The sequence below is a fragment of the Rhodococcus spelaei genome, assembly GCF_006704125.1.
GTDB classification, from domain to species: domain Bacteria; phylum Actinomycetota; class Actinomycetes; order Mycobacteriales; family Mycobacteriaceae; genus Rhodococcus_G; species Rhodococcus_G spelaei.
The window spans coordinates 457,550-566,905 of the sequence record NZ_VIGH01000004.1 but is presented as its reverse complement, the minus strand read 5'-3'; the positions used below and the strand labels follow the sequence as shown (position 1 = coordinate 566,905).

The following is a 109,356-nucleotide window of genomic DNA, read 5'->3' as shown; positions in this document are numbered from 1 at the left end:
CTGCGACGCACCCGCCACCATGACCGCCGTCCATCACATCCGAGAGTGGAACCACGGCGCCGGCACCGACATCACCAACGAAGACCTCGCCTGCGACGCCTGCCACGCCCTCGTCAAGGACGGACCCACGGGGTGGAGAACCCGCACCGCCCCACCGGAATCCGAACATCCCGGCCGCACCGAGTGGATCGCACCCGCCCACATCGACCCCGACCGACAACCGCGCATCAATCACCGCCACCACCTGGACGACCTCCTCGCCCAGGCACTCCGACGTGCCCGAGCACGCCGGAACACGGACCTACGGCGACACCGCGCACAGCGGAACCGCCACATCGGCACCAACCACGGCGAGCCGAGCCCAGGCGACGGTGACGTCCCGTGAACACGACGCGTCGCGGATGAAGCGTCCTCAGTCCGGGAACCCCTCCAGCACCGCGCGACTGCCCGACAGCCCGAGTCGCGTCGCGCCCGCCTCGATCATCGCGCGCGCGGTCTCGGCGGTGCGGATGCCGCCGCTTGCCTTCACTCCGAGTCGGCCGCCGACGGTCTGCGCCATCAGCCGGACCGCCTCGACGCTCGCGCCGCCCGCAGGATGGAACCCGGTCGAGGTCTTCACGAAGTTCGCACCGGCGCGTTCGGCTGCCAGACAGCATTCGACGATCGCCTCGTCGGACAGGGCCGCGGTCTCGAGGATCACCTTGAGCACCGTCTCGTCGGCGATTCCCTGTCGAACCGTCAGGATGTCGGCGAGCACCGCGTTGTAGTCGCCCGCGACCGCCGCGCCGACGTCGATCACCATGTCGATCTCGTGCGCCCCCTGCTGCACGGCCAGCCTCGCCTCCGATCCCTTGATCAGCGAGTGATGCTTGCCGGACGGGAATCCCGCGACCGCGGCCACCCGCAGCCCGTCTGCCCGCACCGGCAGCATCGAAGGCGAGACGCACACCGCGTACACGCCGAGCGCGCGGGCCTCGTCGATCAGCGCGGCGACGTCGGCGGCCGTGGCCTCCGGCTTGAGCAGGGTGTGGTCGACCATCGCGGCGACCTGAACTCGGGTGAGGGCATCAGGCATACCGACGAGCTTGGCACAGGCCGTAATCCGGTTGCGCCCCCACTGCGCGCCCCCGCACACTGCCCACATGCTGATCCGACGCGAGCACCCGACCGACGTGGACGCGATCGCGGCAGTGCACCGCTCTGCCTTCGCCGACCAGTACCCGCCGAGAACCGAACCGATGGAGGTCGGACTGGTCGATACCCTGCGCGCATCCGACGCCTGGCTACCCACACTGTCGCTGGTGGCCGAGACGGACGGCGCCGTGGTCGGCCACGTGTGTCTGACACGGGCCACCCTCGACGGTCGCCCCGTGCTCGCTCTCGGACCGATCGGTGTGCCGACCGAACGGCACGGCGCCGGGATCGGGTCGGCACTGATGCATGCGGTCCTCGGTGCGGCCGACGCACTCGACGAACCACTCGTCGCACTCCTCGGGCACCTCGACTACTACCCGCGCTTCGGCTTCGTGCCGGCGGCGACGCTGTCCATCGACCCCGGCGTGCCCGACTGGGTCGAGCACTTCCAGGTCCGCACGCTGGAGGCCTACACCCCCGAACTCGTCGGCGAGTTCCGGTACCCGCAGCCGTTCTACGACCTCTGACCGCACCGCCGCGACTACCGTTGCCGTCATGAGTGCCGACGACCTCGCCACCGTGTTCAACTCCGGCGCCGCCGAATTCACCGGTCTGACCCCGCAGGTGTGGGGTCCGGCGGGCCAGTCTCTGGTCTTCCAACTGCGGCTCCAACCCGGCGACGCCGTGCTCGACGTCTGCTCCGGTGCGGGCGCCTCCGCACTCCCCGCTGCCGCGGCGGTCGGGCCGACGGGCTTGGTCCACGCGGTCGACCTCGCCGACGACCTGCTCGAGGAGGGCAGGCTCGTCGCGTCCGATCGCGCCCTGCACAACGTCGACTTCGTGCGCGCCGACGCCACCACGTGGGAGCCGCCGAGTACCGTCCCCGAGGCCGGTTACGACGCGCTGTCCAGTTCGTACGGCGTCTTCTTCCTGCCGCACATGGACGACTCGGTGAACCGGTTGGTGAATCTGGTGCGTCCGGGCGGCAAGATCGGGCTCACCACCTGGCGCCGGGGCGCACACGAGGACTACGCGCGCGCCTACTTCGAGGTGCTCGCGCGGCACGTGCCGGGGATCGCTGCCGAGGACCACCGCCCGGGCCCGGACGACCCGGTCCGCAGGCTCGACAGTCCCGACGCGCTCGGCACGTGGCTCACCGGATTCGGCGCGGTCGACGTCGAGATCAACGAGTTGCCCAACTGGCTGCCCGCCACTCCCGAGCTGGCATGGCGGCTCGTGCTGGGCAGCGCCTTCCGCGGGCCGCTCATCGGTGTGGACGCCGGCACCGTCGAGGCGATCCGGCTGGAGTTCCTGACCCTGCTCACCGAGCGGGACGTCGAGACGCTGGACCTCGGCACCCTGGTCGCGACGGCCGTCGTCGATCGTCGGCCGTGACCTGCGACACTGGACCCATGAGTAGGCCAGCCGCCCCCGACGACGACCGACGCTACGTGCTCTCACTCGGCACGCCCGACCGCACCGGCATCGTCGCCACCATCTCGACCTTCCTCGCCGAGGTCGGCGGTTCCATCGTCGAGGCCGCCTACCACGCCGATCCGGACTCCGGCTGGTTCTTCACCCGGCAGGCAGTACGGGCCTCGTCGATCGCGTACGGCCTCGACGAATTGCGCACCCGATTCGCCGAGGTCGCCGCCGAACTCGGTCCGGAAACCGAGTGGACGCTGCAGGATTCGGGCGAGCGCAAGCGTGTGGTGTTGCTGGTGAGCAAGGAGGCCCACTGCCTGCACGACCTCCTCGGACGAGCCGCGGGCGGCGAGCTCCCTGCGGATATCTGCGCGGTGGTCGGCAACCATCGCGACCTCGAGAACGTCACGCGCAGACACGGCATCGACTTCCACTACGTCTCGTTCCCGAAGGACCCCGCCGAACGAGGACCGGCATTCGAGCAGGTGCGCAAGCTTGTCGACGCGCACGACCCGCACGCCGTGGTGCTGGCGCGATTCATGCAGGTGCTACCCGCCGAGCTGTGCGAGCACTGGGCGGGCCGCGCGATCAACATCCACCACAGCTTCCTGCCCTCCTTCGTGGGAGCGAAGCCGTACCACCAGGCATTCGCCCGGGGCGTGAAGCTGATCGGCGCGACCTGCCACTACGTGACCGCCGAACTGGACGCGGGACCGATCATCGAGCAGGACGTGATCCGGGTGGACCACTCCGACGAGGTCCGCGACATGGTTCGGCAGGGCCGCGACATCGAGAAGCTGGTGCTCTCGCGCGGCCTGCGGTGGCACCTCGAGGACCGGGTCCTCGTGCACGGCCGCAAGACCGTCGTCTTCAGCTGACCAGCTGACTCACAGGCGCGCCAGCCGCACGATCTCTGCGTTCACCGCGGCGGGCGCCTCGATGGTGCTCATGTGACCGATGCCCGGCAGCCTGATCAGCCGCTGCAGGTGGCCGGCGGCGTCGAGGCGGTCGCTCATCCGCACCGAGTGCACGGGTGGCGTCAACCGGTCGGCGGTGCCGACCAGCACCGTGGTCGGCACGGTCAGGTTGTCCAGCGAGGCCCCGATATCGAGGGTGCTCAGCGCCCGCCCCCAGCCGCCGCGGGTGGCCGGGCTGCAGTCCTGCACGATGCGGACGCAGAAGTCGATCTCCTCACGGGTCGAGCCGGCAGCCATCGCGACGTACTGGACTCCCCTCCGGGTCAACGGGGACGGCGCGATCAGCGGCGCCTTCGACCCGAGGATCGCCCGACCCACCGGCACCGGGACGGCGGGCGCGCGCTTCGGCAGCGGGATGACGGTCGTCTCGGCCACGAGGCGGTCCGGACCGGTGCTCGCGAGCATGACGGCGCGAGCCTTCTGCTGCACCCGCTCCGGGTACTTCAGCGCCCAGGACATGATCGACATGCCGCCCATGCTGTGCCCGACGACGACGGCTTTGCGACCCTCCGGAACGGTCGCGCTCAGCACCGCGTCCAGGTCGTCCCCGAGCAGGGCCGGGGCCAGAGGCGTCGGACCGAGACCGGTGCGGCCATGGCCACGCTGGTCGTAGGTGACCACCCGGAACTCGTCGGCGAGGGCGTTGACCTGCGGGTACCAGAACTGCGTGGAGCAGGTCCAGCCGTGGCTGAGCACGATCACCGGCGCGTCCGGATCGCCGTAGGCGAGGGTGTGGATCGGGTGCCCGTCCGCCGAGACCACCGGGATCGTCTCGGGGTGCAGGATCGGGTCTCGTAGCGCGGCGTTGGGCTCCGCGCCGAGCGCGTGCGCCGCCTGTGCGCGTCGTGACCGCACGACTGCTCCCGCGGCGACGGCCGCACTCGCGGCCACCGTCCCGAGGAGAATCCGACGCGCGGTTCCACGTGATCGCTCCGACACCTGTGTACCTCCGTTGTGCTGAAAGGGGTTGAACTGTGCAATGACTGCGCTGATCTGACGGCTGCGCTGATTTGACGGCTGCGCTGATTTGACGTCGGGGCTGCTCAGACGACGTGGGCCCGGCGCAGCAGCAGGGCCGAGGGACCGCCGATCAGTCCCACCTCGTCGAGGAACTCGATGGTTTTCGCGCTGCCCTCGCGAATCTTGTCCTGGTAGTGCCTGTTCGCCCGCGCCGCGGCACGCGCCTGCTTCGGGTTGAGTCCGGCGGCCTCGTACACCTTGTCGTTGACGAGACTGGTGACGACGAAGTAGGCGGTCACTCCGAGGACCAGGCGGATCCGGGCCCGGGTGAACCAGGAGATGTTCGCGGCGCGGCGGATGGTTTCCTCGCGCGCGAACTTGATGTGTCGCGCCTCCTCGAGGACGTGGATCCTGCTGACCGTCCTCGTGATCGGCTGAACCCGTTCGTCCTTCATGAAGTCGCGCTGCATCATGTCGAGGATCTCCTCGGCGAACAGCGTGCCGCCGTAGGCGAGCGAACCGGTCGCGGTGGCCTTGAAGGCGCGGGCGGATTCGCGAATCCACCGCTTGGGCCGGTACGACGGAATGCCGAAGCGCTGCGCCGACTTGGCGAACATCGTCGAATGCCTGCACTCGTCGGCGATCTCGGTGAGTGCGAACTGGACGTGCGACTCCGACGGGTCGTGCGAGTAGATGTCGCGCAACAGCATCTGCATCAGGATCATCTCGAACCAGATGCCGGTGCCCGCGATACTCGCCGCCTCGTGCTTGGTGAGGGTGACGCGCTGTTCCTCGGTCATCGACGCCCACAGCTCGGTGCCGTAGAGGCTGGACCACTCCGGGGTCATGCCGTACAGGCCCTCGGGGATCGGCGCGTCCCAGTCGACCTCGACGAGCGGGTCGTAAGACTTACGCGCAGCGGAGGCCAGCAGTCGGCTGGCGGTCTCCTGCCTGCTCCCCGCCCTGGTCAGGCGAGATTGGGCGATCGACATGTCGGCCTCCTCGCTGAGTTCGCGCCGGATGCCGTGCGCCTGCGGGAAAGGCCTACCCGTGGGAGCGCACGAACAATCCGACTACCTCAACAATGCGACGCCGGGATACCCGTTGTCAACGGTATCTGTGACTCAAATTCGCATACATTTTCGCCGCGCGCTACCAGCGCGGGCCACGCTGGATCTCGTCCACCCTGGGCCGCACGTCGACCAGGTACACGCAGATCGCGACCACCGCGATGATCCAGAAGAACATCCCGAGCGGCAGCAGCAGCACGAGCAGCGACGCGATCAGGATGCCCAGCCAGATCGGCTTGCTGAGCTTCTCCACCGCGGTGAACGCATCGGTCCGCTGCCGAAGCGCATGAAAGACGGCGAAGACTCCCGCACCGAGGGCGACGAGCTGGAGTGCGAGCATGATGATGCCCGTGAGGCCGTGAACGGTATACACGTGGCCCATTCTACGGGCGCGGCCCCCGCGCAGCATGCTGCGCGGGGGCCGACGGCGGGTCCGAATCCTACTGGCCGGTGGTCTTCTTCGCCGGGGCCTTCTTGGCCGGCGCCTTGACCACGGTCGTCGGCTTGGCGGCGGCCTTGGCCGGGGCGGCCTTCGCGGGCGCAGCCTTGGCCGGCGCGGGCTTGACCGGGGCAACCTTCGCGGCCGGGGCCTTCGACGCGGCAGTGTCGACCTTGGCGGCGGCGGTCTTGGTGGTCGCCTCGGCCTTCTCGCCCGCACCGACGAACCGGCTCGCAACCGACTCGCCCGCGTCGGAAACAGCCTCGCTGACCTCGTCAGCGACGTCGCTGATCCGCTCCGCGGCGCGGCCGGCGAACTTGGCGGCCTGCTCACCCACGGCCCGGGTCTGACGCGCGACGGTGCCGAGGGCCTCCTCCGTCAGAGTGGCGGCATCGCCGAGCACGGACTCGGCGCGCTCGATGCCCTCCTCGACGGCGGGCTGCTTGCGCAGGCGCTCGACGGTCTCCTCGCCCCGCTCGGCGAGCGAGGTGTAGATGTCGGTGGCCACCTTGAGGTACGCCTCGGCGACCTTGCGAAGCTCGTCCGCGGAGAACTTCTCGCGCAGGTCGGCGAGCTCCTCGGGCAGCTCGGCGGGCAGGCCCGCGAGGCGCTCGCGGAGCGACTCGACGCCGTCGGTGAGGTCACCGGTGAGCTTCTCGAAGCGCTCACGGGCAACGTCGACGGTGAGGTCGTCACCCGCGGTGGCGGCGCGCTCACGGACCTGGGCGACGACGTCGGCGACGGCCTGCACCACAACGTCACCGGCACCGACGGCCGCGTAGATCGGGGTCTTCACGCTGTCGAGACCTTTGAGCTCAGTCATCTTCGTTCTCCTGTTCAACGGGCTGAGGTTCGGGACGTGGATTGTTCTCACGTCGGAACGATTCGTAGATTTCGAGGAGCACCTGCTTCTGACGCTCGGTGATGGAGACGTCGGTGAGCAGGGCATCCCGCACCGGACTGGCTGGGCGTTGCTCGAGGAATCCAGCCCGCATGTAGAGGACCTCCGAGGACACACGAAGGCCCTTCGCAATCTGCCCGAGCACCTCGGCGGACGGCTTGCGCAGCCCGCGCTCGATCTGGCTCAGATACGGATTACTGACGCCGGCCAGCTGCGACAGCTGTCGCAGCGAGACCTGAGCAGCTTCGCGTTGCGCCTTGATGAAGCTGCCGATGTCCTGCGCCGCAGAGCTGACCACCCGGGCTGCAACGTCACCGGCGCTGTCGCCGGTCGCCCGAGGTTCGTCGGTCATGCCCTCTCCCTCCCCTGTGGGTGAATCCCACGGTACGGGAGGGTGCTAACTATTGCAAGCACTCTTGTTAGCGGTCGGGTGACGGTCAGGCGAACATCAATTGCGAGATCGTGTAGATCGCGAGTCCGGCGAGGGCGCCGACCACGGTGCCGTTGATCCGGATGAACTGCAGGTCCCGGCCCACTTGCAGCTCGATCTTGCGGCTCGCCTCCTCGGCGTCCCAGCGGGCCACCGTCTCGGTGATGACCCCGGTGATCTCCTGCGTGTAGTTGGCGCTGACGTACCGCACCCCACTGTCGAGCCAGCCCTCCACCTTGGCGCGCAGTTCCGGCTCGTCGCGCAGTCGCTCGCCCAGACGCATTACCGTGTCGCGGATCTTGCCGCGCAGCGTGCTGTCCGGGTCGTCCGCCGATTCGAGGATCATCCGCTTGGCCACCTTCCAGGCGGCTTCCGCGGCACCGGTGACCTCCTTGCGGCCCATCAACTCGGTCTTGACCTTCTCGGCCTTGGCCATGGTCACCGGGTCGGTCTGCAGGTCGTTCGCGAACTCGATCAGGAAGCGGTTCGCGGCGAGGCGCACCTCGTGCTGCGGGTTCGAGCGCACCTTCCAGGTGAACTCGACCAATTCCTTGTAGATCTTCTCGCCGAGCAGAGCATCGACGAACTTCGGCGACCAGGCGGGACTGTCCCGGTCGATGATCCGGTCGATCGTCTCCTGACTGCCCAGTGCCCACTGGTGCGCCCGCTCGGCGAGCAGGTCGAGCAGCGGCAGCTGCCGGTTGTCGGCGAGCAGTTCGGCGAGCACCTTGCCGATCGGCGGACCCCAGGCCGGCTCGGCCAATCGCCGGACGATCGTGCTGTCGATGATCTGCTGGATGTCCTCGTCGCGCAGCACGCTGACGAACCCGCGCAGCAGGGTGGCGGTCTCGGCGGCCACCCTGGCGGCATGCTCGGGCTCTGCCATCCACGTGCCCACCCGCAGTGGGATCTGGGCGGCCTCCACCTTCTGCGACACGACTTCCGGCGCCAGGAAGTTCTCGCCGACGAAGCTGCTCAGGCTGGACCCGAGCTGATCCTTCTTCTTCTTGATGATCGCCGTGTGCGGGATCGGCAGACCCAACGGATGCCGGAACAGTGCGGTGACTGCAAACCAGTCCGCGAGCGCGCCGACCATGCCCGCCTCCGAGGCCGCACGCACGTACCCGACCCACGGGCCCGCTCCGCGGGTCTCCTGCCAGCGGCAGAACAGGTACACCGCGGTGGCCAGCACCAGGAACGCGGAGGCGAGCGCCTTCATCTTGCGAAGGTCCCGACGTTTCGCCGTGTCGTCCCCGCTCAACAACTGCATCACCCGGCCATTGTGCCGAAATTCTGCGCGACACCGCGATGATCCCCGACTCCACCAGGCAGGCACCACTAAGCTGAGCCTGAAGATCGATCGAACGGATGTGGCAAAACCCAGTGCCGAAGAAGACAGCACCGACCGAACCCGGCGACAACACCCCCGAGTCGCCCGAGAAGGACACCCCCGAGTCGTCCGAGAAAGCGGTCGAAAAGCCCGACGGGCGCAAGCGCCGCTGGCGCGAGCACAAGATCGCGCGGCGCGAGGAACTCGTCGACGGCACGATCGCGGCGATCCGGGCCCGCGGCCGCGACATCGGCATGGACGAGATCGCATCCGAGATCGGCGTATCGAAGACGGTTCTGTATCGCTACTTCAACGACAAGAGCGACCTCACCAGTGCGACGATGACGCGCTACGTCGAGACGGTCCTCGCGCCGCGGATGTACGCCGCCATCGGCAGCGACATGGACGAGTACGAGCTCGCCCGGGTCGCGATCACCGCGTACGTCGAGACGGTGGCCGAGGATCCCGAGGTCTACCTGTACGTGATGGCCAACAGCGCGGGCGCGAACCGGGACGTGGTGGCCGAGTCCGAGCGGATGATCGCCGAACTGCTCTCCGCAGTCCTCGGCGAGCGACTGCGCCAGATGGAGATGGACTCCGGCGGCGCGCTGCCCTGGGCCTACGGCATCGTCGGTGCCGTCCAGTTGGCCACGCACTGGTGGATCTCGAACAAGTCGATGACCGCCGAGGATCTGATCGACTACCTGACGATGATGACCTGGGGCGGCATCACCGGGATCGCGGCGGTCGCGGGCTCGCCCGTCCGGTTCAAGTCGATGCCGCACCCGCTGGTCCCGGAGGACACCGACAGCGGCCTCTGAGCCCGAGCTGGCCTTGTTGTTACTTGCAGTAACAGGTAACCTGGCGAAGTGAACGACTTCGACGACGAGCCGGACGGCTACGCAGGCAAGGCCCTGGTCACCATCGGCGACCACCCGACCCTCGCGCTGGACGTACAGCTCGCCGGCAATTTCGAACCGATCAGCGGCCGGTACGTGTGGCACGGTCGCGTCCGCGGACTGACCGATGCGCTCGGTCCGGACGTCACCGTCGACCCCGGCACCGAACTCGAGATCGAGACACCGGAGGGCGTCGGGACCGCTCGCGTGACCGCGGTCGACCTGTGGGGCAGCCACATGGTCGAGGGCGAGTCGAAGCGGCCGTTCACTGCGATGGAGGACACCGAGGGGTTGCTCTAGCGGTGGCAGTTCACCCGCGCTGCGCCCCGATCCCGTAGGTCCCGATACCGCCGCGCATCAGCTGCACCAACGGTCGGGCGAGGCTCTCGTCAGAGCGCGGCCCACCGTCCTCGTCGAGCGGTATGACCGCGGCCAGCAACAATGCCGAGGTCATCGCCTCACCGACCAGTTCGAGGTCGACCCCTGCGCTCAGGTCGCCCGGCCGAAGTTCGGCGAGCGACCCGGCCGCGATCGATCCGCACCGCGCGAGCTCACGCTGCAGCCGGTCGATCAGCGCGGGGTCCACTGCGGGTGCGTCGAAGAGGACGAACCGCACCAGCGCAGAATCCTGACGCACCAGTGAATTCAGTCGTTCGAGGACGAGCTGGAAGCGGTCGAAGAACTCGTCGAGTCCGTCGGTATCCTCGAGACGGACGTCCGTCAGCTGTGCGCGGATCAGCGTGAAGCCACGGTCGATCACCGCGTCGAGGATGTCGCGCTTGCTGGAGAAGTAGTTGTAGAAGGTGCCGTGGCCGAGACCTGCCACCGCGACCACCTCGGCCACGCCGCAGTTGCCGTAGCCGCGTTCGACGAAGACCTCGGATGCGGCACGCACCAGCGCCTCGCGGCGAGAACCCCGACCCAGAGTCTCGGCGGTCACCGAGCCGGCTCCGGGACACGGGACGGCGCCCGTAGGCCGAAGGTGACGAGCCCGACCACTGCATCGGTGTACCGGTCGGCATCGACCGCACGGTGCCCACTGCTGACACCTCGGAGCAACCCCGGCCAGGTCAGCGCGATGATCGCGTGACTGAGCGCGCTCGTGTCCAGGTCGCGGCGCAGCCAGCCGTCCGCGATCCCGTGGTCGAGCAGACGCGCGACGATCGCCGCGAGCTCCCGCTCGCCACGCATCAGCCGGCGGCCCCGCTCGTCCTCGATGGAGTTGGCCTCGACCAGCAGCAGCCGCAGGGTCCGCGGCGCGGACGCGACCATCCCGAAGAGCACTTCGGACAGGTCGCGAATCCGGTCGACCAGACCGGCCGGCGAGTCGGGCGGCCGCAGCACTGACCGTCGCTCGAGCGCCTCGAGCATCTCGCCGACGCACCGGTCGACGACCTGATCGAGGATCTCGCGCTTGCTCCCGAAGTAGCGGTACAGCGTGCCCATGCCCATACCGGCATGCGCGGCCAGTTGTGCCGCGGTGGTGCCGTCGTAGCCGCGGACAGCGAACATGTCCATCGCGGCCGACAGGATCTGCTCGCGACGCTGCTCGGTGAGCCCAACCGTCGGCGGTCGTCCCCGGCGGGGCGGAACCGGCCCGCCGGGTGTCCGAGACAACGCAACTCCGTTCTGCGACGCGCGCCAGCGTCATCGTCCTCCGTCAGCAGTCGACGACCACCCTAACAAGCCGTCCTGGCCGAACTGTTGAACGATTACCGAGAATTCAATTACCGGATGCAACACCGGATGCCGACGCCGGCCGGGCGCCGATCAGGTCGAAGTCGGCCGGGTCGACCTTGCGGGTACGTAGCCAGTACTGCCAGGTGAAACCCGGCCAGATGGTGCGGTTCACTCCCTTGGCGTCGAGGTACCAGCTCACGCAGCCACCGTTCGTCCACACACCCTTGGACAGCCTGCGCTGGATGTCCGTGTTGAAGCGGTCCTGCGCGGCTCGTCGCACCGTGAGCGCCTCGGCGCCCGCGTCGTCGACGACTCGTATCGCCGCCATGACGTAGCGGATCTGTTGCTCGATCATGAACACGACAGAGTTGTGTCCGAGGCCGGTGTTCGGACCGAGCAGGAAGAAGGCATTCGGAAATCCCTCGGTGGTGATGCCGAGGTGTGTCGCGATACCGTGCTCGTTCCAGTACGGCACCAACTGCCGACCGTCGACACCGACGACGTTCATGCTGTCGAACCCGTCGGTTACGTGGAAGCCCGTGCCGTAGATGATGGCGTCCACGTCGCGTTCGGTGCCGTCCGCGGTCACCACGCCACCCTCGGTGACCCTTTCGATCCGGTCGGTGACGATCTCGACGTTGGACTTGGCCAACGCCGGGTAGTAGTCGTCGGACCAGAGAATGCGCTTGCATCCGATCCGGTAGTGGGGCGTCAGCTTGCGCTGCAACTCCGGATCCTCGATCGCCCTGGCGATGTTCTTCTTCGCCACCTTCTCGAGCGGTGCCATCAGGTTGGCGTGCCCGTTGAGTCCGATCGCCAACCCTTCCGAGATCCAGTAGATGACGTTGCGGAAGGCTCGGCGCACCAGCGGCACCCGCCGGAACACCCGCTGCGCGCGCGGCGGGAGGGAGAAGTTCTTGCGCGGCACCACCCAGGCCGGTGTGCGCTGGTACAGCTGCAACTGTCCGACCCGGTCGACGATCTCGGGCACGAACTGGATCGCGCTGGCCCCGGTCCCGATCACTGCGACCTTCTTGCCGGCGAGGTCGTAGTCGTGGTTCCAGCGGGCCGAGTGGAAGGCCACACCGCCGAAGTTCTCGATTCCCGGCAGGTCCGGGACGCTCGGCACGTGCAGCGCACCGATGCCGGAGACGAGGTACTGGGCCACGTACTCCGAACCGTCGTCGGTGCGCACGTGCCAACGGTTCTCGACCCCGTCCCAGTAGCCGCCGGTGGTCCGTCTGCCGAAGTGGATGTTGCGGCGCAGGTCGTACTTGTCGGCGAGCCCACGCAGGTAGTCGAGGATCTCGGCCTGTCCCGACCACAGCTTCGACCAGCCGGGGTTCGGCTCGAACGAGAAGGAGTACATGTGCGAGGGCACGTCACAGGCACAACCGGGATAGGTGTTCTCCCGCCAGGTCCCGCCCACATCGTCCGCCTTCTCGAGCACCACGAAGTCGGAGCGCCCGGCCTTCCGCAACTGGATGGCCATCCCGAGCCCGGAGAAGCCGGACCCGATGACGAGCACCCCGGTCCGGTGAATTCGCTTCTCCGACTTACCCGTTCCAACAGGATGGATGTCGGCGACCACGGTGGGACCCTCCTCGGCATTCGGCGTCAGGCAGTGCGGTCGGACGCGACCCGCTCCAGCAGTCCGGCCAGGCGTCGGGCCAGGTCCTCGGACCGCTCGAAGGACAACTGATGGCCCGCACCCTCGTAGACCACGAGCGTGGCGTCCGGCAGGCGCGAGGCGATCTTTCGCGCATGCGACGGCGGACACAACCGATCCCGGGAACCCGCGGCGACGAGCACCTCCGCCGCCGCGTAACGGTCGAGGTGGGCGGCGCGGTCGTGGTCGAGGATGTCCACCCCGAACCGGGGCATGCTGCGCGGATCGGCCCGTCGCATCTGCCCCGCAGTCCGCTCGATGTCGGCACGACGAGCGCCGAAACCGAATAACAGTCGCTCCACCGCCCGGTACCGCAGCGGCGCCGGCAGGTGATTGAGTGCCCGGAATCCGAGACCCAGCAGCACGGGCAGTGCGGTCCGCAGCCCCCGAACCCGATCGATCGACTTGTCGAACCGACCCGCGCCGGTGGCCAGGAACGCGGCCGCCGCCACCCGGTCACGCACCAGGCCCGGATGGCGCTCGCCGAGCGCCATCATCGCCATGCCGCCCATCGAGTGCCCGACCAGCACGATCGGACCGTCCGGAACCAGCCGTCCGACGATCTCGGCGAGATCGTCGGCGTACCGCGCGATGGTGGCGCTGCCCGCCTGCGCCGCCCCCGACGAACCGTGACCCCGACAGTCGACCGCGATCAGTCGGGCCGGGCGGGTGGCGGACCGGCCCAATACCGCGATCAGGTCGTCCCACGATCCACCGTCGAGGGTCCAACCGTGCGCGAACACGACCGTCACCGGTGCCGCTCGCGGACCGGACTCGCGCACCGTCAGTCGCACTCCGTCCGTGGTCTCGAAGGACGATACGGCCTGCATGGACGCCTCCCGCTGCTGTCGTCGGGACCGGCCTGAGCGCGTGCCCCTGACGCCGTCAACACTAGCCCGAATCGCCGGAGGCATTGCCGCCGAATCCGGGCCGCGGCATGACAGAGTCGCCGTCATGGCCAAGAAGAATTCGCGTACGGGTTGGGAGATCCCGGCGACCGAGGCGGTGCGGGCGAGTGCCGACACCCGGGTAGCCGACCTCGACACGAACGTCACCCCCGGCTTCGAGGGTGACAAGGAGTTGGGCGAGCGCCTGCTCGAGGAGCGCGGCGCGGACCTGTCCGCGTTGCAGGAGAAGCTCTTCGCCAACGGCCGCAGCAGCGAGGAGCACCGCTCGGTGCTGCTGGTGCTGCAGGGCATGGACACCGCAGGAAAGGGCGGCATGGTTCGGCACGTCATCGGGCACGTCGACCCGCAGGGCGTCGACCATGCGTCGTTCGGCGTTCCGACCGAGGAGGAGAAGCGCCACCACTACCTGTGGCGGATCCGGAAGGCGTTGCCGCGCAAGGGCCAGATCGGCGTGTTCGACCGCTCGCACTACGAGGACGTGCTGGTGGTGCGCGTGCACGACCTGGTGCCACCGGCGGAATGGGAACCCCGCTACGACGAGATCAACCAGTTCGAAAAGGACCTGGTCGAGTCCGGGACCAGCATCGTGAAGGTCGCGATGTTCGTCTCCCTGGACGAACAGAAGGCACGGCTTGCCGAGCGCTTGGAGCGGCCTGACAAGTACTGGAAGTACAACCCGGGTGACGTCACCGAACGCGGATACTGGCCGCAGTACCAGCAGGCCTACCAGGCCATGCTGGACCGGACGTCCACCGAGTACGCACCCTGGCACGTCGTGCCGTGCGACCGGAAGTGGTACAGCAGGCTCGCGGTGACCGAGTTGCTCATCGACGCGCTCGAGCGGCTCGACTTGGGCTGGCCGCCTGCCGATTTCGACATCGAGACGGAGAAGCGCCGGCTCGCGGAGTCCTGACGTCGCGGCCGAACCGGGTCACGGGCCGAGTTGAACTCTAAGGGAAGTGCAGCATCTCCCGGTTCGCCTTGCGGTCGTGGCGAATCGTGCCGCCGACCACTGCGATCGCAGTCAGGATGGCGAGCACGCAGGCCGAGCCGGCGAGGGCGGCCCACCCGTCGTAGCCGGATCCCGCGGCCACCAGGAACATGCCGAGGGTGACCGCGGTCAACAGCACGCAGCCGAAGGCCACCCACCCCGCAACGATGTTCAGGCTCACCGGTACTCACACCCGCCAGGCGTCGCCACCGGGCAACGGGAATCGGGGGGTGTGCTGGTGAACCCGGCGATCGTGGCGCACCGCACTGCTGATGATGCTCGATCCGATCAGCAGGGAAACCACGCAGATCACGCCGCTGACGATCGCCCAGCCAGTGAAGCCCGAGGCCGCCGCGAGCAGGGTCAGTGCGAAGGTCAGCAGAGCCACCAGTCCGAGGGCGTAGCCGACCCATTCGGAGAACAGGCTCAGCTTCTCGGGGAACCGGCGCACGTCGCCGGGCAGTCTGTGCAGCTCGTCGGAGAACATGTGCACGCGCATGTCGGAGAACCAGTCTCGAATCATGATCGCTCCTCCTGGTCGAGGATCAACTGTTGCGTCCGACGCTACGCCCGCCGAACCTGCCGCGACAAGGTCAGAACTGGGCGACCGGCTCGGGATGCTGAGTCAGCTTCCCGACCATCGCCGCACAGAAGCAGGGCAGGTCAGCCGGGCTGCGACTGGTCACCAGATTCCGGTCGACGACGACCTTCTCGTTCACGTGGATCCCGCCGGCGTTGACGATGTCGGTGCGCAGGCTCGGCCAACTGGTGAGGGTGCGTCCGGACACCGCGCCCGCGTCGAGCAGCAGCCACGGGGCGTGCCCGATCGCGCCGACCGGCTTGCCGACGTGCATGAAGTGCCGGACGAACGCCACCGCGTGGTCGTCGGTGCGCAGCCGGTCCGGGTTGAGTGTGCCGCCGGGCAGGATCAGCCCGTCGTACTCGTCGACGTCCGCGCGCCCGACCACCAGGTCGACCGCGAATCTGTCGGCGACGTGCACGTCCGCGCGATAGGCCTGGATCTCGCCGGGCGCGATCGAGAGCAGCTCGGTCGTACCGCCCGCCGCCTCGATCGCCTCTCTCGTCTCCACCAGTTCGGACTGCTCGACACCGTCGGCCGCGAGTACGGCCACCCGGTGGCCGTCGAGTTGCCTGCTCATCGCCGAACACTCCTCCACAGTCCTACGACCCGAGTGCCCCCCAACCCGAGTATGGACCCCGACGGGCTCCGCGGCTATGCCGTCTCGACACCGCGGCTGTACCGTCTCGACCCGACCGGGCGGTCTCAGAAGGTCCCGGCGTCGATGACGAAGCGGTAGCGCACGTCGCTGCGCAGCACCCGCTCGTAGGCCTCGTTGATCCGGTCCGCGGCGATGAGCTCGATCTCGGCCGCGATGCCGTGCTCGGCGCAGAAGTCGAGCATCTCCTGGGTCTCGCGGATTCCGCCGACGTTGGATCCGGCGAGGCTGCGACGGTTTCCCGCGAGCGAGAATGCGCGCACCGACAGTGGCTTCTCCGGCAGTCCGAGCAGCACGAGTGTGCCGTCGAGCGCGAGCATGCCGAGGTAGGCGTCCATGTCGAGGTCCACCGACACGGTGTTGAGGATCAGGTCGAACCGGCTGCGCAGTTCCTTGAACACTGCGGGGTCGCTGGTTGCCCGGTAGTCGTCGGCTCCGAACCGGAGTCCGTCCTCCCGCTTGGCCAGCGAGTGGCTCAGTACCGTCACCTCCGCGCCCATCGCATGCGCGATCTTGACGCCGACGTGTCCCAGACCGCCCATGCCGACGATCGCGACCTTCGTGCCCGGGCCCGCGTTCCAGTGCCGCAGCGGAGAGAAGAGCGTGATGCCCGCACACAACAGCGGCGTGGCGACGTCCAGTTCGAGGCCGTCGGGAATCGCGAGGACGAAGCCTTCGGTGACGACGATGTGCGTCGAGTACCCGCCCTGCGTGACCTCGCCGTCGCGGCCCTTGGAGTTGTAGGTGGCCGTGACCCGATTGGCGCAGTACTGTTCCTCGCCCGCGGCGCACGGATCGCAGTTGCCGCACGAGTCGACGAAGCAACCGACGCCGACCCGGTCGCCGACCTCGTGCCGGGTGACGTCGGAGCCGACCTCGGCGACGATGCCGGTGATCTCGTGGCCGGGAACGATCGGGTAGCGGGTCCCACCCCACTCGTTGCGGGCGGTGTGGATGTCCGAGTGACAGATGCCGGAGAACTTGATCTCGATCAGGACGTCGAGCGGGCCGAGGTCGCGGCGCTCGATGGTCGTCTTCTCGAGCGGGGCGTCGGGGGCGGTCGCGGCATAGGCGGAGACAGTGCGCATGTCTCCATGCCTACCCCTTCTGCACCAATTCGGTCACGCCGGGGGCCGTCGCTCGCTAGTGTCGAGCAAATTGGACAACTGTCCAATTGTGTTCGGAGTTGTCCACCTAGGTCCCCTGAGGAAACAGATGCGCAAGTTCCTACCGATCGGAATTGCCGCGGCGGTCGTCGCGGGCGTCCTCGCCTGGTCGCCGGCGGCCTCCGCCGACGAGCCGGCGCCGAAAGCTCCTCCGACACAGGTCCGTCCGCAGGGCCGCGCCCTCGTCGACGGTTACGGGCGCACCGTCCTGCTGCACGGGGTCAACAACGTCGACAAGGACGCTCCCTACGTCGAACCGGGCGACGGACTGACCATCACCGCGGCCGATGCCGATCTGCTCGCGCAGCACGGTTTCAACACGGTGCGCCTCGGTGTCGAGTTCGACGGGCTGATGCCGCAGCGCGGTGTCGTCGACGGCGCGTACCTCGACCGCATCGCCGGGGTCGTCGACGTCCTCGGTGCGCGCGGCATCCACGTCCTGCTCGACAACCATCAGGACGGCATCGGAAAGCCGTGGGGCGGCAACGGTTTTCCCGACTGGGCCACCACCGCCCGGCCGCAGCCGTGGGAACCGAATCCCGGCTTCCCGCTGAACTACCTGATGCCCAGCATGAACATCGCCTGGGACGAGATCTGGGCGAACAAGGACGGCGTCCTCGACCAGCTCGGGACCGCACTCGCCGCGCTGGCCACCAGGGTCGCCGGCAACCCGGCCGTACTCGGCATCGAGCTGATGAACGAACCCTGGCCGGGTTCGCCGTTCCTGACCTGTTTCCCGAACGGCTGCCCGGAGTTCGACCGCACCTACCAGGCCGCGATGCAGAAACTCACCGACCACGTCCGGTCCGCGAGCGCCACCGTGCCGGTGTACTGGGAACCCAACGTGACCTGGAACGAGACCATGCCGAGCAATCTCGGCAACCCACCGGCGACGCCCGCCGTCACCGATCCGAACGTCGCGTTCTCCGTGCACGACTACTGCATCCCCAGCCAGCTGAGCATCTACCTCGGGCTGCCCGGGGGCCTGAAGGCCGCATGCCCCGTCCAGCACGACAAGACCTGGGCGAACATCGATTCGCTCGGCTCTCGCACCAACCGTCCCGTGATCGTGACCGAGTTCGGCGACACCGATGCGGACGTGCTGGCGGCCACCGTGGATCGCGCGGACGATCGGTTCGTGGGCTGGCAGTACTGGCACTACAGCAGCATCTTCGGGCCCGAGGGCGGCACCGACCCGTTCACCCGCGGGGTCGGAAAGCAGCTGGTGCGCACGTATCCGCAGGCCACCGCGGGTACCCCGGGCACACTGCGGTTCAATGCCGACAACGGCGACTTCCGGTACACCTACACGCCGAGGTCGTCCTCGAAGCCGACCGAGATCTACGTATCCGACCTGCACTACCCCGCCGGCTATGTCGCCGAGGTGACCGGCGGCCACACCACCTCCCCCGCCGGTGCCCGCATCGTGACCGTCGAGGCGGACGGTCCGGGGCCGGTGACCGTCAAGATCCACCGACCGGACTCGGACGGCAACAACCTGCCCGGCACAGCCGGCTCGACCTCGGGCTCGACCGGCGGCGCGGGTTCCTGACCGCTCAGGTACGGCAACGACTCGAACAGTGACGGTTCGAGCAGGAAGGCCCCGGACCGTGAGGTCCGGGGCCTTCCTCTTCCCAGGGCGCGACTCCCGCGACCGCGACCACTCACGGGTCGCGGGAGACGTGCTAGGCCTGCTCGGCGGACGCCTCCGCACGCCGGCGCAGTCGCCGGGCGGCGGCAACCAGGTTGCGCAGCGACGGCTCGAGCTGCCAGTAGTGCCGAGTCTTGAGGCCACCGTCCGGATTCGCCCACAGCCGATCGAGTTCGACCGACTCCGCCGCCTCCGTCAGCAACTCGTCGAGCTCGTCGATGTCCGGGATCCGGGCCGAACGACTCTCGTACACACCGGGTCCCACGCCGTGGGTGAGCTTGCGCTCCTTGATCGCGTCGAGCACCCAGGTGATCGACCGCGTCGCCACGATGGCCGTCACGTCGCAGTCCATCCGCTCGATCGCGTCCACCACCGACTTCTGGGTCGTGTACGTCAGGTGCGTGTGGATCTGCGTCTCCGGCTTGGCCCCACCGGTCGCCAGCTTGAAAGCGTCGACCGCCCAGTCCAGGTACTCCTTGCGCCCACCCGCGCGCAGCGGCAGCAGCTCGCGGACGGCCGGCTCGTCGACCTGGATGATCGCGATTCCCGCCGCCTCCAGATCCGCCACCTCGTCCCGGATCGCCAGCGCCACCTGGTCCGCGGTCTCGTGCAGCGGCTGGTCCTGCCGGACGAACGAGCGCGCCAGCATCGTGATCGGACCGGTGAGCATGCCCTTGACCGGCTTGTCGGTCAGCGACTGCGCGTAGCCGATCCACTCGACGGTCATCGGACCCCGGCGCCGGACGTCGCCGTACAGGATCGGCGGTCGCACGCACCGCGACCCGTACGCCTGAACCCAGCCGTTGTGTGTGAACGCGAAACCGTCCATCAGCTCCGCGAAGTACTGGATCATGTCGTTGCGCTCGTGCTCGCCGTGCACGAAGACGTCGAGTCCGATGTCCTCCTGCAGCCGGACGGTGCGCTCGATCTCGGCCTGGATCCGCTTGACGTAGTCCGCCCACTCCAGACGTCCCTGTCCGAGCTCGTACCGCGCCTGCCGAACGGCGTCGGTCTGCGGGAACGAGCCCAGCGTGGTCGCAGGCACCTTCGGCAGGTTGAGCCGGGCCTGCTGCGCGGCGCGCCGCTGCTCGTACGGTGCGCGGATCCGGTCCTCGGCCTTGATGCTGTAGACCCGTTGGCGCACTTCGTGCTTCTGCTTGAAATGCACCTTCGACGGCTTCTTGCGCCAGCGCTCGGACGGACCTTCGCTGAGCGCCTTGGCCAGCGAGACCACCTCGCCGACCTTCTGCTTCGCGAAGGCGAGCCGGTCCGCGACGTCCCCGTCCAGATCCCACTCGGCCAGCACGTCGTAGGGCACGTGCATCAGCGAGCACGAGGTGGACACGACGAGGTCCGGGATCACGTCCTTGAGGCTCGACAGATAGGTGAGCGTGACGAAATTGTCTGCCCGCCAGACATTTCGACCGTTGACCACGCCCGCGTAGACGCGCTTGCGCTTGAGCCCGGGGATCGCGGCCAGCTCTTCGGCCTTGACCTTGCCGTACACCAGGTCGAGACCGAGCGCCTCGACCTTGGTGGCGGCCAGGATGGGCAGCGCCTCACCAAGGTTGCCGTACGGTCCGGTGACCAAGATCCGGGGACGCAGCGGCGCGTGGGAGAGGGCGGTGTAGGCCCGTTCCAGCGCAGCCAGCTCGGCGTCCGTGCGGTCCTGGGTGAACGCGGGCTCGTCCAGCTGGATGCAGGTCGCCCCCGCCTTCGCGAGCCGCTCGAACAGCGCCTCGTACTGCGGCAGCAGCGAGTCCAACAGGTCGAGGGTCGAAAATCCCTCGGCGGCACCGGGACTGGTCTTGGACAGCAGCAGCAGCGAGACCGGTCCGAGTACGACGGGACGCAGCTCGATGCCGCGCGCCTTGGCCCGCTCGAACTCGTCCATCAGGGCGTCGGCGTGCAGCGAGAACACGGTGTCCTGGTCGAGTTCGGGCTGCCGGTAGTAGTAGTTGGTGTCGATGTAGCGCACCAACTCGAGGGGCGGGAAGTCCGGTCGGCCGCGGGCCATCGTGAAGTAGAAGTCGAGCTCGTCGAGCTCGCCGTGCAGCGGCGCGAAGCGGGCCGGCACCGCGCCGAAGAGCAGCGCGTTGTCGAGCACGTGGTCGTAGTAGGAGAAGGTGTTTCCGGGAACCTGCGTCAGCCCGGTCGCGGCGAGTTCGCTCCAGGTCTCCTCCTGGAGTTCGCGGCCGACGGCGACGAGTTCGGCCTGGCTGGACTTGCCGTGCCAGTACGACTCGAGGGCCCGCTTGAGTTCGCGGCGGGGCCCGATCCGGGGGTATCCCAGCACGCTGGAGCCGTAAGTAGCTGCGCTGCTTGACATCGGTGTCGACCTCTCTGTGTCAGATGTGCGTCGCGCCCGTGTGCCTTTCTCACTACCAGAGCGAAGAGAAGGGCGCACGGGCGCGAGGCGCATTCCGGCGGAGCTGGCTAGCTGGCCTTCTTGGCGGCGCGCCCGTTGTCGCCGTACTCGTAGAAGCCGCGGCCCGCCTTCTTGCCGACGAGGCCGGCCTCGACCATGCGCAGCAGCAGCGGCGGCGCGGAGTACAGGGGCTCCTTGAACTCCTCGTACATGGAGTCCGCGATCGACTTGACGGTGTCGAGGCCGACCAGGTCGGTCAGCGCCAGCGGGCCCATCGGGTGAGCGAGGCCGAGAACCGTCGCCTTGTCGATGTCCTCCTTGGTGGCGAAGCCCGACTCGACCATCCGGATGGCGGAGAGCAGGTACGGCACCAGCAGCGCGTTGACGACGAAGCCGGAGCGGTCGGCCGAGCGGACGACCTGCTTGCCGAGGATGTCGCTGGCGAAGGCCTCGGCGCGCTCGGCGACGGCAGCGCTGGTCTTGAGCGTGGTCACCAGTTCGACGAGCGGGAGGACCGGAACCGGGTTGAAGAAGTGCATGCCGATGACGCGCTCGGGGGCCTTGGTCGTGATGCCGAGCTTCATGATCGGGATGGAGGAGGTGTTGGAGGCCAGCACCGCGTCCGGATCGGTGACGATGGAGTCGAGTTCGGCGAAGATCGAGCTCTTGATCTTCTCGTCCTCGAGGACCGCCTCCACGACGAGCTGGCGGTCCGCGAAGTCGCCGAGGTCGGAGGTGAAGCGCAGACGCCAGGCGGCCTGCTCGCGCTCACGCTCGGTGATCTTCCCGCTGCTGACCCCGCGGTCCAGGGAGCGCAGGATGCGGGCACGGCCGGCCGCGGCGAGCTCCCGGGTCTGTTCGTACACCAGGACGTCGACATGTGCGCGGGCGCACACCTCGGCGATTCCGGCGCCCATGATGCCTGCGCCGATCACGCCGACGCGCTGAATCTTTTCGCTGGTCACAACGCCCACCTCTGCTCTCGCAACAACCGGTTTCGTAAGTACATGGGTAACTCGTCGGGTACGGCCAAAACTCTCTGACTTCGCATCCGGCGGCCCGCAACGCGAGCCGCCGGATGCGTTGACTAGTGCGCCAAATCCCCGGAGAGGCGGGTTAGTGGAACTGGCCCTCTTCGGTGGAGCCCTTCAGCGCCGCGGTCGACGTGTTGGGGTCGACCGTGGTGGCGATGGAGTCGAAGTAGCCGGCGCCGACCTCACGCTGGTGCTTGACGGCGGTGAAGCCACGCTCTGCGGCGGCCTTGAACTCGCGCTCCTGCAGGTCGACGAAGGCGGTCATGCCCTCGCGGGCGTAGCCGTGCGCCAGGTCGAACATGCCGTAGTTGAGCGAGTGGAAGCCGGCGAGGGTGATGAACTGGAACTTGAAGCCCATCGCGCCGAGCTCCTTCTGGAACTTCGCGATGGTCGCGTCGTCCAGGTGCGCCTTCCAGTTGAAGGACGGGGAGCAGTTGTAGGCCAGCAGCTGGTCCGGGAACTCGCTGCGGACGGACTCGGCGAACTTCTTGGCGACCTCGAGGTCCGGCACGCCGGTCTCCATCCAGATGAGGTCGGAGTACGGGGCGTAGGCCTTGGCGCGAGCGATGCAGGGCTCGATGCCGTTCTTGACGCCGTAGAAGCCCTCTGCGGTGCGGGTGCCGTCGAGGAACGGGCGGTCGCGCTCGTCCACGTCGGAGGTGATCAGGGTGGCGGCCTCGGCGTCGGTGCGGGCGATGACGACAGTCGGGACGCCGGCGACGTCAGCCGCGAGGCGAGCCGAGGTCAGGGTGCGGATGTGCTGCTGGGTCGGGATGAGCACCTTGCCACCGAGGTGGCCGCACTTCTTCTCCGACGCGAGCTGGTCCTCCCAGTGCGAACCGGCGACGCCGGCCGCGATCATGGCCTTCTGCAGCTCGTAGACGTTGAGGGCGCCACCGAAGCCGGCCTCGCCGTCCGCGACGATCGGGGCGAGCCAGTTGTCGACGGAGGTGTCACCCTCGACCTTGGCGATCTCGTCGGCGCGCAGCAGCGCGTTGTTGATGCGACGCACGACCTGCGGCACCGAGTTGGCCGGGTAGAGGCTCTGGTCCGGGTAGGTGTGGCCGGAGAGGTTCGCGTCGCCGGCGACCTGCCAGCCGGAGAGGTAGATGGCCTTGAGGCCGGCGCGCACCTGCTGCACGGCCTGGTTGCCGGTGAGGGCGCCGAGGGAGTTGATGTAGTCCTCGTTGTTCACCAGGTCCCACAGGATCTCGGAGCCGCGGCGGGCCAGGGTGGCCTCCTCGACGACGGTGCCCTGGAGCTTGACGACCTGCTCCGCGGTGTAGTTACGGGTGACGCCCTTCCAGCGGGGATTGGTGTCCCAATCCTGCTGAATCTCAGCTGCGGTCTTCGGGGTGCCGGTGGTCGACATCGAGGCTCCACTCTCTTTGATCTGCTGGCCCTTCGTTCTGCTCGTCCAGTACGGATGTACGGCTTCGCATCCTTGCCAGGCCCTTCTTGTGTACCCAACGAGAGTGACACATGGAAAAAGGCCCGTCTACCTGTAGCTAATGCCAATCTTGGCTAGGTTTTCAATCCCCGTTGCTAACTTTGCAAATGAAGGCCGCCCGATTTGCAGCAGGGGACGGCGGCTGTAGTTACCGTCAGGTAGGGAAACCGGCAGGCAGCGGGGGGTGCCGATCCAGGTCGGACGTCCGGAAGTACCTACCCGCCGGTAACACCAGATTCGGTCCGGGCCGGCGCGCGGGCGTCCCCGATTGTGAGTGCAATCACGGTGCCACCTGTCACCGCATTCTCCGTCGCCGACCACTTCCCAGCTGATAGAGATGGCACCGCCGTCGACTTCCCACGATGGCCCGAAGGAGTACACACGTGATCGCTCGACTCCGCGCGGTGTCGGCGCGCCTTGCGACGGTCGCGCTGTTCGCCGTCGCCGCCGCGTCCTTCCCGTCTGCCGCCGCATTCGCCGAGTCCGTAGCCACCGGCTCCGCCGGGGCTCCGGACGACGTCCCCGCAGCCTTCGCCCCACTTGCCGGCGCGATGAGGAACTGGGGGAAGTCGCCCGCAGGCGTGAACGACTGGGAGTGCCGTCCGGCGGACGCGCAGCACCGCCCCGTCGTCCTGGTCCACGGCACCGGCCGTGGCATGCAGGAGTCCTGGGGCAATCTCGCCGACCCGAACATCAAGGGCCCCTTGGTCGAGGACCTCGCGAACGACGGCCGCTGCGTCTACGCGCTGAACTACGGCAGCGCCTTCGACTTCCCGACGCTGTCGATGAAGTGGGGCTTCGCCGCGATCGAGAACTCAGCCGCTGATCTGGGCGCGTTCGTCGATGCGGTCCTCGCGCACACCGGAGCCACCCAGGTCGACGTCGTCGGACATTCGCAGGGCGGCACGGTGACCCGCGAGTACCTGCGGACGAGTCCCGACCGCACCAAGATTCACTCGCTCGTCATGCTCGCGCCGCCGTCCCACGGGAGCACCCTGGGCGGCGAGTTCACGTCCGAAGCCGACGCCCGGAACAAGCTCGCGCCGATAGCGGTGCAACAACAGGCGATCGATTCGGCCTTCCTGAAACGCCTCAACGAGGGGCAGGAGACCTTCCCCGGGATCGACTACACCGTCATCGCGACGAAGTCGGACCAGACGATCACCCCGTCCGACAGCTCGTTCCTCGTTCCCGCCCCCGCCACCTCCGTCCACAACATGTACGTGCAGGACGTGTGCGGAAACCAGGACCTCGTGGTCTGGCATTCGAGGCCCTTCCCCAACAGCTCGGAGTCGAAGGGCCCCGGCCTACTCGACCACGACGTGCCGAGGTTCCTCGTTCGCCAGGCCCTCGACCCCACGCTCAGCGGCACACCACCCTGCTGAGCGCCATCGGGCTCACCGATCCGTGGGGGCGGACCTGTCGACGGCGGTCACTGCCGCTTCCTGCGTCTCCAGGCTGGCCGACGGGGTGCGGAGAGCGGCAACGGCACCCGCGTACAACGCGCTCTTGATCTCGCCGAGCGTGCGCCCCCGGGTGTGCACCAGTCCCTGCGCGCGGGCGACGGCCCTGGAGAGCACGTCGTCCCCTGCCGCGACCTCGTCGACGAGTCCGAGGGCCTGTGCGTCGGTCCCGCCGTATCGGCGACCGGTCGTCAGCGCCGCGTGCGCCGCCCGGCTCGGCAGTCGCGCGGTGAGCAACTCGAGGCTCCCGGGCGTGTAGCTGATCCCGACAGTGATGCCCGGAAGGCAGAAGAAGCCACGGTCACCGCGCATCACCTGGTGGTCGTGCGCGGTGGCCAGGATCGCGCCACCCCCGAAGGTGTGGCCCGGCATCGCGGCGACGGTCGCCATCGGAAGGGTCAGCACCCGTGCGAAGAGCGCATGCACGCGGTCCATGTACGAATTGAGCTGCTCCAGGTTCTGCGCCACCCAGGCCGTGTCCAGTCCGGTGGAGTAGAACTTCCCGACCGCGGTGGTCACCAGCGCCGCCGGACCCTCACTCGCGTCCACCTCGTCGAGGAGCGCCTCGATCTCGTCCATCCATTGCGGATGGAAGGCATTCTCCTGGTCCCGTTCACCCTCGCTTCCGAGGTACAGGACGAACACATCTCCGGAGCGCTCCAGGTACGGCATGGTGCGAACCATAGCGCTCCCGGCGGCGGGGTTCGTCAACGCCCGAAACTGCTGCAGCCCACCGGTGCCGGCACCCCGGCCAACCGGGCATCCAACCAGCTGTAGGCCGCGGGAATCCCGGACAGCGCGACCGTCTGATGCTCGCCGAGGTACTCCTCGAGCCGCACGCTCGCCCCGAGTGCGCACCACTCGCCGTAGAGGTGCTCGGCGCCCTCGGGCAGGATCCAGGGGTCCTGCTTGCCCTGGTACAGGAAGATCGGCGCGGTCGGCGCCTGCCCACCGAGCCGGTTCGCGGCGACGACCGCGCGTGCGATCGGGGTGTCGACGACATCGGGGACGTCCGAGAGCGACTGCACCGTCAGCGGAATCAGTGCTCCCGGGATCGCCAGGCCCGGCAGGCACAGGTCCTTCGCCAGCTCCGCGAGCCGCCACCCGTTGTCGTTGAACAACGAGAACAGTTCCGGGTACTCGCGGGCCACGCCCAGCGTCGCGCCCAGCAGCACCCCGGATGCGAGATTCCTGCCGTTCATCGACTGCAGCAGGAGCGAGTAGTCGGCGGGGGTGCCCCCGAACGCGGCTCCGACGATGTGCAACTCCGGTGCGTAGGCCGGCGCCAGCTCGGCCGCCCAGCCCGAGGCGATCGCGCCGCCCGAGTAGCCGGTGATCGCGATCGGCGACGTCGGCGCGAGCCCGAACCGCGGGGTGTTCACCGTCGCCCGCAGCGCGTCCAGGACGGCGTGCCCGGCCATCCGGCCCGCCGCGTACGCCTGTCGCGGCCCCTCGTGGTCGGTGACGACCACCGCGACGCCGCGGCCGAGGAAGTACTGGATCGGGGCCAGTTCGAGGGCGGTGCCGCGCTGCAACGTGTACGAGGGTGCGCAGGTCTGCCCGAGCCCGTCGATGGCCATGTCGTAGGCGAGCACCGGTCGTGCGCCGGGTCCGGCCCACGCCACGGTCGGGACGATCAGCGTGGCCGTCACCGCCCCAGGGTGGCCCGTCGAGTCGGTCGACCGGACCAGCACCTGGGTGGACACGACCGGGGTCGCGAGCGGCACGACCGTGACCGGTCGGGTGCGCAGCACGGTGCCCGGCACAAGCTCCCCGAACGCGGGCGGCGGGTCGAAGAACGGGTCACCGAGCGGGGTGGCGGCGACGGTTGCGGGATCGCGCGGCGGCGAGATGAGGTCACCGATCGGATCGGCGCCCGCGCCCGGCGCCAGCGCCGCCGTCACCAGCAACGCGACCGCGCCTGCCAGCGCGACCTGACGAGCGCCGCAGACCATGGCCGCCACACTCCTTCGATCCACCGATCTCCATGATAGGAGCACAATTCGCTAAGCCTGCGAACCTCGCGTTGCGAACCCTCGGGACCGCTCGTAGCCTGGTGAAATGGCGAAGACCTTCGTGGGGGCCCGACTGCGACAGCTGCGTACCGAGCGCGGCATGAGCCAGGCCGCGCTGGCGCAGACGCTCGAGATCTCGGCCAGCTACCTCAACCAGATCGAGCACGACGTGCGCCCCCTGACGGTACCGGTGCTGCTGCGGATCACCGAGGTGTTCGGCGTCGACACCACGTTCTTCTCCTCGCAGGACGACACCCGGCTGATCGCGGAGCTGCGGGAGGTCGCGCTGGACCAGGAGATGGGCATCGACGCGGACCCACAGGAACTCGCCGAGATGGTCTCCGCGCACCCGAGCCTGGCCAAGGCCGTGGTGAACATGCACCGCCGCTACCGCAACACCACCGCCCAGCTCGCCGCGGCCACCGAGGACCGCTACAGCGACGGCAGCGGCAGCGGGTCCATCACGATGCCGCACGAAGAGGTGCGCGACTACTTCTACCAGCGGCAGAACTACCTGCACGAGCTCGACACCGCCGCCGAGGACCTGACAGCCCGGATGCGTTTCCACCGCGGCGACGTGGCGGGCGAGATCGCCAAGCGGCTGCAGCTGGTGCACGACGTGCAGATCGTCCAGCGCATCGACCTCGGCGAGGGCGTGCTGCACCGGTTCGACCCCGACGCGCGGGTACTGGAGATCTCCCCGCACCTGTCGGGCGGCCAGAAGGTGTTCAAGTTCGCCGCCGAACTCGCGTACCTCGAGTGCGGCGACCTGATCGACAAACTGGTCGACGAGGGCAACTTCACCTCGGAGTCGTCCCGGTCGTTGGCCAAGCTCGGCCTCGCCAACTACTTCGCCGCCGCGACGGTGCTGCCGTACGGGCAGTTCCACGACGTCGCCGAGGACTTCCGCTACGACATCGAGCGGCTGTCGGCGTTCTTCTCCCAGTCGTACGAGACGATCTGCCACCGGCTCTCGACGTTGCAGCGGCCGAAGCTGCGGGGGGTGCCGTTCTCGTTCGTCCGGGTCGATCGAGCGGGGAACATGTCGAAACGGCAGTCCGCCACCGGTTTCCACTTCTCGTCCAGCGGCGGCACCTGCCCGCTGTGGAACGTCTACGAGTCGTTCGCGTACCCGGGCAAGATCATGACGCAGATCGCCCAGATGCCGGACGGGCGCAGCTACCTGTGGATCGCACGCACCGTCGAACGTCGCGCGACCCGCTACGGCCAGCCCGGCAAGACGTTCGCGATCGGCCTCGGCTGCGAGCTGCGGCATGCGCACCGCACCGTCTACGCGGACGGGTTGAACCTCGACAGCAGCGCGGCGGCCACTCCGATCGGTTCGGGCTGCCGGGTCTGCGAGCGGATGAACTGTCCCCAGCGTGCGTTCCCGCCGCTCGGCAAGGAACTCGACATCAACGAGCACCGCAGCTCGGTCTCGCCCTACCTGATCGCCGAGTCCTGACCCTGCCGAATGTGCACCGGATGCCGCTCAGCCGGTGCTAGCTTCTCCTTACCGAGGAGTAGGACCGACAGCGGGAGACGGTGACACCATGGCGGCACTGCGCGACGACCGGCTCGCCGGACGCCGCATCCTCGTCACCGGCGCCGCCCGCAGCATCGGCGCGACGCTGACCAAACGCCTGCATCAGCGCGGCGCGCGGGTCGCCCTGCTCGGCCTCGAGCCCGAGCTGCTCGAGCAGGTCGCCACCTCCTGCGGCAACGCGCCGTGGCGGCACTGCGACGTGCGCGACGAGCACGCCGTGTCGGCCGCGGTCGACGAACTGGTCGCCGAACTGGGCGGACTGGACGTGGTGGTCGCGAACGCAGGGGTCGGCGCGCAGCTGCCGATGCTCGGCGGCGATCCCGAGGTGATGCGGCAGATCGTCGACGTGAACCTGATGGGCACGTACTACACGCTGCGCGCCGCGGGCGAGTACATCGGACATTCGGCCGGTTACGCGCTGATCGTCACCTCCGGCGCGGCGGCGGTGCAGCTACCGCTGCTCGGTGCCTACAGCGCGACGTCCGCCGCCGCGGAGGCTCTGGGCAACACGCTGCGGGTGGAGATGCGGCACCTCGGCACCAAGGTCGGAGTCGGGTACCTCGGCGAGATCGACACCGAGATGATCTCGATCGGATTCGACAGCGCGGCCGCGGACAAGATCAAATGGTCGGGCATGTTCACCGCCGTGTCGCCGCTCGAGACCGCGGTCAGCGCCATCGAGAGGGGAATCGCGTTGCGCCGCAGACGAATCTATGCGCCAGGCTGGGTCGGCGGACTGCTGGCTCTGCGGATGCCGGCACAGCGGATCGTCGACCTCCGGCCGCAGCCACGGATGGCGGCGGCGATGGCGATCGCCCGCACCGAGCAAGCCCGCTTCACCACCCACCTGCCCGACCTGACGGGTCCGGCCCGGTGACGGCGCGGATCACCCCCGGCCGACTGCGTGAACTCGGGCCGGTCAACTGGGCGCTCTGGCGCGGGCTCTCGGCCGCCTCGGGCACGAGGGACGCACAACTGTTCAGCACTCTGGGCCGCACCAAGGGCACCTTCCGCGGCTGGCTGCACTTCGGCGCCGGTCTGATGCCGGGCGGTCGCATCTCCCGGCACGAGACCGAACTGGTCATCCTGCGCGTCGCGCACCTGCGCGGGTGCGACTACGAGATGGACCACCACATCCGGCTCGGACGGCGCGCCGGCGTCACCGCCGAACTGCTCGCGCGGGTCCTGACCGGCCCGACCGCCGACGGCTGGACCGACCGGCATCGCGCGCTGCTGACCGCGGTCGACGAACTGATCGCCACCGAGAACCTCTCGGACGACACCTGGTCGGCGCTGGCCGCGCACTTCGACGAGCGTCGGATGGTCGAGTTCGTGCTGCTGGTCGGCCAGTACGGCATGCTGGCCACCGCCATCGCGACCCTCGGCGTCGGCCGCGACACCTTCCGCCGCTAGCGCACCCGGCCCGCGTGTGCTCACACGTTTCCGCTGATCGCAAGCTCGTGCGGGCTCGGTGTGAGTATCCCGACGAATCGGGCGGTTGAGATTGCCCGGCCTCGGAATCTCTCGGTAGCGTCGCTCCCTTCGGCCGTGACGTACGTCCGCGCCACCGAGCGGTAGGAATCAGCTTGTCCACAGACACTCGGGATGTCGCGCGGCCGGACGCCGCGCCGACGGCATCCGACAACCCCAACCACGACCGCCGCTGGCTGGTGCTGTGCATCGTCGCGCTCGCGCAGTTGACGGTCGTGCTCGACGGCACCATCGTCTCCATCGCCCTCCCCGAGGCCCAGCTCGACCTCGGCATCAGCGACTCGAACCGCCAGTGGGTCGTCACCGCGTATGCGCTCGCGTTCGGTGCGCTGCTGCTACTCGGCGGCCGCATCGCCGACTACTGGGGCCGCAAGCGCTCGTTCATGGTCGGCATGGCCGGTTTCGCAATCGCCTCCGCGATCGGCGGCTTCGCGCAGAACGCCATGGAACTGTTCGCCGCCCGCGCGCTGCAGGGCGTCTTCGCGGCACTGCTCGCGCCCGCCGCGCTGGCGATCCTCACCACCACGTTCGTCGGCGAGAAGGAACGCGCCAAGGCGTTCGCGGTGTACGGCGCGATCTCCGGCGGCGGCGCCGCGATCGGGCTGCTGCTCGGCGGCTTCCTCACCGAGTACGTCGACTGGCGCTGGTGCCTGCTGGTGAACATCCCGATCGCGCTGTTCGCCATCGCCGTCACCATCCCGATCGTCAAGGAGACCAAGGCGCACGGCGACACCAACTACGACATCCCCGGCACCGTCCTCATCGCGCTGGGCCTCGGCTCGCTGGTGTACGGGTTCACCCAGGCGGAGAAGCACGGTTGGGCGTCCCCCCAGACGATCGGCTTCATCGTCGGCGGCCTGGTCGCGCTGGCACTGTTCGTGCTCGCCGAGAAGCGCACCGCGAACCCGCTGCTGCCGTTGACGGTGCCGTGGCACCGCGATCGCGGCGCGGCGCTGATCGGCTCGACCCTGGTCGGTGCGGCGTTGCTCGGCGGCACCCTCTACCTGACGTTCTACCTGCAGATCGTGCTCGGCTTCAGCCCGGTCATGGCGGGCGTCGGCTCGCTGCCGATGGCGTTCTTCATCGTCATCGCGTCGACCGTCGCGGCTCAGTTGTCCACCAGGATCGGTCCGAAGCCACTGATGCTCGTCGGCCCGGTACTGGCCGCGGTCGGACTGCTGCTGCTCACCCGAATCGGCGTGGACACGTCGTACTGGACGCACGTGTTCCCCGGCCTCGCGATCTTCGGCCTCGGACTCGGCCTGCTGATGGTGCCGATGCAGAACCTCGCTCTGATCGGCGTCAAGGACCACGATGCGGGCGCCGCGAGCGCGCTGGTCAACGCAACCATCCAGATCGGTGGCGCACTGGGCACGGCCCTGTTCACCACCATCTACGTCTCCGCGAAGACCGCGTTCACCTCGAACAACGCCGCCCCGACGCCGCCCGAGGGCATTCCCGCCGATGTGCTGGCCGCGGGCCAGGCCCCCTCGGCGGAGCAGTTGGCCATGCTCCCCGCACCGGTGCAGGACTTCGTGGAGTCCATGAAGCACTACCTGTTCTCCGCGGAGGTGTCCGGGTACGCCCACGCGTTCGCCTGGGCGGCGGCGCTGATCGCGGTGATCTGCCCGCTCGTGATCGTGTTGGTGCGCGCGAAGAAGGGTGACCTGCCCTCCGAGGGCGCCGTCGGCATGCACTAGCCACGCGCCTCTCCCCACACGGTGAAGGGAACCATCGTTCGGTCTGACCGAATGATGGTTCCCTTCACCCGTTTTCGGGGGGGGACGGCGGCCGACTACAGGGCGGCGCGGAGTACCTCGACGGCCGGGGTCGAGTTGCGGCCGATCAACCGCTGCAAGTCGCCGCTGGTGGTGTCGAGTGCGCCAGCCTTGATCCCGGCGTCCGCGCTGGCAAGCATCTCCGCGATCGGCGCGGGCAGTCCCGCACCCTCGAGTGCGGCCTGGAACTGCTCGGTCGGAAGGTCCTGGTACACAACGGCCTCGCCGGTGGCCTCGGACATCCTCCCGGCCAGCTCGGCGAGGGTGATGCGCTCGTCGCCGCCGAGCTCGTAGACCTTCCCGGCCTGGCCGTCGGCGAGCAGCACCGCGGCGGCCGCCTCGGCGTAGTCGACGCGCGCTGCGGCCGCGAGCCGGCCGTCCCCGCCGGCACCGGCGAGGACGCCGCGCTCGGCGTTCCCGGCGAGGTCGTTGGTGTAGTTCTCCCAGTACCAGCCGTTGCGCAGCAGTGCGTGGTCGATGCCGGAGGCGGCCAGCAGATCCTCGGTGGCCTTGTGCTCGGGCGCGAGGCTGACGGGGCTGTTCTGCGCGTCGAGCACCGAGGTGTAGGCGACGAAGCCGACACCGGCGGCCTTCGCCGCGTCGATGATGTTGGTGTGCTGCGCGATTCGCCGGCCGACCTCGCTACCCGAGATCAGCAGCAGCTTGTCGACGCCGGCGAGCGCGGCCTCGAGTGCGGGCCGGTCGGCGTAGTCGGCCTGACGGACGACGACGCCCCTGGCGGTGAGGTCCGTCGCCTTGGCCGGGTCGCGGACGACCGCGACCAGGTCGGCCGGGTCGGCGCCACGGGCGATCAGGACGTCGACGGCCAGGCGGCCCAGGTGTCCGGTGGCTCCGGTGACGGCGATAGTCATGGCAAATCTCCTCAGCAGACTGGTTGACGCTTCAATGCGTCACGCCTCCATCATGCACTTATTTTTCGTAAGTGCAAGCCTTAGAGTTAGCACTATTGCAATCGCCGGTAGTAATCTGGACGCCATGACCGCCCCCGACCAGCCCCGTTCCGCCGACGACGCCGCCTTCGAGGCCGACGTCTTCGCGCGTGCGTGCGCGTCACGACCGGTCCTGCAGACCATCACCGGTCGATGGGGCGGCCTCACCCTCGCCGCGCTCGGCGAGTCGCCGTACCGGTTCAGCGCACTGCGCCGGCGGGTCGACGGCGTCAGTGAGCGGATGCTCTCGCAGACCCTGCAGGAACTCGAACGTGACGGTTTCGTGCACCGCGAGGTGCAGGAGACCATTCCACCGAAGGTCGAGTACAGCCTCACCCCGCTCGGCCAGCGGGTCGCCGCACGACTGACCGACCTCATCGAACTCGTCGAGTCGGAGATGCCGGCGGTCCGCGTCGCCCAGAACGCCTACGACAGGCGCTGACGCGCCCGTGAGTCCTTCTGGTCCACAACGGGGCCAGAAGGACTCACGGGCGGCGGAGCCGCCTACCGCCGGAGGTAGGCGACCCAACCGCCGAACTCGGTGATGTCGGTGGCGCCGTCGATCGCGTCGTGGGTGCAGCTGAAGCCGACAACGCTTCTGCCGTCGGACAATTCGACACTGGTCAGCGCCATCGGCGCGGGCAGCGCGGCCAGGAAACCGCCGAGACCCGCCGCCGAGACCCGGAACACCTCGCCGATCACCGGAGCCCCGAGCCCCGCGCCGCGGCGCACGAGCCCCGGCTTGAGCGGAACGGTGTCGAGCGCATACAGCCGGTACGCATCGGTCGTGGTGACGGTTTCGACCAACCGGGCACCGAGCTGCTCGAGCTGCCAGTGCAGCGGCTGACCGCGCAGATGCGCCCCGAACACCGCCAGCTCCACGCCGGTGTCCACCAGCGTCGGGGCCGGCGCCCCGGTCAGCCGCGCCGCGAGGTCGATCGCGACCTGGTCCCCGAACGCGGGCACCACGAACATCACCCCGAAGGGATGTCCCTGCGCCGTCGACGCCCCCGGCACCGCGACGGCCGCCATGTCGAGCAGGTTGCAGAAGTTGGTGAACGTCCCCATCCGCCGGTTCACCCCGGTCGGATCCGCCTGCACCCCGGCGATGGTCGGGTGCTCGGTGGTCGTGGGCAGCAGCAACGCGTCGCAGCCGGCGAGGGTCACCGCGGCGGCGGCCTTCGCGCGCAGCACCGCATCCAGGTCCGCGACGAGTTCGTGGGCGGCCGGTGTGCGGGCGGCGGCCACGATCGCGGCGACCGTCGGGTCCGCCCCGTCCGGATGAGTGTCCAGGAACCGACCGACCGCCGCGTACCGCTGCGCGACCACCGCGCCGTCGTAGAGCAGCCGGGCGGCGGCCAGCAGACCGGAGATGTCGACGCTCTGCGTCACCACGCCGTCCGCCTCGAGCGCGGCCACCGTCTCGCTGAACGCGGCCAGGTACTCGGGGCACACCTCGGCCAGGTCCTCTATGCGCGGCACCGCGATTCGCGGTGCCGCGGGCGCCGCCAGCGGAACATCCGACGGCCACACCCGGCTGCGGGGATCGCGCGGCTCGGCGCCCGCCATCACCCGGGCCGCCACCGCAGCGCCGTCGAGGTCCGCCGCGAACACGGTCAGGCAGTCGTAGTCCACGCAGGCCGGGACCACCCCGTGCGCGGGGACGATGCCGAGCGAGAGCTTGAGCCCGACGATTCCGTTCAGCGCGGCGGGCACCCGACCGGAACCCGCTGTGTCCGTGCCCAATCCGATGTCCGCAATGCCGAGCGCCACCGCGACCGCCGAGCCGGAACTCGACCCACCCGAGACCCGGCCGGTGTCCCAGGCGCTGCGCACGGCGCCGTACGGGCTACGCGTCCCGACCAGGCCGGTGGCGAACTGGTCGAGATTCGTCTTGCCGAGGATCACCGCACCCTGCGCGACCAGCCGACTCACCGCGCTCGCGGACTCCGCAGGCAGGTAGGCGAACTCGGGACACGCGGCAGTGGTGGGCAGCCCCGCCACGTCGATGTTGTCCTTCACCGCGACGAGCACGCCGGCGAGGGCCAGCTCTTCCCCCGCGCCCAGCCTGGCCTCGACCGCCGCCGCGTCGGCGAGCACGTCCGCCTCGTCGCGCAGGGTGATCCACACTTCGGGGCGGTCGACCTCCGCGATCCGGCGGTAGGCTCGCGCCACCCGCTCGGTGGGGGTCGCCGTCCGACCGACCGTCGCATCGCCGAGAACACTCATCACTTCACGGCTCCGATCACGACCAGTGGGGTTCCCGGTTCGACCTTCGCCCCGGGTTCGACAAGTACCTCGAGCACCGTGCCCGCGGTGGTGAACGCGACCGGCATCTCCAGCTTCATCGCCTCGAGCACCACCGCCGGCTGACCGGGCTCGACGACGGCGCCCGGTTCCACCTCGACCCGCCACACGGTGCCGACCATCGGCGCTTCCACCGCGACCGCGCCGGGCGGCACGTCCACCGCCGCGGCGAGCGGCTCCGCCGCAGCCACTACGATGCGGTCGAACTCGCCCGCGGCTCGCCACGCATCCTTCTCCGCCTCGAACGCCTCGGACTGGCGGGCGTTGAACTCGGCGATCGACGCGGCGTTCCGATCCAGGAAGGCCAGGTGGTCCGCGAGCGCGAACGTGCCGTCCGAGATCTCGGCGTTGAACCGTCCCGCCCTGGCCTCGGCCCGGAACTCGCTCAGTTGCTCGGGAGTCACCGGCTCCCACACGATCCGGTCGAAGAACCGGAACAGCCACGGCTTGCCCTCGACGAACGGTCCCTGCTGCCGGTAGCCCGACCAGATCGGCACGGTGCGGCCGATCAGCTGGTAACCGCCGGGGGACTCCATGCCGTAGACGCACAGGTACTTGCCGCCGATGCCGACTGCGTCGGACGGGGTCCAGGTGCGGGCCGGGTTGTACTTGGTGGTCACCAGTCGATGCCGGGGGTCGAGCGGGACCGCAAGCGGCGCACCGAGGTACACGTCACCGAGGCCGAGCACCAGGTACTCCGCGTCGAACACGGCGTCACGCACCTCGTCCACGCTGTCGAGGCCGTTGATCCGCCGGATGAACTCCGTGTTGGACGGCAGCCACGGCGCCTGGTCGCGAACGCCGTTGCGGTACCGGTCGATCGCCTCGGCGATGGACGGGTCGTCGAACGAGAGCGGCAGTCGCACCGTGCGACTGGGCACCACCAGGTCTCCGGTGGCGGGCAGCGACTCCTCGATCTCCGTGAGCAGGCCGAGCAACGTCCGGGACGGCAGGACGTCGGGGTCGAAGTGCAGGTGCAGCGAGCGCACGCCGGGTGTCACGTCGATCAGTCCGCGAGGTGCCCACTGCGCCAACGCTTCCGACAGCGCGTGCACCCGCATCCGCAGCCCGAGGTCGAGTTCCATCGCGCCGTACTCGACGAGGATGTTGTCGTCGCCGCCGCGCAGGTAGGTCACCTCGGGACGGTCCACGGCGGGCTCGAGCCGGCCCAGGACTCCCCCGTCCGAGCTGGTCGCGTGCGCGGCCGACGGCGGCAGCATCGCCGCCCGGACCGCATTCGAGCCCCGCAGCGCGTCCGCGCCGGCCTCGGTGACCGGGACGAACCGGACCTCGTCACCGGGCCGGATCTGGCCGAGCTTCCACCGGTGCGCGCGCGCCACGGTCAGCGGGCAGGCGAAGCCGCCGAGACTCGGACCGTCGGGCCCCAACAGAATCGGGGTGTCACCGGAGACATTGAGCGCACCAACGCTGTACGGGTTGTCGTGCAGGTTCGACGGGTGCAGCCCCGCCTCGCCGCCGTCGGTGCGCGACCACGTCGGTTTCGGGCCGTCGAGCCGGATCCCGGTCCGGTTCGCGTGCGCCTGGACCTTCCACGTGGTGTCGTAGAACTGGGCCATGTCCGCCGCCGTGAAGTAGGACGGCGCCGGCTGCGGGCCCTCGGTGACGGCGAGGTGCCAGGTGCCCTCGAGGACGGGGCGGTCCCCCACCGGGACGGACGCCGGTGCGCCGAGGCCCTCCTCGGCGCCCAGCAGAGTCAACACGTCACCGGTCGCCACGGCCTTGCCGGTCAGCCCCCCGAATCCACCGAGCGTGAAGGTCGAGGCGCTACCCAGGTACCGCGGGGCGTCGATGCCGCCGCGGATCGCCAGGTAGGTGCGCAGCCCCTCGCCGGCCGGGGTCCCGATGTCGAGCACTCCCCCGGCGGGCACGGTCACCGGTTCCCACATCGGCACCGCCACCCCGTCCAGTGTGAGGTCGACAGGGGCGCCGCCGACACACACGAGCGTCGTCACCGAGAACTCGAGTTGCGGCCCCTGCAAAGTGCATTCGAGACCGGCGGCACCGGCGGGGTTCCCGACGGCGGCATTGACGAGGGTGAACGAAAGGTCGTCCATCGGTCCCGACGGCGGGATCCCCACCTCCCAGTAGCCGAGTCGACCGGGATGGTCCTGGACGGTGGTCATGGTTCCCGCCCGCAACACGTCCATGCGCGCACCCACCCCGCGCTGGTCCGCCAGCGAGGCAGTGGTGTGGTCGGCCGCGAGCACGTCCGGCATCGCGCAGATGTGGCGCAGCTGAGTCAGATTGGTCGCGATGCCGTACAGCCTGGTCTCGTCGAGCGCGGCACCGAGCGCCGCGAATGCGCCCGCCCGGGTGACGCCCGTGGCGATCACCTTGGCGAGCATCGGATCGTAGTGGGCGCTCACCTCGGTGCCGGTGTCCACCCAGGTCTCCACCCTGGTGTGCGCCGGGAACTCGACGCTGGTGAGCAGTCCCGCGCCGGGACGGTACTCGCGCCCCGGATCCTCCGCGTACACCCGCGCCTCCACCGCATGCCCGGTGATCTCGGGCCCGGAGTCGGGCAGTCCGTCGAGCATCGACGAGTCACCGCCGGCGAGCCGCAGCATCCACCCGACCAGGTCTACCCCGGTCACCTCTTCGGTGACCGGGTGCTCCACCTGCAGACGGGTGTTCATCTCCAGGAACGACGCCTCCCCGCGGTCGACGTCGTAGACGAACTCGACTGTGCCCGCACTGCGGTAGTGCACCGAGGACGCCAGCGCGCGTGACGAACTGAGCAACCGCTCGACGAGTTCGTCGGTCAGTCCCGGCGCGGGCGCCTCCTCGACCACCTTCTGGTTGCGTCGCTGCAGCGAGCAGTCCCGGGTGCCCAGGCTGAGCGTGCGGCCGGCGCCGTCGCCGAACACCTGCACCTCGACATGCCGTGCATTGGCGACGAAACGCTCGAGGAACACCCCGGACGACGAGAAGTTGGCCTGCGCGAGCCGCTGCACCCGCTCGTAGGCACCGTGCAGGTCGGCGGCGTCGAAGCATGCCTGCATGCCGATACCGCCCCCACCGCCGACCGCCTTGAGCATCACCGGGTACCCGATCTCGGCGGCGGCCGCGAGCGCCGACTCGAGGCTCTCGAGCATGCCGCTGCCCGGGACCAGGGGTACCCCGACGGCCCTGGCCGCCTCGCGGGCGGTGTGCTTGTTCCCGAACACTCGCAACTGCTCGGGGGTCGGTCCGACGAACGCGATTCCTGCGGACTCGACTGCCGCGGCGAATTCGTCGTTCTCCGAGAGGAATCCGTAGCCCGGGTGAATGGCGCCCGCGCCGCTGGCGAGTGCTGCGGCGACCACCGCGTCGGCGCGCAGGTAGGACTGACTGGCCGGCGCGGGCCCGAGCCGCACGGCCACGTCCGCCATCTCGACGTGCGCGGCGGCCGCGTCGGCATCGGAGTACACGGCGACCGTCTTGAGCCCGAGCAGGTGCGCCGACCGCATGATGCGGCAAGCGATCTCGCCGCGGTTCGCGACGAGCAGGGTGTCGAACGAAGCGTTGGTCATGTCGATGTCCTTCTTCAGACAAGGGGGGGGTCGGTTCGGCCTGGGGCGAGGGTCAGTCGCGCACGGCGTTGGCCATCCGGGCCATGGACAGGGCCTGCTGCGCGCGGCCGAGGACCACCACACGGGACTCGTCGATGTGCCCCAGCAGCGCGTCGTGGGCCTGCTGCAGCCGACCGTCGAGGACCAGTTCGGCCACCGCGATGTGCTCGTTGACGGTGGCGCTCATCCGGTCCGAGGTCAGGTAGTCGAACATCCGCACCGGGCGGACCTTCGCGTTGACGCTCGCGAGGGCGTCGGACAGCGCCGGATTTCCCGAGGACGCGAGCAGCGTGGTGTGGAACCGCTCGTCGAGCACCACGAATCCGGCGTCCGGTTCGGGGGCGGTCTTGCGGAGCACGTACCAGGAGTCGAGCTCGGGGCCGAGCACGTCCGCGTCGTGCGCGCCCTCACCGCCGTCGAGGATCCGGCGGATCCCGCCCAGCTCCAGCATGATCCGGAGTTCGTACAGGTCACCCAACTCGTCGAGACGCGGCCGGTACGGGAACAGGCCGTGCTGGTCGCGCTCGACGAGCCCGTCGGACTGCAGACGGGCCAGCGCCTCCCGCACCGGGGTGCGCGAGACTCCGTACATGTCCGCGAGTCGTTCCTCTCCGAGGCGTTCGGACGGGGCAAGGCGCCCGCTCATCAGGTCCGCGCGCAGCGATCGGTACACCTGCTCGCGCAGGGGGCCGGGCATCAGATTGCCATCGCGTCTCGGACGGCGGCGGCCGACTCGGCGCCGCCGCTGCCGGTGGAGGTCACGTGCCCCGATGCCAGCACGCTGTAGTGCTGGGCCGACTGCAGCGCGAAACCGATGTGCTGTTCGACCAGCAGCACCCCGAGGTCGCCGCGCGCGGTCAGTTCCATGACGGTGCGTTCGATCTCGGCGACGACGTTCGGCTGGATGCCCTCCGTCGGCTCGTCGAGGATGAGGATCTTGGGTTCGGTGATCAGCGCGCGGGCGATCGCCAGCTGCTGACGCTGGCCGCCCGAGAGCAGTCCGGCGCGACGGTCCAGCAGCGTGGTCAATGCGGGGAACAGGTCGAGTGCCTCCGCGATCAGGGCCTTGCCGCGCTTGCGTCCGTCGGCGACGACCTGGAGGTTCTCGGCGGTGGTCAACTGTCCGAAAGACTGCTGGCCCTGCGGTACGTACGCCAGTCCGCGCGCCACCCGGGCACTGGGCCGAAGACCGGTCACATCCTCCCCGCCCAACACGATTCGACCCGAGTTCACCTTGATCAGCCCGACCGCGGCCCGCAGCAGGGTGGTCTTGCCGGCACCGTTGTGCCCCATCACGGCGGCGACACCGCTGTCCGGAACCCTCAGCGAGACGCCGTGCACCACCTCGGTGCGTCCGTAGCCGGCGCGGATGTCAATGAGCTCGAGCATGATCGGCCTCCGTGTCGTCGTGGTTCGTTGCCGCTGCGGTCCCGAGGTAGACCGCCTGAACCTTCGGGTCCGCCTGGACCTGCGCGACGGTGCCCTCGGAGAGCACCTTCCCCGCCGCCAACACGGTCACCGACGTGGCGAAGGCACGCATGAAGTCCATGTCGTGCTCGACGACGACGACGGTCCGCTCACCGCCGATGCGCCGCAGCAGGTTTCCCGTCTCCTCGCGCTCCTCGAGACTCATGCCCGCGACGGGCTCGTCGAGCAGGAGTACCGAGCAGTTCTGCACGAGCAGCATGCCGATCTCCAGCCACTGCTTCTGTCCGTGCGCGAGAATCCCGGCCGGCGCGTCCCGCAGCCCGGTCAGCCCGGTGGTCTCGAGCGCCTCCTCGATCTCGGGAAGCACGCTCTTGCGTCGGCGCAAGAGCGTCAGCGCGGATCGCCCTGCGCCGGCGGCGATGTCGAGGTTCTGGAGGACCGTCAGCTCCTCGAAGACACTGGCGGTCTGGAACGTGCGCCCGACTCCGAGCCGGGCGATGTGATGGACCTTCTTGCCGATCAACTCCACACCCGACTTGGTGGCGGAGCCGGTGGCGGGGACGAGTCCGGTGATCGCGTCGACCAGCGTGGTCTTTCCTGCACCGTTGGGGCCGATCAGGAACCGGAGGTCACCCTGCATCAGGGTGAGGTCCACACCGTCGACGGCGGGGAAGCCGTCGAAGGTGACCCTCAGGTCGCGGACCTCGAGATACTCGCTCGACATCCCGGCGTTGCCTCCCCGGGTGGGGGACTTGACGGTTTCGCTCATGACGGCACCTTCACTGGTTCGAGGGCTTCCACTGCGGACGCCGCGGGATCGGGCAGGTTCCGGACGCGTCGCCGACGGCGCGCCAACGCGAACAGCCCGGCCACTCCGGCGGGGAAGAAGCCGACCACGACGACGAACATCAGGCCCTGGGCGTAGATCCAGCCCGACGGCCAGTTCTCGGAGAAGGCGGACTGCGCCCAGGCCACCCCGATCGCGCCGAGGACGGGCCCGAGCAAGGTGGCTCGGCCGCCGATCGCCACTCCGATCAGGAAGGCGATGGACGGGACGATGCCGATGTCGGCGGGCGAGATGATGCCGACGATCGGGACGAACAACGCACCGGCGATGCCTGCCAGGAAGGCCGCAACGACATAGGCGACGAGCTTGACGTTGGCCGGGTCGTAGCCGAGGAAGCGGACCCGCTCTTCCTGGTCGCGGACCGCGACCAGGAGTTCGCCGTAGCGGCTCTGCATCAGCTGACGGATCAGCGCGACCGCGGCGAGCAGTACCGCCCCGGCGATGAAGAACAGCATCCGCTTGTTCGCCGGATCGTTCAGGTTGAACCCGAAGAAGGTGCGGAACCTGTTGAGCCCGTTGCTGCCCCCCATCGACTGCTGCCCGACCAGGAGGATCGCGAACGCGGCGGCCAACGCCTGGGACAGGATCGCGAAGTACGCGCCCTTGACCCGGCGCTTGAACACGCCGAGGCCGAGCAGGAATGCGACGGCGGCGGGCAGCAGCAGCACGGCCGCGATCGCGACGTACGGCGAGGCGAACGGCTGCCAGTACCCGGGAAGTTCGGTCTTGCCCGCGATCGCCATGAAGTCCGGCACCGCCTGGCCCTTGAGCTCCGCGTCGGCCACCTTCAGGTGCATCGCCATCGCGTAGGCACCGATGCCGAAGAACACACCCTGCCCGAGGGTGAGCATTCCGCCACGGCCCCAGGCCAACCCGATGCCGACGGCGACCAGAGCGAAGCACAGGAACTTGGCGAGCAGATTCAGTCGGAAGTCGCTCAGGAGTGCGGGCGCGAGGCCGAACAGCACGACTGCGGCGAGGGCGAAGCCACCCCACACCCGTGTTCGGGGACCGGTCAGGAGATTCACACCAGGCTCCTTGTCTTGACGGCGAACAGGCCCTGGGGCCGCACCTGCAGGAACACCACGATGACGACGAAGACGATGACCTTCGCGATCGAGGCGGTGGTCGAGTACTCGACGAACGAGTTGAGGATGCCGAGCGCGAAGGCGGCGATCACCGCGCCCTTCATCTGGCCGAGTCCGCCGACCACCACGACGAGGAAGGCGTCGATCAGGTAGCTCTGCCCGATTGTCGGACTGGTCGACCCGATCAGCGTGAGCGCAACGCCCGCCACACCGGCGAGCCCGGAACCGATGAAGAACGTGGTGACATCGGTTCTGCGGGAGGAGATTCCGCTCGTCTCGGCGAGGTCCCGGTTCTGTACCACTGCGCGGATACGCCGGCCCATCGAGGTACGCGCCAGCGCCAGCGAGAGTGCGACCACCGCCGCCACGGCCAGCATCATGATGAAGATGCGGGTCTTGGGTACCATCGCGCCGAGGATGTCGACGCCGCCCGAGAGCCACTGCGGCGCGATGACGTTCACCGCGGGCGCGCCGAAGATGTCACGCGCGAGTTGTTGCAGGATCAGTCCGACCCCGAAGGTCACCAGCAGGGTGTCCAGGGGCCGGTGGTACATGCGGGAGACGAGCAACATCTCGAGCGCGACGCCCATCGCGCCGCCGACGACGAAGCCGACCAGCAGGGACAGGAAGAGCGAACCCGAGGCACTCGAGACCACCTGCTGCACAACGTAGGCCGTGTACGAGCCGGCCATGATGAACTCGCCGTGGGCCATGTTGATCACGCCCATCTGTCCGAACGTCAGCGACAGTCCGAGCGCGGCGAGCAACAGGATCGAGCCGATGCTGAGCCCGGTGAACAACTGTCCGATCACGACATCCATCGAAGATGCCCAACCTCTCTACTAGTCGGCTCCGCCGCAGGTCGCCGGCGGAGGGAGCGGGACCCTACTGCTTGCTCATGCCCTCGGCCCACGGGTACGACGTCAGGTACGGGTCGGGCTTGATCGGCTGACCCGAGTCCCAGATCGTGTAGATCAGGCCGTCGCCGCGAATCTCACCGATCCGGGCGGTCTTGGTGATGTGATGGTTGGACCCGTCGATGGTGACCGTTCCCTCGGGGGCGTCGAAGCTGACCCCGTCGGCGTTGTCCTGAATGTCCTTGGTCGCGAACGACTTCGCCTTCTCGACCGTGTTCTTCCACAGGTAGACCGAGGTGTACGCGGCCTCCATCGGGTCGGAGGTCGGCTTGTTCTGCCCGTACTTGGCCTTGTACGCCTCGACGAACTTCTTGTTCTCCGGCGAGTCGACCGTCTGGTAGTAGTTCCACGCGGTCAGCTGGCCCTCGACGTTCTGAACGCCGATCCCGCCGACCTCCTCCTCGGCGATCGAGACCGAGACGACCGGCATCTTGGTCGGCTCGAGCCCGACGTTCTTGTACTCACGGAAGAAGGCGACGTTGGAATCACCGTTGAGGGTGTTGAACACGGCGTCGGCACCGGCTGCGCGCACCTTGTTGACGATGGTCGAGAAGTCGGTCGAACCGAGTGGGGTGTAGTCCTCACCCTTGATCTCGATGCCGTTGGCCGCCGCGTAGGCCTTGATGATCCGGTTCGCCGTCTGCGGGAAGACGTAGTCGCTGCCCACCAGGTACAGCGACTTGACGCCCTTCTGCTTGAGGTAGTCCAGTGCGGGGATGATCTGCTGGTTGGTGGTGGCGCCGGTGTAGAAGATGTTCTTCGAGTCCTCGAGGCCCTCGTACTGCACCGGGTAGTAGAGCAGCGAGTTCCTGTCCTCGAACACCGGCAGCATCGCCTTGCGGCTCGAGGAGGTCCACCCACCGAAAACTGCTGCGACACAGTCACTGCTGATCAGCTTCTCGGCCTTCTCCGCGAACACCGTCGGCTCGGACGCCCCGTCCTCGGCGACCACCTGGATCTGCTTGCCGAGCACGCCTCCGGAGTTGTTGATCTCCTGGATCGCCAGCGCGATCGAGTCCCGGACGGTGACCTCGCTGATCGCCATGGTGCCCGAGAGGGAGTTCAGCGACCCGACCTTGACGGTCGACCCGGAGGTGTCCACGCACGAGGCGGCCGAACCGGCGTCGGCCGCACTGTCGGACGCCTTGCTGCCACAACCGGTCAGCACCAGACCGAGGGCGGCCAGCGCCGCCGGCGCGGCGAGGGTGCGCTTCGAGAAGGTACGCATGTACGAGCCTTTCCGTCGATGAACGTGCGAGGTGAAAGTTCTGGGAAGCCCTGTATCCGAACCGCGTATACAACGCGGTATTCGATAGGGGCAGACAGTATTCGGCCGTTGTTGCGCCGGAATGACTCTCAGTCACCAGTTGATTTCGCAGATTGCATCGGCGTGAACAAGTCCTCACGCGGACTTGGGAAAGGCTCGGCTGTGGCGCGTCGGAGCGCCACCGGCCACCGCCCGGCGACTCATCGCCGAACCATCGTGCTGCACAAACGAAAAACGTCCCCGGCCGAAGCCGGGGACGTTCGCGACCGCACGCGGCCCGTGAGTACTTCTGGCCCCGTGGGACACCAGAAGTACTCGCGGGCAGCGGAGCTGGCTCAGAAGTTGATCATGTGACCCGCGAGGCCGTGGATGGCCTCCTGCAGCGCCTCGCTCAGCGTCGGGTGGGTGTGCACGTTGCGCGCGAGCTCGTTGACCGTCAGGTCCCACTTCTGGGCGAGGGTCAGCTCGGGCAGCAGCTCGGAGACGTCGGGACCGATCAGGTGACCGCCGAGCAGCTCGCCGTGCTCGGTGTCCGCGATCAGCTTGACGAAGCCGGTCGGATCGCCGAGTCCGTGCGCCTTGCCGTTGGCGGTGAACGGGAACACCGCGACCTTGATGTCGGATCCGCGGGCGGTCGCCTCCGCCTTCGCCTGCTCCTCGGTGAGTCCGAAGCTGGCGACCTGCGGCTGGCAGAACGTCGCGCGCGGCATCATCCGGTAGTCGCCGAGTTCGAGCGTCTCGGCGCCGGCGATGGTCTCCGCCGCGACGACGGCCTGCGCCTCGGCGACGTGAGCGAGCATCAGCTTGGCGGTGCAGTCACCGATGGCGTAGACGCCGGGCACATTGGTGCGCATCCGCTCGTCGATCGCGATGGCGCCGCGGTCGAGGGCCACACCGGCGGTCTCGAGGCCGAAGCCGGTGACGTTCGGGGCGAAGCCGACGGACTGCAGCACCTTGTCGACGACGACGGTGTCGACGACACCGGACTTGTTGTCCTTGATCGCGACGGTCACTTTGGCGCCGTCGTCCTCGATCGTCTGCACGGCCGCACCGGTCTTGATGGTGACGCCGAGCTTCTTGTACTGCTTCTCGATCTCCTTGGAGACGTCCGCGTCCTCGTTGGGCAGCGCACGGTCGAGGAACTCGACGATGGTGACGTCCACGCCGTAGTTCTTGAGCACGTAGCCGAACTCCATGCCGATGGCGCCGGCGCCGACGATGAGGATCGACGCGGGCAGCTCACGGGTGGTGATCTGCTCTTCGTACGTGACCACGTTGCGGCTGAGCGAGGTACCGGGCAGCAGCTTGGTGGTGCTGCCGGTGGCGATGATGACGTTGTCGAAGGTCACCGAGTCGGTGCCGCCGGCGCTGAGGGCGATGTCGATCGCCTTGGGACCGGTGAAGGTGCCGCGACCGTCGTACTCGGTGATCTTGTTCTTCTTCATCAGGAAGTGGACGCCCTTGACGCGGCCGTCCGCGACCTTGCGGCTGCGATCGAAGGCGGCGCCGAAGTCGAACGACGCCTCCCCCGAGATGCCGAAGGTCTTGGCTTCCTTGGTGAAGATGTGCGCAAGCTCAGCGTTGCGCAGAAGTGCCTTGGACGGGATGCAGCCCACGTTCAGGCAGACACCGCCCCAGTACTTCTCTTCGATGATGGCGGTTTTCAGTCCGAGTTGTGCCGCGCGGATAGCAGCGACGTAACCACCGGGACCGGCACCGAGGACAACGACGTCATAGTGTGAGGTCACGATTCCCCAGGGTAGTCCCGTGCCGATTCGGCGTCCCGGGACGGTCCGGTTACCTGCCGGTAGGGATACGGGCCCGATCCGCCGATCCTGCGAAAGTCCTCGCAAACGCCTGCCGTGCGGCACCAACAGGGGCCAGAATCGACGACGGCCGTGGACCCGTCAGGAGCGGGTCCACGGCCTTGTCGACCGGTAGCTGCTACCGAGAAGTCAGAGCGAGCCGGTGATGATCTGCGGGGCGACCAGGGTGATCAGGTCGAGCAGGCCGCTGATGGCGCCGACACCGTTGGTGATGCTTCCCATTGCGTTGTCCTCACTTCGTACGACACGCCTACCCATTGGCAGGCGCGGAAGGTCCTAGCTGGTGCTACCTGGCTGAAATCAGCTGGTGAACTTGACGACCTGGTTCAGCAGGCTGAATGCGAAGTCGACGACCTCGGTGATGGTGGTGCTGCCCATATCGAACTCCTCCATGTGTGTAATCCACGACACAACCCGGGTATATGTGTGTCGGCACACACGGTAAAGCAGGTAGTTACACAAAGCAATGGTGCTTTACGACTTCTTTTATGTTGCCTGCCAGCGGTGGCTGGACGGTGTCGAATTCCGGTAGAAAGGATGAGCGTGCGCACCCGTGCGCCCGCACCGAACCGAACTGAACTGTGAGGCCTCCACCATGCGTCTTCGGACCTCGTCCCGCCGCGCCCGACTGCTCGCGGCCGCCGTCTCCTGCACCGTCCTTCCGATGCTGGCCGCGCCCGCGATCGGGCACGCCGACCCCAGCACCGAGACCACGACGGGATCGAAGCTCGAGCGCATCGACGACAGCGGGTCCCGCAAGGTGACCGCACAGGTGTACTCGGCGGCAATGGACCGGGTCATCCCGGTCGAGGTGATCACCCCGGCCGACACCAGCGTGCCGCGGCCGACGCTGTACCTCCTCAACGGCGCGGGCGGCGGCGAGGACCGCGCGACCTGGCAGAAGCAGACCGACGTCATGGACTTCTTCAAGGACAAGAACGTCAACGTGGTCACCCCGATCGGCGGCGCCTTCAGCTACTACACCGACTGGCAGAAGGACGACCCCGAACTGGGCCGCAACAAGTGGACGACCTTCCTGACCAAGGAACTGCCCCCGATCATCGACAAGGCCTTCGACACCACCGGCGTCAACTCGATCGCCGGCATCTCGATGGCAGGCACCTCGGTGCTCAACCTCGCCATCGCCGCACCCGAGCTGTACAAGAGCGTCGGCGCCTACAGCGGCTGCGCGGAGACCAGCACCGAGGCCGGCCAGTTCTACATCCGCACCGTCGTCGAGTCGCGCGGCGGGGCCGACGCGACCAACATGTGGGGACCGTTCGACGGCCCGGGCTGGAAGGCCAACGACCCGGTCGTCAACGCCGAGAAGCTGCGCGGCATCGAGCTTTTCGTCTCCTCGTCCACCGGGCTTCCCGGCGATCACGACACCCTCACCAGCCCCGGGATCAACGGCCAGCTCGGCACCCTCGCCAACCAGGTCGTCGTCGGCGGCCTCATCGAGGCCGCGGTCAACCAGTGCACGCACAACCTGCAGGGCCGGTTGGAGCAGCTGAACATCCCCGCGAACTTCGACTACCGCCCGGCCGGCACCCACTCGTGGGGCTACTGGCAGGACGACCTGCACGAGTCGTGGCCGATGCTGGCCAAGTCCATCGGCCTGTAAGTCCGCCGAAGCTCAACGGCCCCCGCACCACGCGCTGGTGCGGGGGCCGTTTCACGTCCGGGACCGGGTACCCGAGTTCGGCAAAGCAGGTATGGCCCCCGGTACATCTGCCGTCGCCGCCGGCCGTCCCTGCCGGGAATCTGTGACCTGACTCACCGAACCGCGCGAGTCGACCACGAAACAGCCAGGCAAGGAACCACATCGATGATCGTCACCCGTACCCACCACACCGGCACCCGCACGCTCTCCCGGACGCTCGGAACCCTCGTCGCGTCAGGCGCACTCGCCGCTGTCGCGGTGGGGCTCGCAGCCGGCCCCGCCAGCGCCGCCACCCACAACTGGGACGCCGTCGCCGCCTGCGAGAGCAGTGGGAACTGGTCGACGAACACGGGCAACGGCTTCTACGGCGGCCTCCAGTTCACCCAGAGCACGTGGGCGGAGTACGGCGGTTCGGGAAGTCCGCAGCACGCGTCACGCGATGAGCAGATTCGCGTGGCCGAAAGGGTTCTCGACGGACAGGGCCCCGGCGCCTGGCCCGTGTGCGGCCGAAACCTCTGACGAGGCCGCTGTCCCGCCCGCAGTCGCCGCTCGAGGATCTTGCCGACCGAGTTCTTCGGCAGGGCGTCCACGAACACCACAGCAGTTGCCCGAGTGTGCGTTGCACGAAGCTCCGAAAGGTCGTGCGGGCGTGGGACTACGTGGCTACCGGGATGACGCGGTCGATGATCGGGGTCAGGTCCAGTCCGGTGGGCAGGGTGCCGTAGACCGTGCCCCAGTCGCCGGCGAGCCGGGTGGCGACGAACGCGTCGGCGACGGACGGGTTCCCCGACCGCACCAGCAGCGAGCCCTGCAGCGCCAACGCCAGCCGGCCGACGACGATCCGGGAGCGGTACTCGAGGTTGTCCAGGTCGGCGAACTGCGCCTTCAGAGCGGCGACGTAGGCGTCGTAGCGGGCGTCGGATCCAGCGGCGGAGTCGAGTTCGTCGAAGAACACGCCGAGCACCTCGGGTTGCTTGGCCAGCGCGCGCAGCGTGTCCAGCGCTGCGACGTTGCCGCTGCCCTCCCAGATCGACCCCAGCGGCGCCTCGCGGTACAGCCGCGGCATCCCCGACTCCTCGACGAAGCCGTTGCCGCCCAGGCATTCCAGCGCCTCCGCGGCGTGTCCCGGCCCGCGCTTGCAGACGTAGTACTTCGACACCGCCAGGCCCAGACGACGCAGCAGCCCGGCCCGCTCGTCGCCACGCAGCGCGGCGTCCGTCTGCGACGCCAGCCACAGCGCGACGGTCATGGACGCCTCCGCCTCGACCGCGAGATCCGCGATCACGTTGCGCATCAACGGCTTGTCGATCAGCACCGCGCCGAACGCGCTGCGATGTGCGGCATGATGGGCAGCCTGGCCGACCGCCTCCCGCATCAACGCCGACGTGCCGAGGGTGCAGTCCAGGCGGGTCATGTTGACCATCTCGATGATGGTCCGCACGCCACGGCCCTCGTCCCCGAGCCGCCACCCGATCGCATTGTCGTACTCGACCTCGCTGCTGGCGTTGGACTTGTTGCCGAGCTTGTCCTTGAGTCGCTGCAGCGCAATGGAGTTCATCGTGCCGTCCGGCAGCACCCGGGGCAGCACGAAACAGGTAAGCCCGCCGGGCGCCTGCGCCAGGGTGAGCAGGATGTCCGACATCGGCGCCGAGGTGAACCACTTGTGGCCGACGATCCGGTAGCTGCCGTCCGGCTGCGGGGTGGCCGTGGTGGTGTTGGCCCGCACGTCCGAGCCGCCCTGCTTCTCGGTCATCGACATGCCGGCGATCAGGCCCCGCTTGAGCGCGGTCGGCGCGACGGACGGGTCGTACTGGTCGTTGCTCAGCAGCGGCTCGAACTCGGCGGACAGCTTCGCGTCGGCGCGCAGCGCGGGAACCGCGGCATAGGTCATCGAGACCGGGCAGCCGTGCCCGGCGTCGGTGACCTGCCAGGCGGTGAACTTCGCGGCCCGGATCAGGTGTGCGTTGTCACGGTTGTCGCGCCAGGCGGCCCCGTGCAGACCGAACTCCACCGCGTGCCGCATCAGGTCGTGATAGGCGGGGTCGTAGTCGACACGGTCGACCCGGTTTCCGTAGCGGTCGTGGGTGCGCAGGATCGGCGGGTGGGCCTCCGCGCGGTCGCCGAGCTCCTTGGCGTACGCGCTGCCGGCGAGGGTGCCCACCTCGTGGACCTCGGCGAGCGCGTCGGCGGCGCCTGCGGCGGTGAGGATCTCGTCGAACAGCGGATGCCCGGCGGTGTCGTAGTCGACCAGCGGCGGAACCTGGTTGGTCACCTCGTGCGTCTTCACGGCTTGTCCTCCACTTCCTCACGCATGCTCAGTTCGGCGAACTGTGCGCGGTAGTCGTCGTAGGCCCACCGCAATTCGTCGGCGGGCCAGTTCTCCGGCAGCAGCTCGTCGGGCAACGCCGGGTCGGTTCGCAGGTGCCGCACCGCGGCCGCTGCGGCCATGAACCGCGCCTCGGACTGTTCCGGCACCGTCAGCGCGGCCAGGACCAGCCGGGCCTCGGCTGCCCAGGTGTCGAGTTCCCAGAGCTGCGCGACCAGCGCGTCGGCGTTCTCCGGGACGGTGGTGAACCGGTGCACCTCGTCGAGGGGCGGCAGGTCGTGCCCGGCCAGGTTCGCGGGGCGCATCCACACCCCTTCCCGCAGTTCGGCGTACCGATGCTCGGCGAGGATCATGCGCAGCGCGCCGCGGGCGCCGGCCTCGCGACCGGACACCACGACCACCACCATGTCCCAGCCGCCGTCGAAGGGGGTACGCCGCGGGTTGACCAACGCCTCCTGCAGCGCCTGCCGTTCCAGATGACGGGCGCCGAGCAGGTACATCGAGTCCGTCGAGACCAGGTCGCCGGCCGCGACCATCCGGGAGAGCGCGGCCCGCATCGTCGACGAGGCGATCCCGAACAGCTCGCCGATGCGGGTGATCTCCCGACCGGGCATCCGCGCCGGGCGGATACCGAGCAACAGGCTGAGCACCACCGACCGTGCTGTCATCGGCGGCGCGAGCTCGGCGAGCGTGCGTACCGGCATGGCACCCCCTCGACGTTACAAATTCCGAACGGCTGTTCTTAGTTTGTAACACTCCGCGCACGGAATGGGAACCCCCACCCCGCCCGCACGTGGACCCGCGACGAGCCGAACCGGTGTGCGGGATTCCGCAGACATCACTCAGCGAAGGCGCTGCTCCGCAATGGCCGCTACCGCCGCCTTTGCAACCTTCCCACCGGGCGCGAGCGGCAGGTCTTCGACCACCACCACGTGTTCGGGGATGTACTCACGGGTGACGCCCTGCGCACCTAGCCATGCCGCCAACTCGGGCGCTGTCAACTCGCGGCCGTCACTGGTAACCACGACCGCACACACCTTCTCACCGAACAACTCGTCTCGCACACCGATGACCGCGACCATCGTGATCGCCGGGTGGGCGCGCACGAACTCCTCGACCTCGACGGCCGAGATGTTCTTGCCGCCGCGGATGATGATGTCCGCCTTGCGGCCGACGACCCGGACGCGTCCCGTGGCATCGATCTCGACGATGTCGCCCAACAGCATCCAGCCGTCGTCGGTGTACAGCTCGGCGTTGGCCGCGTCGTCGTCCCAGTAGCCGTGGCACATCAGCGGGCCGTTCACCCCGGGCTGGCCGCGCCGCTCGTTGCCGAGCACCTCGACGCCGGCATCGTCGAACACGCGTACCTGCATGTTGTCGAGCACGTACCCACAGGTACGCAGGCGGGTGTCGGAGTCGTCGTCGACGGTGGTGACACTCACCGCACCGGTCTCGTTGGAGCCGTAGAACTGCAGCACCGCCGCCCCTGTGCGCTCCTCGAACGCGAGGGCCTCCGAGTACGGCACCGCCTCACCGCCGGTGAACATCGCCCGCAGGGCACCCAGGTCCGCGTCGCGGCCACGGTCGGAACGCAGCAGCATCTTGAACTGCGTGCTGACACAGTTCAAGACGGTCACCCGCTCGCGCTCGAGCAGGTCGATCATGGTGTCCGCGCTGAACCGCTCGAGGACGACGTTGGGCGCGCCGAGCAGCGCCGGCAGGAAGTGCGAGGTCCACAGTCCGAAGCCGAACGGCGCCGGGACCGCGCCGAAGAAGACGTCGTCACCGGTGATGTTGCCCGCGCGCCTCGCCACCTCCGAGAACGCGATCCAGCGGTGCTCGGTCTGGGTCACCAGCTTGGGCAGGCCGGTGGTGCCGGACGTGGAGTTGAGCATCGACACGTCCCGGATACCGAAACGCGGGCTGGTCGCCTCGAACCGCCGGTCGGCCACCTCGATCTGCGTCCCGGTGGCGTCCTCGACCACCACCGACCCCAGATCGTCGACGTAGACGACGTACTCCGGGCCGCCGGTCCGCTCACGCAGTTCGGCGACGAGCGGTGCGACGTCCTGGCCGCGCAACGTGCGCGCGGTGACGAGGACCCGGCAGTCGGCGCGCGTCGTCAGGTGCGCCACTTCCTTGATCCCCGAACGCGATCCGATACCCACTGCGATGCGGCCGGTCCGGAAAGCGGCAATCAACGCGGCGTGGAAGACCATGGTGTCGGGCAGATACAGCGCGACCGCGCCGGGTTCGCCGTCGCCGTCGCGCTCGGCCAGCGCCGACAACGCGGACGCGATCCGGTCGGCGGTCGCGTCGTAGCCGGCCCACGAGATACGGACCTCGGGTGTGATGAACGCGAGGTGATCCGGAATGGTGAGCGCCCAGTGCCGCACGAGCTCACTGATGCTGAGGTCGGCGAACCTCTCGGGCGCGGTAGCGAAGTCGCCGACCGCGATGTCGAGTGTCGTGGTGATGTTCCCCATCGAGCTCACTTTCCCACCGTAGTTTCCAGAAGGCCCATCGACTGCTTGTAGGCGGCGTCGAGGGAGTCGGCGTCGGACCGGGTTCCGATGATCCGGCCGCGTTGCATGACGTAGCCGCGCTGCACCACCGACTTCAACGTCGCCAGGGCGGGCTCGGCCACCAGCACCGTGACACCCTCCGCCGCGAGATCACCGACGAGCGCACGCAGTTCGGCGACGATCTTCGGAGCGAGTCCGGTCATCATCTCGTCGAGCAGCAGGACCTTCGGCGTCGACAGCAGTGCCCGGCCGAGCACCAGCATCTGCTGCTCTCCGCCGCTGAGCACGCCCGCGTAGCTGCGCGCACGTTCCCGCAACACCGGGAACCGTTCGAACGCCGACTCGATCGCGTCCTTCTTCAGGCCCTGCAGGTCGGCGCCCACCTGGAGGTTCTCGAGCACCGACATTTTCATGAACAGCTGCCGGCCCTGCGGGACGTAGGCGAATCCCTCGCGTACCCGCTGCAGCGCCGACATCGAGTCGACACAGTGGCCGTCCACCGACACCTCACCGGTGCCGCGGACGGAGCCGTACACCGCCCCGAACAGGCTGGACTTGCCCGCACCGTTGGGGCCGACGATCGCGGTCACCGTACCGGATGTGGCCGTGAACGAGACGCCGTCGACCGCGACGGCCGAGCCGTACCGGACCCGCAGGTCCTTCACGTCGAGCGTGGTCATGAGTTTTCCTCTCCTGCCCCGAAATACACCTCTCGCATCGCGTCGCTCGCGAGACATTCGGCGGGTGCGCCGTGAAACTCGACCGAACCGAAGTCCAGCAGGACGACGGTGGTCGCGAGTTCGGCGATGAGATCGACATTGTGATCGACCAACACCACACCGCGACCCTGTGCCTGGATCTTGCGCACGGCGCCGGCGATCGCGGCGATCCCGGTGTGGTCTGCGCCCGCGAACGGCTCGTCGAGCAGCAGTACCTGGGGATCGGTCGCCATGGCCCGCGCCACCTCGACCAGGCGCTGGCCGCCCAGACTCAGTTCGCCGCACGCGCTGGTGGTGTCGTCGATCGAGTACTCGTGTGCAACCGCGCGGGCACGGTCCGCGGTGGCGCCCCAGTTCTCGAACGGCCCCTTGAGCGCCCACCACAGCGAGTGCAGCGGCGAACTCATCCGCCGTCCGTACAGCGCGGGGACGATGTTCTCGACCGCACTCAACTCCAGCGCCAACTGCGGGTGCTGGAAGGTGCGTGACAGTCCCTGCCGCGCACGCTTCTCACTCGCCCCACCGAGCGTCCGCCCCGACAGCGTCACCGTGCCGGCGTCGGCCTTCTGCGTGCCGAAGATGCAGTCCACCAGCGTGGTCTTTCCGGCGCCGTTGGGGCCGACGAGACCGACGACCTCGCCGGGCGCGACGGTGAACGAGACGTTGTCGACGGCGCGGACGCCACCGTAGTTCTTGGTGAGCCCGGAGACCTCGAGCAGCACGCTGCCGGTCATGAGCGATCACTTCCTTCCTCGACCGAGCCGGACTTCGTCGAACCGGTGAGACGACCGAATGCCGCGGAGACCCACCCGATCACGCCGCCGGGGGCGATGACGAGGATCAGCAACACCGCGATCGCCAGCAGCAGCTCACCGCTGCCCTGGTAGCCGGGCATGTTGAGGGTCACGATCACCACGATCAGCGCACCGAGCGGGGCTCCCCACGCGCTGTTGCGACCGCCGATGATCGGCATGAAGATCGCGAGGAACACGATGCTCAGCGTGAAGGTCTCGGGCGTGACTGCCTGCACCGAGACGGTGAACAGCGAGCCGCCGGTCGACGCGATGGCGGCACCGATCGCCAGCGCGACCACCGTCAGGTGCGCGGGGTTCACCCCGGACGAGCGCGCGGCGTTCTTGTTGTCGCGGGCAGCGCGCAACGTCAGACCCCACACCGACTTGCGGAGCCGGTCGACGATGACCGCGATCGCGCAGACGAACAGGATCGCCAGCACCACCAGGGTGTACCGCGGCGGCTGCCAACCGAACAGGCTGACGGCCTCGACACCCGAGATGCCGGCCGAGCCGCCCGTGAAGCTGGGCCCGTCGATGAGCCAGTGCTCGAAGGCGACTCCGAACAGCAGCGTGACGGCGGCGAGGTAGAAGCCGGACAGCTTCTGCGTCGCGAGCGCGAGGACCACCGCGACGACCGCGGCCGCCAGGGCTCCGATCACCCAGCCCCACCACATCGACAGACCGGTCTTCACCGAGATGAGGGCGACGGCGTACGCGCCGATCGCGGCGTACGCGCTGTACGCCATCGACAGCGAGCCGGCCATCACGAAGGGGATGTACATGCCGAGCGCGATGAGCGAGTACGTGGCGGCGAGGAAGACGAGGTCCTGTCGGTACAGGCTCGGCCCCATCCACGCCAGCACCGCCGCGACGACCGCGAGCGTGATGCCCGCTTCGACCGCAACGCCGGCGAACGGGCGTCCGGCCCGAGGCGATGCGGCGTCGGGTGCCGCGGCAGCGGCCTCGAGTGACATGTCGGTCGTCATCAGACGCGCACCTTCCTAGAGAGCAAGCCCTCCGGCCGGAAGGCGAAGAACACCAACGCGATCAACAGGATCGCGGTCTGCGCGGCGCTGGCGCCGAAGTAGTACGGCGCGAACACCTGAACGAAGCCGAGCAGCAGCCCGCCGACCAGCGGCGCCCAGCTGCGGCCGGTACCGCCGATCACGAGGGCGATGAACGCCGTGAGTGTCCACGACAGACCGCTGGTGAACTGCACACCGGCTTTGGACGCGAACAGCAGGCCGGCGATCGCCGCGATCAGGCCGGCGACGGTGAACGCCACCAGGCGCACCCGATTCACCGGCAGCCCCAGCACGCGAGCCGCCTCGGGGTTGTCGCCCACCGCGCGCAGCAACCGTCCGGTCTGCGAGATCTGCAGCCACAGGCCGACCGCGGCGAACACGATCGCGGTGCCGGCGATCAGCACGATCGACGAACTGTCGACAGTGGCACCGGCGACGGTGACGGGCTGGAAGTCGAAGAGCTTCTGCCCCGGCAGCGGGGTGCGACCGAAGATGGTGCCTGCCAGTTGCTGCACCGCGAACAGCACCGCGGTGACCGCGACCAGCGCGGGCAGTTCGCCTCGCCCGGAACGCTTCTGGACCTGCTGGACCACGAGCTTCTCGGTGATCACCGACAACGCCATGCCCACTGCGAGGCCGAGTAGCAGCGCGAGCCACAGCGGAACGCCGTGGTCGACCACGACGAAGCTGCATGCCATCGCGGCGGCCATCGCGTACGGGCCCATCGCGAAGTTGAAGAAGTCCGCGCCCACCACCACGAGGTACATGCCGAGGGCGATGAGTGAGAAGAATGCGCCGATCTCGAGAGCGGCGAGCCAGAGTTGTGCGTCAGTCATGATTGTGTCTCCTTCCTCAGCCGCACGGAGGCTGGTAGGACGCCCACGGTCCGTCGGGCTTGTTGTCGGGCCCGAACTCGACCAGCACCAGGCCGCACAGGCTGTCCGGCGCGAGGTGGTCGTCGGGGCCGTACGACAGCGTCAGGCCCTCCTGACCGAACGTCGCGGGCACACCCGATACTTGCTGCAGCGCATCGCGAACCTTGGTCCGGTCGGTGTGATCTCCCGCGATCTCGAAGGCTCGCTTGAGCATCATCACGGCGTCGTACGCCTGCGCGTCATACGCAGTCAGCTGGTAGTCGGCGCCCTTGACCTTGCGGATCTCGTCGGCCAGGACCGCGGTGCGCGGGTTGTTCGCGCTGAGACTGCCCATGTAGACCATGCCGGTGAGTGCACCCGGGTCGGCCAGCGCCCAGGACTTGGGCTGGTTGCCGATCGAGGCGAGCGAAAAGCGCTGCGCGGCCGGGTAGATCTTCGCGAGTGTGTTGTGCGCGAGGATCTCGAAATGGCCGCCGATGCTGGCGACGAGGATCGCGTCGGGCTTGGTGCCGGTGACCCGGGATGCCTGCGCGGTGAGGTCGGCGGCGTCGACGGGTGCCTTCTCGACCGCGGTGACGGTGACGCACTTCTCGAGCGCGGGCCGCAGCGTCTTGATGATGCCGTCGATCGAGGCGCTCGCGTCGCCGAGGATGCCGAGTGTCTTGTAGCCCATCTTCTCGAACGCACCGCAATACACCTCGGCGTATTGCTTGAGGGAGTTCGGAATCATGAACGAGTAGCCGTTGTCCGGCTTGTTCGCGAATGCGTCGGACAGCACGACAGGCGCGATGGCCGGAATCTCGGACTGCTGCAGCACCGACTTGGCCTGGATCACCGAACCGGAGCCGGTGGCGAGCAGCACTGCACTGGAGCCGTCGTCCACGAGTTTGCGGATGATCGACGGCGTCTTGGTAGGGCTGGACTCGTCGTTCTCGACGGCCAGGCGCACCGGCTTGCCGTTGATGCCGCCGTCTGCATTCACCAGGTCGACGGCCAGGCGCACCGTGCTCCCTGCGATCGTGCTGTACGACGCACCCGGCCCCGTCGAGTCCTCGTCGAGGCCGATCACGATCTCCTCGGGCGACATCTCACCCGCGGATGCGCATCCCGTGACGCCGAGCGTTCCCACTGCGGCTGTCACCGCCAGGGCGGCGAGCCTTCCCAGTCTCACAATCAACTCCCGTCCGAAACCTTCAAGCGCTTGGTCAATCAAGCAAGTGCTTGATTGATTGAGTGAGGCAGAGTATGCCGTAGGTCACAATCGCAAGTCAACGCGCCCCGTCGTCGGTGCGTAATACGCAGGTCGGGACGTTGTCGAATCAAAGAGTGCGCCGGCTCATCGCCCCACATATCCCCTGCAGTCTGCGGGGCAATACCCGGACTCGGGTGCGCCGATCGGGGCACGCGGTGCCGGCGACAACGCCGGGCGTGCCGCCATGAGTTCGCAGACGACCCCGAATACCCGGGGCCCGCGGTAACAGGCCGAGCTCAGTTCCCCTGGAGGAGACGCAGTTCGCGGATCGCGGCCTTGAGGTCACGGACATCGCGTCGCAGGTCCGCGAACTCGGACGCGTCCACGCCGCCCTCCGTCGAGGAGGAGGCGGCGGCGCGTTCCGCAAGCTCCGCCTGCCGCACCGGACCCGGCGACGGCTTGGCCGACACCGATCCCGCGGGCCCCGCGGCCGCGAATCCGTCGAGAAACACCGCAATCAGGTCGTGGCGCAGACGCTCGGCATCTCGCGCGAGCGACGCCCGATTGAAACGCACTGTGGACCAGACCGACTCGCGAAGCATGCGATGGAAGTGCTGGGGGTCGATGTCGCCGCGAAGCTCCCCCGATTCGACGCCCTCCTCGATGGCGGCGGCCCAGTAACCGTGGGCGCGGCGCACCGCCGTAGAAATCGCGCTGTCCTCCGGCTGAGACGACAGCGCGCCTTCGTTCTGGTAGATCTCAGTCGCGAAGGGATGGTCGGCAGCGGCCTCGAACGAAACGGCCACCATGTGATCGAGTCGTTCCCGCGCGGTCTGCCCCGGCACCAGCGTGGACGAATAGCGTTCGTTGAGATCGCCCAGGAACGCGGTCACGATCTCGAATACGATCGCGTCCTTCGAGCCGAAGTAGTGGTAGAGGCTGCCGGAGAGGATCCCGACCTCGTCTGCGATGTCGCGCACCGTGGTCGCGGCAACGCCGCGAGCCCCGAACAGCTTCGCAGCGTGGAACAGAATCTCTTCTCGCCGACCCGAGGTCACCCGTCGCCCCCATCCACCTGTCGCGCGTTCACCTATCTAACGCTTGCTTGACCCGCAAATGATACTACGGATGACGCCCACCCACCCGAGGCCATGACGGCCGGGGTATCAATGAACAATGGCTTCCGATCCGAACGATCCCCATCTCTGGCTCGAGGACGTCACCGGCGAGACCGCCCTGGACTGGGTCCGCGCGCGCAACGACCGCACCGTCGCCGAGTTCGCGGACACCCCCGCCTTCACCGATCTGCGGGACCGCATCCGCGCCGTGTTCGACACCGATGCGCGGATTCCCTACGTCCGCCGCCGCGGCGCGTACCTGTACAACTACTGGCGCGACGCCGACCACGTCCGCGGACTGTGGCGGCGGACGTCCATGGACTCGTACCGCACCGACTCCCCGGACTGGGAGATCCTCGTCGACCTGGACGCCGTCGCCGCCGCCGAGGGCGAGAACTGGGTCTGGTCCGGCGCCCAGGTGCTCCGGACCGAGGACGACGCCGACCAGACCCGAGCCCTGATCAGCATGTCCCGCGGTGGTGCCGACGCCGTCGTGATCCGCGAATTCGACCTGATCCGACGCGACTTCGTCGCCGTCGACGATGGGGGGTTCGTCCTGCCCGAGGCCAAGACGGACATCGACTGGATCGACCTCGACACCGTGTACGTCGGCACCGACACCGGCCTGGACTCGCTCACCGATTCCGGTTACCCGCGCATCGCGGCCCGCTGGCGCCGGGGCACCGACGTTCGCGACGCCGATGTGGTGTTCGAGGGCGAGCACACCGATGTCGCGGTCTCGGCCTGGCACGACCGCACCCCCGGTTTCGAGCGAGATTTCGCCGAACGCGCCATCGACTTCTACTCCACCGAGCGGTACGAGATCACCCGCGACGGCACCCTGATCCGGCTCGACGCCCCCGAGGACGCCCGAGTGTCCGCGCACCGCGAGTGGCTGCTGATTCGCACCCGGTCGCCGTGGACCGTCGACGGCACCACCCATCCGGCCGGCACCCTGCTCGCCGCCCGGTACGCGGACTACGTGGCCGGGTCTCGGGACCTGACCGTGCTGTTCGCGCCCGACCCGCACACCTCGCTCGAGCAGTACGTGTGGACTCGCAACCATCTGCTGCTGGTGACGCTGTCGGACGTGCAGACGCGGATGCGGGTGCTCACCCCCGGGCCGGACGGCTGGACGGACACCCCGCTGGACGACATCGGGGAGTTCGCCTCCACCGACGTGCTGGACGTGGACCCCACCTCGTCCGACGAGTTCTTCCTGAACTCCAGCGGGTACCTCACCCCCGCCACACTGCTGCACGGGTACGTCGGCGAACCGGTCGAGGAACTCAAGCAGGCGCCGTCGTTCTTCGACGCGACGAATCTGTCCGTCGCGCAACACTTCGCGACGTCCGACGACGGCACCGCCATCCCGTACTTCGTGGTCCGCCGCGACGGCACCGGGCCCGGTCCCACCCTGCTGTACGGGTACGGCGGCTTCGAGAACTCGATGCTGCCCGGCTACAGCGGTGCGATGGGCCTGGGGTGGCTCGAACGCGGCGGGACCTACGTGGTCGCGAACATCCGCGGCGGCGGCGAGTACGGTCCCGACTGGCACACCCAGGCCCTGAAAGCGGGGCGGCACAAGGCGTTCGAGGACTTCGCGGCCGTCGCGCGCGATCTCGTCGCGCGCGGCGTCACCACCGCCGCGCAGCTCGGCGCGCAGGGCGGTAGCAACGGCGGCCTGCTGATGGGCGTCATGCTCACCCGCTACCCGGAACTGTTCGGCGCCATCGTCTGCCAGGTCCCACTGCTCGACATGCGGCGGTACCACCTGCTGCTGGCGGGTGCGTCCTGGATGGCGGAGTACGGCGACCCGGACGACCCGGACCAGTGGGAGTTCATCTCGAAGTACTCGCCGTACCAGAACACCGATCCCGACCGCGCCTACCCGCCCGTGCTGATCGCGACCTCCACCCGCGACGACCGGGTGCATCCCGGGCACGCCCGCAAGATGGCGGCACTGCTCGAGGAGCAGGGGCATCGAGCCTGGTACTACGAGAACATCGAGGGCGGCCACGGCGGCGCCGCCGACAACGCGCAGCTGGCGTTCAAGTCGGCGCTGACCTACACGTTCCTCTGGGAGGTGCTCGGCGGCTGACCACCACCCGGCACGCCGAGGGTCGCCACCCGCGAGAGCGCGCGCAGGTCGGACTCGATCCGCCGGAACAGTTGGTACACACCGATGAACGCGGCGATGCCGCCGAGGCACAGCACCCGGACCGTCACGTTCACGGCGCCGCCCCGGTCGGCGCCGACGAAGCTCAGACCCGCGACCCCGATCAGCGGAACCGACGCCGCGACGGCGAGGTAGCGGGTGCCGAGCCTGCGTTGGGCACGGATGTCACGTCCGTCGCCACTGCGGATCTCCCCGTGCGACAACAGGATCGGATAGAGGCACCGGACCGAGTAATAGGTGAGGATGAAGTACGGGTAGGCCACCGCGACCGCTCCGCACACGGCCAGTGAGGCGAGCAGGTGGGTGTAGGCCCGCAGCGGGATGCCGCCCGCCGCGATCTGCAACGCGACCGGGTACGCGACCCCCGCCACCACCCACAGCGCGAAACTGACCACGACGGTGCGGTGCCCGAGGTTCAGCGTCGCCGCTCGCGCGCGACCGAGCACAGCACCGTCGTAGGTCTGCCCCTTCCGCAGGCCCCGCGGCACGGTGAGCGCGAGCCTGCACCACGCGACGATCAGCACGGCCCCGAGCGGGAACGCCAGCGCGGCGATCACCAGGTGCACCTGCTCGAGGTGCTGCTGCGCCTCGGCCGAAAGTGTCGAGATGATCAGTTCCTTGTTGTAGTAGTAGTTGTAGCCCGCCGCCAGCACGTTGGGGATTCCGATCGCCGCCAACAGCACCGGCAGCGCCCACCGCCACAGCCTCGCCCGCACCGTGCCGGGCCGCGGGTCGACCAGGTCACGCGCGTGCGGATCCAGACACAGGGCGAACTGCCGCGCCAGCTTCCGTCCGTCCGACCACCGGTCGTCCGGGTCGGGTTCGAGCGAGCGCAGCAGCACCCGGCGCAGCGCCGCCGGGCAGTCGGCGGGCAACCTCGCCAGCATCTCCTCGTCCACGCCGCGGCGACGCTGCGCGAGCGGCACCTCAAGCGACTCACCGGCCTTGGCGTCGGCGAAGGGCCGCGAACCGGTCAGCAGCTCCCAGAGCATCACGCCCAGCGAGTAGATGTCGCTGCGGGTGTCGATCCGCGCGGCGGCCGCCGACGCGGGTGCGGACGCCGCCGCCAACTGCTCGGGCGACATGTAGGCGACCGACCCTGCGACCGACCCGGCCGCGCCGGGCACGGAGACGACGTCGCTGGAACTGACGTTGAAGTCGGCGAGCTTGGGGACACCCTCGACAGTGAGGAGCACGTTCGCCGGCTTGATGTCGCGGTGCAGCACCCCGTGCTCGCGCGCGTACTCGAGCGCCTCGGCCAACCGCAGCCCTATCCAGGCGACGGTCTCCGGCCAGGACAGCGCGGCGATCTCGGTGCGCACCCCGGATTCCGCCGGCCGCATCTCCCCCTTGCGTGCGAGGGTCCGGTCGATGGAGTCGAGCAGCAGCTGCCCGCCCCACGATTCGGGCGGGGCGTCGCGAACCCGGCGCACCACGTCCAGCAGGGTGCCGCCGGACACGTACTCCATGAACAGCATTCGCAGCTGTCGGTCCTCGAGCACCCGCTGATCGAAGACCCGCACGATGTACGGGTGGTCGAGCTGGGCGAGGGTCTGCGCCTCGGTGCCGACGTTGCGGGAGATCTTCAACGCCACCCAGCGCTGCATCGAACGCTGACGGGCCAGGAATACGCGGGCGAACGCCCCGCGCCCGAGCTCGGTCACGAGGTCGAAGTCGTCGAGCCGGTGCCCCGCGGCGAGGTCGTCGCTGCCCGGCAGGCTCAACTGCTCGGCGCCCGCGGTGCGCGGATCGTGTTCGCGCAGCCAGTCGAACCGGTCGGCCTGATACGGGAACTCCGCCACGTAGTCGTTCGGGTCGACCTCCGCCCCGCTCAGCCTCCGCACCCGGTACTCCTCGTAGACGAGCTCCGGTGGCAGCGGCTCGGCCAGCAGTTCCGGGAACTCGAGGCAGTAGTCGGCGATCCGCTTCGGCCGACCGACCCGGAGCCAGCGGTAGGCGAGGTCGACCATGATCAACTCGACCAACGCCGCCCGCCGGACGGCGTCCGTGTCCGGCAGGTAGTCCCGCAGATCGGATGGGACACCGGAGTCCTCCCAGTCCGCTACCAACCTCCCGACACCGGTGTCGACGACGAACCCGGCGCTCGGCCCCGTGGTCGTGGTGGACGGCGTCCCCGTGTCCTGCCCCAGTTCCGTCCGGACACCCAGCTCCGTCGGTGGACCCAGCTCCGTCGGTGGACCCAGCTCCGTCGGGGGGCCGCCGATCACGGTCTCGTCACTCGCGGGACGTGCTGGGGGGTCCATGACCGTCTCTCACTCGCGGTCGCGCAACCACGTCACGATCCGCTCGACCGTGCTGTCGGGCTTGCGGATCCAACCGTTGTGGCCCAACGGTTCCGACTGGTGCCACGTCGTCAGGTCCGCCTTCGGAAGCTTGCGGACCAGGTTCGCGATGGCCGGTTTCGGCGCCAGGTCGTCGCCCTCGACCGATATCGAGAGCACCGGCAGTGTCAGCCTGCCGATGCGCTCCTCGTAGTCGATGTCCGCGCCCGCGGGCTCGATCGTGCCGGTGCGCGCGAACCTCGACCAGTCGGAGATCAGCACCCGGGACTGCCTGCCGAACCCACCGACGTCCAGGCGGTCACCCGGCCAGAATCCCGCCACGTTCGCGGTCACCGACATCGCCGCCGACCCGAGCAGCAGGCCGGCGCCGCGCACCGGACCGTGCCCGCGGTGGAAGGGCGAGCCCGAGGCCACCAGGATCAGCCCGCCGAGGCGTCCCCGAGCACGCGCGGCGTACATCACCCCGAGCTGGCCGCCCATGCTGTGTCCGAGCAGGTACGGCGTGCTGTCGGGAAACCGCTCCCGCACCACCTCGAAGGTCGCCGGGTAGTCCACCGACACCAACTCCTGGTACCCGTATCCACTGTTCGGGCCGGGCCGGGGCCTGCTGTCGCCCTGACCGCGTAGCTCACCGATCGCCGCATTGAACCCGCCCTCGACCAACGCCTGCGCGACCGGATCGTAGAACCCGCCCGGTACCCCGAGACCGGGAAAGACCACCACCACCGGCGCCCCCTCGCGTCCGGGGAAGAGCCGGACCGGGAGCGTGCTGCCGTCGGGCACCTGAATCGGAATCGTCTCCACGGCTCCATACTCCGCCACCGAACGCCCCAGCCGATAGGGTTCGCTCATGGCGCCTGCTGACCCGCTGCTCCTGCCCGCCGGAACCGTCTTCACCCCCGAGGACCTGATCTTCTACGCCGATCCCGACCGTCGGAGCCTCGACGAGGCGCTCGCGGAGGCCGACCTGCTCGTCAGTTGCCCGCACTCGGGCTCCGCGATCCCGGCCGAACTCGCACAGTTCCTCGCGCCCGAGTTCACCAAGCGGCTGCAGTTCGACTTCACCGACTGCTCGACCAGCCCGATCGTGCGGCGCTGGGCGCAGATCGACCCGCGCATCGTGTACGTGGAGAACCCGCACCCACGGATGGTCCGTGACCCCAACCGGGCCAAGCCCGACGACCTGTACGAGACCCTGCGCGAGGCGTTCGCCCGGGTCCGGGCAGCGGGGCCGTACAACAAGGTGGACCTGACCGGGGTGGAGGCGATCCGACCGGTGACGTTCTCGTTCTACCCACTGCTCGTCGAGCCGGACGACGAGGCCGGATTGCGCCGGCTCGCGGCGGCCTTCGCCGAGGTCGCCGACCGTGGCCTCGAGGTGTACCAGCGCACCCGCACCGAACTGATCGGGCGCATGGTCGACCTCGCCTTCGCCGAGGCGGACCGGTCGGGTGCGGCCGTGGACTTCAACACGCTCTCGTTCCACGACACGATGAATCACACGACCACCCGGGACGGTGCGGTGAACGTCGAGCGCGCCCCCGCGGACCGGCTGCCGGATGTGGTCGCGCTGTCGAACCGGGGCGACCACCAGGGCAACCCGCGCGGGGACAACCCGGTGACCATGGCCCCCGACGCGCTGCGGGCGCTGGCCGCGGCCCACCGCACGGGTTTCGACGTGGGACGCCCCGAAGCGGTTGCGCTGAACCAGCCGTACCTGGGCAGCCAGGAGATCATCGAAGCCGGTGCCCTGTTCCGCGAACTGGCGCCGCGCGCGGCGGTGGCGGGCGTGGCGCTCGGTGCGGTGCAGGCCGAGTTCCGCCGCGAGTTCCTGCTCGGACCCGAGCTGACCCGCGAACTGACTGCGCCCGGGGTGGGGTGGCCCGATCCCGACATCGACCGTGTCGACCTGCTGGCTCGGGCCTGCAAGGCGAGCTGGGACCGGTACCGCACCCGAGCCTGACGCTCCCTCAGCCCAGGATCACGCCCAGCACCGAACCGGCCGCGATGGTCGTCACCGCGAGTACGAGGGTGGGGACGAAGAACGAGTGGTCCACCAGTTTGGTGCCGAGCTTGGTGCTGCCCGACTCGTCGAAGTTCGCCGCAGCGATCTGAGATCCGTTGGTGGGCAACAGATAGACGCCGGCGAACGCGCCGGCCCACATACCGCTGATCAGGCCCGGTGCCAGACCCGCGGTCAGGCCGATCGGCACGATCGTCCGGGTCGCGGTCGACTGACTGGTGGTCAGCACGCAGACCAGGAACACGCCCAGCGCGAAGATCCACGGCGCCGCGTCGACCCAGTCACCGACCGAATTGGTGATCAGTTCCAGGTGCGCACTGATGAAGGTGTCGGTGAGCCAGGCCAGGCCGAAAAGCGCGATGGCCGAGACCATACCGGCCTTGAACACCGACATGGTCGGGATGTCGGCGACCTTCGGCTTGCTCACCATCAGGATCGCGGTGCCGACCACGAACATGATCATCTCGATGATCGGGGTCATCCCCATGGGCGATCCGTCGGACGCGTCCGGGCGAATTCCCTTGAACAGTCCGAATACCACGATCGCGAGGACACCCGCGAGGAAGATCAGGGCTGCGTTGCGTCCCTGCGTCGACGCCTTCAACTCGACCTTGCTCATCCCGCCCGCGGGAGCTGCGAGTTCCCCGGAAGCTATGCGCGCCTGGATCTCCGGATCCTCGTCGATGTCCTTGCCGAGCCGATTGACGACGATCGAGGACAACACGATGCCGATGATGGCAGCGGGCAACGTGATCTTGATGATGTCGATCAGCTCGAAGTTGTAGGGCGCGACGTCGGTGAGGGTGACCATCGCCGCCATCGCCGCCGACACGGGGCTGCAGGCGAGGGCGACACCGGTCGCGACCACCGACAGTGACAGCGGCCGCGACGGTCGAATGCCGTTGCGGTAGGAGGCGTCGTAGATCACCGGCAGCAGCGGGTACAGGATGTTCGAGGTGCCCGCGCCCACCGAGAACAGGAACGAGACGAGCGGTGCGATCAGCGTGATCTGCTTGGGCCGCTTGGCAATCAGGTTCGCCGCGATCGACACCATCCAGTCGATGCCGCCGGCAGCCTGCATCATCGACGACGCCAGTACGACCGACAGGACGATCAGTAGCGCATCCACCGGCGGGCTGCCGACCGGCTCCCGGAAGACGAACACCAGCACCGCGACGCCCGCGCCGCCCCACAGACCGAGTGCCACACCGCTCGACCGGGTACCCATCACGATGGCGCCGAGCACCACGACCAACTCGAGAACGATCTTCACCGCATCCACGTGGGACCACCTTGTCCGACGCCGGGCGACGACCCGCGGGCCGACCCCGGATGGCTCGGATATTACGCACGCCAGGACATTTCGGTGGGACGAGCAGTTTCGTGTGCCGGAGACGACGAACGGCGCCGACCCCGCTGCTCGCGGGATCGGCGCCGTCTACTCGATCAGTCGGTCAGATGCCGAGCGACTCGGCCAGGAACGGCCAGGACTTGTGCAGGTCGTCCTGCCAGTAGCCCCACGAGTGGGTGCCGTTCGGACGGAAGTCGAAGGTCGCCGGGATCTTCAGCTCGTTCAGGCGCTTGAACAGGTTGTTGGTGCACAGCAGGGTGGCACCCTCGATCGCGCCGCCGACAAGCACCTGGTTCGCCAGCGCGCTCGTGCCGCCGGTCTCCGCCAGGTTCTCGTGCGGGCCGGGCAGTCCGTTACCGGAGGAGACGTAGATCTTGGTGCCGCGCAGCTTCTCGGCGTTGACGACCGGGTCGTTCGCGATCCACGCCGGGTCGTTCTTGGGGCCCCACATGTTGTCGAGGTCCCCGCCGCCACGGGAGGCGACGACGAGATCGATGTACGCGCGGCCGGCCGGGGTGCTGGTCTCGGCGCATCCGCTGTACCCTGCGACGCTCTTGTAGAGGCCGGGCGCGGCGATGGCCAGGTTCAGCACGCTGGTGCCGGTCATGGAGATCGCGGCGAGGGAGTTCACGCCGTTGGCATTGAGCGCGGTGTCGATGATGGGCGGCAGTTCCTTGGTCAGGAAGGTCGTCCACTTGTTGCGACCCAGCTTCGGGTCGTCCTTCTGCCAGTCGGTGTAGTAGCTGAACGCACCGCCGACCGGGGTGACCACGTTGACGTTCTTGTCCTGGAAGAACTGCGCGACGTCGGTGCGTCGCTGCCAGGTGGCGCTGTCCTCGCCGCCACCGGCACCGTTGAGCAGGTACAGCGTGGGCGCCTTGGCGTTGGTGTCCGCCGGACGCTGGATCTTGAGCGGAATGGTCTTGCCCATCGAGGCCGAGTACACGTACGCCGTCACCTGGCGGCCGGTGCCGTCGATACGCTCGAGCTTCGAGCCATTCGGCGACGTCGCGGCCGGGTTGGCGTCGTCGGCGTTGGCGAGCCCGCCCGCACCGAGCAGCGGCAGGACCGTCAGCGCAGCGGTTGCAAGCGCGATGCGACCTGCGCGACGACCCGATCCTCGAAACTTGGGCATGTATTCCCACCTTGACTGTCGACTGCGTGCCAGAGAACTGATCAACTGCGTGTACTTCAACTGCATGCGTTTCAACTGCATGTACTTCAACCGTGTGTATACAGCATCCTGGCCCCACCGTTACCTCGTGGGGCCAGGACGTAATTGCTGCGTGGACAGTGTCACCCGCGCAGCAGCGAGCTGTCCCAAGAATCATAAAAGTAGCGAACGGATTCATCCAGCGCTTCATCCGTCCGGACGACATCCGCGCGAATCGCGGATCGCGTCCGAAACCGGGATGGCCCGGCTCCGCACGTGCGGAGCCGGGCCTTCCGGTCGAACTGGTGAAGCGGGGTAGCCGGACTCAGAAGTCCATGCCGCCCATGCCACCGGTCGGGTCGCCCGCGGGAGCGGCGGCCTTCTCCGGCTTGTCGGCGACGACGGCCTCGGTGGTCAGGAACAGAGCCGCGATGGACGCCGCGTTCTGCAGCGCCGAGCGGGTGACCTTGACCGGGTCGTTGATGCCTGCGGCGAGCAGGTCGCCGTACTCGTTGGTCGCGGCGTTGAGGCCGTGGCCGGCGGGCAGGTTGCGCACCTTCTCCGCGACGACGCCGGGCTCGAGGCCGGCGTTGAACGCGATCTGCTTGAGCGGCGCCTCGAGCGCGACGCGAACGATGTTCGCGCCGGTCGCCTCGTCACCCTCGAGCTTGAGGTCGTCGAGCGCGGGGGCGGACTGCAGCAGGGCGACGCCGCCGCCGGCGACGATGCCCTCCTCGACCGCGGCCTTGGCGTTGCGCACGGCATCTTCGATGCGGTGCTTGCGCTCCTTGAGCTCGACCTCGGTCGCAGCGCCCGCCTTGATGACGGCGACGCCACCGGCCAGCTTGGCCAGGCGCTCCTGCAGCTTCTCGCGGTCGTAGTCCGAATCCGACGCCTCGATCTCGGCGCGGATCTGGTTGACGCGACCGGCGATGGCCTCGGCGTCGCCGGCACCCTCGACGATGGTGGTCTCGTCCTTGGTCACGACGACCTTGCGGGCGCGGCCGAGGAGTTCGAGGCCCGCGGTCTCCAGGGAGAGGCCGACCTCTTCGCTGATGACCTCGCCGCCGGTGAGGATGGCGATGTCGGCGAGCTGCGCCTTGCGGCGGTCACCGAAGCCGGGGGCCTTGATGGCAACCGACTTGAAGGTGCCACGGATCTTGTTGACGACCAGGGTGGACAGGGCCTCGCCCTCGACGTCCTCCGCGATGATCGCCAGCGGCTTGCCGGACTGGATGACCTTCTCCAGCAGCGGCAGCAGGTCCTTGACGGTGGAGATCTTGGAGCTCACGAGCAGCACGTAGGCGTCCTCGAGCACCGCTTCCTGACGCTCGGCGTCGGTCGCGAAGTACAGCGAGATGTAGCCCTTGTCGAAGCGCATGCCCTCGGTGAGCTCGAGCTGCAGGCCGAAGGAGTTGGACTCCTCGACGGTGATGACGCCTTCCTTGCCGACCTTGTCCATGGCCTCGGCGATGAGCTCACCGATGGACGAGTCGCCAGCCGAGATACCGGCGGTGGCAGCGATCTGCTCCTTGGTCTCGACCTCCTTGGCGGTGTCGAGCAGCTTGGCGGTGACTGCCTCGACGGCCTTCTCGATGCCGCGCTTGAGGCCGAGGGGGTTGGCGCCTGCGGCGACGTTGCGGAGACCCTCACGCACGAGAGCCTGGGCGAGCACGGTGGCGGTGGTGGTTCCGTCGCCGGCGACGTCGTCCGTCTTCTTGGCGACCTCCTTGACCAGCTCGGCGCCGATCTTCTCGTAGGGGTCCTCCAGCTCGATCTCCTTGGCGATGGACACGCCATCGTTGGTGATCGTGGGGGCGCCCCACTTCTTCTCGAGCACGACGTTGCGACCCTTGGGTCCCAGCGTCACCTTGACGGCGTCAGCGAGGCTGTTCAGGCCACGCTCGAGGCCGCGACGGGCCTCTTCGTCGAACGCGATGATCTTGGCCATTGCGAAGTGATCCTCCGGATTGGGGGCGACACGCAGGGCGACCGCTCGTCGGGCCGCCCTTTTCACGCGGAGCAACCACTTTCGTAGTTCGCCCCATGTGCGCTGTGGCCGAGCTCGGTGCCCGCGACGGACGACCAGGGGTGTCGATGGATCCCAGTCTCACCGTCCCGACCTGGCACTCACCTATTGCGAGTGCCAAGTGCCTTTTTAGCACTCAGGTGTGACGAGTGCAAGGTCGCGGGCACCGAGCGTGTGCACCTCGACTACCGCATCGCGCAGACCGCGCCGGTGTTCAGGTTGATCGCGAACGAGAGCGGGCCGACGCAGTTCACGCCCGCCGACTCCGCGGTCGCGCCCGAACCCCAGCCCGCGATCGCGAAGGTGGTGTTGCCGTTGTCGGTGCGGGCGTGCGCGATGCCGCCGCCGATCGCGTAGGCGTGCGCCTGACCGGCTGCCTTCGCCCCGCTCAGCGCGACACCGAACCCGGTCGCGAAGGTGTTGGCCGTACCGCCGTCCGCAACGCTGACCGCGGTGCCGCTGTCCATGGCCCCCGCGTTGGCGACGCCGCCGGCGCCGGTCGCGGTCGCGCCGCAGGACGCGTCACCGATGACGTGGATGTCGTTGGCGGCCGGGGGCGAGACGCAGTCGACCCGCGCGGCCGAGGCGACGCCGGTGCCCGCTACCGCGAGGCCGCCGATCGCCGCCACACCGAGCGCAATACTCGCGCCCGCGCGGGCGATCCGGGTACGAGAAATGGACAGGACGCGGGTGCGGGGCTGGATCGACACAGAACTCCTCGAGTAAGGAACGAACGGAAATACCGACGCGACGCTACCCAAGAGTCGGGACCCCGCGGGGGGATCGGCAGATCTCGATTCGGCACCGGTTTGTCCCGGCCGTCACTCGATCAATTCGCCGAGCAGTTCGGGGAGGTCGGCCACCGAGTCGACGACGTGGTCGGGGTCCTCGTCCACCTCGTCGAGAACCCCCTGACGGAACTTGCCGGTCCGCACCAGCACGCCCACGAAGCCGGTGTGTTGAGCGGCGAGCACGTCCCCACGAAGGTCGTCACCGATCATCACCGCCCGGCCGGGTGCCGTGCCCATCAACTCGGCGGCCGCGACGAACCCTGTCGGCGACGGTTTGCCGATCACCACGATGTGGCCGTTGCCCGCCGCCTCCAGGCCCGGCAGGTAGGCACCGGTGTCGATACTGGTGCCGCCCGAGGTCGCCCAGGTCAGTCCGCCCTGCATGGCGACGACCGGCACCCCGTCCAGCATCAGCTCGACGACCCGGCTCAGGGTGGCGTGGTCGAACTCGGGTCCGGCGCCGCCGAGCACCACCACGTCCGGTCGCCGGTCGTCGAACACGATCCCGTCCATGTCCTCGGCAATGTCGCCGTGGTTGATCAGCAGGCACCGCGCGCCAGGATGCGTCGACCGGAGGTACTCCGCGGTCAGCGCCGTGGCCGTGACGACCTCGGTGGCGTCGACGTCCATCCCGCAGTCGCGTAGCGCCGCGGCGATGTCGCGGCGGGTACGCGAGGTGGTGTTGGTGAGGAAGGCCCGGCCGACGCCGAGGTCGCGCACCGCCTCGAGGGTTCGTGCGGCACCCTCGATCGGTTGCCACGAGGTGACCAGCACCCCGTCGATGTCGAACAGCACGCCGTCGATCCGCGCCATCATCCAAGGATAGGGCGGCGACCGTAATCCGCTTGCCCTGCCGGGTGATACTCGTAGCGTGCCGACCTCGGATCCCGCGCCGTTCACCCCCGTCCCCGACCCCCGCCCCACGGATGCCCCGTGGCCGGAGATGGTCTGGCCGATTCCCGACGGCACCGCCCTGTCCGGCACCTCCGTGCGCCTGACCACGCTCGACCCGGCGGCCGACGCGCGTGAACTGTTCCACGCCCTCGACCACGACCGGGTGTGGGCGCATGTGCCGTGGCGTCCGACCGACCCCGAGTCGTTCGAGCAGTTCCTCCGCGTGCGCGGCGCCGAGCCCGCCTGGCACCTGTGGACCGTCCGGACCGCCCGGCCCGTCGGCGACCTGCCCGCGGGCGCGGTGGTCGGGATCACGTCGTACCTCGACGTCGTCCCGCGCGACGCCCGGCTCGAGATCGGCATGACGCTCTACAACCCCGGCGTGTGGAGCACCGCCGTCAACCCGGAGGCCAAGCTGCTCCTGCTCCAGTACGCGTTCGAGGCTCTGTCGGTCGGTCGGGTGCAGCTCAAGACCGACGTCCGCAACACCCGCTCCCAGCAGGCCATCTCCCGACTCGGCGCACAGTACGAGGGAACACTGCGGCGCAGCTTCCGCCGCGAGGACGGCACGGTGCGCGACAGCGTGCTGTTCTCGATCACCGTCGACGACTGGCCGGCCGTGCGCGACCGCCTGACTGACCGGCTCGGGGTCAGCGCGGGGCCCGGCCCCGCGCAGCGAGCGAATTGAGCACGGCCGCAGCCTCTTCGGCCCCGTCGACGGTCACGGTGAACCGGGATCCGCCGCCCCGGGTGACGCGCAAAAAAGCCCGGGTCGACGGATCCGGCCCGGGCTCCCTACTGCGGGAGGAACGGTGCGGCGCTCAGTGCGCGAAGTGCCCGTGGAAGAGGTCGTCGATCTCGCGCGGCGTCAGCAGTCGTTCGAGTTGCTCGCCCGACCAACTCTCCGGCCGACCCTTCAGTCGCGCGGAGGGCAGGAGGGGAAGGGACTGGTGGCGGGGGTGACGCAGAACGTCTGACATCTTCACGACTGGCTCCGGTGCAACTACTGATCGATGCTGGTGTGGATACCCTGTTCATCGCCAGTCCCGCTCTCCGCATTACACCGGCAGGCGATCGCCCTTGACGCGCGCGCGCGATCCGGCAAGATATGCGTGACGCTTGGTATCACACACAGACGAACCGGAGACGAACCAGTGACGAACACCCTCGAAGCGAGCATCGAGATCGACGCCACCCCCGCGGCGGTGTGGACGGTGGTCTCCGACCTCCAGCGGATGGGCCGGTGGAGCCCGCAGTGCAAGAAGATGGTGATCTTCGGCGGCGACGTCAAGCAGGGCACCCGCACCTTCAACATCAACAAGAAGGGCCTGCTGGTGTGGCCCACCAACGCCAAGGTGATCCGGTTCGAGCCGAACACCGCCATCGCGTGGCGCGTCCTCGACAACCACACCATCTGGACGTACGAACTGGTCGCCACCGCGACCGGCACGAAGGTCACCGAACGGCGCGAGGCCCCGACCGGCACCACCAAGATCTCGTCGTTCCTCGTCGACAAGTTCATGGGCGGCACCGCGGACTTCGAGGTGGACATGATCCGGGGCATGAACACCACCCTCGCCCGGATCAAGTCCGAGGTGGAGTCCGCGACCGCCACCTCCCGCTGACCCTGCCCGTCAGCGCTCAGCGCCTTCTCGACAGGAGAGCCGCGACCTCGTGCTGGTCGCGGCTCTCCGCATTCTCCCCGACCGTCAGGGTGCGCACCGAATCCACGTGCGCGTGCTCGCTCTCCGGGATCAGTGCGGTGCCCCGAACATGTTGGTGGCGAACACATCCGACGTGGCCGGCGCGGATGCGGTCACCGAGGTCGGGGACGACTCGCTCGCGCCGCCCGCCGCACCCGGCCCACCGCACGCGGCGCACCCCGCGACCACGGCAACGAGGAGCGCGCCCGGCAGCGCGGACCTCACTGGAGCGAACCCGCGATGGCGTCGAGACCCGCTGCGGCGCAAGCCTGGTCGGCACGACCGTCCGGGGCGCCACCGACGCCGATGCCAGCGATGGAGGCGTTGGCGGACTTCACCGAGACCCCGCCGGCCAGGAACAACGTACCCGGCAGGTCGGCGACTGTGGCGCCGTCACCCTTGGTTCGGTCGGTCAGGTCACTGGTGTTCGCACCGAAAGCCGCTGCGGTGTAACCCTTCTGGCGAGACGCCTCGACCGTGTGCTGGGCCGCGTTGTCGCCGCGGAGCATCGCCTGCACGTTGCCCGCCCGGTCGACCACCGAGACGGTGACGAAGCCGAGGCCGTCGGCCTGGCACTTCGCAAGGGCCGCCTGCGCGGCCTTGCCGGCGGTGGCGACCGTCAGCCGGTTCGACGCGACCGTCCCCTTCGCCGCCTGGTCGGCGGGAGCCTGCGCGGAGACCACGGCGGTGCTGACGGCGGAGGCCGACGCGGCGCTGTCGCCTGCGTCGCCGCACGCGGCGGTCGCCAGGACCGCGGCGAGGGGGACGGCCAGGGCGAGGACGCGGGGCAGGCGGCGGGAGGTGTTCATCGTGGAGACCTTTCGGCAGGGACTGACGTTGACTGCGATCCAGCCTGGCGCCCGCACCCACCCACACGCATCGGGCGGACGACTGCCCTCCCCTCCCCCGTCCGGGGTCGCCGAGATCATCCGAACGGCCGATCCCCCCGGATCGCCCTCTCCGTAAGATCGGGCCGATGGCCAGCCCCGACATCGACCGCGCCGCGCCGGCGCCCGGCCCGATCGACGTCGCGATCCACGTCTCGTTCTACGTGCTGCTGGCGACCTCGACGGCCCGGTACCTGACCTATCACGGCGTCAGCGGCCGGTTCGTGGTGGTCGCGGCCCTGATCGTCGCGCTGGCCGCCCTCTACGCGGTGACCGCGACGCTCTCCCGCCGCGCGGGTGCGTGGCAGCCCTGGGTATGGCCGGTGCTGACCACCTGGGCGGTGCTGGTCTGGCTGGCACCGAGCTTCGCGTGGTGCGCGTTCCCGATGTTCTTCCTCTGCACGCGCGCGTTCGCCAGCGGGACGGCGTACCTGGTCGTCGCGGTGCTCGCCGTCCTCACCAGCGTCGCCTTCTTCAACTTCAGCGGCCGTACCGAGTGGGCTGTGCTCATCGGCCCGATCTGCACGGGCGCCCTCGTCGTCATCGCCTACGGCCAGATCGAACGCGACGGCCGAGAGCGGGTGCGACTGGTCGAGCAGGTCGCGGAGGCTCGGTCCCGGCTCGCCGAGACCGAGCGGGCCGCGGGCGTGCTGTCCGAACGCGAGCGCCTGGCCCGCGAGATCCACGACACCGTCACCCAGGGACTGACCAGCGCGTTGCTGCACCTCGAGGCCGCCGACGCAGCCTGGGACCTGCCGTCCTCGCCGGCGCGGGCAGAGATCCGGATCGCCACCGCGTCGCTGCGTGAGAACCTCGCCGAGACCCGGAACCTGGTGCACTACCTGTCCTCACCGAACCTCGACACCCAGTCGCTGGACGCCGCACTCCTCGACGCGGCCCGCGGCTACGTCCCGACCGCGCAGGTCCGGGTGGTCGGCACCCCCCGGCCGGTCTCCGCCGAGGTCGGGCACGCGCTGCTGCGGATCACCCAGAGCGCGGTCTCGAACGTGGTGCGGCACGCCGCGGCTCAGACTGTGGGGGTGACCCTGACCTACCTGCCCTCGGCGGTGGCGCTGGACGTCTTCGACGATGGCGTCGGCTTCGATCCGAACGTGGTCGGAAACCCCACGACGGAAGGCGGTTTCGGACTCCGGGCGATGCGCCAGCGGACCGTGGCGCTGGGCGGGCAGCTGACCGTGGAGAGCGCTCCCGGCGAGGGCACCGTCGTCGCCGCGCAGGTCCCCTACGACCGGGGCGCCGAATGAGCGCGATCGCCGTCGTCCTCGTCGACGACCACCTGGTGGTCCGGGCCGGCCTGCGCGCGCTGCTCGCCTCCCAGCCCGACCTCGAGGTGGTCGGCGAGGCCGGCACCGGTGAGGAGGCGGTCGCGTTGGTCGGCTCGCTCACCCCGCAGCTGGTGATGATGGACCTCGCGCTCGGCGACGGCATCGACGGCATCGAGGCGATCCGGCGGATCCGCGCCGCCCGCCCCGACCTGCCGGTACTCGTCTTCACCACCTACGACACCGACGCCGACGTGGTCCGCGCCGTCGACGCCGGGGCGATCGGCTACCTGCTCAAGGACTCTGCCCCGCAGGAGATCTTCGCGGCCGTACGGGGCGCGGTCGCCGGCCGCAGCGTGCTGTCCCCGCCGGTCGCGTCGCGGCTGATGCAGCAGATGCGTCGGCCCGCGGAGACGCTGACGGCCCGCGAGGCCGAACTGCTCACCCTGCTCGCCGAGGGCCTGACCAACAGGGAACTCGGCAAACGGCTGTTCATCAGCGAGGCGACCGTCAAGACGCACCTGGCACACATCTACGCCAAACTCGGCGTCGACACCCGGGCCGCCGCGGTGTCGGTGGCACTGCGGCGCGACGGGATCCGCTGACTGTCGGTGGGTGGCGCTAGCGTCCCTCCCCACCGACGGAAGGGCGATCCGATGAGCGCGACAGACCAGGTCATGGCCGATGTGGCGGCGGCACAGGAACTGGCGAACGGCGGCGACCGGGCCGGTGCCCGCACCGCGTTCGCGGAGCTGTGGGAGCGGGTCGGGCCCGACGGCGATCCGCTGCACCGCGTCACCCTCGCCCACTACATGGCCGACGTCCAGGACGATCCGGCAGAGGAACTGGCCTGGGACCTGCGTGCCCTGGATGCGGCGGACTCCCTGACCGACGAGCGGGCCCAGGCCCACCACTCCTCGCTGCAGGTCCGGGGCTTCTACCCGTCGCTGCACCTGAACCTCGCAGCCGACTACGTCAAGGTCGGTGACGAGGACGCGGCCCGCGCCCACCTCGACGCCGCCGAATCCGTGAGCTCCGCGCTGGCCGACGACGGCTACGGTGCCACCATTCGAGGGGGCATCTCCCGGCTCCGGGAACAGCTCGGTTAGCAGGTCGGCGGTGGTGCCGGGCGTCGGGGGTCCCGCTCGGGGGCCCACCTCGGCTAGCCTGTGAGTGCCCGCACACGGCCCATGCCGAGCCCGGGTACCTGCCGTCACCGACAGTAAGAGGAGCTCGTGGCCCGCCGCCCCACCCCGCTTGGCACCCCGCAACCGACCGGCCTCGCGCACATCGCCGACCTGGTCCGGACCACGATCCCGCCGCTTCATCCGGCCGGGCTGCCGTTCGTCCTGCCCCCCCTCGCTGCCGCCGTGCTCGGCCGCAAGCATCCGTGGATCCGGCGCACCGGCCTCGCCGCGGCGGGCGCCAGTGCGGCGTTCTTCCGGCACCCGCACCGGGTCCCGCCGAACCGCCCGAACGTGGTGGTCTCCCCCGCCGACGGCGAGGTCGCACTGGTCGACAACGCGGTCCCGCCCGCCGAGCTGAACATGGGCGACGCCCCGGTCCCGCGGGTGAGCATCTTCCTGTCCGTGCTCGACGTGCATGTGCAGCGCTCGCCCGTCGCCGGCGAGGTCCTGCAGGTCGTGCACAAGTCCGGCAAGTTCCTCTCCGCCGACCTCGCCGAGGCCAGCGACGCGAACGAGCGCAACTCCATGCTGCTGCGCACCGTCGACGGTCACGAGATCGCGGTCGTGCAGATCGCCGGGCTGCTCGCCCGCCGGATCGTGTGCGACGCCAAGGTCGGCGACATGCTGCCGATCGGCGACACCTACGGACTGATCCGGTTCGGTTCGCGCGTCGACACCTACTTCCCGGCCGGCACCACGCTCATGGTGGAGCGAGGACAGCGCGCCGTCGGCGCCGAGACCGTCCTCGCACAGCTTCCGTGAGCCCCCGCGACGTGGTCCCCAGCACGTCCCGGCGCGTCGCGACCAGCGGGCTGCTCCTGCTGCCGAGCACGATCACGATCCTCGCGCTGTGCGCGGGACTGTCCGCGGTGAAGTTCGCGCTGGAGGGTCAGCTCGGCGTGGCACTGGCAATGATCGGCGCGGCCGCGGTGCTCGACTCGCTGGACGGCCGGATCGCGCGACTGCTCGACGCGACCACCAAGATCGGTGCCGAACTGGACTCGTTGTCCGACGCGATCTCGTTCGGCGTCGCACCGGCGCTGGTGCTGTACGTGACCCTGCTCGACGCGGGGAGCGCAGGCTGGATCATCGCCTTGGTCTTCGCGGTGAGCATCGTGCTGCGGCTGGCCCGCTTCAACACCCTGCTCGACGACGACACGGCCCCCGCCTACACCAGTGAGTTCTTCGTCGGGGTGCCCGCGCCCGCGGGCGCGTTGATCGCGCTGATGCCGATCGCCGCCTACGAACAGTGGGGCGACGGCTGGTGGTCGTCGTTCGTGGTGGTGGGCATCTGGACGGTGCTGTCGGCGGCGCTGATCGTCAGCCGGATCCCGACGCTCGCGATGAAGACGTTCTCGGTGCCCAAGCGGATGGCCGCCCTGCTGCTCGTGGGTGTCGCGCTGGCCGCGGCCGCACTGATCACCTATCCGTACGTGCTGCTGATCGTGCTGGTCTTCGCGTACCTCGCACACATCCCGTTCGCGGTCCGATCCAAGCGCTGGGTGGCCGCGCGGCCCGAGGTGTGGGACGCCAAACCCTCCGAGCGGCGGGCGATTCGGCGCGCACCGGCGGGCGGCCGGCTCTCCTCGGCCCGGCTCGGCCTGCGCAGGCCCCGCTAGCGCTTTCCGGGCGACACGCCACTTCCGACGAGACGGGCACCGGTTCCACGTGGAACCGGTGCCCGTCTCGCGTCAATGCCCATGTGCGCCAGCCCCACTAGGCTGGGCTCCGTGACCTCCCCGGAACTCGCGCTCACCGCCCGGCTCAACACCTCCGCCGCCGACGCCCGCCGTGGGGTGGTGCGCCTGCATCCCGAGGCGCTGGCCGCGCTGGGGCTGCGTGAGTGGGACGGCATCGCGGTGATCGGGGCCCGGCGCACCGCCGCGGTCGTCGCCGTCGCGCCCACGGACACCCCCACCGGGACTGCGCTGTTCGACGACGTCACGCTCTCCAACGCCGGACTCAAAGAGGATGCGCGGGTGGTCGTCTCGCCGGTGACGGTGTACGGCGCCAGGACCGCGACGCTGAGCGGATCCGCCCTCGCCACCGGCTCCATCTCCGAGACCACCCTGCGACAGGCGCTGCTCGGCAAGGTGCTCACCGTCGGCGACACGGTCTCCCTGCTGCCGCGCGACCTCGGCCCGGGTACCAGCACGGCGAGCGCCACCCAGTCCCTCTCACGCACCTTCGGCGTGGCCTGGACCTCCGAACTGCTCACCGTCACCGCCGTCGACCCCGCCGGACCCGTGAGCGTGCAACCCAATTCGGCGGTCGGCTGGGGAACCGCGCCGACCACGGCGACCGTGCCCGCACCGGCCCCCGAGTCCGCCCCGGCACCGGCACCGATGCGACCCGCACCGCTGCCCGTGCAGGACCTGGTCGGGGTCGGCGCCCAGTCCGCCAAGCTCACCGAATGGCTCAAGCTGGCGCTCGACGAGCCGGAACTGTTGCACACCCTCGGGGCCTCGCCGCACCTCGGCGTGCTGATCACCGGGCCCGCCGGGGTAGGCAAGGCGACGCTGGCGCGCGCGGTCCTCGCCGGTCGCACAGTCGCCGAACTGGACGGACCGGGGGTCGGCGCGCTGGACTCTGCCACGCGGCTGCAGCGGGTGTCGGACGCGGTCGCCCGCATGGCGCACGAGCGTGGCGTGCTGCTGATCACGGACGTGGACGCGCTGCTGCCGGCCGAGCCGGAGCCGGTGTCCACCCTGATCCTCGACGAGCTGCGCCGCGCGGTGGAGACACCCGGCGTCGCGTTCGTCGCGACCACCGCGCACCCCGACTCCCTCGACACCCGGGTCCGGGGCCAGGACCTGTGCGACCGCGAGCTGACGATCGCGTTGCCGGACGGTGCGACCCGGCGCGCGATCCTGGAACTGCTGCTGCGCAAGGTCCCGACCGCCGACCTCGACCTCGGCGAAGTGGCCTCGCGGGCACCGGGATTCGTCGCGGCCGACCTCGCGGCCCTGGTTCGGGAGGCCGCGCTGCGGGCGGCCTCGCGGGCCAGCAGCAGTGGCGAGGCGCCGAAGCTCGCGCAGTCCGACCTGACTGGGGCGCTCGAGGTGATCCGGCCGCTGTCGCGGTCGGGCACCGAGGAACTGGCAGTCGGCAGCGTCACCCTCGACGACGTCGGCGACATGGTGGAGACCAAGCAGGCGCTGACCGAGGCGGTGCTGTGGCCGCTGCAGCATCCGGATTCGTTTGCGCGCCTTGGGGTGGACCCGCCGCGCGGGGTGCTGCTGTACGGCCCGCCCGGGTGCGGCAAGACGTACCTCGTCCGGGCGCTCGCCAGTTCCGGGCAGCTGAGCGTGCACGCGGTCAAGGGCGCCGAGCTGATGGACAAGTGGGTCGGCGCGTCGGAGAAGGCGGTGCGCGAACTGTTCCAGCGGGCACGCGATTCGGCGCCGTCGATGATCTTCCTCGACGAGGTGGACGCGCTGGCACCGCGACGCGGGCAGAGCGCGGACTCGGGTGTGAGCGACCGGGTGGTCGCCGCGTTGCTCACCGAACTCGACGGCGTCGAACCACTGCGCGACGTGGTGGTCCTCGGCGCGACCAACCGCCCCGACCTGATCGACCCGGCGCTGCTGCGACCTGGTCGGCTCGAGCGACTGGTGTTCGTGCCGCCGCCGGATGCGCAGGCGCGCCGGGAGATCCTGCGAACCTCGGGGCGGTCGGTGCCGCTGGCCGAAGAGGTGGACCTCGACGCGCTGGCCGAGGAACTGGACGGGTACTCCGCCGCAGACTGCTCGGCGCTGCTGCGGGAGGCGGCGCTGGCCGCGATGCGGCGCAGCGTCGACGCCGCCGACGTCACTGCTGCCGACGTCGCGGCCGCGCGCGAGTCGGTGCGGCCGTCGCTCGACCCCGCGCAGGTCGCGCACCTGCAGGCCTACGCCGACAACCGTTGACGGGAGCGGGTCGCGCCCGCTGGCATCGACGCCTCGCCCGAACTGGGGCCTGCACCCGCTCGACGTGAACCTCGCGCAGCGGGACCTGGTCGACCTCGTCGGCACGCAGAGCGCGGCCTACCTGCGCTGACGCGCACTGTGCGCGCCGTTCACCCCAGCTGGGGTGAACGGCGCGCACGGGCGCCGAAGGCGCCTACTTCCAGCGGGCGAGGAGTTCGTTCGCGCGGACGGCCAGGGCGGCCTGCAGCAGCGGGCCGAAGCTGACCCGGCCCACGCCGATGGACGCGTAGTTCGCCTTCTCGCCGCGCACCGGATCGGCAATCGCGTTGACGGGCAACGGCAGTGCCGACGTCAGCTGCCGATACACCTCGTCGCTGTGGAACCCGACCGGGTACAGCACGTCCGCCCCCGCCTCCGCCGCCAGGGTCAGCCGGGCGATGGCCCGCTGGACACGGTCCGCCTCGTCGCCGACCTGCTTGATGAACAGGTCGGTGCGCGCGTTCACGACCACGTGGATACCCACCGCGTCCGCGGCGCGACGCAGCCCGCCGACGAAGTCCGCGTGCTCCTGCGCCTCACGCAGCCGACCGCCCTCGCTGTGCACTGTGTCCTCGATGTTCAGGCCCACCGCACCGACCTCGACGAGGCCGTCGATCAGCCGCCGCGGGTCGAGGCCGTAACCCGACTCGATGTCGACGGAGACCGGCAGGTCCACCGCCGCGGTGATCTGCGCGACCCGGGTCGTCAGCTCCGCGAACGTCATACCCTCGTTGTCGGGCTTGCCGACCGAGTCGGCGACCGGGTGACTGCCGACGGTCAGCGCCGCGAAACCGGCCTCGGCGGCCAGGTTCGCCGACCACGCGTCCCAGACGGTCGGGAGGATCACGGGATTGCCGGGCTTGTGCAGTGCCAGCAGGGTGGTTGCCTTCTCGGTGATCGATGCCATGGTGGTTCCTCGCCTCGTGGAGTGTCGCGTACATCGTGGCACGCCGACGCACCTCGCCCCATCCTTCGAATCACGACATTTCCGTTAGCGTCGACAAATGCCCGTCGACATCCGCACTACCGTCGCCTCGCTCGCCGCACTGCTCGGCGCGGCCCTGGCGGCCTTCGTACTGACCACACCGCCCGGCGGGCACTGGTCGGTCTACGCGTCCGACCGTCAACTCGACAGCTGGCTGGCCGCGCAGCCAACCGGTGTCGCGGTCGGCGCGGTGGTCGCGGTGGTTGCCTGTGTGCTCCTGCAGCGCAGCGGTTCTCGTCGCCTCGGCTGGTCGGCGGCGACACTGGCCGTCGTGGTCCTGATCGGTGCACGGGTCGCGGTCCCCGCCTCGACGAGCTTCGACGCGCTCACCGCGCTGCACTACCTCAAGACCGCCGCCGCCGGAGTACTGCTCGGATCGGTGGTCGCGACTTCGTGGGGCGGTCGGGCCGGGCAGTGGGCGACGGCCCTCGGCGCGATCGCGGGATTCCTGTCGGTGCAGGTGTCCGGGATGGCGACGTTGACGTTCACCACCTCGTCGATCGGGGAGCCGTCCTGGTGGCTGCTCTGGCCCGCAGCGGTTCTCGCGCTCGCGAGCGCGGTTACCGCCGACGCCGGGATGCGGATTCAGCGGGTGGGTGGACGGGACGCGGGCGGCGCCCTGCTGACGATCGTCGCGCTAGCGGTGGTGAACCGACTGCAGCTGTCGTGGATCAACCAGCAGGACAACCACTCCCGACTGCACCTCGGGGTCGTCATCGGGGTCGCAATGGTGGTCGTACTGGTGGCCATCGAGGTGTGCGCGCGACTGGTCGAGCGCGAGTCCGGCGGCGGCGGGTTCCTGTTGGCGACCACCGGCGTCGCGGCGGCCGCGATGCCGGTGCTGGTGGACCTGCGCTACCCGTTCCGGGACGTCGGACCGTGGCCCGCGATCGCGGTGGCGGCGGTCGCGGTGGCGGTCGGGCTGCGACTGTCGGCGCGGTGGCGGACACCGGTCGTCGGGCTCGGGGTGGCGGGACTGGTCCCGCTGGTGGCCGCGATCTGGCCGGACTTCGGGCACGACGGACCGTGGCTGCTGGTGCGACTCGGGGTGATCGGCGTCGGCGCGGGCCTGGCGGTCGGGTCGACGCTGCCGGGACTCGCAGCGGTCGCGGCCGCGGGGTTGGCGATCCCGTTCGTGTCGATGGTGTTCTCTGCCGCGGCGACCGCCGTGACGAGCACCTTCACCTACAGCGGCTCGTACGAACCGCTGCGCGGGGCCACAGCACTCGTCCCGGACTCGGTGGGTCGCGACGACTTCGGATGGACCGCCTACAGCGACTTCTTCGACTACCCGCACTACGACCACCGCAGCGCCGGCATCGCACTGGCCGTCGCGGTCGCCTTCTGCGCGTTCGGGATTCGCGGCCTGCTACGGTCGCAGCCGACGCAACCCCCAGAGGGAGGGCAGCAGGACGAGCCCGGTCACTAGCAACACCAGGGCGGCCTCGGTGAGCTGGAACCGCCGGAACTGACTGTCGGCGTGGTACCGGACCTCGAGGTGGTCGGCGCCCTGGCCGCGCAGGCAGTCGGTGAAGGCCCGCTGCTGTTCCTCGAACAGTTCGTCGCTGCGGGCCTCGTACTCGGCGACGGTCTCGTCGGGACGACCCTCGACGTAGTCGACGGCGTAGGCCTGCTCGCACGACGCGTAGTCGACCGCCACCGGGTCGCCCGCCGTGTTCACGTAGCCCGAGCCGATCGTCCACCCCGGGAACGACGCACCGCTGGACGCGTAGGCCACGTATTGCGCGCTCCCGTCGAGCGGTCGGGCCTCGATGCTCGCCGGTGCGTAGTGCGGACGCGCCCCGACCTGCAGTCCGACCATGCCCGCGGTCGCGACGATCAGCGTCAGCACCATCGCCCCCACCGTGTGCCGGATCACGAGCGCGAACGCGCTGCCCAGGATCAGCGCGAAGAGTGTGTAGGTGCCCGCGGTCGCCCCCGATGCCGGGAAGAGCGGAAACTCGAGACGCGAGTAGTCGAACGGCGATCCGCTCACGTACCCGAAATTGCCTCGGGGCGCGGCCGATCGGGTCCACTCCAACACTGCCCCGAGCACCGCCATCGCGACACTGATCGGTACGAACACCACCAGCACCCGCATCCAGAACCACCGAGACCGGCTCACCGACTGGGTCAGCCCGAGCACGTGGGTGCCCTGCTCGATGTCACGGGAGAACGCCGTCACCCCGACGATCACACCGAGCAGGACCGGCAGCACCGCCGCGAGCACCGCCGTCGCACTGAGCGCCGACTCGGCCCGGCACACCGTCACCGACGTGCCGTAGCACCCGAAGAAGGTGCCGAACGCCCTGGCGCCCTCGGCATTCCGAACAATCGACCCGCAAGCGAACGTCGCGACGGCGAGCAGTGCGATCACCGTCGTCGCCACGACGAGCGTGGTCCGGTACCGCCGCCACGTCACCCAGATCATGCGACCTCCTCCGGCGCGGCCAGATGAGCCAGCACGATGTCGTCGAGGCTCGCGGCCTCGGTGAGCCAGTCGCCGCCGGCCGCTGCGCGCGGCCCCCGGACGAGATGCGTTCGACCTCCGGGCCGCGTCTCGACCACCTCCCCGGCGCCGATGACGGTGGCCGGGTCACCGGAGCCGATCAGGAGGTAGTGCTCGGCGAGCAGGTCGTCGAGGGCCCCGGACAGGCGAATCCGGCCGTGGCCCAACACCAGCAACCGGTCGGCCATCTCGTCGACCTCCGCCAGCACGTGCGAGGAGAGCAGGACGGCGGTGCCCCGCTCGGCGACGTCTGCCATCAGTGTGCGCGCGACCGCTTTGCGGGCCAGCGGGTCGAGGTCTGCGAGCGGTTCGTCGAGCAGCAGCACCTCCGGCCGCCTTCCGAGGGCGAGGGCGAGCGCGACCCGGGTGCGCTGGCCGGGCGAGAGGGTCTTGACCCGTGCTTCCTCCGGCACGTCCGCGTCCGCGACGAGGCCTCGCGCGTAGTCGTGATCCCAGTGGGAGTTGGCGTGCTCGCCGAAGCGGAGCATGTCGGCGACGGTGAACGACCGGTACAGCGGCTTGTGTTGCGCCACATAGGCCAGGCCCGGGCTGATGCCCGCGCGACTGCGGGCGTGTCCGAGCACCGCGACCTCGCCCGAGTCCGCCGCGAGCATCCCGACCGCGATCGACATCAGCGTCGACTTGCCCGCCCCGTTCGCCCCGACCAGCGCGGTGACGCTCCCGCGGCCGACCTCGAAGGTGCAGTCGTGGAGCGCACTCCTGCCCCGAAAGCTCTTGTGCACGCCCCTCATCGACAGCGCGGTCATCGACCCTCCCCAGTTTCGTAGCCGAACTCCGCATCCAGCGCGGCGGCCGTCAACGCCTCGAGGTCGCCGCGGTCCAACCCGGTCGCGACGGCGTGCCCCACCCACCGCGCCAGTTCGGACTCGAGCGCCACCCGCTCGGCCATGCCGGCCTTGGCGAGGGAGCGAATCACGAAGGTGCCCAGTCCCGGTCGCGCCTCGACCAGGCTGTCGTGTTCGAGCTCCCGGTAGGCCTTGTGCACGGTGTTGGGGTTGATGGCGAGCGCGCCGACGACGTCCTTCGCGGTGGGCAACCGGTCCCCCGGCGCGAGATCTCCCCGGCGCAGGGCCTGCTTGACCTGCAGGACGAGCTGAACGTAGGTGGGGATACCCGAACCGCGGTTGATCCGGAAGTCCATCTCACCCACCTTTCACTAGTGAAGTAGTGAAAGGTCAGGGTCACACGGTCGCCGAACGAAAGTCAAGGGTCGGTAAACCGACGGGGACTACCGCCGCACGCAGGCGGCCTTGGCCTCCTCGACCTGCTCGTCGGTCAACGACGGCGCGGACAGCGGTGTGCGCGCCGCGCCCTCGGCCCGCATCCCGTCGAGCACCAGCCCGAGGTAGCGGCGCCATGCCTCGGGCGCGACCGGCCGCGTGAAGTCGATGACGGACTCGATCATCCGACTGACGGTGAACAGGTCGTTGACCGTGACGTCCGGGCGAAGTTCGCCGGCGTCCTGGGCCCTCACGATGAGGGCGTCGACGATGGGCGTCACCCGCTCGCGCGCGCACGCGATCTGTTCGCGACCGTCGTCGGAGGTGAAGAAGACGTCACCCATGCCGCGGTTGAGCGCCATCCGCTCGCAGGTGAGGGCGACGAATTCGACCAGACCGTCCCACGGATCCGCGCACTGCATCGCCCCGGTCGCGGCATCGACCATGTCGTCCATGTGCTGCTGGAACACCCCGTCGACCAGTTCCTGCTTGCAGGTGAAGCGGCGATAGACGGTGCCGACTCCGACCTTGGCGTGCCGCGCGACGTCGTCGAGGGTGATGTCGATGCCGCGGGTGGCGAACAGGTCCGCCGCGGCGTCGAGAATCTTGCGGCGATTGCGCTCGGCGTCGGCCCGCAGCCGGCGCCCTCCTGTGACGGTGCTCACGATATTCATTCTGCCATCCCAGAAATTGCGACATACCCGGACAAACCGCACCGCTCCTGAAAATTAAGTGGAGACATGCCCTCCACTTAGGCGTACGGTGACCTAAGTGGAGCTTACTCCTCCGCTTCCAATCGATCTCGTGCACCGAAACCCGACCCACGTCGAAGGGGTTCCACTCATGACCACCACCACACTCGACCGCCCGGAGGCGGCCCCGGGTTCGACCGAAAGGGAACACCGCCTGCGCTGGTTCGTCATGGCGGTCATCGCCTTGGCCCAGCTGATGGTCGTGCTCGACGCGACCATCGTGAACATCGCACTGCCCGCCGCGCAGAAGTCGCTCGAGTTCTCCGACGGCGACCGGCAATGGGTGGTCACCGCCTACGCGCTCGCGTTCGGCAGCCTCCTGCTGCTCGGCGGCCGACTCTCGGACCTGTTCGGCCGTCGCAACACCTTCGTCATCGGCCTCGTCGGCTTCGCTACGATGTCCGCGGTCGGCGGTGCCGCGGTGAACTTCCCGATGCTCGTCGCCGCGCGCGCCGGCCAGGGCGTCTTCGCGGCCCTGCTCGCCCCAGCCGCACTGTCCCTGCTGGCGACCACCTTCACCAAGCCCGACGAGCGAGCCAAGGCGTTCGGCATCTTCGGCGCGGTCGCCGGCGCCGGCGGCGCGGTGGGACTGCTGCTCGGCGGCATGCTCACCGAGTGGACCTCGTGGCGCTGGAGCATGTACGTCAACCTGATCTTCGCGGCCGTCGCGTTGGTCGGGGCGTTGACGATGATGGCACCGCACAAGGCCGAGCACCGACCCAAGCTCGACCTCCCCGGCACCATCTCGGTCTCGGCGGCGCTGTTCAGCATCGTCTACGGCTTCTCGCACGCCGAGTCGCACGGCTGGTCCAACCCGGCCACCCTCGCCTGGCTGGTCGCGGGCGCGGTCCTGCTGGCGGTGTTCGTCGTCATCGAGACCCGCGTCGCGCACCCGTTGCTGCCGCTGCGCATCGTCCTCGACCGCACCCGCGGCGGGGCCTACCTGGCGATGTTCATCGCCGGAACCGGCATGTTCGCGGTGTTCCTGTTCCTGACCTTCTACATGCAGACCGTGCTGCAGTACAGCCCGATCGTCACCGGAGTGGCCTACCTTCCGATGGTGGTGGGCATGGTCACCGCGGCAACAACCTCGACAGCGGTGCTGCTGCCGCGGATCGGGCCGCGGCCGCTGATGAGCACCGGCCTGGCCATTGTCGCGATCGGCATGGTCGTGCTCACGCAATTGACGGTCGACAGCACCTACGCCCTGCACATCCTGCCCGGCCTGGTCCTGGTCGGTTTCGGCATGGGCATGGTCTTCGCTCCCGGCATGCAGGGCGCGATCACCGGCGTTGACCCCGAGGACGCAGGAGTGGCCTCGGCGACTGTCAACACCATGCAGCAGGTCGGCGGCTCGATCGGTACCGCACTGCTGAGCACCATCGCCGCGACCGCCGCGTCGAACTACCTGTCCGGCACGGTGCCGACCCCGCAGCTGCAGGCACTCGCCGCGGTACACAGCTACACCACCACCTTCTGGTGGGCGGCCGCGATCTTCGCCGCGGGGGCAGTGATCTCGGTGTTCCTGCTGCCCGGCGGCAAGCTGCCCGCACCCGCCGAGGGCCAGGAGGGTCAGCTCGCGATGGCCCACTGAGCCCGCCCGGTCCGACGACGGCGACCACGTCCCCACACCCGTGGCGGACGTGGTCGTCATTCGGATCAGGAGCCGGACCGGGAGTGGTCGCCTGCGGGGCGACGGGGCACTCGCACAGTTCGTCCGGTTCGTTCTCGTCGGCGGGTCGAGCAACATCACGCGAGCGATCCTGGTCGTCGCGGTGAGCGCCGGTGTCGGTGTGTTCCGGTTTCTCGCACTGCGTGGCTGGGTGTTCTCGTAGGGACCCGGCCGGACAGTCCCTGGTCGCGAGGAGCAGACCTCGTCAGTCGTCCGTTGCTCACCCGCCGCCGACGCCGGCGAGGAAGTGATCCAGGCACCGCTCGGCGATCGCGGTGATCGTCAGCGACGGGTTCACCAGCCCCACCGACCCCGGGATCAACGCACCGTCGACGACGTAAAGGTTCTCGTACCCCTCGACCCGGCCCTCGTAGTCGCAGGCCTTACCCATCACCATCCCGCCGAGGCCGTGATAGGTCGACGCACTGCCGAACCCGGCCAGCCGGGTGTACACCGGAATCCCGTTGGCGGGGAAGCCGTGTGCGACGTCGGCCCGGTCGTGAAACGTGCCCGCGAACCGTCGCGCCCGGGTGTCCAGGTCGCTGCCCTCACCGAAGGGATAGTTCAGCTCCGCCTGCCCGGTCGCGACGTTGTAGTCGATCGAGCCGCGATCCCGCGTGATGGCCTGGATCAGGTTGGTGCTGGTGTTTCCGCCCGCGATGTCCGGGAACGGCGCAGCCTGCCAGGACATCGAGATCGGCCCGTCAGGGAACTCGTCGTCGTAGAGCAGCGCCACACCCGGCCCGGCCTGCTTGCTGCCGTACTCGCGGTGAGTGAGAGTCCGCGAGATGAGGAAGTCGCCGTTGTTGCCGAATCCCTTGCCAGCGTGCTCGTTCAGCCGCGGCAGCCAGCCCTTCGCCTTCGCGGTGACCATCAGCGCGCTGGTGTGGAACGACCCGGCCGCCACGAACAGGTAGTCCGCGACCAGGCGCTTGGTCTCGAGCACCGTCCCGTACTCGTCGATGTGCCGGGCGGTGACCTCGAACTTGGTGCCGCCCTCCACTTCCCGCATCTCGATCACCTCGTGCAGGGGCAGCACGGTGACGTTCCCGGTGGCCTCGGCGCGCGGCAGGTAGTTGTGGTCGACGCTGTTCTTCGCACCGGAGTTGATGCCGTACGGGCCCTCGCCGACCGTCACCGACGGTCGCCGGGTGCCCGCGAGCTCGGCCCGCACCAGGTCCCAGTCGACGCAGAAGTCGTGAAAAGTGGGCGTGCCGCCGAAGTCCGCGACGTCGGCCAGCCAGGACCGCGCACCCACGTACTTCGGGTTCGCCAGCAGGTCGGCGGGCAGCGGCGAGGTGCCCAGCATCGCCCGAGCCCGCGGGTAGTACACCCGGTCCAGTTCGCCGTAGTCGATCTGCCGGGGGAAGATCTGTTCGAAATCCTGCCTGCGCGGCTGCGGGGTGTAGGCCCCGAACACCAGCGACCCGCCGCCGACGCCCGCCCCGTAGACCGCGTTGATGCCGTTGCCGTTCACCTGGTCGACCACCCCGGCGTAGCGCTGAATCGGCTGGAACTGGGTGAGCGGGTTGATGTACGGCCGGTCGCTGAACCACGCCGACCGCCCGTCCGGCGCGTCGAGCGTGGCGAAGGTGTTGCCCGCCGGGTCGATCGGCCATCGACGACCACGCTCGACGACGGTGGTCTCGATGCCCGCGAGTCCGAGCCGCAGCGCCGAGACCGCACCCGCGAACCCGCTGCCGATCACGATCGCGGTCCTGCCGCCGGGCGGCGCGGCCTGTGCCGCAGCGGTGTGGGTGGCGAGCGGGCCGAGCGCCGCGGCGCCAAGGCCGAGCGCGGCACCGCGCAGAACGGTACGACGGGACAAGCGAGGCGAGTCCATCTCCGGAATCTAGCCCTCACCGCCGCGGGCGGGAGGGGGAATCGTCAGGCGCCCGCGCCGTCCACGAACGCAGTGTCGAGCACCCGCCTGCCCCGCGGGCTCACTTCTCGGGACGGATCACATTCCCCAGCAGAGGCCGCCGGGATGGTTGAGGCAGCTGCCCGGATTGAGCTTGAGGTAGACAGCCAAGAGGAGATCGTTGGCGACGTCACTGGATCCGGCCGCCTCGGTGGATCCGGCCACGGAAGTGACGCCGAGGGAACCGGCGGTCACGGTGGATTCGGAGGGGGTGGCGCCCGCAACGCCAGATCCAGCGGCGAGGCCACCGGCGAGCACGGCCGACGCGACGACCATGGATGCGATACGACCGATCGTTGGACCGCGCATGTATCAAGCTCCGTTCAGCAGGTGATCAGATGGGGACGCGTCGCAAGCGAGGCTTTCGCCGATCCTGAATACGCTGTCGCGTCACCCTACTGCCCACAAGCCGGTCCGATACACGAATCCATATATGCTGCGGCACTAATCAATTCGCTAAACACAATGAACAGCTCGGTGCCCGGCACCGCGTGGACCCGAATCGCCAAACCCGCCTGACTCACCACATCGTTCGACCGAATGTCACCTTCATTCACTGGGCTGACTGAGCGGATGTGACATTCGGCCGTCTCGAAGGAGGTGACCGGATGCTTCCGCGAATGTTGCACCCCTCCAGCATGTCTCGACAGCCGCCATGCCACAGGCCGGGCCGGTCACCCATCAGGCGCAGGGCGGCCTCGGTCCAGTGCCGTTGGCGTCCATCCGCGTCGGTGACCCTTGCCGCGGCGACCTCGATTGTCAGTCCACCAGGCCGAGGGCCCGCAGCCGCTCGAACACCAGCCGCGAACCGGGGGCCGACTCCGGCATCGCCGCGTACTCGTCGGTGGTGAAGTAGCGGAGCTCCGCGATCTCACTGGTTGCGGTCGGCTCGGTGGTCAGGTCCGCGAGGTAGCAGGTCATGTGCAACCGGGTGCCCGGCGGATGCCCGAACGCCTCGGCCTCGAACACCCCCAACGTCTCGAGCGTCCCGGCCACGATCCCGGCGTCGAGTTCCTCGCGAATCTCCCTGTGCAGGGCCTCTTCCGGGCTCTCCCCGGGGTCGATCTTCCCGCCCGCCATGTAGAAGGCGGACTTGCCCGCGGACCGCGCCTGCAGCATCCGGCGGCCGCGAATGTGGGCGAGGGCGACGGTCCTGATCTCGGCCATCCCCACAGGCTACAGGCGCCGACACGGCCGAAGCCGCCTCCGACCGGCGAGTTCGCATCCCCTAAACTGGACTCCGGTCGCCCGGGTACTCCCGGGCGTATCGACACCCCGCCGCCACCCGAAACACGACACGACGGAGTGCCCTTTGCTCACCATTTTGTTCGCCCACGCGATCGCCGCCGTCCTGGCGCCGCTTGTCGTGCGAGCAATGGGGCGCAACGCATTCCTCCCACTGTCGCTGGTGCCGCTGGCCTCCCTGGTCTGGGTGATCCGGAACTGGGGCACCGAGCAGTCCCTGCACATCCAGTGGGCGCCCGCCCTGTCGATGGACATCGACATGCGCTTCGACGCCCTGGCCGCGATCATGTCGGCGCTGGTCCTCGGCATCGGCAGCCTGGTCCTGGTCTACTGCTCGCGCTACTTCACCGACGACGAACCGCGCCTCGGCATCTTCGCCGCCGAGATGGTCGCGTTCGCGGGCGCCATGTTCGGCCTGGTGACCAGTGACAACATGCTGATCCTCTACACCTTCTGGGAACTGACCACGATCCTGTCGTTCCTGCTGGTCGGTCACTACGCCGAACGCGCGACGAGCAGGCGCGCCGCCACCCAGGCCCTACTCGTGACCACCGCGGGCGGCCTGGCGATGCTCGTCGGGTTCATCATCCTCGGCCAGGTCGGCGGCAGCTACCGGATCTCCGAACTGCTCGCGGACCCGCCCGGCGGCTGGCTCGCCGGCATCGCCGTGGTGCTGGTGCTGATCGGTGCGCTGTCCAAGTCCGCGATCGTCCCGATGCACTTCTGGCTGCCCGGCGCGATGGCCGCCCCGACCCCGGTCAGCGCGTACCTGCACGCCGCCGCGATGGTCAAGGCCGGCGTCTACCTGGTCGCGCGGCTCGCGCCCGGCTTCGCAGACTCCGGCCCGTGGCGGATCACCGTCATGACCCTCGGCCTCGCCACCATGCTGCTCGGCGGGTGGCGGGCCATGCGCGCGTTCGACCTGAAACTGATCCTGGCGTTCGGCACCGTCAGCCAACTCGGCTTCCTGGTCACCCTGGTCGGGACCGGCAGTCGCGACGCCGCCCTGGCCGGCATGACGCTGGTCGTCGCGCACGCGATGTTCAAGGCCGCGCTGTTCATGGTGGTCGGCATCATCGACCACACCACCGGCACCCGCGACCTCCGCAAACTCGCGCACCTCGGGAAGCGTGCCCCGGTGCTGTGTGCGGTCGCGATCGCCGCGGCGGCGAGCATGGCCGGGCTGCCGCCGTTCCTCGGGTTCGTCGGCAAGGAGGGCGCACTGGAGGCGATCGCGACCACCGACGTGCTCGCACCACCGGTCCGCGTGCTGGTTCTCGCCGCGATCGTGGCCGGCTCGATCCTCACCGTCGCCTACAGCGTCCGCCTGATCTGGGGCGCGTTCGGCCGCAAGCAGCTCAGCAGCCCGAGCCCTGCGGTGGCCGGCATGCACCCGGCCGGGCCGCTGTTCATGTTCGTGCCGACCCTCCTCGCCGCCGGCGGACTCGCGGCCGGCCTCGCCGCCCCGGTCATGGACCGACTGCTCACCCCGTACTCGCGGACCCTGCCGGCGGGCGAGCACGCCGACTATCACCTCGCGCTCTGGCACGGCTTCGGCCTCGCGCTCTGGCTGACGGTCCTCGTGATCGCCGGCGGTGTCGCGCTGTACTTCGCCCACCGCCGGATCAGCAGGCTGCGCTTCGAGCACTCGCCACTGGGCAACGCGGACCGGATGTACGACGCGACGCTGCGGGCGATGGACACCCTGTCGATGCGCCTGACCGGCACCACCCAGCGCGGTTCGCTGCCGCTGACCCAGGCATCGATCCTCGTCACCCTCGTGCTGCTGCCGACGATCCTGCTGATCCTCGGCACCGACACCGGAATCTCCCTGCGCCTGTGGGAGTCGCCGATCCAGTTCGCGGTCGGGCTGATCATGATCGCGGGCGCGCTGGCCGCGACCGTGATGCGCAACCGCCTGGCAGCCGTCATCCTGGTGGGCGTCACCGGCTACGGCTGCGGCGTCATCTTCGCCCTCGACGGCGCCCCGGACCTGGCACTGACCCAGTTCCTGGTGGAGACCCTGACGCTGGTGATCTTCGTGCTGGTGCTGCGCAAGCTGCCCGCCGAGATCGACGAACGGCAGTCGGTCGGGTTCAAGCTGCCCCGCGCACTGCTCGGCATCGCGGTCGGCCTGACCGTCACCGTCATCGGCGCCTACGCGATGAACGCCCGCAGCACCGACCCGATCGCTCTGCAGCTGCCCGACCTCGCGTACCACCTGGGCAACGGCAAGAACGTGGTCAACGTCCTGCTGGTCGACATCCGCGCCTGGGACACCCTCGGCGAGATCTCGGTGCTGCTGGTCGCCGCGACCGGCGTCGCGTCGCTGGTGTTCCGGAACCGCCGGTTCGGCAGCGCACCGCGCGTGTCCGACGCACCGGGGGCCGAGGACGCCGCGTCGAGCTCGGAGACCACCTGGCTGCGCGGGGGCGATCTGATCGACCCCCGGCACCGGTCGTTGGTCCTCGAGGTCACCACCCGGATGATCTTCCCGACGATGATGGTGCTGTCGGTGTACTTCTTCTTCTCCGGCCACAACGCGCCCGGCGGCGGGTTCGCCGGCGGCCTGACCGCGGGCCTGGCGCTGGTGCTCCGGTACCTGGCAGGCGGACGGTACGAACTCGGCGAGACGGTCCCGATCGACGCCGGCAAGATCCTGGGCCTCGGTCTGATCTTCTCGGCGGGCACCGCGCTGGCATCGCTGTTCCTCGGCGCACCCGCGCTGTCCTCGGCCACCCTCGAGGTCACCCTCCCGCTGCTCGGGCACATCAAGATGGTGACCGCGATCTTCTTCGACCTCGGCGTCTACCTGATCGTCGTCGGCCTCGTCCTCGACGTGTTGCGCAGCCTCGGCGCGCGACTCGACGCGGAGGTCGAGACCGCACCCGCCCGGAGCGCCGGCGGACCGGAGGTGACGACACGATGAACGCGAACCTCGGCTTCCTGGTCGTGGTCGGCATCCTCGTCGCGTGCGGGGTGTACCTGCTGCTCGAACGCAGTATCACCAAGATGCTGCTGGGCCTGCTGCTGTTCGGCAACGGCGTGAACCTGCTGATCCTCACGGTCGGCGGGCCGCCCGGCAGCGCGCCGATCGTCGGCCGGTCCAATGCCGTCTACGACAGCATGGCCGACCCGTTGGCGCAGGCGATGGTCCTGACCGCGATCGTCATCACGATGGGCATCGCCGCGTTCGTGCTGGCCTTGGCGTACCGGTCCTACAAGATCAACACCAAGGACGCCGTCGACAACGACCCCGAGGACACCAAGGTGCTGCGTCGGCGGTCCCCCGCCGAGGCCCCGGACCACGACCGCTCCGACGACCCGATCACCGGCGACTCCACCTTCAGCGGTGACGCCTTCGACGACAAGGGCAACCCCATCCCCCTCGAACAGCTCACCAACCTCGAAGACCTCGAGGTGTACGAGGACCTGCGCGAAGGCGACTTCGACGAGTTCGACCCGGACGGCGACGACCCGGTGCGGACGCCGGGCGGTGACCGCCGGTGACGCTGCCCGACATCAGCACGCTGACCCCGCTGCCCGTGCTCATCCCGATGCTGGCCGCCGCCGTGACCCTGGTCGGCGGGCGCAAGCCCCGGTTCCAGCGCGCGGTCACCATGCTCGCGCTGGTGCTCGGACTGATCGTGTCCTGCGCGCTGCTCTACCTCGCCGACCGGGACGGCATCTCGGCGCTGCAGGTCGGTGGCTGGGACTCGCCGATCGGGATCACCCTGGTCGTGGACCGGCTGTCGGCGATCATGCTGGTCGTCTCGTACATCGTGCTGCTCGCCGTCATGGGCTTCGCGGTCGGGCAGGGCATCCACGACGGCACCGAACGCCAACCGGTGTCGATCTTCCTGCCGACGTATCTGGCCCTGACCGCGGGCATCTCCAACGCGTTCCTCGCCGGGGACCTGTTCAACCTGTACGTCGGGTTCGAGGTGCTGCTCGCCGCGTCGTTCGTGTTGCTGACCCTCGGTGCCAGTGCCGACCGGGTGCGCGCCGGTGTCTCGTACGTGATGGTCTCGATGGTCTCGTCGCTGATCTTCCTGGTCGGCATCGCGTTCGCGTACGGCGCGACCGGCACGCTGAACCTGGCCCAGATGGCGCTGCGCCTGGACGACATCCCGACCGGCACGCGGACCGCGATCTTCGGCGTGCTGCTCGTTGCGTTCGGCATCAAGGCCGCGGTGTTCCCGCTGTCGACGTGGCTGCCCGACTCGTACCCGACCGCGCCTGCGCCGGTTACCGCGGTCTTCGCCGGCCTGCTCACCAAGGTCGGTGTGTACGCGATCATCCGGGCACACTCACTACTGTTCCCGAACGGCGAACTCGACAACGTGCTGATGGTGTGCGGCCTGCTGACCATGGTGGTCGGCATCCTCGGCGCGATCGCCCAGTCCGACATCAAGCGACTGCTCTCGTTCACCCTGGTCAGCCACATCGGGTACATGGTGTTCGGCATCGCCCTGTCCACCGAGCAGGGGCTGTCCGGCGCGATCTTCTACGTCGCGCACCACATCCTCGTGCAGACCACCCTGTTCCTGGTGGTCGGGCTGATCGAACGGCAGGCCGGCTCGTCCTCGCTGCGCCGGCTCGGCGGGCTGGCCGCGGCGAGCCCGGTGCTGGCCATCGTGTTCCTGGTGCCCGCGCTGAACCTGGGCGGCATCCCGCCGTTCTCCGGGTTCATCGGCAAGATCGCGCTGCTGCAGGCCGGCGCCGCGCACCCGAGCGTGCTGTCCTGGGTGCTGGTCGCGGGCGGCACCGTCACCAGCCTGCTCACCCTGTACGTGGTGGCCCGGGTCTGGACCAAGGCATTCTGGCGGGCGCGCGCCGACGCCCCCGAGGGCGACCTGGCCGACGTCAGCCCGTCCGCGCTGATCGACGAGTCCGAGGAGGACATCGCGTTCGACGACCGCGCCGACGTCGGGAAGATGCCCATGCTGATGCTGGTGCCCACCATCGCGCTGGTCGCGGTCGGGATCGCCCTGACCGTGTTCGCCGGCCAGATCATCGACATCACCGACCGGGCCGCGGTGGACCTGCAGGACCGCTCGATCTACATCGACGCGGTGCTCGGCCCCGGCCACGGCGAGACGCCGACCGCGGCGGGAGGTGGCCGGTGAACCGCGAACGCGTGGTCCGGGTCGGGGTGCTGATCTGGCTGACCGTCGTCTGGGTGCTGTTGTGGGGAAACGTCTCCGTCGCGAACATTCTCGGCGGCCTCGGCGTCGGACTGCTGATCATGGCCCTGCTGCCACTGCCGCGGGTGCCGGTCGAGGGACGTATCCACCCGTGGTCGATCGTCAAGCTGGTCGGACTGTGCATCGTGTACGCCGCCCAGTCCAGCGCGCAGGTCGCGTGGCTCGCGGTGCGGCCCGGTCCGGCCCCGATGACCGGGGTGTTGCGGTGCCGGCTCGCGATCAAGTCGGACCTGGTGCTGACCCTGTGCATCGACGTGCTCAACCTGATCCCCGGCACCATGGTGCTCGAGGTCGACCAGGTCAAGCGGACCGTGTACGTGCACGTGCTGGACGTCGGCACCGACAAGGCCGTCGACCAGTTCTACCGCACGGTGCGCCAACTGGAGCGGCTGTTCATCGCCTCGTTCGAGCGGGACGACGAGTGGCAGCCCTCGCCCTGGCACGAGCACAACCCCGCCTTCGACCCCACCGCCAGGGAGGACCAGCCATGACGACAGTGCTCGTGATCGCCGGGGTGATGCTCTCCGTCGCCGCGGTGATGACCTCGTACCGGCTGCTCGCCGGCCCGGCCACGCTGGACCGGCTGGTCGCGATGGACACCCTGGTCGCGGTCGCGATCTGCGGGCTGTCCGTGTGGGCGGCGTTCAGCATGGACACCACGCTGGTACCGGCCATCGTCGCACTGTCCCTGGTCGGCTTCGTCGGCTCGGTGTCGGTGGCCCGCTTCCGGGTGCGTGACGACCAGTGAGCGCCGTGCTGGACGTCGTCGCCGCCGTCGCGATCCTGCTCGGCGCGCTCCTCGCCATGACCGCCGCGATCGGGATCGTGCGCTTCCCGGACACCCTCTCGCGCATGCACGCCGCGACCAAGCCGCAGGTGATCGGCCTGGTGCTGGTGCTGATCGGCGCGGTGATCCGGCTGCGCGGCAACGTCGACATCTGGATGCTGATCCTGGTCGGACTGTTCACCTTGCTGACCGCGCCGGTGATCGCACACACCGTCGGTCGGGTGGCGTACCGGGAGCAGCGCGGCCGGGACGGGTTGGGAATCGTCGGGGAGCTCGAGCGCCCCGACGAGCGCGAGTAGTCGCGTCGCGAGCTAGTCGTTTTCACACGATTTCGACACGGAACCACATCACAACGACTAGCTCGCGGAGACTCAGATCGGCAGGTCGGTCGCGCCCCCGGCCAGCAACGCCGACGCCACCCGTTCGAGCAGTTCGTCCGGGTGCCGCACGACCAACTCCTTCGTTGCGACCACCACGTCCCAGCCGAGGCGACGAATGCTGTTGCGACGCCTGACGTCCCGGGCGTACCGGTCGCGCTCACGGTGAAGGTCGCCGTCGTACTCGAGCACCACCCGATACTCCGGCCAGGCCATGTCCACCTGGGCGACCAGCCGGCCCCTGTCGTCCACGAGAAGGAACTGGGTGTCCGGTTTGTCGAATCCCGCGCGCACCACGAGTAGTCGAGTACGGGTCTCCCACGGCGACTCGGCACCCCGCGGGAGATCTGCCATGGCGTCACCGATTGCAGCAGGGTCGACCGTCGGATCGGACCGAACGGCGGCTTCGATTCGTGGCCCATCGCGGCAACCTAGCCGCGCGCTAGTCGTTTTCAGGCGATCTTCGCAACAATTCCTACCAGAACAACTAACTCGCGACGGGAGCCGGCTCCTGAGCGCGTTGCCCGCCCCAGCGCCCCAACGCGGACTCCGGGGCCGCGAAGAAGCTCGCATAGAACGCGACGGACACACCGACGAGCAACCCGAGGATCAGCGGCGCCGAGATCACCGGGTACGCCGCGATCGGGACGGCCAGGTACCGGTAACTCGCGAGCAGGGCAGCGAACGCGACCGCCCCGCCGACCACCAGCCGCACCCGGAACCGGCCCCAGCCCCGCTCGGGGTCGCGCAGCGCCGACTCGAGGGTCAGGCACAGCACTGCGCCGGCGACGAGGTCGACGCCGTAGTGGTAGCCGAAGCCGAGTGTCGCCATCAGCGTGCACGCCAGCCAGAAGGCGCCACCCCAGCGCAGCCACCGCGGACCGCGACGGGAGTGGATGAAGATCGACATCGCCCAGGCGGTGTGCAGGCTGGGCATGCAGTTGCGCGGCGCGGGGCTGTCGAACACGAACGACGACGGGTCGGTCCCGGTCGGCACGATGGTCGGCCACAGGTTGGCCAGCTGGGAGCCGTCGCCCGCGGTGCCGTACGCGAAGTCCGGCCCGACCACCGGGAACAGCAGGTAGAAGATCGGGCCGATCAGCCCGATCGCGAGGAAGGTCCGCACCAGGTAGTGCGACGGAAAGCCGTTCCGGAGCTGGTAGAGCGCGACCACGATCGCGGCGACCGGCAGCTCGATGTACACCCAGTGCAGCACGCCGTAACCGACACTGCCGAGCGCGTCGACGACCTGCCCCATCACCCACGACGGGCTGCCCAGCGCCCGATCGGCCAGCTCGACGTACTGGTCGAGCACCGCCGGCCGCGTCATCACGGTGATCTGCAGCCAGACGTCCCCGACCTTCGTCGCGACGATCAGCAGGGCGCCGAGCGCGACGCCGCGCAGGGCGCTCGCGCGACGCTCCCCCGCCCACCGGACGGCGGCGACCACACCGATCCCGGTGAGCACCAGGGTCGGTCCGTTACCGATCGCCACCGGACCGTCGGCCGCCAGCCGGCCGACCAGGAACGCCACGTCCAGTCCCAGCGCCGCGCCGAGCGCGAACAGCCGCTGCCGGTTGGTCAGCCCGACCAGGGCGAGCGCCAGTCCGGCCCAGGGCACGGACATCGATTTGGGGGTGCCCACGAAGTCCCGGGCGAGCGACTCCAGCGGACCCTCGAATCCGTTGTTCGATGCCACGACCTGAAGTGCGACCAGCACGGCGACGAACACGACGACGGCAATGGTGACCAGGGTCGGGCGGCCGTTCCGGGACGGTCGCCACGGCGCAGCGGCGGGCGAGTCGTCGATCAGCACCTGTACATAGTAAACGGTGCGTGAACAGGGACTTAACTGTCGAGCTCACGCACGAGCGCGTCGACGACGGCGGTCAGGTCGCCGTCCGCGGCCGCCGCGACCGCGCGCTGGCGTTGGTACGACGCGCCGCGGCGCGGGATGTCGGCGACCGCGGCCAGCTCGTCCGCGCAGCCGAGCTCGCGCGCGATCGGCTGCAGCTGCTCGAGCAGGTCGTAGAGGTCCTCGGTCACGAGGCGCTCGTTGCTGTCGGCGTCGAGGATGATCTCCGCGTCCAGTCCGTACCGCGCGGCCCGCCACTTGTTCTCCTGCACGTGCCACGGCGGCATCCCCGGCAGCTCCAGTCCCGCGTCGAGCTGCCTGTCGAAATGCACGACCAGGCAATGGGTCAGCGCGACGAGTGCGCTGAGTTCGGCGGCCGTGGAGACACCGTCGCAGACCCGCACCTCGATCGTGCCCCACTGCGGCGCCGGGCGAATGTCCCAGTGCAGCGCGCCGAGTCGCTCGATGACACCGGTCTTCATCTGGTCGTGCACGAATCCCTCGAACTGAGACCAGGTTTCGAACTGGAACGGCAGTCCGGCGGTGGGCAGTTGCTGGAACATCAGCGCGCGGTTGCTGGCGTACCCGGTATCGACGCCCGCCCACATCGGCGAGGACGCCGACAGCGCGAGCAGGTGCGGGTACTTGACCAGCAGCGCGTTGATGATCGGGAAGACCCGGTCCACCGAGGACACCCCGACGTGCACGTGCACTCCCCAGATCAGCATCTGGCGACCCCACCACTGGGTGCGCTCGATCATCTCGTCGTAGTGCGGGTTCGGGGTGACCTGCTGCGCGGACCACTGCGCGAACGGGTGAGTGCCCGCGCACATCAACTCGACGCCCTCGCGGGCGGCGGCGCGGCGCAGCAGTCGCATGGTCTCGTCCAGGTCGTCCATCGCCTCGGCGGTGGTCGCACAGATCCCGGTGACGAGTTCGACGGTGTTGCGCAGGAATTCCTTGTGCAGCCGCGGCGGCGTCGCCCCGGCGAGGGAGTCGGCGGCGGCCAGCACCTGGGCGGCGGAGTTGGAGAGGTCGCGGGTGGTCGGGTCGACCAGTGCGATCTCCCACTCGACGCCGATCGTGGGCCGGGGTGAACCGGCGAAGTGGACTGCCACAGTGCAGATCCAACCACAGCGAACGCACCGACGCCGCGACCGGGAACTGGCATGTGGCCAGCATCTCGACGGTCACGGCGTCGGGCACGACAACGCGGCGGCGGGCGCCGCGCGGGCGACTACTTCAGGACTGCACAGGCGACGCGAGCACCGGCGTCACCGGTCTTCATCGTCTCCTCGTCCGGCCCGCCGGGGGCGTACCGGGCCGGGATGTTGCCGAAGTTGTCGGCGCCGGCGTGCACGACGATCGCGGTGCCCGCGCCGTTGTTGCGCAGCTCCTCGATGGTGATCGTGTCGGTGGTGGTCATCAGGTCCGCGGAGCCGTCCTGACGCACCTGCAGCGAGGCGAGGTCGCCGCTGGACGGGTGGCCGGTGTGGCCCGAGGCCTGGAAATGTCCACCCGCGGAAAGGAAGTCGCCGGGCGCGCCGCCGGTGGGGGCCACCGAGTTGGTCTCGCACTTGCCCACCGAGTGGACGTGCAGTCCGTGGAAGCCGGGGGTGAGACCGTGCGCGGACACGGTGACCACCAGGTGGTCGCCGGACTGCACGAAGCTCACGGTGCCCGCCGCGTCGCCGTGCGAGTCCTTGAGCGGGGAGGTGATCCGGTCGGCGGCGGAGGCGCCCTCACCGGGGCCGCCACCCGAACCGGGGGCACCGGCGGGCGCGGGCACGCCGGTCCACACGGCAGGCGTGGTGCCGGGAACCGAGCTCGGCTCCTGGCCGTTGCTGCAGGCGGTGAGGCCAACGGCCGCGATCGCGACCATCGGGGCGACGACGCGCCAGGACACGCGGCCGGCAGTGTTCGTGTCGCGTCGGGTAAGCAAGGCCATCAAACCGCTCCTTCGAGATGGGGCTGAAAGTGCTCTGATCATAGCCAGCCGGGCGATCCGGCCGACCGGTGGTCTACGACGCCCGATAGTTGACCACGCGGCCCCCTGCCCGACCGTCGAATCCCTAGGGCGAGGTGACGATCACGATGACGCCCGGCGAGGACGACTGGATCCCCGAGAAGCGCGGCTCCGCGGTGACACCCAACTTCGACGCGATCTCGACCGCCGCCTGCTTCTCGGCGGCGGAGGACGTCGAGTAGAAGACGGTCGTCTTGGCGACGTTCCCGGTGCTGTAGTTGCCGGTCTCGGACACCGTCCAGCCGTCGGACTCGAGCGTGCTCGCGGTCTGCGCGGCGAGACCGCTGACGGTGCTGTTGTTGAACACCCGTACCGACACGGCCGACTTGTCGACGGTCGAGGCGGAGGCGACTGCGCTCGACGCGGCCGTCGTCGGGGAGGCCACGGGCGCCGTGGTCGGGACGGTCGGCCGTGCCGAGGCGGCGGGACTGTTCGGACTCGCCTTGACGGGCGCCACGCTGGGGACGACCTCGGTCGACTGCGAATCGGAATCCGAGCCGGACAGGGCCATCGCGCCGATGCCCGCGAAGGCGATCGCGAGCGCGATGAGGACCATCGCGAGCGCGCGAAGCGGCGGTCCTGACGGTGCAGGCTGCGGGGTACTCACGCCATTGACCTTAGAGGCCGCGGAGTCATCGCAGGCACCTAGGTGATGTCGAATCCGAGCCGGCGGGCCGCCCGCGCCTTCTGCCTACTGGCCCGCAGCCGGCGCAGTCGCTTCACCAGCATCGGATCCGCCGCGAGGGCTTCCGGCCGGTCGACCAGCGCGTTCAGGACCTGGTAGTAGCGGGTCGCGGACATGTCGAAGAGTTCCTTGATGGCCTCTTCCTTGGCGCCCGCGTATTTCCACCACTGGCGTTCGAAGGACAGGATGTCGTGGTCGCGGCGGGTGAGTCCGTCCGCGCCTGCCTCGTTGGATTCCTGCGGGTCGGTGTGCTCGGAATTCCGGCTACGCGCTGCTGCGCCGTCCATCTCACTCCTCAACTTCGAGCTCTCGCCCAAATTTCAGCGAAACCTAAAGTTCCCCGGACACCCGGTCGGCTTCACATGACCGAGCAACGAAATTACACAGTTGTTCTTCAGTGAGTGATTCAACCATGGTCGCCACGTCAGGGCCCGGGTTCGGTGTGCTGGCGCGTCGCCCTCCGGCACACCGCCCGAGTCACCCGCGAGCCCCCCACTATTCTTCTCACCATGGCAATTCTTCCCATCCGGATCGTTGGCGACCCGGTGCTGCACGAGCCGACCCAACCGGTGACGCAACCCGTGTCCGAGGTGGCCGAGCTCATCGCCGACATGTACGACACGATGGACGCCGCGAACGGCGTCGGTCTGGCCGCCAACCAGGTGGGCGTCGCGCTGCGGCTGTTCGTCTACGACTGCCCCGACTACGACGGCGACGGTGACGGCGCCCGACGCCGCGGCGAGGTCATCAACCCGGTGCTCGAGACCTCCGCACTCCCCGAGACCATGCCCGATCCCGACGACGACGAGGAGGGCTGCCTGTCGGTGCCGGGCGAGCAGTTCCCGACCGGTCGCGCGGACTGGGCCCGAGTCACCGGCATCGACGTCAACGGCGACCCCGTCGACATCCAGGGCAACGGATTCTTCGCCCGGATGCTGCAGCACGAGGTCGGCCACCTCGACGGTTTCCTGTACACGGACATGTTGATCGGCCGCAATGCGCGCGCGGCGAAGAAGACGATCAAGCGGGCGGGCTGGGGCGTGCCCGGGCAGAGCTGGATCCCCGGCACGGTCGAGGACCCGTTCGGCCACGATGACTGAGGCTGCCCTCGGGAGCCGGGTCGTCCTGCGCTACAAGCTTCCGCCGGGCTATCCGCAGCCGCTGACCGACATCATCGGCGAGCTGGTCTCACTCACTCCGGCGGTCGTCGTGCGTGCCCCGGACGGCCGGGTCGTCCAGGTCTCCCCCGACCAGGTGGTCGCGCTCAAGGCCCTCGGCGCGCGACCGGTCGTGACGCGGGAAATCCGCGCCCTGGAACTGGCGGCGGCCGACGGCTGGCCGGGCACCGAGCAGACCTGGGTGAACGGGTGGCTGGCCCGCTTCGGCGACGGCTTCACCCGACGAGCGAATTCCGCCACCCCGCTGGGCAAGGCGGACCGGATCGGCGACCTCTACACCGGCGACACCGCGGAGCGGTTGCGTGCCTGGTACGCCGAGCGCGGCCAGCGGCTGCGACTACTGCTGCCCGACCGGCTCGGCGCCGCGCCCGACGGCTGGGAGGTGTCCGACGAGGTGCAGGTGATGGCCGCCGACATCGCGAATCTGACTCTGCCCGAGGGCGATTCGCTGGTGACCGTGGCGGACACGCCGGACGAGCGCTGGCTGCCGCTCTACCACTACCGAGGCGAGTCGCTGCCCGAAGGCGCGTCGGCGGTGCTCGGCGCGGTCCGCGAGGGCCGGCTCGGTTTCGGGGCGCTCGGAAGCCCGGACACCGAACTGCTCGCGATCGCCCGAGCCGCGGTCACCGAGGCTCCGGACGGGCGGTACTGGGTGGGCCTGTCCGCGGTCGAGGTCGCGCCCGAGCATCGACGACGCGGGCTCGGGCTGCTGATGTGCGCGGAGATGATCCGCTGGGGACGCGACAACGGCGCCACCCACGCGTACATCCAGGTGGCTGCGGACAACGAGCCTGCCATCGCGCTCTACCGCACCCTGGGGCTCGTCGATCACCACCGCTACCGGTACGCGACTGCCCCCGACTGACCCCCGCCGCACCACGGTGAGGGGAACCTTCACCCGGTCTACCTGGCTGAAGGTTCCCCTCACCCGGGCGGGGCGGCATCCATGCCGCGGAACTACGCTGCCTGGCATGCGACTGGCGACGTGGAATGTGAACTCGGTGCGGGCCCGGACGGACCGGATCGTGGACTGGCTGGTGCGGACGGAGACGGACGTGCTCGCGATCCAGGAGACCAAGTGTCGTGACGACCAGTTCCCCACCGAGCGGTTCACCGATCTCGGCTACGAGGTCGCTCACGTCGGGCTGAGCCAGTGGAACGGGGTCGCGATCATCTCGCGGGTCGGACTCGAGGACGTGCAAGTCGGGTTCGAGGGCCAGCCGGGGTTCGCGAAGGCCGCCGCCGACAGCCTGGACATCGCCACTCCGGTCGTCGAGGCTCGCGCGATCGGCGCGACCTGCGGCGGGGTGCGGGTGTGGAGCCTGTACGTGCCGAACGGCCGCGAGCTGTCCGACCCGCACTACACGTACAAGCTGGACTGGCTCGCGACGCTGCGCGACGACGCCGCCAAGTGGCTCGCCGAGGACCCGAACGCACAGGTTGCCCTGGTCGGCGACTGGAACGTCGCGCCGACCGACGAGGATGTGTGGGATCCGGCGCTGTTCGAGGGCAAGACGCACACCTCGCAGCCGGAGCGCGATGCGTTCCACGCCTTCGTCGACGCCGGCTTCGCCGACGTGGTCCGGCCGCACACCCCCGGCCCTGGCGTCTACACCTACTGGGACTACACGCAGCTGCGTTTCCCGAAGCGCCAGGGCATGCGGATCGACTTCGCCCTCGCGTCGCCCGCGCTGGCCGCCCGGGTGACCGGCGCCTCGATCGACCGTGAGGAACGAAAGGGCAAGGGCGCCAGCGATCATGCGCCGGTGGTCGTCGAACTCGACTAGTTCGGGTCGGCGCCGTCTCGGCGGGTCCGCAGGAGGGCGGTGGCGAGCCGCAGTCCACCTGCGGCCAGCACGAGACCGTGCGCGACACGCATCCACGGCGGGCCGAAGAACTGCGGGACGAACAGCGCGAACCCGACGGCCAGCGGGACCCCGCTCCACCGGTCCAACGCGCCCGAGCGCCAGATCGCGACCGCGGCGATGATCACGCCCACCGCGACCAGCACCAGCCCGACCGCGAACATCGCCATTTGAGTGCCGCCGCCGCGCACCTGCTCGACCAGGCCGAGCAGGTTCGGTGAGCCGTCGGCCAGCGCCCGTGCCCCGATCGCGTGCAACCCGAAGTCCTCGGCACCGTAGTACGGGAGGGAGAGGCAGACTCCGATCCAAGTCGCCGCGGTGGCAGCGATCGCGGCCCGGTCGGAGGGCGTGCCGCGGAGGATCTCGCGAAGCGCTTGCACCGCCAACCCCAGTAGCAGGAAGCCGAGCATTCCGAAGACGTGGGCAGCGACCCAGCCTCCAGACGCGTAGGCGCGCGCCCCTTCCAGGGTGGTCTCGTTCAGATAGTCCGAGTACGGCCGGACCGCGGGATACAGCAGGAACAGCAGTCCCGATGCCCCGAACAGTGCGGCCGCGGCCGTTGCGGCCCCGCGGCGGGCGCCTTGCCGGATGGTCGTGTCGATCATGACTCACTCCTCACCAAACGAGAGCGGCGCTCTCTATTGGGAGCAGTATTCACTCACGTGAATGAAATAACAAGAGCAGTGCTCTCACTTTAGGTGGGACCGTCAGGCGGCGTCGTCGACCAGCGCCAGGAACTCGGTGTGAGTGCCGAGGTACCGCTGGACATAGGTGCAGACCGGCCGCAGTCGCCAGCCCCGCACCCGCGACTCCTCGAGCACCTCGCGGACCAGGATCGCGGCCCACCCGCGACCGCCGAAGTCCTCCTTGACCACGGTGTGCATCAACGCGACCACCTGCGGATCGCCGCCGGGCACATCCCCCGCCGGCGACGCATCGAGGTCGTCGCTCGCGGTCCGGTAGCCGAGGATCCCCACCAACTCGTCGCCGACCCACAGGTCGAAGCGCGAGTGCGACGGGTTGTCCTCGACGCGCGCGAGTGCCGGGTCTGCCGGCTCGGCGACGGGTGTACTCACCGCCACAGCCTGGACGTGGTGCCGCTTGAAGATGTGATCCACACCGCCATGCAAGCAGCCCCCTCGGCATCACGCCGCCCGACGGCGAGGCTCTCGCCGATTTGTCGCCCAGACTTCTTCGAATCGTGGCCGAATCGGCATCTCCCCGGCCGACCGCCGAGCCTCACACCGGGACGATCAGGTCCCGGTACTCGGGATTGTCGGCGATGAATCGCTGCAGGTATGTGCAGACCGGGCGGACCTTCCAGCCGTATCCGCGGGCCGCGTCGAGCGCGCGCCGCACCATCACCGCGGCGAGGCCGCGATGACCGAAGTCCTCGACGATCACGGTGTGCATGAAGGAGACGATCGGCGGCCCGGACCGGCGTCCGGCACGAACCCCTGACGCCGCGTTCGTGTCCAACTCGTAGTAACCGAGAATGCCGACCAGGTCGCCGTTCAGGCGGAGCTCGAAACGACTCTGACCAGCATTGTTCGACACCTCCGCGGTCGGTGAATGCGCAATCATGAACCCGTCTCCCTACCCACCCGTGACCAAAATGTGACCCACGCCACTATAGGTCAAACGGGGGACATTGTGAGCGGGATCACTCAGATTCGCGTCGGAGACATCCGGGACTGGCGCAGCGCGCCGGACACGGTCTAGGGTCGGCGCCGACAACTACACAACCCACGGGGGCTCGCACCAGCGGGCTGAGAGGACGGCTAGCCCTTCGGGGCGCTCAGGGCCGTCGACCGTCGAACCTGACCGGGTAATGCCGGCGTAGGGAGAGCACCATGAGGGACACCTCTGTCACGACCAGCACTGTCACCACCGGCCCCATCGAGGGCAGCAGCAAGCGCTATCTCGACGTCGACGGGATGCGGGTGCCCGTCCGGCGCGTCCAGTTGAGCAACGGCGAACACCTGGACCTGTACGACACCTCCGGCCCGTACACCGACGCCGACGCCCACATTGACCTCGAGGCCGGTCTGCCGAAGACCCGCGACGGCTGGACCAAACCCCCCGCTGCGGATGGGATCAGCACTCAACTGGCCTGGGCACGGGCCGGGATCGTCACGCCCGAAATGCGCTATTGCGCCGCACGCGAGGGCGTTTCGCCGGAGGTCGTGCGCGAGGAGGTCGCCGCGGGACGTGCGGTGATCCCCGCCAACCACAAGCACCCCGAGTCCGAGCCGATGATCATCGGCAAGCGGTTCCTGGTGAAGATCAACGCGAACATCGGCAACTCCGCGGTCACCTCCTCGATCGCCGAGGAGGTCGAGAAGATGGTCTGGGCCACCCGCTGGGGCGCGGACAACATCATGGACCTGTCCACCGGCAAGGACATCCACCAGACCCGCGAGTGGATCCTGCGCAACTCCCCCGTCCCGGTCGGCACCGTGCCGATCTACCAGGCGCTCGAGAAGGTCGGCGGGGACCCGACCGCGCTGACCTGGGAGATCTACCGCGACACCGTGATCGAGCAGTGCGAACAGGGCGTCGACTACATGACCGTGCACGCCGGCGTACTGCTGCGGTACGTCCCGCTGACCGCCAGGCGGGTCACCGGGATCGTCTCGCGCGGCGGATCGATCATGGCCGCGTGGTGCCTGGCACATCATCGGGAGTCGTTCCTGTACACACACTTCGAGGAACTCTGCGAGATCCTCGCCCGCTACGACGTCACCTTCTCGCTCGGCGACGGCCTGCGCCCGGGATCCATCGCCGACGCCAACGACGAGGCCCAGTTCGCCGAGCTGCGCACCCTGGGCGAGCTCACCCGGGTCGCGAAATCGCATGGCGTGCAGGTGATGATCGAGGGCCCCGGTCACGTGCCGATGCACAAGATCGTGGAGAACGTGCGACTCGAGGAGGAACTCTGCGAGGAGGCCCCGTTCTACACCCTCGGCCCGCTCGCCACCGACATCGCACCCGCCTACGACCACATCACGTCCGCGATCGGCGCCTCGATCATCGCCCAGGCAGGCACCGCGATGCTCTGCTACGTGACCCCGAAGGAACACCTGGGACTGCCCAACCGGGACGACGTGAAGGTCGGCGTCATCACCTACAAGATCGCCGCGCACTCGGCGGATCTCGCGAAGCAGCACCCCCGGGCGCAGGAGCGCGACGACGCGCTGTCCAAGGCGCGCTTCGAGTTCCGCTGGCGCGACCAATTCGCGCTGTCGCTGGACCCGGACACCGCCCGCGAGTACCACGACGAGACCATGCCCGCGGAACCCGCCAAGACCGCGCACTTCTGCTCGATGTGCGGGCCCAAGTTCTGCTCCATGCGGATCTCCGCCGACGTGCGCGAGTACGCCGAGCGCAACGGGTTGACCGATGCAGCTGCGATCGAGGCCGGAATGGCGGAGAAGTCGGCGGAGTTCGCGGGCGCGGGGGGCCAGGTGTACCTCCCGGTAGTGTCCACCTCGTGAAGTTGCTGCCCCTCACCCCCGACGGCCAGACCCCGATCCGCGTCCTCACCATCGCCGGAACCGACTCCGGCGGTGGTGCCGGCATCCAGGCCGACTCGCGCACGATGGCGCTCTGCGGTGTGCACGCCTGCGTCGCGGTCGCCGCGGTGACGGTGCAGAACTCGGTGGGGGTCAGCGGGTTTCACGAGATCCCGCCGGAGATCGTGGCCGACCAGGTGCGATCGGTGGTCACCGACATCGGAGTGAGCGCCGCGAAGACCGGGATGCTCGCGTCGACGGCGATCATCGAGTCCGTCGCCCGGGTGTGCGCCGAGGTCGGGATCGGCAAGGGGCAGACCGTGCCGCTGGTGGTGGACCCGGTGTGCGCGTCCATGCACGGCGACCCCCTGCTGCACGCGGAGGCGCTCGACGCTGTCCGCAACACGCTGATCCCGATCGCCTCGCTGGTGACGCCGAACCTCGACGAGGTCCGGCTGATCACCGGCATCGAGGTGGTCGACGACGCGTCCGCGCGCCGGGCCGCGGAGGCGCTGCACGCACTGGGCGCGCAGTGGTCGCTGGTCAAGGGCGGGCACCTGCGTACCTCGACCTCGTCGACCGACCTGCTGTTCGACGGCGAGCGCTTCCACGAGTTCACCAGCCCGCGGATCGACACCGGCAACGACCACGGTGGCGGCGACACCCTGGCCGCGGCGATCGCCTGCGCGCTGGCCCATGGCCGCTCGATGCCGGAGGCGGTGGAGTTCGGCAAGGAGTGGGTCACTCGCTGCCTGGCGGCGTCCTACGACCTCGGCGCCGGGCACGGCCCGGTCTCACCACTCTGGCGCCTGCACTGACACACACCTGTGCGCGTCCTCGCCCGGGTCGAGGACGCGCACAGCGCCGGTGTCAGCGCGAATAGTCCCGGAAGGTCATGACGCCCCCGACGACGATCAACATGACCGCCAGCAGGTAGACGGTGACGCGGAACCAGGCCGGACCGTAGTAACTGACCGCCATCGCGGCGCCGAGTGCCACGAGAATCATCAAGACCCCGTAGAAGGGGGTGCGCTGCTCCCTATCAGTCATGTCTCCAGTGTGCGCGCCTCGGTGCGCGAGCGGGAGGGTTGACTTCCGCCGTCCGGTCAGTGCGTGAGGGTGAACAGTCGCAGGTCGTCGGGCACACCGCGCAGCGGCGCGGCGAACAGCCCACGACGGTAGGCCTTGGCGCGGACACCGAGGTCGTCGAGCAGTCCGGGTTCGAGCGCGTCCAGGGTGACCGAGGAGGCCATCACGTTGGCGTCGCCGCCCGCCTGCATCACCCGGGCTGCGACGTTGACGTCGACGCCGAGCCAGTCCGCCCCGATCTGACGGGGCACGCCGGTGTGGATGC

General features: G+C 69.1%; 107 protein-coding genes (1 of these 107 running past the window's edge). 40 read left to right on the top strand and 67 right to left on the bottom strand.

Annotated elements, in window-relative coordinates; translation table 11 throughout:
• Positions 1-385: HNH endonuclease (locus FK531_RS12050; protein ID WP_181762921.1), on the top strand; the 385-nt coding region annotated here is incomplete at its 5' end.
• 27 nt (positions 386-412) lie between these two features.
• Here FK531_RS12050 and deoC read toward each other — a convergent pair.
• The gene (gene deoC / locus FK531_RS12045) at positions 413-1,075 is read right to left on the bottom strand and encodes a deoxyribose-phosphate aldolase (RefSeq protein ID WP_142099505.1); all 663 of its coding nucleotides are present in this window, start codon (positions 1,073-1,075) and stop codon (positions 413-415) included.
• Positions 1,076-1,142: 67 nt separating this feature from the next.
• On the opposite strand from deoC, the gene FK531_RS12040 reads away from it, so the two are divergent.
• The 3 genes from FK531_RS12040 to purU are packed head-to-tail and all read left to right on the top strand — an operon-like array spanning position 1,143 to position 3,437.
• The gene (locus tag FK531_RS12040) at positions 1,143-1,661 is read left to right on the top strand and encodes a GNAT family N-acetyltransferase (protein ID WP_142099503.1); all 519 of its coding nucleotides are present in this window, start codon (positions 1,143-1,145) and stop codon (positions 1,659-1,661) included.
• Between the two features lie 28 nt (positions 1,662-1,689).
• Entirely contained in the window at positions 1,690-2,529 is an 840-nt protein-coding gene (locus FK531_RS12035) for a class I SAM-dependent methyltransferase (RefSeq protein ID WP_142099501.1), read from the top strand.
• Positions 2,530-2,546: 17 nt separating this feature from the next.
• Positions 2,547-3,437 carry a formyltetrahydrofolate deformylase gene (gene purU, locus FK531_RS12030; protein ID WP_142099499.1) on the top strand — a complete coding sequence of 297 codons (891 nt, stop codon included), beginning with the start codon at positions 2,547-2,549 and terminating at the stop codon, positions 3,435-3,437.
• A 9-nt stretch (positions 3,438-3,446) separates the two neighbouring features.
• Here purU and FK531_RS12025 read toward each other — a convergent pair whose 3' ends face one another.
• The 6 genes from FK531_RS12025 to FK531_RS12000 form a co-directional block, all read right to left on the bottom strand.
• Positions 3,447-4,475 (bottom strand): alpha/beta fold hydrolase, encoded by a 1,029-nt coding sequence (locus tag FK531_RS12025; protein ID WP_142099497.1) that lies wholly within the window; start codon positions 4,473-4,475, stop codon positions 3,447-3,449.
• A gap of 104 nt (positions 4,476-4,579) precedes the next feature.
• Complete coding sequence (locus FK531_RS12020; protein WP_142099496.1) at positions 4,580-5,488, bottom strand: AurF N-oxygenase family protein; 909 nt, start codon at positions 5,486-5,488, stop codon at positions 4,580-4,582.
• Between the two features lie 160 nt (positions 5,489-5,648).
• The gene (locus tag FK531_RS12015; RefSeq protein ID WP_435531043.1) at positions 5,649-5,948 is read right to left on the bottom strand and encodes a DUF2516 family protein; all 300 of its coding nucleotides are present in this window, start codon (positions 5,946-5,948) and stop codon (positions 5,649-5,651) included.
• A 58-nt stretch (positions 5,949-6,006) separates the two neighbouring features.
• Positions 6,007-6,828 (bottom strand): heparin-binding hemagglutinin, encoded by an 822-nt coding sequence (locus FK531_RS12010; RefSeq protein WP_142099492.1) that lies wholly within the window; start codon positions 6,826-6,828, stop codon positions 6,007-6,009.
• Entirely contained in the window at positions 6,821-7,258 is a 438-nt protein-coding gene (locus tag FK531_RS12005) for a helix-turn-helix domain-containing protein (protein ID WP_142099490.1), read from the bottom strand. Before FK531_RS12005 ends, FK531_RS12010 begins: the two co-directional genes overlap by 8 nt.
• An 85-nt stretch (positions 7,259-7,343) precedes the next feature.
• Positions 7,344-8,606: a DUF445 domain-containing protein gene (locus tag FK531_RS12000; RefSeq protein WP_142099619.1), complete on the bottom strand. Its 1,263-nt coding sequence runs from the start codon at positions 8,604-8,606 to the stop codon at positions 7,344-7,346.
• A gap of 245 nt (positions 8,607-8,851) precedes the next feature.
• Between FK531_RS12000 and FK531_RS11995 the strand changes: the two genes are divergently transcribed.
• Together FK531_RS11995 and FK531_RS11990 are read left to right on the top strand one after the other, a co-directional pair.
• Complete coding sequence (locus tag FK531_RS11995) at positions 8,852-9,487, top strand: TetR/AcrR family transcriptional regulator (RefSeq protein WP_435531048.1); 636 nt, start codon at positions 8,852-8,854, stop codon at positions 9,485-9,487.
• 48 nt (positions 9,488-9,535) lie between these two features.
• On the top strand, positions 9,536-9,865 hold the full coding sequence (locus FK531_RS11990; protein WP_142099486.1) for a DUF4873 domain-containing protein: 330 nt from the start codon (positions 9,536-9,538) through the stop codon (positions 9,863-9,865).
• Between the two features lie 10 nt (positions 9,866-9,875).
• On the opposite strand, the gene FK531_RS22375 is transcribed toward FK531_RS11990, so the two are convergent.
• The 4 genes from FK531_RS22375 to FK531_RS11970 form a co-directional block, all read right to left on the bottom strand.
• Complete coding sequence (locus FK531_RS22375; protein ID WP_181762920.1) at positions 9,876-10,505, bottom strand: TetR/AcrR family transcriptional regulator; 630 nt, start codon at positions 10,503-10,505, stop codon at positions 9,876-9,878.
• Positions 10,502-11,182: a TetR/AcrR family transcriptional regulator gene (locus tag FK531_RS11980; protein WP_142099483.1), complete on the bottom strand. Its 681-nt coding sequence runs from the start codon at positions 11,180-11,182 to the stop codon at positions 10,502-10,504. The genes FK531_RS22375 and FK531_RS11980 overlap by 4 nt, the downstream gene beginning before the upstream one ends.
• A gap of 106 nt (positions 11,183-11,288) precedes the next feature.
• Positions 11,289-12,836 carry a flavin-containing monooxygenase gene (locus FK531_RS11975; protein ID WP_435531042.1) on the bottom strand — a complete coding sequence of 516 codons (1,548 nt, stop codon included), beginning with the start codon at positions 12,834-12,836 and terminating at the stop codon, positions 11,289-11,291.
• Between the two features lie 26 nt (positions 12,837-12,862).
• Positions 12,863-13,744, bottom strand: a complete 882-nt coding sequence (locus FK531_RS11970; protein ID WP_181762919.1) for an alpha/beta fold hydrolase — start codon at positions 13,742-13,744, stop codon at positions 12,863-12,865.
• A 124-nt stretch (positions 13,745-13,868) separates the two neighbouring features.
• On the opposite strand from FK531_RS11970, the gene FK531_RS11965 reads away from it, so the two are divergent.
• Complete coding sequence (locus FK531_RS11965; protein WP_142099479.1) at positions 13,869-14,735, top strand: polyphosphate kinase 2 family protein; 867 nt, start codon at positions 13,869-13,871, stop codon at positions 14,733-14,735.
• Positions 14,736-14,772: 37 nt separating this feature from the next.
• Here the strand turns inward: FK531_RS11965 and FK531_RS11960 are convergent, their stop codons facing one another.
• The 4 genes from FK531_RS11960 to FK531_RS11945 form a co-directional block, all read right to left on the bottom strand.
• Positions 14,773-14,994, bottom strand: a complete 222-nt coding sequence (locus FK531_RS11960; RefSeq protein WP_142099477.1) for a hypothetical protein — start codon at positions 14,992-14,994, stop codon at positions 14,773-14,775.
• Positions 14,995-15,000: 6 nt separating this feature from the next.
• A complete protein-coding gene (locus tag FK531_RS11955) occupies positions 15,001-15,336 on the bottom strand; it encodes a hypothetical protein (RefSeq protein WP_246098108.1) in 336 nt (111 codons plus the stop codon).
• Positions 15,337-15,406: 70 nt separating this feature from the next.
• Positions 15,407-15,973 (bottom strand): type 1 glutamine amidotransferase domain-containing protein, encoded by a 567-nt coding sequence (locus FK531_RS11950; protein WP_142099475.1) that lies wholly within the window; start codon positions 15,971-15,973, stop codon positions 15,407-15,409.
• Between the two features lie 125 nt (positions 15,974-16,098).
• Entirely contained in the window at positions 16,099-17,139 is a 1,041-nt protein-coding gene (locus FK531_RS11945) for an NAD(P)-dependent alcohol dehydrogenase (protein WP_142099473.1), read from the bottom strand.
• Positions 17,140-17,266: 127 nt separating this feature from the next.
• Between FK531_RS11945 and FK531_RS11940 the strand changes: the two genes are divergently transcribed.
• A complete protein-coding gene (locus FK531_RS11940) occupies positions 17,267-18,769 on the top strand; it encodes an endoglycoceramidase I (RefSeq protein WP_142099471.1) in 1,503 nt (500 codons plus the stop codon).
• Positions 18,770-18,902: 133 nt separating this feature from the next.
• Here FK531_RS11940 and metE read toward each other — a convergent pair whose 3' ends face one another.
• The 3 genes from metE to aceA form a co-directional block, all read right to left on the bottom strand.
• Complete coding sequence (gene metE / locus FK531_RS11935) at positions 18,903-21,197, bottom strand: 5-methyltetrahydropteroyltriglutamate--homocysteine S-methyltransferase (RefSeq protein WP_142099469.1); 2,295 nt, start codon at positions 21,195-21,197, stop codon at positions 18,903-18,905.
• A 107-nt stretch (positions 21,198-21,304) separates the two neighbouring features.
• On the bottom strand, positions 21,305-22,201 hold the full coding sequence (locus FK531_RS11930; RefSeq protein ID WP_142099467.1) for a 3-hydroxybutyryl-CoA dehydrogenase: 897 nt from the start codon (positions 22,199-22,201) through the stop codon (positions 21,305-21,307).
• Positions 22,202-22,352: 151 nt separating this feature from the next.
• A complete protein-coding gene (gene aceA, locus FK531_RS11925) occupies positions 22,353-23,642 on the bottom strand; it encodes an isocitrate lyase (protein ID WP_142099465.1) in 1,290 nt (429 codons plus the stop codon).
• Between the two features lie 461 nt (positions 23,643-24,103).
• Here aceA and FK531_RS11920 point away from each other — a divergent pair, with 461 nt between their 5' ends.
• A complete protein-coding gene (locus tag FK531_RS11920) occupies positions 24,104-25,105 on the top strand; it encodes an esterase/lipase family protein (protein WP_181762918.1) in 1,002 nt (333 codons plus the stop codon).
• Between the two features lie 12 nt (positions 25,106-25,117).
• Here FK531_RS11920 and FK531_RS11915 read toward each other — a convergent pair whose 3' ends face one another.
• The gene (locus FK531_RS11915) at positions 25,118-25,855 is read right to left on the bottom strand and encodes an enoyl-CoA hydratase/isomerase family protein (RefSeq protein ID WP_142099461.1); all 738 of its coding nucleotides are present in this window, start codon (positions 25,853-25,855) and stop codon (positions 25,118-25,120) included.
• A gap of 35 nt (positions 25,856-25,890) precedes the next feature.
• Positions 25,891-27,162, bottom strand: a complete 1,272-nt coding sequence (locus tag FK531_RS11910; RefSeq protein WP_246098107.1) for a lipase family protein — start codon at positions 27,160-27,162, stop codon at positions 25,891-25,893.
• Between the two features lie 82 nt (positions 27,163-27,244).
• On the opposite strand from FK531_RS11910, the gene ramB reads away from it, so the two are divergent.
• From ramB to FK531_RS11890, 4 genes are all read left to right on the top strand, one after another.
• Positions 27,245-28,663, top strand: a complete 1,419-nt coding sequence (gene ramB, locus FK531_RS11905) for an acetate metabolism transcriptional regulator RamB (protein WP_142099459.1) — start codon at positions 27,245-27,247, stop codon at positions 28,661-28,663.
• A gap of 88 nt (positions 28,664-28,751) precedes the next feature.
• On the top strand, positions 28,752-29,621 hold the full coding sequence (locus tag FK531_RS11900; RefSeq protein ID WP_142099457.1) for an SDR family NAD(P)-dependent oxidoreductase: 870 nt from the start codon (positions 28,752-28,754) through the stop codon (positions 29,619-29,621).
• Positions 29,618-30,157 carry a carboxymuconolactone decarboxylase family protein gene (locus tag FK531_RS11895; RefSeq protein ID WP_142099455.1) on the top strand — a complete coding sequence of 180 codons (540 nt, stop codon included), beginning with the start codon at positions 29,618-29,620 and terminating at the stop codon, positions 30,155-30,157. Before FK531_RS11900 ends, FK531_RS11895 begins: the two co-directional genes overlap by 4 nt.
• Positions 30,158-30,330: 173 nt before the next feature.
• Positions 30,331-31,935 carry an MFS transporter gene (locus tag FK531_RS11890; protein ID WP_142099453.1) on the top strand — a complete coding sequence of 535 codons (1,605 nt, stop codon included), beginning with the start codon at positions 30,331-30,333 and terminating at the stop codon, positions 31,933-31,935.
• Positions 31,936-32,030: 95 nt separating this feature from the next.
• Here the strand turns inward: FK531_RS11890 and FK531_RS11885 are convergent, their stop codons facing one another.
• Positions 32,031-32,885 (bottom strand): SDR family oxidoreductase, encoded by an 855-nt coding sequence (locus tag FK531_RS11885; RefSeq protein ID WP_142099451.1) that lies wholly within the window; start codon positions 32,883-32,885, stop codon positions 32,031-32,033.
• Positions 32,886-33,009: 124 nt separating this feature from the next.
• On the opposite strand from FK531_RS11885, the gene FK531_RS11880 reads away from it, so the two are divergent.
• The gene (locus FK531_RS11880) at positions 33,010-33,405 is read left to right on the top strand and encodes a winged helix-turn-helix transcriptional regulator (RefSeq protein ID WP_142099449.1); all 396 of its coding nucleotides are present in this window, start codon (positions 33,010-33,012) and stop codon (positions 33,403-33,405) included.
• Between the two features lie 62 nt (positions 33,406-33,467).
• Here the strand turns inward: FK531_RS11880 and atzF are convergent, their stop codons facing one another.
• The 9 genes from atzF to lpdA form a co-directional block, all read right to left on the bottom strand.
• A complete protein-coding gene (atzF, locus tag FK531_RS11875; protein ID WP_142099447.1) occupies positions 33,468-35,192 on the bottom strand; it encodes an allophanate hydrolase in 1,725 nt (574 codons plus the stop codon).
• The gene (gene uca, locus FK531_RS11870; RefSeq protein ID WP_142099445.1) at positions 35,192-38,803 is read right to left on the bottom strand and encodes an urea carboxylase; all 3,612 of its coding nucleotides are present in this window, start codon (positions 38,801-38,803) and stop codon (positions 35,192-35,194) included. The genes atzF and uca overlap by 1 nt, the downstream gene beginning before the upstream one ends.
• Before the next feature lie 52 nt (positions 38,804-38,855).
• A complete protein-coding gene (locus FK531_RS11865; protein WP_142099443.1) occupies positions 38,856-39,539 on the bottom strand; it encodes a GntR family transcriptional regulator in 684 nt (227 codons plus the stop codon).
• A complete protein-coding gene (gene urtE, locus FK531_RS11860) occupies positions 39,539-40,231 on the bottom strand; it encodes an urea ABC transporter ATP-binding subunit UrtE (protein ID WP_142099441.1) in 693 nt (230 codons plus the stop codon). The genes FK531_RS11865 and urtE overlap by 1 nt, the downstream gene beginning before the upstream one ends.
• Entirely contained in the window at positions 40,215-41,039 is an 825-nt protein-coding gene (urtD, locus tag FK531_RS11855; RefSeq protein ID WP_142099439.1) for an urea ABC transporter ATP-binding protein UrtD, read from the bottom strand. The genes urtE and urtD overlap by 17 nt, the downstream gene beginning before the upstream one ends.
• Positions 41,036-42,145: an urea ABC transporter permease subunit UrtC gene (gene urtC, locus FK531_RS11850; protein WP_142099437.1), complete on the bottom strand. Its 1,110-nt coding sequence runs from the start codon at positions 42,143-42,145 to the stop codon at positions 41,036-41,038. Before urtC ends, urtD begins: the two co-directional genes overlap by 4 nt.
• Positions 42,142-43,026: an urea ABC transporter permease subunit UrtB gene (gene urtB / locus FK531_RS11845; RefSeq protein WP_142099435.1), complete on the bottom strand. Its 885-nt coding sequence runs from the start codon at positions 43,024-43,026 to the stop codon at positions 42,142-42,144. Before urtB ends, urtC begins: the two co-directional genes overlap by 4 nt.
• A 64-nt stretch (positions 43,027-43,090) precedes the next feature.
• A complete protein-coding gene (urtA, locus tag FK531_RS11840; protein ID WP_142099433.1) occupies positions 43,091-44,350 on the bottom strand; it encodes an urea ABC transporter substrate-binding protein in 1,260 nt (419 codons plus the stop codon).
• A 374-nt stretch (positions 44,351-44,724) separates the two neighbouring features.
• Complete coding sequence (gene lpdA, locus FK531_RS11835) at positions 44,725-46,137, bottom strand: dihydrolipoyl dehydrogenase (RefSeq protein WP_142099431.1); 1,413 nt, start codon at positions 46,135-46,137, stop codon at positions 44,725-44,727.
• 673 nt (positions 46,138-46,810) lie between these two features.
• Between lpdA and FK531_RS11830 the strand changes: the two genes are divergently transcribed.
• Positions 46,811-47,839 (top strand): alpha/beta hydrolase, encoded by a 1,029-nt coding sequence (locus tag FK531_RS11830; RefSeq protein ID WP_142099430.1) that lies wholly within the window; start codon positions 46,811-46,813, stop codon positions 47,837-47,839.
• 204 nt (positions 47,840-48,043) lie between these two features.
• Positions 48,044-48,397 (top strand): transglycosylase family protein, encoded by a 354-nt coding sequence (locus tag FK531_RS11825; RefSeq protein WP_142099428.1) that lies wholly within the window; start codon positions 48,044-48,046, stop codon positions 48,395-48,397.
• Between the two features lie 136 nt (positions 48,398-48,533).
• On the opposite strand, the gene FK531_RS11820 is transcribed toward FK531_RS11825, so the two are convergent.
• From FK531_RS11820 to FK531_RS11780, 9 genes are all read right to left on the bottom strand, one after another.
• Complete coding sequence (locus tag FK531_RS11820; RefSeq protein WP_142099426.1) at positions 48,534-50,165, bottom strand: acyl-CoA dehydrogenase family protein; 1,632 nt, start codon at positions 50,163-50,165, stop codon at positions 48,534-48,536.
• Positions 50,162-50,908 (bottom strand): PaaX family transcriptional regulator C-terminal domain-containing protein, encoded by a 747-nt coding sequence (locus FK531_RS11815; protein ID WP_142099424.1) that lies wholly within the window; start codon positions 50,906-50,908, stop codon positions 50,162-50,164. The genes FK531_RS11820 and FK531_RS11815 overlap by 4 nt, the downstream gene beginning before the upstream one ends.
• 138 nt (positions 50,909-51,046) lie before the next feature.
• The gene (locus tag FK531_RS11810) at positions 51,047-52,690 is read right to left on the bottom strand and encodes a class I adenylate-forming enzyme family protein (RefSeq protein WP_142099611.1); all 1,644 of its coding nucleotides are present in this window, start codon (positions 52,688-52,690) and stop codon (positions 51,047-51,049) included.
• A gap of 5 nt (positions 52,691-52,695) precedes the next feature.
• Entirely contained in the window at positions 52,696-53,409 is a 714-nt protein-coding gene (locus FK531_RS11805) for an ABC transporter ATP-binding protein (RefSeq protein ID WP_142099422.1), read from the bottom strand.
• Entirely contained in the window at positions 53,406-54,182 is a 777-nt protein-coding gene (locus tag FK531_RS11800; RefSeq protein ID WP_142099420.1) for an ABC transporter ATP-binding protein, read from the bottom strand. Before FK531_RS11800 ends, FK531_RS11805 begins: the two co-directional genes overlap by 4 nt.
• Complete coding sequence (locus FK531_RS11795; protein ID WP_142099418.1) at positions 54,179-55,228, bottom strand: branched-chain amino acid ABC transporter permease; 1,050 nt, start codon at positions 55,226-55,228, stop codon at positions 54,179-54,181. The genes FK531_RS11800 and FK531_RS11795 overlap by 4 nt, the downstream gene beginning before the upstream one ends.
• Entirely contained in the window at positions 55,228-56,103 is an 876-nt protein-coding gene (locus tag FK531_RS11790) for a branched-chain amino acid ABC transporter permease (RefSeq protein ID WP_142099417.1), read from the bottom strand. Before FK531_RS11790 ends, FK531_RS11795 begins: the two co-directional genes overlap by 1 nt.
• A 16-nt stretch (positions 56,104-56,119) precedes the next feature.
• The gene (locus FK531_RS11785) at positions 56,120-57,313 is read right to left on the bottom strand and encodes an ABC transporter substrate-binding protein (RefSeq protein ID WP_142099415.1); all 1,194 of its coding nucleotides are present in this window, start codon (positions 57,311-57,313) and stop codon (positions 56,120-56,122) included.
• 317 nt (positions 57,314-57,630) lie between these two features.
• Positions 57,631-58,392, bottom strand: a complete 762-nt coding sequence (locus tag FK531_RS11780; protein ID WP_142099413.1) for a TetR/AcrR family transcriptional regulator — start codon at positions 58,390-58,392, stop codon at positions 57,631-57,633.
• Positions 58,393-58,510: 118 nt separating this feature from the next.
• Here FK531_RS11780 and FK531_RS11775 point away from each other — a divergent pair, with 118 nt between their 5' ends.
• Positions 58,511-60,553: a prolyl oligopeptidase family serine peptidase gene (locus FK531_RS11775; RefSeq protein ID WP_142099411.1), complete on the top strand. Its 2,043-nt coding sequence runs from the start codon at positions 58,511-58,513 to the stop codon at positions 60,551-60,553.
• On the opposite strand, the gene FK531_RS11770 is transcribed toward FK531_RS11775, so the two are convergent.
• Both FK531_RS11770 and FK531_RS11765 read right to left on the bottom strand, forming a co-directional pair.
• Positions 60,520-62,895 carry a serine/threonine-protein kinase gene (locus FK531_RS11770; protein ID WP_142099409.1) on the bottom strand — a complete coding sequence of 792 codons (2,376 nt, stop codon included), beginning with the start codon at positions 62,893-62,895 and terminating at the stop codon, positions 60,520-60,522. The genes FK531_RS11775 and FK531_RS11770 overlap by 34 nt on opposite strands.
• Before the next feature lie 9 nt (positions 62,896-62,904).
• A complete protein-coding gene (locus tag FK531_RS11765) occupies positions 62,905-63,738 on the bottom strand; it encodes an alpha/beta hydrolase family protein (protein WP_142099609.1) in 834 nt (277 codons plus the stop codon).
• A gap of 46 nt (positions 63,739-63,784) precedes the next feature.
• Between FK531_RS11765 and FK531_RS11760 the strand changes: the two genes are divergently transcribed.
• A complete protein-coding gene (locus FK531_RS11760; RefSeq protein ID WP_142099407.1) occupies positions 63,785-64,897 on the top strand; it encodes an N-formylglutamate amidohydrolase in 1,113 nt (370 codons plus the stop codon).
• A 7-nt stretch (positions 64,898-64,904) separates the two neighbouring features.
• On the opposite strand, the gene FK531_RS11755 is transcribed toward FK531_RS11760, so the two are convergent.
• From FK531_RS11755 to FK531_RS11735, 5 genes are all read right to left on the bottom strand, one after another.
• Positions 64,905-66,239, bottom strand: a complete 1,335-nt coding sequence (locus FK531_RS11755) for an anaerobic C4-dicarboxylate transporter (RefSeq protein WP_142099406.1) — start codon at positions 66,237-66,239, stop codon at positions 64,905-64,907.
• A gap of 172 nt (positions 66,240-66,411) precedes the next feature.
• Entirely contained in the window at positions 66,412-67,443 is a 1,032-nt protein-coding gene (locus FK531_RS11750; RefSeq protein ID WP_142099404.1) for an alpha/beta hydrolase, read from the bottom strand.
• Positions 67,444-67,786: 343 nt separating this feature from the next.
• Entirely contained in the window at positions 67,787-69,412 is a 1,626-nt protein-coding gene (gene groL / locus FK531_RS11745; RefSeq protein ID WP_142099402.1) for a chaperonin GroEL, read from the bottom strand.
• 263 nt (positions 69,413-69,675) lie between these two features.
• Positions 69,676-70,200, bottom strand: coding sequence for a DUF6764 family protein (locus FK531_RS11740; RefSeq protein WP_181762917.1), 525 nt, complete (start codon positions 70,198-70,200; stop codon positions 69,676-69,678).
• Between the two features lie 111 nt (positions 70,201-70,311).
• A complete protein-coding gene (locus tag FK531_RS11735; protein WP_142099400.1) occupies positions 70,312-71,094 on the bottom strand; it encodes an HAD-IIA family hydrolase in 783 nt (260 codons plus the stop codon).
• A 58-nt stretch (positions 71,095-71,152) separates the two neighbouring features.
• Between FK531_RS11735 and FK531_RS11730 the strand changes: the two genes are divergently transcribed.
• Complete coding sequence (locus FK531_RS11730; protein WP_246098105.1) at positions 71,153-71,863, top strand: GNAT family N-acetyltransferase; 711 nt, start codon at positions 71,153-71,155, stop codon at positions 71,861-71,863.
• 133 nt (positions 71,864-71,996) lie between these two features.
• Here the strand turns inward: FK531_RS11730 and FK531_RS22370 are convergent, their stop codons facing one another.
• Entirely contained in the window at positions 71,997-72,161 is a 165-nt protein-coding gene (locus tag FK531_RS22370; protein WP_181762931.1) for a hypothetical protein, read from the bottom strand.
• Positions 72,162-72,329: 168 nt separating this feature from the next.
• On the opposite strand from FK531_RS22370, the gene FK531_RS11720 reads away from it, so the two are divergent.
• Positions 72,330-72,800, top strand: coding sequence for an SRPBCC family protein (locus FK531_RS11720; protein WP_142099399.1), 471 nt, complete (start codon positions 72,330-72,332; stop codon positions 72,798-72,800).
• Between the two features lie 299 nt (positions 72,801-73,099).
• Here FK531_RS11720 and FK531_RS11715 read toward each other — a convergent pair whose 3' ends face one another.
• Positions 73,100-73,687 carry a GlcG/HbpS family heme-binding protein gene (locus FK531_RS11715; protein WP_142099397.1) on the bottom strand — a complete coding sequence of 196 codons (588 nt, stop codon included), beginning with the start codon at positions 73,685-73,687 and terminating at the stop codon, positions 73,100-73,102.
• Positions 73,688-73,854: 167 nt separating this feature from the next.
• Between FK531_RS11715 and FK531_RS11710 the strand changes: the two genes are divergently transcribed.
• The 6 genes from FK531_RS11710 (at position 73,855) to FK531_RS11685 (ending at position 80,143) form a co-directional block, all read left to right on the top strand.
• Positions 73,855-75,030, top strand: a complete 1,176-nt coding sequence (locus tag FK531_RS11710; protein ID WP_142099395.1) for a sensor histidine kinase — start codon at positions 73,855-73,857, stop codon at positions 75,028-75,030.
• Positions 75,027-75,653, top strand: a complete 627-nt coding sequence (locus FK531_RS11705) for a response regulator (protein ID WP_142099393.1) — start codon at positions 75,027-75,029, stop codon at positions 75,651-75,653. The genes FK531_RS11710 and FK531_RS11705 overlap by 4 nt, the downstream gene beginning before the upstream one ends.
• 51 nt (positions 75,654-75,704) lie before the next feature.
• On the top strand, positions 75,705-76,157 hold the full coding sequence (locus FK531_RS11700; protein WP_142099391.1) for a hypothetical protein: 453 nt from the start codon (positions 75,705-75,707) through the stop codon (positions 76,155-76,157).
• A 126-nt stretch (positions 76,158-76,283) separates the two neighbouring features.
• A complete protein-coding gene (locus FK531_RS11695) occupies positions 76,284-76,997 on the top strand; it encodes a phosphatidylserine decarboxylase (protein WP_142099388.1) in 714 nt (237 codons plus the stop codon).
• A gap of 11 nt (positions 76,998-77,008) precedes the next feature.
• Positions 77,009-77,854, top strand: a complete 846-nt coding sequence (locus tag FK531_RS11690) for a CDP-alcohol phosphatidyltransferase family protein (RefSeq protein ID WP_435531047.1) — start codon at positions 77,009-77,011, stop codon at positions 77,852-77,854.
• A 111-nt stretch (positions 77,855-77,965) separates the two neighbouring features.
• Positions 77,966-80,143, top strand: a complete 2,178-nt coding sequence (locus FK531_RS11685; RefSeq protein ID WP_142099386.1) for an AAA family ATPase — start codon at positions 77,966-77,968, stop codon at positions 80,141-80,143.
• A 193-nt stretch (positions 80,144-80,336) separates the two neighbouring features.
• On the opposite strand, the gene FK531_RS11680 is transcribed toward FK531_RS11685, so the two are convergent.
• Positions 80,337-81,089 carry an isocitrate lyase/PEP mutase family protein gene (locus tag FK531_RS11680; protein WP_142099384.1) on the bottom strand — a complete coding sequence of 251 codons (753 nt, stop codon included), beginning with the start codon at positions 81,087-81,089 and terminating at the stop codon, positions 80,337-80,339.
• 97 nt (positions 81,090-81,186) lie between these two features.
• Between FK531_RS11680 and FK531_RS11675 the strand changes: the two genes are divergently transcribed.
• Positions 81,187-82,596, top strand: coding sequence for a hypothetical protein (locus FK531_RS11675; protein ID WP_142099382.1), 1,410 nt, complete (start codon positions 81,187-81,189; stop codon positions 82,594-82,596).
• On the opposite strand, the gene FK531_RS11670 is transcribed toward FK531_RS11675, so the two are convergent.
• From FK531_RS11670 to FK531_RS11655, 4 genes are all read right to left on the bottom strand, one after another.
• The gene (locus FK531_RS11670) at positions 82,537-83,598 is read right to left on the bottom strand and encodes an ABC-2 membrane transporter-related protein (protein ID WP_142099380.1); all 1,062 of its coding nucleotides are present in this window, start codon (positions 83,596-83,598) and stop codon (positions 82,537-82,539) included. The genes FK531_RS11675 and FK531_RS11670 overlap by 60 nt on opposite strands.
• The gene (locus FK531_RS11665) at positions 83,595-84,443 is read right to left on the bottom strand and encodes an ABC transporter ATP-binding protein (protein ID WP_142099378.1); all 849 of its coding nucleotides are present in this window, start codon (positions 84,441-84,443) and stop codon (positions 83,595-83,597) included. The genes FK531_RS11670 and FK531_RS11665 overlap by 4 nt, the downstream gene beginning before the upstream one ends.
• Positions 84,440-84,838, bottom strand: coding sequence for a GntR family transcriptional regulator (locus tag FK531_RS11660; RefSeq protein WP_142099376.1), 399 nt, complete (start codon positions 84,836-84,838; stop codon positions 84,440-84,442). Before FK531_RS11660 ends, FK531_RS11665 begins: the two co-directional genes overlap by 4 nt.
• A gap of 87 nt (positions 84,839-84,925) precedes the next feature.
• The gene (locus FK531_RS11655) at positions 84,926-85,591 is read right to left on the bottom strand and encodes a TetR/AcrR family transcriptional regulator (protein WP_142099374.1); all 666 of its coding nucleotides are present in this window, start codon (positions 85,589-85,591) and stop codon (positions 84,926-84,928) included.
• 169 nt (positions 85,592-85,760) lie between these two features.
• Here FK531_RS11655 and FK531_RS11650 point away from each other — a divergent pair, with 169 nt between their 5' ends.
• Together FK531_RS11650 and FK531_RS11645 are read left to right on the top strand one after the other, a co-directional pair.
• The gene (locus tag FK531_RS11650) at positions 85,761-87,263 is read left to right on the top strand and encodes an MFS transporter (protein ID WP_142099372.1); all 1,503 of its coding nucleotides are present in this window, start codon (positions 85,761-85,763) and stop codon (positions 87,261-87,263) included.
• Positions 87,264-87,312: 49 nt separating this feature from the next.
• Entirely contained in the window at positions 87,313-87,504 is a 192-nt protein-coding gene (locus FK531_RS11645) for a hypothetical protein (protein WP_142099370.1), read from the top strand.
• A 57-nt stretch (positions 87,505-87,561) separates the two neighbouring features.
• Here the strand turns inward: FK531_RS11645 and FK531_RS11640 are convergent, their stop codons facing one another.
• From FK531_RS11640 to FK531_RS11630, 3 genes are all read right to left on the bottom strand, one after another.
• The gene (locus FK531_RS11640) at positions 87,562-89,184 is read right to left on the bottom strand and encodes a GMC oxidoreductase (protein WP_142099368.1); all 1,623 of its coding nucleotides are present in this window, start codon (positions 89,182-89,184) and stop codon (positions 87,562-87,564) included.
• A 117-nt stretch (positions 89,185-89,301) separates the two neighbouring features.
• Positions 89,302-89,571 (bottom strand): hypothetical protein, encoded by a 270-nt coding sequence (locus tag FK531_RS11635; protein WP_142099366.1) that lies wholly within the window; start codon positions 89,569-89,571, stop codon positions 89,302-89,304.
• 450 nt (positions 89,572-90,021) lie between these two features.
• Entirely contained in the window at positions 90,022-90,429 is a 408-nt protein-coding gene (locus FK531_RS11630) for an NUDIX hydrolase (RefSeq protein ID WP_142099364.1), read from the bottom strand.
• 145 nt (positions 90,430-90,574) lie between these two features.
• Here FK531_RS11630 and FK531_RS11625 point away from each other — a divergent pair, with 145 nt between their 5' ends.
• From FK531_RS11625 to mnhG, 6 genes are read left to right on the top strand one after another with little or no spacing between them, the layout of a single operon-like run.
• The gene (locus tag FK531_RS11625) at positions 90,575-93,436 is read left to right on the top strand and encodes a Na+/H+ antiporter subunit A (protein WP_142099362.1); all 2,862 of its coding nucleotides are present in this window, start codon (positions 90,575-90,577) and stop codon (positions 93,434-93,436) included.
• On the top strand, positions 93,433-94,017 hold the full coding sequence (locus FK531_RS11620; protein ID WP_142099360.1) for a Na(+)/H(+) antiporter subunit C: 585 nt from the start codon (positions 93,433-93,435) through the stop codon (positions 94,015-94,017). The genes FK531_RS11625 and FK531_RS11620 overlap by 4 nt, the downstream gene beginning before the upstream one ends.
• Positions 94,014-95,636: a Na+/H+ antiporter subunit D gene (locus FK531_RS11615; RefSeq protein ID WP_142099358.1), complete on the top strand. Its 1,623-nt coding sequence runs from the start codon at positions 94,014-94,016 to the stop codon at positions 95,634-95,636. Before FK531_RS11620 ends, FK531_RS11615 begins: the two co-directional genes overlap by 4 nt.
• The gene (locus tag FK531_RS11610) at positions 95,633-96,205 is read left to right on the top strand and encodes a Na+/H+ antiporter subunit E (protein ID WP_142099356.1); all 573 of its coding nucleotides are present in this window, start codon (positions 95,633-95,635) and stop codon (positions 96,203-96,205) included. Before FK531_RS11615 ends, FK531_RS11610 begins: the two co-directional genes overlap by 4 nt.
• Complete coding sequence (locus tag FK531_RS11605; protein ID WP_142099354.1) at positions 96,202-96,462, top strand: monovalent cation/H+ antiporter complex subunit F; 261 nt, start codon at positions 96,202-96,204, stop codon at positions 96,460-96,462. The genes FK531_RS11610 and FK531_RS11605 overlap by 4 nt, the downstream gene beginning before the upstream one ends.
• On the top strand, positions 96,459-96,800 hold the full coding sequence (gene mnhG, locus FK531_RS11600) for a monovalent cation/H(+) antiporter subunit G (protein WP_142099352.1): 342 nt from the start codon (positions 96,459-96,461) through the stop codon (positions 96,798-96,800). Before FK531_RS11605 ends, mnhG begins: the two co-directional genes overlap by 4 nt.
• A 72-nt stretch (positions 96,801-96,872) precedes the next feature.
• Here the strand turns inward: mnhG and FK531_RS22365 are convergent, their stop codons facing one another.
• The 6 genes from FK531_RS22365 to napA all read right to left on the bottom strand — a co-directional run bounded on the left by FK531_RS22365 (position 96,873) and on the right by napA (position 101,731).
• The gene (locus FK531_RS22365) at positions 96,873-97,232 is read right to left on the bottom strand and encodes an endonuclease domain-containing protein (protein WP_181762916.1); all 360 of its coding nucleotides are present in this window, start codon (positions 97,230-97,232) and stop codon (positions 96,873-96,875) included.
• Positions 97,233-97,365: 133 nt separating this feature from the next.
• Complete coding sequence (locus tag FK531_RS11590; protein WP_142099348.1) at positions 97,366-98,694, bottom strand: phosphatase PAP2 family protein; 1,329 nt, start codon at positions 98,692-98,694, stop codon at positions 97,366-97,368.
• 32 nt (positions 98,695-98,726) lie between these two features.
• The gene (locus tag FK531_RS11585; RefSeq protein ID WP_142099346.1) at positions 98,727-99,851 is read right to left on the bottom strand and encodes a glutamate--cysteine ligase; all 1,125 of its coding nucleotides are present in this window, start codon (positions 99,849-99,851) and stop codon (positions 98,727-98,729) included.
• A gap of 119 nt (positions 99,852-99,970) precedes the next feature.
• Positions 99,971-100,681 carry a superoxide dismutase[Cu-Zn] gene (gene sodC / locus FK531_RS11580; protein WP_142099344.1) on the bottom strand — a complete coding sequence of 237 codons (711 nt, stop codon included), beginning with the start codon at positions 100,679-100,681 and terminating at the stop codon, positions 99,971-99,973.
• A gap of 124 nt (positions 100,682-100,805) precedes the next feature.
• Positions 100,806-101,366, bottom strand: a complete 561-nt coding sequence (locus tag FK531_RS11575) for a LytR C-terminal domain-containing protein (protein WP_142099341.1) — start codon at positions 101,364-101,366, stop codon at positions 100,806-100,808.
• A gap of 38 nt (positions 101,367-101,404) precedes the next feature.
• Complete coding sequence (napA, locus tag FK531_RS11570; protein ID WP_142099339.1) at positions 101,405-101,731, bottom strand: nucleoid-associated protein NapA; 327 nt, start codon at positions 101,729-101,731, stop codon at positions 101,405-101,407.
• A gap of 222 nt (positions 101,732-101,953) precedes the next feature.
• Between napA and FK531_RS11565 the strand changes: the two genes are divergently transcribed.
• The 3 genes from FK531_RS11565 (at position 101,954) to FK531_RS11555 (ending at position 104,409) form a co-directional block, all read left to right on the top strand.
• A complete protein-coding gene (locus tag FK531_RS11565; RefSeq protein ID WP_142099337.1) occupies positions 101,954-102,544 on the top strand; it encodes a peptide deformylase in 591 nt (196 codons plus the stop codon).
• Positions 102,537-103,487 carry an N-acetylglutamate synthase, CG3035 family gene (locus tag FK531_RS11560; protein WP_142099335.1) on the top strand — a complete coding sequence of 317 codons (951 nt, stop codon included), beginning with the start codon at positions 102,537-102,539 and terminating at the stop codon, positions 103,485-103,487. Before FK531_RS11565 ends, FK531_RS11560 begins: the two co-directional genes overlap by 8 nt.
• Before the next feature lie 106 nt (positions 103,488-103,593).
• Positions 103,594-104,409, top strand: a complete 816-nt coding sequence (locus FK531_RS11555; protein ID WP_142099333.1) for an exodeoxyribonuclease III — start codon at positions 103,594-103,596, stop codon at positions 104,407-104,409.
• Here the strand turns inward: FK531_RS11555 and FK531_RS11550 are convergent.
• The 3 genes from FK531_RS11550 to FK531_RS11540 all read right to left on the bottom strand — a co-directional run bounded on the left by FK531_RS11550 (position 104,406) and on the right by FK531_RS11540 (position 106,071).
• On the bottom strand, positions 104,406-105,092 hold the full coding sequence (locus tag FK531_RS11550) for a hypothetical protein (protein ID WP_142099331.1): 687 nt from the start codon (positions 105,090-105,092) through the stop codon (positions 104,406-104,408). The two genes, FK531_RS11555 and FK531_RS11550, sit on opposite strands and share 4 nt — an antisense overlap.
• A 102-nt stretch (positions 105,093-105,194) precedes the next feature.
• Positions 105,195-105,563 carry a GNAT family N-acetyltransferase gene (locus FK531_RS11545; RefSeq protein WP_246098104.1) on the bottom strand — a complete coding sequence of 123 codons (369 nt, stop codon included), beginning with the start codon at positions 105,561-105,563 and terminating at the stop codon, positions 105,195-105,197.
• 163 nt (positions 105,564-105,726) lie between these two features.
• On the bottom strand, positions 105,727-106,071 hold the full coding sequence (locus tag FK531_RS11540; protein WP_142099329.1) for a GNAT family N-acetyltransferase: 345 nt from the start codon (positions 106,069-106,071) through the stop codon (positions 105,727-105,729).
• Between the two features lie 269 nt (positions 106,072-106,340).
• On the opposite strand from FK531_RS11540, the gene thiC reads away from it, so the two are divergent.
• Complete coding sequence (gene thiC, locus FK531_RS11535) at positions 106,341-107,984, top strand: phosphomethylpyrimidine synthase ThiC (RefSeq protein ID WP_142099327.1); 1,644 nt, start codon at positions 106,341-106,343, stop codon at positions 107,982-107,984.
• The gene (gene thiD, locus FK531_RS11530) at positions 107,981-108,820 is read left to right on the top strand and encodes a bifunctional hydroxymethylpyrimidine kinase/phosphomethylpyrimidine kinase (protein ID WP_142099326.1); all 840 of its coding nucleotides are present in this window, start codon (positions 107,981-107,983) and stop codon (positions 108,818-108,820) included. Before thiC ends, thiD begins: the two co-directional genes overlap by 4 nt.
• Before the next feature lie 52 nt (positions 108,821-108,872).
• On the opposite strand, the gene FK531_RS11525 is transcribed toward thiD, so the two are convergent.
• Complete coding sequence (locus FK531_RS11525; RefSeq protein ID WP_142099325.1) at positions 108,873-109,052, bottom strand: hypothetical protein; 180 nt, start codon at positions 109,050-109,052, stop codon at positions 108,873-108,875.
• A gap of 56 nt (positions 109,053-109,108) precedes the next feature.
• Positions 109,109-109,356, bottom strand: partial view of an adenylate/guanylate cyclase domain-containing protein gene (locus tag FK531_RS11520; RefSeq protein ID WP_435531046.1) — the end only. 532 nt of this gene lie beyond the right edge of the window; the window shows 248 of its 780 coding nt (coding positions 533-780); its start codon lies off the right edge, out of view; its stop codon occupies positions 109,109-109,111.

Coding starts and splice junctions, on each gene's coding strand:
- deoC (WP_142099505.1), bottom strand. CDS start 1,075: ATGCCTGATGCCCTCACCCGAGTTCAGGTCGCCGCGATGGTCGACCAC.
- FK531_RS12040 (WP_142099503.1), top strand. CDS start 1,143: ATGCTGATCCGACGCGAGCACCCGACCGACGTGGACGCGATCGCGGCA.
- FK531_RS12035 (WP_142099501.1), top strand. CDS start 1,690: ATGAGTGCCGACGACCTCGCCACCGTGTTCAACTCCGGCGCCGCCGAA.
- purU (WP_142099499.1), top strand. CDS start 2,547: ATGAGTAGGCCAGCCGCCCCCGACGACGACCGACGCTACGTGCTCTCA.
- FK531_RS12020 (WP_142099496.1), bottom strand. CDS start 5,488: ATGTCGATCGCCCAATCTCGCCTGACCAGGGCGGGGAGCAGGCAGGAG.
- FK531_RS12015 (WP_435531043.1), bottom strand. CDS start 5,948: ATGGGCCACGTGTATACCGTTCACGGCCTCACGGGCATCATCATGCTC.
- FK531_RS12010 (WP_142099492.1), bottom strand. CDS start 6,828: ATGACTGAGCTCAAAGGTCTCGACAGCGTGAAGACCCCGATCTACGCG.
- FK531_RS12005 (WP_142099490.1), bottom strand. CDS start 7,258: ATGACCGACGAACCTCGGGCGACCGGCGACAGCGCCGGTGACGTTGCA.
- FK531_RS12000 (WP_142099619.1), bottom strand. CDS start 8,606: ATGCAGTTGTTGAGCGGGGACGACACGGCGAAACGTCGGGACCTTCGC.
- FK531_RS11970 (WP_181762919.1), bottom strand. CDS start 13,744: ATGCAGGCCGTATCGTCCTTCGAGACCACGGACGGAGTGCGACTGACG.
- FK531_RS11965 (WP_142099479.1), top strand. CDS start 13,869: ATGGCCAAGAAGAATTCGCGTACGGGTTGGGAGATCCCGGCGACCGAG.
- FK531_RS11955 (WP_246098108.1), bottom strand. CDS start 15,336: ATGATTCGAGACTGGTTCTCCGACATGCGCGTGCACATGTTCTCCGAC.
- FK531_RS11950 (WP_142099475.1), bottom strand. CDS start 15,973: ATGAGCAGGCAACTCGACGGCCACCGGGTGGCCGTACTCGCGGCCGAC.
- FK531_RS11945 (WP_142099473.1), bottom strand. CDS start 17,139: ATGCGCACTGTCTCCGCCTATGCCGCGACCGCCCCCGACGCCCCGCTC.
- FK531_RS11940 (WP_142099471.1), top strand. CDS start 17,267: ATGCGCAAGTTCCTACCGATCGGAATTGCCGCGGCGGTCGTCGCGGGC.
- metE (WP_142099469.1), bottom strand. CDS start 21,197: ATGTCAAGCAGCGCAGCTACTTACGGCTCCAGCGTGCTGGGATACCCC.
- aceA (WP_142099465.1), bottom strand. CDS start 23,642: ATGTCGACCACCGGCACCCCGAAGACCGCAGCTGAGATTCAGCAGGAT.
- FK531_RS11915 (WP_142099461.1), bottom strand. CDS start 25,855: ATGCCGTACCTGGAGCGCTCCGGAGATGTGTTCGTCCTGTACCTCGGA.
- ramB (WP_142099459.1), top strand. CDS start 27,245: ATGGCGAAGACCTTCGTGGGGGCCCGACTGCGACAGCTGCGTACCGAG.
- FK531_RS11900 (WP_142099457.1), top strand. CDS start 28,752: ATGGCGGCACTGCGCGACGACCGGCTCGCCGGACGCCGCATCCTCGTC.
- FK531_RS11885 (WP_142099451.1), bottom strand. CDS start 32,885: ATGACTATCGCCGTCACCGGAGCCACCGGACACCTGGGCCGCCTGGCC.
- FK531_RS11880 (WP_142099449.1), top strand. CDS start 33,010: ATGACCGCCCCCGACCAGCCCCGTTCCGCCGACGACGCCGCCTTCGAG.
- atzF (WP_142099447.1), bottom strand. CDS start 35,192: ATGAGTGTTCTCGGCGATGCGACGGTCGGTCGGACGGCGACCCCCACC.
- uca (WP_142099445.1), bottom strand. CDS start 38,803: ATGACCAACGCTTCGTTCGACACCCTGCTCGTCGCGAACCGCGGCGAG.
- FK531_RS11865 (WP_142099443.1), bottom strand. CDS start 39,539: ATGCCCGGCCCCCTGCGCGAGCAGGTGTACCGATCGCTGCGCGCGGAC.
- urtE (WP_142099441.1), bottom strand. CDS start 40,231: ATGCTCGAGCTCATTGACATCCGCGCCGGCTACGGACGCACCGAGGTG.
- urtD (WP_142099439.1), bottom strand. CDS start 41,039: ATGAGCGAAACCGTCAAGTCCCCCACCCGGGGAGGCAACGCCGGGATG.
- urtB (WP_142099435.1), bottom strand. CDS start 43,026: ATGGATGTCGTGATCGGACAGTTGTTCACCGGGCTCAGCATCGGCTCG.
- urtA (WP_142099433.1), bottom strand. CDS start 44,350: ATGCGTACCTTCTCGAAGCGCACCCTCGCCGCGCCGGCGGCGCTGGCC.
- FK531_RS11830 (WP_142099430.1), top strand. CDS start 46,811: ATGCGTCTTCGGACCTCGTCCCGCCGCGCCCGACTGCTCGCGGCCGCC.
- FK531_RS11825 (WP_142099428.1), top strand. CDS start 48,044: ATGATCGTCACCCGTACCCACCACACCGGCACCCGCACGCTCTCCCGG.
- FK531_RS11815 (WP_142099424.1), bottom strand. CDS start 50,908: ATGCCGGTACGCACGCTCGCCGAGCTCGCGCCGCCGATGACAGCACGG.
- FK531_RS11810 (WP_142099611.1), bottom strand. CDS start 52,690: ATGGGGAACATCACCACGACACTCGACATCGCGGTCGGCGACTTCGCT.
- FK531_RS11805 (WP_142099422.1), bottom strand. CDS start 53,409: ATGACCACGCTCGACGTGAAGGACCTGCGGGTCCGGTACGGCTCGGCC.
- FK531_RS11800 (WP_142099420.1), bottom strand. CDS start 54,182: ATGACCGGCAGCGTGCTGCTCGAGGTCTCCGGGCTCACCAAGAACTAC.
- FK531_RS11795 (WP_142099418.1), bottom strand. CDS start 55,228: ATGACGACCGACATGTCACTCGAGGCCGCTGCCGCGGCACCCGACGCC.
- FK531_RS11790 (WP_142099417.1), bottom strand. CDS start 56,103: ATGACTGACGCACAACTCTGGCTCGCCGCTCTCGAGATCGGCGCATTC.
- FK531_RS11775 (WP_142099411.1), top strand. CDS start 58,511: ATGGCTTCCGATCCGAACGATCCCCATCTCTGGCTCGAGGACGTCACC.
- FK531_RS11770 (WP_142099409.1), bottom strand. CDS start 62,895: ATGGACCCCCCAGCACGTCCCGCGAGTGACGAGACCGTGATCGGCGGC.
- FK531_RS11760 (WP_142099407.1), top strand. CDS start 63,785: ATGGCGCCTGCTGACCCGCTGCTCCTGCCCGCCGGAACCGTCTTCACC.
- FK531_RS11750 (WP_142099404.1), bottom strand. CDS start 67,443: ATGCCCAAGTTTCGAGGATCGGGTCGTCGCGCAGGTCGCATCGCGCTT.
- groL (WP_142099402.1), bottom strand. CDS start 69,412: ATGGCCAAGATCATCGCGTTCGACGAAGAGGCCCGTCGCGGCCTCGAG.
- FK531_RS11735 (WP_142099400.1), bottom strand. CDS start 71,094: ATGGCGCGGATCGACGGCGTGCTGTTCGACATCGACGGGGTGCTGGTC.
- FK531_RS11715 (WP_142099397.1), bottom strand. CDS start 73,687: ATGAACACCTCCCGCCGCCTGCCCCGCGTCCTCGCCCTGGCCGTCCCC.
- FK531_RS11710 (WP_142099395.1), top strand. CDS start 73,855: ATGGCCAGCCCCGACATCGACCGCGCCGCGCCGGCGCCCGGCCCGATC.
- FK531_RS11705 (WP_142099393.1), top strand. CDS start 75,027: ATGAGCGCGATCGCCGTCGTCCTCGTCGACGACCACCTGGTGGTCCGG.
- FK531_RS11700 (WP_142099391.1), top strand. CDS start 75,705: ATGAGCGCGACAGACCAGGTCATGGCCGATGTGGCGGCGGCACAGGAA.
- FK531_RS11680 (WP_142099384.1), bottom strand. CDS start 81,089: ATGGCATCGATCACCGAGAAGGCAACCACCCTGCTGGCACTGCACAAG.
- FK531_RS11675 (WP_142099382.1), top strand. CDS start 81,187: ATGCCCGTCGACATCCGCACTACCGTCGCCTCGCTCGCCGCACTGCTC.
- FK531_RS11670 (WP_142099380.1), bottom strand. CDS start 83,598: ATGATCTGGGTGACGTGGCGGCGGTACCGGACCACGCTCGTCGTGGCG.
- FK531_RS11665 (WP_142099378.1), bottom strand. CDS start 84,443: ATGACCGCGCTGTCGATGAGGGGCGTGCACAAGAGCTTTCGGGGCAGG.
- FK531_RS11660 (WP_142099376.1), bottom strand. CDS start 84,838: ATGGACTTCCGGATCAACCGCGGTTCGGGTATCCCCACCTACGTTCAG.
- FK531_RS11655 (WP_142099374.1), bottom strand. CDS start 85,591: ATGAATATCGTGAGCACCGTCACAGGAGGGCGCCGGCTGCGGGCCGAC.
- FK531_RS11650 (WP_142099372.1), top strand. CDS start 85,761: ATGACCACCACCACACTCGACCGCCCGGAGGCGGCCCCGGGTTCGACC.
- FK531_RS11640 (WP_142099368.1), bottom strand. CDS start 89,184: ATGGACTCGCCTCGCTTGTCCCGTCGTACCGTTCTGCGCGGTGCCGCG.
- FK531_RS11635 (WP_142099366.1), bottom strand. CDS start 89,571: ATGCGCGGTCCAACGATCGGTCGTATCGCATCCATGGTCGTCGCGTCG.
- FK531_RS11630 (WP_142099364.1), bottom strand. CDS start 90,429: ATGGCCGAGATCAGGACCGTCGCCCTCGCCCACATTCGCGGCCGCCGG.
- FK531_RS11620 (WP_142099360.1), top strand. CDS start 93,433: ATGAACGCGAACCTCGGCTTCCTGGTCGTGGTCGGCATCCTCGTCGCG.
- FK531_RS11605 (WP_142099354.1), top strand. CDS start 96,202: ATGACGACAGTGCTCGTGATCGCCGGGGTGATGCTCTCCGTCGCCGCG.
- FK531_RS22365 (WP_181762916.1), bottom strand. CDS start 97,232: ATGGCAGATCTCCCGCGGGGTGCCGAGTCGCCGTGGGAGACCCGTACT.
- sodC (WP_142099344.1), bottom strand. CDS start 100,681: ATGGCCTTGCTTACCCGACGCGACACGAACACTGCCGGCCGCGTGTCC.
- napA (WP_142099339.1), bottom strand. CDS start 101,731: ATGGACGGCGCAGCAGCGCGTAGCCGGAATTCCGAGCACACCGACCCG.
- FK531_RS11565 (WP_142099337.1), top strand. CDS start 101,954: ATGGCAATTCTTCCCATCCGGATCGTTGGCGACCCGGTGCTGCACGAG.
- FK531_RS11560 (WP_142099335.1), top strand. CDS start 102,537: ATGACTGAGGCTGCCCTCGGGAGCCGGGTCGTCCTGCGCTACAAGCTT.
- FK531_RS11555 (WP_142099333.1), top strand. CDS start 103,594: ATGCGACTGGCGACGTGGAATGTGAACTCGGTGCGGGCCCGGACGGAC.
- FK531_RS11550 (WP_142099331.1), bottom strand. CDS start 105,092: ATGATCGACACGACCATCCGGCAAGGCGCCCGCCGCGGGGCCGCAACG.
- FK531_RS11540 (WP_142099329.1), bottom strand. CDS start 106,071: ATGATTGCGCATTCACCGACCGCGGAGGTGTCGAACAATGCTGGTCAG.
- thiC (WP_142099327.1), top strand. CDS start 106,341: ATGAGGGACACCTCTGTCACGACCAGCACTGTCACCACCGGCCCCATC.
- FK531_RS11525 (WP_142099325.1), bottom strand. CDS start 109,052: ATGACTGATAGGGAGCAGCGCACCCCCTTCTACGGGGTCTTGATGATT.